110 protein-coding genes and 1 pseudogene (2 of these 111 running past the window's edge) are annotated in these 113362 nt (G+C 59.7%); 77 read left to right on the forward strand and 34 right to left on the reverse strand.

The features are described from left to right. The 4 genes from QRN60_RS06170 to QRN60_RS06185 all read left to right on the forward strand — a co-directional run. Positions 1–220, forward strand: partial view of a GNAT family N-acetyltransferase gene (locus QRN60_RS06170; RefSeq protein ID WP_003502450.1) — the 3' end only. It extends 392 nt beyond the left edge of the window; 220 of the gene's 612 nt are visible here — the last part of the coding sequence; the start codon falls outside the window, past its left edge; the stop codon is at positions 218–220. A gap of 155 nt (positions 221–375) precedes the next feature. Beyond that, entirely contained in the window at positions 376–1020 is a 645-nt protein-coding gene (locus QRN60_RS06175) for a TetR/AcrR family transcriptional regulator (RefSeq protein WP_003502452.1), read from the forward strand. Between the two features lie 276 nt (positions 1021–1296). After that, on the forward strand, positions 1297–1431 hold the full coding sequence (locus QRN60_RS06180) for a hypothetical protein (protein WP_003502454.1): 135 nt from the start codon (positions 1297–1299) through the stop codon (positions 1429–1431). After that, complete coding sequence (locus QRN60_RS06185) at positions 1428–1745, forward strand: DUF6105 family protein (RefSeq protein ID WP_003502456.1); 318 nt, start codon at positions 1428–1430, stop codon at positions 1743–1745. The genes QRN60_RS06180 and QRN60_RS06185 overlap by 4 nt, the downstream gene beginning before the upstream one ends. Here the strand turns inward: QRN60_RS06185 and ruvX are convergent. Both ruvX and QRN60_RS06195 read right to left on the reverse strand, forming a co-directional pair. Then, positions 1697–2176, reverse strand: coding sequence for a Holliday junction resolvase RuvX (gene ruvX, locus QRN60_RS06190; protein WP_003502458.1), 480 nt, complete (start codon positions 2174–2176; stop codon positions 1697–1699). The genes QRN60_RS06185 and ruvX overlap by 49 nt on opposite strands. 14 nt (positions 2177–2190) lie before the next feature. Then, complete coding sequence (locus QRN60_RS06195; protein ID WP_003502460.1) at positions 2191–2493, reverse strand: alkylphosphonate utilization protein; 303 nt, start codon at positions 2491–2493, stop codon at positions 2191–2193. Positions 2494–2577: 84 nt separating this feature from the next. Here QRN60_RS06195 and QRN60_RS06200 point away from each other — a divergent pair, with 84 nt between their 5' ends. From QRN60_RS06200 to QRN60_RS06215, 4 genes are all read left to right on the forward strand, one after another. Then, the gene (locus tag QRN60_RS06200) at positions 2578–3282 is read left to right on the forward strand and encodes a metal-dependent hydrolase (RefSeq protein WP_003502462.1); all 705 of its coding nucleotides are present in this window, start codon (positions 2578–2580) and stop codon (positions 3280–3282) included. Between the two features lie 124 nt (positions 3283–3406). Continuing rightward, positions 3407–3694, forward strand: a complete 288-nt coding sequence (gene gatC, locus QRN60_RS06205; RefSeq protein ID WP_003496362.1) for an Asp-tRNA(Asn)/Glu-tRNA(Gln) amidotransferase subunit GatC — start codon at positions 3407–3409, stop codon at positions 3692–3694. A 55-nt stretch (positions 3695–3749) separates the two neighbouring features. Next, positions 3750–5231 (forward strand): Asp-tRNA(Asn)/Glu-tRNA(Gln) amidotransferase subunit GatA, encoded by a 1482-nt coding sequence (gene gatA, locus QRN60_RS06210; RefSeq protein WP_059753190.1) that lies wholly within the window; start codon positions 3750–3752, stop codon positions 5229–5231. Further along, complete coding sequence (locus tag QRN60_RS06215) at positions 5222–5719, forward strand: GNAT family N-acetyltransferase (protein WP_256381337.1); 498 nt, start codon at positions 5222–5224, stop codon at positions 5717–5719. Before gatA ends, QRN60_RS06215 begins: the two co-directional genes overlap by 10 nt. Positions 5720–5788: 69 nt before the next feature. Here the strand turns inward: QRN60_RS06215 and QRN60_RS06220 are convergent, their stop codons facing one another. Further along, positions 5789–6046 (reverse strand): YjhX family toxin, encoded by a 258-nt coding sequence (locus QRN60_RS06220; protein ID WP_059753193.1) that lies wholly within the window; start codon positions 6044–6046, stop codon positions 5789–5791. Between the two features lie 274 nt (positions 6047–6320). Between QRN60_RS06220 and QRN60_RS06225 the strand changes: the two genes are divergently transcribed. Beyond that, the gene (locus tag QRN60_RS06225; protein WP_020012369.1) at positions 6321–6830 is read left to right on the forward strand and encodes a GNAT family N-acetyltransferase; all 510 of its coding nucleotides are present in this window, start codon (positions 6321–6323) and stop codon (positions 6828–6830) included. Here QRN60_RS06225 and QRN60_RS06230 read toward each other — a convergent pair. Beyond that, on the reverse strand, positions 6812–7144 hold the full coding sequence (locus QRN60_RS06230; RefSeq protein ID WP_060724116.1) for a DUF1294 domain-containing protein: 333 nt from the start codon (positions 7142–7144) through the stop codon (positions 6812–6814). The two genes, QRN60_RS06225 and QRN60_RS06230, sit on opposite strands and share 19 nt — an antisense overlap. A gap of 151 nt (positions 7145–7295) precedes the next feature. On the opposite strand from QRN60_RS06230, the gene gatB reads away from it, so the two are divergent. From gatB to QRN60_RS06255, 5 genes are all read left to right on the forward strand, one after another. Then, a complete protein-coding gene (gene gatB / locus QRN60_RS06235) occupies positions 7296–8801 on the forward strand; it encodes an Asp-tRNA(Asn)/Glu-tRNA(Gln) amidotransferase subunit GatB (RefSeq protein WP_003502477.1) in 1506 nt (501 codons plus the stop codon). 211 nt (positions 8802–9012) lie between these two features. Beyond that, positions 9013–9510: a GNAT family N-acetyltransferase gene (locus QRN60_RS06240; RefSeq protein WP_003502479.1), complete on the forward strand. Its 498-nt coding sequence runs from the start codon at positions 9013–9015 to the stop codon at positions 9508–9510. Further along, positions 9507–9980, forward strand: a complete 474-nt coding sequence (locus QRN60_RS06245) for a GNAT family N-acetyltransferase (RefSeq protein WP_080864277.1) — start codon at positions 9507–9509, stop codon at positions 9978–9980. Before QRN60_RS06240 ends, QRN60_RS06245 begins: the two co-directional genes overlap by 4 nt. A 109-nt stretch (positions 9981–10089) precedes the next feature. Continuing rightward, positions 10090–10488, forward strand: a complete 399-nt coding sequence (locus tag QRN60_RS06250) for an NADH:ubiquinone oxidoreductase subunit NDUFA12 (protein ID WP_004441414.1) — start codon at positions 10090–10092, stop codon at positions 10486–10488. Between the two features lie 129 nt (positions 10489–10617). Beyond that, positions 10618–11055, forward strand: coding sequence for a DUF2155 domain-containing protein (locus QRN60_RS06255; RefSeq protein WP_026364075.1), 438 nt, complete (start codon positions 10618–10620; stop codon positions 11053–11055). A gap of 18 nt (positions 11056–11073) precedes the next feature. On the opposite strand, the gene QRN60_RS06260 is transcribed toward QRN60_RS06255, so the two are convergent. From QRN60_RS06260 to QRN60_RS06285, 6 genes are all read right to left on the reverse strand, one after another. Beyond that, a complete protein-coding gene (locus QRN60_RS06260; RefSeq protein WP_035212392.1) occupies positions 11074–11517 on the reverse strand; it encodes a hypothetical protein in 444 nt (147 codons plus the stop codon). Between the two features lie 79 nt (positions 11518–11596). Then, positions 11597–12241: a leucyl/phenylalanyl-tRNA--protein transferase gene (gene aat, locus QRN60_RS06265; protein WP_111792158.1), complete on the reverse strand. Its 645-nt coding sequence runs from the start codon at positions 12239–12241 to the stop codon at positions 11597–11599. A gap of 6 nt (positions 12242–12247) precedes the next feature. Continuing rightward, entirely contained in the window at positions 12248–13594 is a 1347-nt protein-coding gene (accC, locus tag QRN60_RS06270; RefSeq protein ID WP_003502491.1) for an acetyl-CoA carboxylase biotin carboxylase subunit, read from the reverse strand. A 12-nt stretch (positions 13595–13606) separates the two neighbouring features. After that, a complete protein-coding gene (gene accB, locus QRN60_RS06275) occupies positions 13607–14095 on the reverse strand; it encodes an acetyl-CoA carboxylase biotin carboxyl carrier protein (protein ID WP_003502493.1) in 489 nt (162 codons plus the stop codon). Positions 14096–14120: 25 nt separating this feature from the next. Continuing rightward, positions 14121–14558 carry a type II 3-dehydroquinate dehydratase gene (gene aroQ, locus QRN60_RS06280; protein WP_003502495.1) on the reverse strand — a complete coding sequence of 146 codons (438 nt, stop codon included), beginning with the start codon at positions 14556–14558 and terminating at the stop codon, positions 14121–14123. Between the two features lie 125 nt (positions 14559–14683). Next, complete coding sequence (locus QRN60_RS06285) at positions 14684–15451, reverse strand: DsbA family protein (protein ID WP_003502496.1); 768 nt, start codon at positions 15449–15451, stop codon at positions 14684–14686. A gap of 173 nt (positions 15452–15624) precedes the next feature. Between QRN60_RS06285 and QRN60_RS06290 the strand changes: the two genes are divergently transcribed. After that, complete coding sequence (locus QRN60_RS06290) at positions 15625–16782, forward strand: pyridoxal phosphate-dependent aminotransferase (RefSeq protein WP_165000615.1); 1158 nt, start codon at positions 15625–15627, stop codon at positions 16780–16782. A 24-nt stretch (positions 16783–16806) separates the two neighbouring features. On the opposite strand, the gene QRN60_RS06295 is transcribed toward QRN60_RS06290, so the two are convergent. After that, entirely contained in the window at positions 16807–17490 is a 684-nt protein-coding gene (locus QRN60_RS06295; protein ID WP_003502498.1) for an ArsR/SmtB family transcription factor, read from the reverse strand. A gap of 74 nt (positions 17491–17564) precedes the next feature. On the opposite strand from QRN60_RS06295, the gene QRN60_RS06300 reads away from it, so the two are divergent. The 3 genes from QRN60_RS06300 to QRN60_RS06310 all read left to right on the forward strand — a co-directional run bounded on the left by QRN60_RS06300 (position 17565) and on the right by QRN60_RS06310 (position 19075). Further along, entirely contained in the window at positions 17565–17891 is a 327-nt protein-coding gene (locus QRN60_RS06300; protein WP_111793906.1) for an NIPSNAP family protein, read from the forward strand. After that, positions 17888–18253, forward strand: coding sequence for an antibiotic biosynthesis monooxygenase family protein (locus tag QRN60_RS06305; protein WP_112277778.1), 366 nt, complete (start codon positions 17888–17890; stop codon positions 18251–18253). Before QRN60_RS06300 ends, QRN60_RS06305 begins: the two co-directional genes overlap by 4 nt. A 117-nt stretch (positions 18254–18370) precedes the next feature. Beyond that, positions 18371–19075, forward strand: coding sequence for an SDR family oxidoreductase (locus QRN60_RS06310; RefSeq protein ID WP_003502501.1), 705 nt, complete (start codon positions 18371–18373; stop codon positions 19073–19075). A gap of 231 nt (positions 19076–19306) precedes the next feature. On the opposite strand, the gene QRN60_RS06315 is transcribed toward QRN60_RS06310, so the two are convergent. Then, positions 19307–22204, reverse strand: coding sequence for an Rne/Rng family ribonuclease (locus QRN60_RS06315; RefSeq protein WP_129565060.1), 2898 nt, complete (start codon positions 22202–22204; stop codon positions 19307–19309). Between the two features lie 645 nt (positions 22205–22849). On the opposite strand from QRN60_RS06315, the gene QRN60_RS06320 reads away from it, so the two are divergent. The 4 genes from QRN60_RS06320 to QRN60_RS06335 all read left to right on the forward strand — a co-directional run bounded on the left by QRN60_RS06320 (position 22850) and on the right by QRN60_RS06335 (position 28658). Next, entirely contained in the window at positions 22850–24109 is a 1260-nt protein-coding gene (locus QRN60_RS06320; RefSeq protein ID WP_003502504.1) for an N-acetylmuramoyl-L-alanine amidase, read from the forward strand. 327 nt (positions 24110–24436) lie between these two features. Further along, positions 24437–26884, forward strand: coding sequence for a penicillin-binding protein 1A (locus tag QRN60_RS06325; protein ID WP_003502506.1), 2448 nt, complete (start codon positions 24437–24439; stop codon positions 26882–26884). A 98-nt stretch (positions 26885–26982) separates the two neighbouring features. Then, positions 26983–28114 (forward strand): peptide chain release factor 2 gene (prfB, locus tag QRN60_RS06330; protein WP_099085460.1). Its coding sequence is split into 2 segments (ribosomal slippage): positions 26983–27051 and positions 27053–28114, totalling 1131 coding nucleotides; the frame shifts between segments, so codons are not numbered across the junction. A 73-nt stretch (positions 28115–28187) separates the two neighbouring features. Next, the gene (locus QRN60_RS06335) at positions 28188–28658 is read left to right on the forward strand and encodes a cysteine hydrolase family protein (protein ID WP_111834326.1); all 471 of its coding nucleotides are present in this window, start codon (positions 28188–28190) and stop codon (positions 28656–28658) included. 27 nt (positions 28659–28685) lie between these two features. Here QRN60_RS06335 and QRN60_RS06340 read toward each other — a convergent pair whose 3' ends face one another. Together QRN60_RS06340 and QRN60_RS06345 are read right to left on the reverse strand one after the other, a co-directional pair. Next, the gene (locus QRN60_RS06340) at positions 28686–29186 is read right to left on the reverse strand and encodes a hypothetical protein (protein WP_111834523.1); all 501 of its coding nucleotides are present in this window, start codon (positions 29184–29186) and stop codon (positions 28686–28688) included. A gap of 21 nt (positions 29187–29207) precedes the next feature. Further along, entirely contained in the window at positions 29208–29981 is a 774-nt protein-coding gene (locus QRN60_RS06345; RefSeq protein ID WP_003502514.1) for an NAD kinase, read from the reverse strand. Between the two features lie 303 nt (positions 29982–30284). Here QRN60_RS06345 and QRN60_RS06350 point away from each other — a divergent pair, with 303 nt between their 5' ends. Together QRN60_RS06350 and QRN60_RS06355 are read left to right on the forward strand one after the other, a co-directional pair. After that, positions 30285–31202: a PhzF family phenazine biosynthesis protein gene (locus QRN60_RS06350; protein WP_087743845.1), complete on the forward strand. Its 918-nt coding sequence runs from the start codon at positions 30285–30287 to the stop codon at positions 31200–31202. Positions 31203–31461: 259 nt separating this feature from the next. Next, a pseudogene (locus QRN60_RS06355) lies at positions 31462–33409 on the forward strand (GTP-binding protein). Between the two features lie 93 nt (positions 33410–33502). On the opposite strand, the gene QRN60_RS06360 reads toward QRN60_RS06355, so the two are convergent. Continuing rightward, positions 33503–39850, reverse strand: a complete 6348-nt coding sequence (locus tag QRN60_RS06360; RefSeq protein WP_129565062.1) for an apolipoprotein A-IV repeat region-like domain-containing protein — start codon at positions 39848–39850, stop codon at positions 33503–33505. Between the two features lie 478 nt (positions 39851–40328). Between QRN60_RS06360 and QRN60_RS06365 the strand changes: the two genes are divergently transcribed. Both QRN60_RS06365 and QRN60_RS06370 read left to right on the forward strand, forming a co-directional pair. Then, positions 40329–40697 (forward strand): Hpt domain-containing protein, encoded by a 369-nt coding sequence (locus QRN60_RS06365; protein WP_020810831.1) that lies wholly within the window; start codon positions 40329–40331, stop codon positions 40695–40697. Between the two features lie 130 nt (positions 40698–40827). Beyond that, complete coding sequence (locus QRN60_RS06370; RefSeq protein WP_003502527.1) at positions 40828–41148, forward strand: 2Fe-2S iron-sulfur cluster-binding protein; 321 nt, start codon at positions 40828–40830, stop codon at positions 41146–41148. 306 nt (positions 41149–41454) lie between these two features. On the opposite strand, the gene QRN60_RS06375 is transcribed toward QRN60_RS06370, so the two are convergent. Beyond that, positions 41455–42081 carry a DUF922 domain-containing Zn-dependent protease gene (locus QRN60_RS06375; RefSeq protein WP_112292687.1) on the reverse strand — a complete coding sequence of 209 codons (627 nt, stop codon included), beginning with the start codon at positions 42079–42081 and terminating at the stop codon, positions 41455–41457. 179 nt (positions 42082–42260) lie between these two features. Between QRN60_RS06375 and folP the strand changes: the two genes are divergently transcribed. From folP to folK, 3 genes are all read left to right on the forward strand, one after another. Further along, a complete protein-coding gene (folP, locus tag QRN60_RS06380) occupies positions 42261–43046 on the forward strand; it encodes a dihydropteroate synthase (protein WP_107675495.1) in 786 nt (261 codons plus the stop codon). A gap of 78 nt (positions 43047–43124) precedes the next feature. After that, entirely contained in the window at positions 43125–43490 is a 366-nt protein-coding gene (folB, locus tag QRN60_RS06385; protein ID WP_003502532.1) for a dihydroneopterin aldolase, read from the forward strand. Continuing rightward, on the forward strand, positions 43474–44010 hold the full coding sequence (gene folK, locus QRN60_RS06390) for a 2-amino-4-hydroxy-6-hydroxymethyldihydropteridine diphosphokinase (RefSeq protein WP_003502533.1): 537 nt from the start codon (positions 43474–43476) through the stop codon (positions 44008–44010). The genes folB and folK overlap by 17 nt, the downstream gene beginning before the upstream one ends. A 14-nt stretch (positions 44011–44024) precedes the next feature. Here folK and QRN60_RS06395 read toward each other — a convergent pair whose 3' ends face one another. The 4 genes from QRN60_RS06395 to QRN60_RS06410 form a co-directional block, all read right to left on the reverse strand. Next, positions 44025–44585 carry a hypothetical protein gene (locus QRN60_RS06395; protein WP_003502534.1) on the reverse strand — a complete coding sequence of 187 codons (561 nt, stop codon included), beginning with the start codon at positions 44583–44585 and terminating at the stop codon, positions 44025–44027. Positions 44586–44714: 129 nt separating this feature from the next. Continuing rightward, complete coding sequence (locus QRN60_RS06400; protein WP_111780835.1) at positions 44715–45794, reverse strand: YcjF family protein; 1080 nt, start codon at positions 45792–45794, stop codon at positions 44715–44717. After that, on the reverse strand, positions 45791–47269 hold the full coding sequence (locus QRN60_RS06405) for a YcjX family GTP-binding protein (protein ID WP_003502536.1): 1479 nt from the start codon (positions 47267–47269) through the stop codon (positions 45791–45793). Before QRN60_RS06405 ends, QRN60_RS06400 begins: the two co-directional genes overlap by 4 nt. Before the next feature lie 128 nt (positions 47270–47397). Beyond that, the gene (locus tag QRN60_RS06410; RefSeq protein WP_050816408.1) at positions 47398–47874 is read right to left on the reverse strand and encodes a SixA phosphatase family protein; all 477 of its coding nucleotides are present in this window, start codon (positions 47872–47874) and stop codon (positions 47398–47400) included. A gap of 302 nt (positions 47875–48176) precedes the next feature. Here QRN60_RS06410 and dksA point away from each other — a divergent pair, with 302 nt between their 5' ends. Continuing rightward, positions 48177–48596, forward strand: coding sequence for an RNA polymerase-binding protein DksA (dksA, locus tag QRN60_RS06415; protein WP_003496274.1), 420 nt, complete (start codon positions 48177–48179; stop codon positions 48594–48596). 108 nt (positions 48597–48704) lie between these two features. Here dksA and QRN60_RS06420 read toward each other — a convergent pair whose 3' ends face one another. After that, positions 48705–49946: a flagellar biosynthetic protein FliO gene (locus tag QRN60_RS06420; RefSeq protein WP_003502538.1), complete on the reverse strand. Its 1242-nt coding sequence runs from the start codon at positions 49944–49946 to the stop codon at positions 48705–48707. A 235-nt stretch (positions 49947–50181) separates the two neighbouring features. Here QRN60_RS06420 and QRN60_RS06425 point away from each other — a divergent pair, with 235 nt between their 5' ends. The 7 genes from QRN60_RS06425 (at position 50182) to QRN60_RS06455 (ending at position 58659) form a co-directional block, all read left to right on the forward strand. Further along, positions 50182–50457: a hypothetical protein gene (locus QRN60_RS06425; protein WP_111780833.1), complete on the forward strand. Its 276-nt coding sequence runs from the start codon at positions 50182–50184 to the stop codon at positions 50455–50457. A 174-nt stretch (positions 50458–50631) separates the two neighbouring features. Continuing rightward, positions 50632–53214, forward strand: a complete 2583-nt coding sequence (gene cckA / locus QRN60_RS06430; RefSeq protein WP_111792765.1) for a cell cycle histidine kinase CckA — start codon at positions 50632–50634, stop codon at positions 53212–53214. A 282-nt stretch (positions 53215–53496) separates the two neighbouring features. Then, positions 53497–53853, forward strand: coding sequence for an ATP-dependent Clp protease adapter ClpS (gene clpS, locus QRN60_RS06435; RefSeq protein WP_003502541.1), 357 nt, complete (start codon positions 53497–53499; stop codon positions 53851–53853). Positions 53854–53863: 10 nt separating this feature from the next. Continuing rightward, the gene (gene clpA, locus QRN60_RS06440; RefSeq protein WP_003502542.1) at positions 53864–56371 is read left to right on the forward strand and encodes an ATP-dependent Clp protease ATP-binding subunit ClpA; all 2508 of its coding nucleotides are present in this window, start codon (positions 53864–53866) and stop codon (positions 56369–56371) included. Between the two features lie 167 nt (positions 56372–56538). Beyond that, positions 56539–57297, forward strand: a complete 759-nt coding sequence (locus QRN60_RS06445) for an AzlC family ABC transporter permease (protein WP_003502543.1) — start codon at positions 56539–56541, stop codon at positions 57295–57297. Further along, a complete protein-coding gene (locus QRN60_RS06450) occupies positions 57294–57638 on the forward strand; it encodes an AzlD domain-containing protein (RefSeq protein WP_003502544.1) in 345 nt (114 codons plus the stop codon). The genes QRN60_RS06445 and QRN60_RS06450 overlap by 4 nt, the downstream gene beginning before the upstream one ends. A 70-nt stretch (positions 57639–57708) precedes the next feature. Next, entirely contained in the window at positions 57709–58659 is a 951-nt protein-coding gene (locus tag QRN60_RS06455; protein ID WP_003502545.1) for a phosphatase PAP2 family protein, read from the forward strand. On the opposite strand, the gene QRN60_RS06460 is transcribed toward QRN60_RS06455, so the two are convergent. Next, complete coding sequence (locus QRN60_RS06460; protein ID WP_111792763.1) at positions 58638–59528, reverse strand: LysR family transcriptional regulator; 891 nt, start codon at positions 59526–59528, stop codon at positions 58638–58640. The two genes, QRN60_RS06455 and QRN60_RS06460, sit on opposite strands and share 22 nt — an antisense overlap. 110 nt (positions 59529–59638) lie before the next feature. Between QRN60_RS06460 and QRN60_RS06465 the strand changes: the two genes are divergently transcribed. Then, positions 59639–60490, forward strand: a complete 852-nt coding sequence (locus QRN60_RS06465; protein ID WP_020810320.1) for an urea carboxylase-associated family protein — start codon at positions 59639–59641, stop codon at positions 60488–60490. 177 nt (positions 60491–60667) lie between these two features. Here the strand turns inward: QRN60_RS06465 and QRN60_RS06470 are convergent, their stop codons facing one another. Genes QRN60_RS06470 through QRN60_RS06485 form a run of 4 tightly spaced genes read right to left on the reverse strand, consistent with a single transcriptional unit; the run spans position 60668 to position 63519 of the window. Further along, positions 60668–61099 (reverse strand): HIT family protein, encoded by a 432-nt coding sequence (locus QRN60_RS06470; protein WP_003502549.1) that lies wholly within the window; start codon positions 61097–61099, stop codon positions 60668–60670. A 22-nt stretch (positions 61100–61121) separates the two neighbouring features. Continuing rightward, positions 61122–62315, reverse strand: coding sequence for a GNAT family N-acetyltransferase (locus QRN60_RS06475; protein WP_129565063.1), 1194 nt, complete (start codon positions 62313–62315; stop codon positions 61122–61124). Then, the gene (locus QRN60_RS06480) at positions 62312–63052 is read right to left on the reverse strand and encodes a glycerophosphodiester phosphodiesterase (RefSeq protein ID WP_284765135.1); all 741 of its coding nucleotides are present in this window, start codon (positions 63050–63052) and stop codon (positions 62312–62314) included. The genes QRN60_RS06475 and QRN60_RS06480 overlap by 4 nt, the downstream gene beginning before the upstream one ends. Continuing rightward, the gene (locus QRN60_RS06485) at positions 63049–63519 is read right to left on the reverse strand and encodes a RidA family protein (RefSeq protein ID WP_003502555.1); all 471 of its coding nucleotides are present in this window, start codon (positions 63517–63519) and stop codon (positions 63049–63051) included. Before QRN60_RS06485 ends, QRN60_RS06480 begins: the two co-directional genes overlap by 4 nt. Positions 63520–63635: 116 nt before the next feature. Between QRN60_RS06485 and QRN60_RS06490 the strand changes: the two genes are divergently transcribed. From QRN60_RS06490 to QRN60_RS06580, 19 genes are all read left to right on the forward strand, one after another. Then, complete coding sequence (locus QRN60_RS06490) at positions 63636–64478, forward strand: cell envelope integrity EipB family protein (RefSeq protein ID WP_003502556.1); 843 nt, start codon at positions 63636–63638, stop codon at positions 64476–64478. 192 nt (positions 64479–64670) lie between these two features. Continuing rightward, positions 64671–65438 carry a 30S ribosomal protein S2 gene (gene rpsB, locus QRN60_RS06495; RefSeq protein ID WP_003502558.1) on the forward strand — a complete coding sequence of 256 codons (768 nt, stop codon included), beginning with the start codon at positions 64671–64673 and terminating at the stop codon, positions 65436–65438. A 359-nt stretch (positions 65439–65797) separates the two neighbouring features. Further along, a complete protein-coding gene (gene tsf, locus QRN60_RS06500; RefSeq protein ID WP_003502560.1) occupies positions 65798–66724 on the forward strand; it encodes a translation elongation factor Ts in 927 nt (308 codons plus the stop codon). Between the two features lie 97 nt (positions 66725–66821). Beyond that, positions 66822–67544 carry a UMP kinase gene (gene pyrH / locus QRN60_RS06505; protein WP_035218853.1) on the forward strand — a complete coding sequence of 241 codons (723 nt, stop codon included), beginning with the start codon at positions 66822–66824 and terminating at the stop codon, positions 67542–67544. A gap of 62 nt (positions 67545–67606) precedes the next feature. Further along, entirely contained in the window at positions 67607–68164 is a 558-nt protein-coding gene (gene frr, locus QRN60_RS06510; RefSeq protein ID WP_003502562.1) for a ribosome recycling factor, read from the forward strand. 65 nt (positions 68165–68229) lie between these two features. After that, positions 68230–68973 (forward strand): isoprenyl transferase, encoded by a 744-nt coding sequence (locus QRN60_RS06515; protein ID WP_003502563.1) that lies wholly within the window; start codon positions 68230–68232, stop codon positions 68971–68973. Beyond that, entirely contained in the window at positions 68973–69806 is an 834-nt protein-coding gene (locus QRN60_RS06520; protein ID WP_080866113.1) for a phosphatidate cytidylyltransferase, read from the forward strand. The genes QRN60_RS06515 and QRN60_RS06520 overlap by 1 nt, the downstream gene beginning before the upstream one ends. 49 nt (positions 69807–69855) lie before the next feature. Beyond that, positions 69856–70977, forward strand: a complete 1122-nt coding sequence (gene rseP / locus QRN60_RS06525; protein ID WP_162687200.1) for an RIP metalloprotease RseP — start codon at positions 69856–69858, stop codon at positions 70975–70977. A 199-nt stretch (positions 70978–71176) separates the two neighbouring features. Further along, complete coding sequence (bamA, locus tag QRN60_RS06530) at positions 71177–73501, forward strand: outer membrane protein assembly factor BamA (protein ID WP_060724139.1); 2325 nt, start codon at positions 71177–71179, stop codon at positions 73499–73501. Between the two features lie 49 nt (positions 73502–73550). Further along, positions 73551–74618, forward strand: a complete 1068-nt coding sequence (lpxD, locus tag QRN60_RS06535; protein WP_129565064.1) for a UDP-3-O-(3-hydroxymyristoyl)glucosamine N-acyltransferase — start codon at positions 73551–73553, stop codon at positions 74616–74618. Next, positions 74611–75078 (forward strand): 3-hydroxyacyl-ACP dehydratase FabZ, encoded by a 468-nt coding sequence (gene fabZ / locus QRN60_RS06540; RefSeq protein ID WP_003502572.1) that lies wholly within the window; start codon positions 74611–74613, stop codon positions 75076–75078. The genes lpxD and fabZ overlap by 8 nt, the downstream gene beginning before the upstream one ends. Beyond that, complete coding sequence (lpxA, locus tag QRN60_RS06545; RefSeq protein ID WP_003502575.1) at positions 75075–75890, forward strand: acyl-ACP--UDP-N-acetylglucosamine O-acyltransferase; 816 nt, start codon at positions 75075–75077, stop codon at positions 75888–75890. Before fabZ ends, lpxA begins: the two co-directional genes overlap by 4 nt. Before the next feature lie 3 nt (positions 75891–75893). After that, positions 75894–76766 carry an LpxI family protein gene (locus QRN60_RS06550; RefSeq protein ID WP_162690413.1) on the forward strand — a complete coding sequence of 291 codons (873 nt, stop codon included), beginning with the start codon at positions 75894–75896 and terminating at the stop codon, positions 76764–76766. Between the two features lie 4 nt (positions 76767–76770). Further along, on the forward strand, positions 76771–77955 hold the full coding sequence (gene lpxB, locus QRN60_RS06555) for a lipid-A-disaccharide synthase (RefSeq protein WP_111792760.1): 1185 nt from the start codon (positions 76771–76773) through the stop codon (positions 77953–77955). A 197-nt stretch (positions 77956–78152) separates the two neighbouring features. Continuing rightward, positions 78153–78863 (forward strand): GntR family transcriptional regulator, encoded by a 711-nt coding sequence (locus tag QRN60_RS06560; RefSeq protein WP_003502578.1) that lies wholly within the window; start codon positions 78153–78155, stop codon positions 78861–78863. A gap of 6 nt (positions 78864–78869) precedes the next feature. Beyond that, positions 78870–79655, forward strand: a complete 786-nt coding sequence (locus QRN60_RS06565) for a transporter substrate-binding domain-containing protein (RefSeq protein WP_003502579.1) — start codon at positions 78870–78872, stop codon at positions 79653–79655. Positions 79656–79735: 80 nt separating this feature from the next. After that, the gene (locus QRN60_RS06570) at positions 79736–80407 is read left to right on the forward strand and encodes an amino acid ABC transporter permease (RefSeq protein WP_111792759.1); all 672 of its coding nucleotides are present in this window, start codon (positions 79736–79738) and stop codon (positions 80405–80407) included. Then, on the forward strand, positions 80404–81063 hold the full coding sequence (locus tag QRN60_RS06575; RefSeq protein ID WP_003502581.1) for an amino acid ABC transporter permease: 660 nt from the start codon (positions 80404–80406) through the stop codon (positions 81061–81063). Before QRN60_RS06570 ends, QRN60_RS06575 begins: the two co-directional genes overlap by 4 nt. Further along, positions 81041–81775, forward strand: a complete 735-nt coding sequence (locus QRN60_RS06580; RefSeq protein WP_060726176.1) for an amino acid ABC transporter ATP-binding protein — start codon at positions 81041–81043, stop codon at positions 81773–81775. The genes QRN60_RS06575 and QRN60_RS06580 overlap by 23 nt, the downstream gene beginning before the upstream one ends. 76 nt (positions 81776–81851) lie before the next feature. On the opposite strand, the gene gltA is transcribed toward QRN60_RS06580, so the two are convergent. Further along, a complete protein-coding gene (gene gltA / locus QRN60_RS06585) occupies positions 81852–83141 on the reverse strand; it encodes a citrate synthase (protein WP_003502585.1) in 1290 nt (429 codons plus the stop codon). A gap of 306 nt (positions 83142–83447) precedes the next feature. On the opposite strand from gltA, the gene QRN60_RS06590 reads away from it, so the two are divergent. Then, entirely contained in the window at positions 83448–85880 is a 2433-nt protein-coding gene (locus tag QRN60_RS06590; RefSeq protein ID WP_284765137.1) for a ComEC/Rec2 family competence protein, read from the forward strand. Between the two features lie 19 nt (positions 85881–85899). On the opposite strand, the gene QRN60_RS06595 is transcribed toward QRN60_RS06590, so the two are convergent. Together QRN60_RS06595 and lexA are read right to left on the reverse strand one after the other, a co-directional pair. Next, entirely contained in the window at positions 85900–86577 is a 678-nt protein-coding gene (locus QRN60_RS06595; protein WP_107675508.1) for a glutathione S-transferase family protein, read from the reverse strand. A 400-nt stretch (positions 86578–86977) separates the two neighbouring features. Next, on the reverse strand, positions 86978–87700 hold the full coding sequence (gene lexA / locus QRN60_RS06600; RefSeq protein WP_020810865.1) for a transcriptional repressor LexA: 723 nt from the start codon (positions 87698–87700) through the stop codon (positions 86978–86980). 211 nt (positions 87701–87911) lie between these two features. Between lexA and QRN60_RS06605 the strand changes: the two genes are divergently transcribed. From QRN60_RS06605 to lipA, 11 genes are all read left to right on the forward strand, one after another. Next, entirely contained in the window at positions 87912–88790 is an 879-nt protein-coding gene (locus QRN60_RS06605; RefSeq protein WP_080866118.1) for a VOC family protein, read from the forward strand. Continuing rightward, positions 88790–89635: a 3-deoxy-8-phosphooctulonate synthase gene (gene kdsA, locus QRN60_RS06610; protein ID WP_080866119.1), complete on the forward strand. Its 846-nt coding sequence runs from the start codon at positions 88790–88792 to the stop codon at positions 89633–89635. Before QRN60_RS06605 ends, kdsA begins: the two co-directional genes overlap by 1 nt. 147 nt (positions 89636–89782) lie before the next feature. Continuing rightward, the gene (gene eno, locus QRN60_RS06615; protein ID WP_129565066.1) at positions 89783–91057 is read left to right on the forward strand and encodes a phosphopyruvate hydratase; all 1275 of its coding nucleotides are present in this window, start codon (positions 89783–89785) and stop codon (positions 91055–91057) included. 304 nt (positions 91058–91361) lie between these two features. After that, positions 91362–91679: an FtsB family cell division protein gene (locus tag QRN60_RS06620; protein WP_003502598.1), complete on the forward strand. Its 318-nt coding sequence runs from the start codon at positions 91362–91364 to the stop codon at positions 91677–91679. 153 nt (positions 91680–91832) lie between these two features. Next, positions 91833–92876 carry a pyruvate dehydrogenase (acetyl-transferring) E1 component subunit alpha gene (pdhA, locus tag QRN60_RS06625; protein ID WP_003521366.1) on the forward strand — a complete coding sequence of 348 codons (1044 nt, stop codon included), beginning with the start codon at positions 91833–91835 and terminating at the stop codon, positions 92874–92876. Between the two features lie 17 nt (positions 92877–92893). Further along, a complete protein-coding gene (locus QRN60_RS06630) occupies positions 92894–94315 on the forward strand; it encodes a pyruvate dehydrogenase complex E1 component subunit beta (RefSeq protein WP_129565067.1) in 1422 nt (473 codons plus the stop codon). A 14-nt stretch (positions 94316–94329) separates the two neighbouring features. After that, the gene (locus QRN60_RS06635; RefSeq protein WP_129565068.1) at positions 94330–95679 is read left to right on the forward strand and encodes a pyruvate dehydrogenase complex dihydrolipoamide acetyltransferase; all 1350 of its coding nucleotides are present in this window, start codon (positions 94330–94332) and stop codon (positions 95677–95679) included. 12 nt (positions 95680–95691) lie between these two features. Then, the gene (locus QRN60_RS06640) at positions 95692–96336 is read left to right on the forward strand and encodes an SGNH/GDSL hydrolase family protein (protein ID WP_129565069.1); all 645 of its coding nucleotides are present in this window, start codon (positions 95692–95694) and stop codon (positions 96334–96336) included. Positions 96337–96396: 60 nt separating this feature from the next. Beyond that, positions 96397–97842 carry a dihydrolipoyl dehydrogenase gene (lpdA, locus tag QRN60_RS06645; protein ID WP_003502607.1) on the forward strand — a complete coding sequence of 482 codons (1446 nt, stop codon included), beginning with the start codon at positions 96397–96399 and terminating at the stop codon, positions 97840–97842. A 96-nt stretch (positions 97843–97938) separates the two neighbouring features. Next, on the forward strand, positions 97939–98187 hold the full coding sequence (locus tag QRN60_RS06650; RefSeq protein WP_129565070.1) for a GlsB/YeaQ/YmgE family stress response membrane protein: 249 nt from the start codon (positions 97939–97941) through the stop codon (positions 98185–98187). A 104-nt stretch (positions 98188–98291) separates the two neighbouring features. Then, positions 98292–99263, forward strand: coding sequence for a lipoyl synthase (gene lipA, locus QRN60_RS06655; RefSeq protein WP_129565071.1), 972 nt, complete (start codon positions 98292–98294; stop codon positions 99261–99263). Between the two features lie 199 nt (positions 99264–99462). Here lipA and QRN60_RS06660 read toward each other — a convergent pair whose 3' ends face one another. The 3 genes from QRN60_RS06660 to QRN60_RS06670 form a co-directional block, all read right to left on the reverse strand. Beyond that, complete coding sequence (locus QRN60_RS06660) at positions 99463–100392, reverse strand: DMT family transporter (RefSeq protein ID WP_129565072.1); 930 nt, start codon at positions 100390–100392, stop codon at positions 99463–99465. A 93-nt stretch (positions 100393–100485) separates the two neighbouring features. Further along, entirely contained in the window at positions 100486–101220 is a 735-nt protein-coding gene (locus QRN60_RS06665; RefSeq protein WP_129565073.1) for a helix-turn-helix transcriptional regulator, read from the reverse strand. Between the two features lie 128 nt (positions 101221–101348). Then, positions 101349–101525: a hypothetical protein gene (locus QRN60_RS06670; RefSeq protein ID WP_003496171.1), complete on the reverse strand. Its 177-nt coding sequence runs from the start codon at positions 101523–101525 to the stop codon at positions 101349–101351. A gap of 249 nt (positions 101526–101774) precedes the next feature. On the opposite strand from QRN60_RS06670, the gene QRN60_RS06675 reads away from it, so the two are divergent. Beyond that, complete coding sequence (locus QRN60_RS06675; protein WP_035212510.1) at positions 101775–102344, forward strand: P-loop NTPase family protein; 570 nt, start codon at positions 101775–101777, stop codon at positions 102342–102344. A gap of 9 nt (positions 102345–102353) precedes the next feature. Then, complete coding sequence (locus QRN60_RS06680) at positions 102354–102809, forward strand: type II toxin-antitoxin system RatA family toxin (protein ID WP_060724154.1); 456 nt, start codon at positions 102354–102356, stop codon at positions 102807–102809. Here QRN60_RS06680 and QRN60_RS06685 read toward each other — a convergent pair. Continuing rightward, the gene (locus QRN60_RS06685) at positions 102791–103300 is read right to left on the reverse strand and encodes a CinA family protein (RefSeq protein WP_099085433.1); all 510 of its coding nucleotides are present in this window, start codon (positions 103298–103300) and stop codon (positions 102791–102793) included. The two genes, QRN60_RS06680 and QRN60_RS06685, sit on opposite strands and share 19 nt — an antisense overlap. Beyond that, positions 103297–104484 carry a bifunctional 2-C-methyl-D-erythritol 4-phosphate cytidylyltransferase/2-C-methyl-D-erythritol 2,4-cyclodiphosphate synthase gene (locus QRN60_RS06690; RefSeq protein ID WP_129565074.1) on the reverse strand — a complete coding sequence of 396 codons (1188 nt, stop codon included), beginning with the start codon at positions 104482–104484 and terminating at the stop codon, positions 103297–103299. Before QRN60_RS06690 ends, QRN60_RS06685 begins: the two co-directional genes overlap by 4 nt. A gap of 275 nt (positions 104485–104759) precedes the next feature. Here QRN60_RS06690 and dusB point away from each other — a divergent pair, with 275 nt between their 5' ends. The 6 genes from dusB to trkA form a co-directional block, all read left to right on the forward strand. After that, positions 104760–105776 (forward strand): tRNA dihydrouridine synthase DusB, encoded by a 1017-nt coding sequence (gene dusB, locus QRN60_RS06695; RefSeq protein ID WP_129565075.1) that lies wholly within the window; start codon positions 104760–104762, stop codon positions 105774–105776. Further along, positions 105773–106921 carry a two-component system sensor histidine kinase NtrB gene (locus tag QRN60_RS06700; protein ID WP_003502622.1) on the forward strand — a complete coding sequence of 383 codons (1149 nt, stop codon included), beginning with the start codon at positions 105773–105775 and terminating at the stop codon, positions 106919–106921. Before dusB ends, QRN60_RS06700 begins: the two co-directional genes overlap by 4 nt. Next, the gene (gene ntrC / locus QRN60_RS06705; RefSeq protein WP_003502624.1) at positions 106918–108369 is read left to right on the forward strand and encodes a nitrogen regulation protein NR(I); all 1452 of its coding nucleotides are present in this window, start codon (positions 106918–106920) and stop codon (positions 108367–108369) included. The genes QRN60_RS06700 and ntrC overlap by 4 nt, the downstream gene beginning before the upstream one ends. 150 nt (positions 108370–108519) lie before the next feature. Then, complete coding sequence (locus QRN60_RS06710) at positions 108520–110781, forward strand: sensor histidine kinase NtrY-like (RefSeq protein ID WP_111792834.1); 2262 nt, start codon at positions 108520–108522, stop codon at positions 110779–110781. Next, on the forward strand, positions 110771–112135 hold the full coding sequence (gene ntrX / locus QRN60_RS06715) for a nitrogen assimilation response regulator NtrX (protein WP_003502628.1): 1365 nt from the start codon (positions 110771–110773) through the stop codon (positions 112133–112135). The genes QRN60_RS06710 and ntrX overlap by 11 nt, the downstream gene beginning before the upstream one ends. Positions 112136–112183: 48 nt before the next feature. After that, positions 112184–113362 carry the 5' portion of a Trk system potassium transporter TrkA gene (gene trkA, locus QRN60_RS06720; RefSeq protein WP_003502654.1) on the forward strand. The gene runs 198 nt beyond the window's last position, so 1179 of the gene's 1377 nt are visible here — the first part of the coding sequence; it begins with the start codon at positions 112184–112186; its stop codon lies beyond the right edge, outside the window.

A 113362-nucleotide genomic window follows, 5' to 3' on the forward strand; every position in this document is an offset into this window, starting at 1 on the left:
TCACATGAACCTCCTGCCGCGCACGCAGGGCAAGGGCGGCGGCACCCGGCTTCTGTCGCGCTGGCTCGATATGGCAAGACAGAACAATGTTTACGGCATCCACCTCGGCGCCAGCGAACGCAACCATGCGGGCATGCGCTTCTGGGAAACCCGCGGCTTCAAACGCCTCGAAAGCCACGAAACGCCCGGTAGCGTCTGGTTCGGCATGGCGCTGGAATAAACCGGCTGATTCCGCGGAACATGGGTTCGGGATTGTTCACGTCGGCTACCCTTCATCCACAGGAACCTTCCGTCCATCCGCCCTGCCACATTGTTCTTCCCTTCATGCTTTGTTAACCCGTTGAGAAAGGCCTTTCAGAAAACGGGTAGGGAATCATGCTGGCGACCGCAGAGGCGATTTCAGCCGACAGACCGGAAAAGCGCATCAAGGATCGCGCTCAGACCGAGAAGGCGATTTTTAACGCGGCGCGATCGCTGCTCGCCGAAGAGGGATTTCAGGGTTTCGGCATCAACGCCGTCGCCCGCCGCGCCGGCTGCGACAAGCAGCTGATCTACCGTTATTTCGGCGGCCTCGATGGCCTGATCGAGGCGATCGGCGAGGATCTCGGCTCCTGGGTGAAGGATCGCATTCCCGAGGACACCGGCGGCATGTTTCTTTTGACCTATGGCGATCTCATGGAAAAGCTGGCGCTTTATTTCATGGATGCGCTGCGCAGCGATCCTCTCGTCTGCAAGATCATCGCCTGGGAAGTCTCTGACGGTTCACCGCAGGTGCGTCAGCTGGCCGAAGCCCGCGCCAAGTCGCTGGGCAAGTGGCTGGAGCGCATGCGTGGTTCGCTGGCGGCGCCGAAGGGCGTGGATACAGCGGCGGTCAATGCCGTGCTGTTCGCCGCCATCCAGCACCTCGTCATCTCCGCTGCCACCAGCGGCCAGTTTGCCGGCGTGCCGCTCAAATCGGACCGGGACTGGGACAAGATCTCCACTGCCGTCAAAAGACTGGTGCGTGGCGTTTACGGCTGAACCGGCTTCAGCAGGTGTAGGGCGGTCACGTTCAGGACCAGCGCGTTAAAGAAAAATCAGCCATGTTTTCACCCGGTCGGCAACCGCCCGGCGCATCCGGTCGTTCACGGGATCACATGCTTTTCCACATGCCGGCCGCCCGTCATTAACCATAATGACAGCTTTCATTTGCCTCGCCCGGGCTGCCGGTCCAGTGTGGATTAACGAAATGTTAACCATGCGCAATGACTGCGCATAAGGGAGCCGCAAGTGAGCCGCTGGACAGCTTTAGGCGTCATGATGACGTTTTTTGTGATGCTGCCGTTGGATATCGACGTGCCGGCGCTGAACCTCTGCCTGATGGCCGTGGCGCGCTGGGCGGTGCTTGCCGGCTTTCCCGATGCGGTGTTGGCGCGGGGGCAGGTGGCATGAAGTGGTTTCTGATACTCTGGGCCGGTCCCGTCGCATTGCTGGGCAGCTGGTACTGGCTTTCCTATTACGACATGAGCTTCGGCTTCTACATGCTGACGCGGCAGACCCATGATCTGGTGTTCGAGATATACGGCAATATTCTCGGCCTGCCACCGGAAAGCCTGCCGCCGCTGGTGGCGCGCGCCATCGCGCTAGACAGTCTGATCGTTTTTGCGATTCTCGCATTCCGCAAGAGAAAGCAGATTGCCGCCTGGTGGCAGGGCCGTCAGTCGGCCGCGCGGGTGAGTGCGGAAAGCCTGTCCAGCGCGCCCTGAAGAATGAAGCTCGCGGCGGCCGAATCGATACGTTCGGCCCGTTTGGCGCGTGAGACGTCCATTTCCAGCAATGCGCGCTCGGCCGCGACTGTTGAAAGCCGCTCATCCCAGAAGATGAAGGGCAGGGCGGTTTTTTCACCCATGGTGCGCACGAAGGCGCGCGTTGCCTGCACGCGGGGACCGGCCGAACCATCCATGTTCATGGGCAGGCCGATGATGAAGGCGGAAACTTTTTCCTTTTCGGCGAAGGCCAGCAGCACTTCCGCATCCTGCGTGAATTTCACCCGTTTGATGACCGGACGCGGCGTTGCAAAGCGCCGCGACAGGTCTGACATGGCAAGCCCGATGGTCTTTGTGCCGAGGTCGAGGCCGGCAATTGCCTGCGCGGGCTGAAGCGTCTGCGCCAGTTCCTCGATGGTGAGTATTGCCATGTCGCGCGCTGTCCTTACCGTTTGCGGACGAATTCAGTGCGCAGCACAAGACCCTTGACCGCATCATGCCTGCAATCGATCTCTTCCGGATTGTCTGTCAGGCGGATCGACTTGATGACGGTGCCCTGCTTGATGACCGTGTTGGTGCCCTTGACCTTCAAATCCTTGATCAGGGTGACGGAATCGCCATCTTCAAGCACATTGCCCGCCGCATCGCGTACTTCGTTCGCACGCGCCGCTTCTGCAGCCAGTTCGGAGGCCGGTCGCCATTCACCGGTCGCCTCGTCATACACGTACTCGTCATCATTTGCGGCCATGGTCGCCTCTCTTAAATATTGGTAGTGCGGTTGTTCAGGCCGTCCTATGTCATAATATACCGGTAATACAAAGGAGAACTTCCCATGAAAATCACCTGGCTCGGCCATTCCGCCTTCCGCCTCGAAAACGGTAGCGCGAAGATCCTCATCGATCCGTTCTTCACCGGCAACCCCGGTTTTGCCGGACAGGATGGGAAGTCGGCGGCCGAAGGCATCACTCATATTCTCCTGACCCACGGCCATGGCGACCATGTCGGCGACACCGTTCAGCTTGCGCGCGAGACGGGTGCAACCGTACTGGCCAATGCCGATCTTGCCGCATGGCTTTCCGCCAAGGGTGTCGCGAAGGTCGATATGGGTAATACCGGCGGCACGGTGCATTTTGACGGTTTTTCCGTCACCTTCACCAATGCACTGCATTCCTCCGCCCAGATCACCGAGGATGGCGTCTCCCATTCGCTCGGCAGTGCCAATGGCCTGATGCTGCATTTCGAAGACGGTCCGGCCGTTTATCACATGGGCGATACCGACATCTTTTCCGACATGAAGCTGATCAATGAACTGCACCAGCCGGATATCGGCCTCGTGCCGATTGGCGACCGCTTCACCATGGGCGGAGCCGTCGCGGCGCTCGCCTGCCAGCGCTTCTTCAAGTTCGAGAATGTCATTCCCTGCCACTATGGCTCCTTCCCGATCATCGACCAGACGCCGGAGAAGTTCGTGACCGGCATGGAGGGGTCGGAAGCCCGTGTCCACACGCCTAAGGCGGGCGATACGCTGTCCTTCTGACGTTTTGCTCAGGCATGTCGTGACGCAAAAGCACCTCACACTTTGACGCGACATGCTTTCTACCGTTGCGAATGGCGGACATGGTGATTATAGCGGGTAGGAAAATTCCTACCGGAGTAGAACCATGTCCGTCGATCTCGCCACCGTAAAGCGCGTTGCGCGCCTTGCCCGTATCGCCGTCAGCGAAGAAGAAGCACAGAATATGCTCGGCCAGCTGAACGGCATACTCGGTTTCGTGGAGCAGCTTTCGGAAGTGAATGTCGACGGCGTCGAGCCGATGACATCAGTCACCCCGGTGGAGATGAAAAAGCGTGCCGACGTGGTGACCGACGGCAACAAGGCGGAAGACATTGTCGCCAATGCGCCTGCGACCGACCGGGATTTCTTCATGGTCCCGAAAGTGGTCGAATAAGCCGACCGCCGTTTGCCGCCCGATTTTTCCAAGATTTCGAAAGCCGTTGCCGATCATGACCGACCTGACGAGCCTGACCATTGCCGAAGCCCGCGAAAAGCTGAAGGCGAAAGAGTTTTCCGCCCTTGAGCTGACCGACGCCTATCTCTCCGCCATCGACGCGGCGAACGGCGCGCTGAACGCCTATGTCGTAACCACGCCTGAAAAGGCGCGTGACATGGCGAAAGCCTCCGATGGCCGTATCGCGTCCGGTTCGGCTGGCGAGCTGGAAGGCGTTCCGCTTGGTGTGAAGGACCTTTTCGCCACCCGTGACATCCACACGCAGGCGTGTTCGCATGTTCTCGATGGCTTCAAGCCGAAATATGAATCCACCGTTACCCAGAATCTCTGGGATCAGGGCGCCGTCATGCTCGGCAAGCTCAACATGGACGAATTCGCCATGGGCTCGTCCAACGAAAGCTCCTGGTACGGTCCGGCCATCAATCCCTGGCGCGCCAACGGCTCAGAGCAGAAGCTCGTGCCCGGCGGTTCCTCCGGCGGTTCGGCCGCTGCCGTGGCCGCGCATCTCTGCGCCGGCGCCACCGCAACCGACACGGGCGGCTCCATTCGCCAGCCGGCAGCCTTTACCGGCACCGTTGGCATCAAGCCCACCTATGGCCGTTGCTCACGCTTCGGCATCGTTGCCTATGCCTCCTCGCTCGATCAGGCCGGCCCGATCGCCCGTGACGTGCGCGACGCCGCTATCCTGTTGAAGACCATGGCAAGCGTTGACGCCAAGGATACGACCTCGGTCGACCTGCCGGTGCCGGATTACGAAAAGGCCATCGGCCAGTCGCTGAAGGGCCTGAAGATCGGTATCCCCAGGGAATACCGCGTTGACGGCATGCCGGAAGAAATCGAAAAGCTCTGGGCCAAGGGCGTGGAATGGCTGCGCGATGCCGGCGCCGAGGTTGTCGATATCTCGCTGCCGCATACCAAATACGCGCTGCCTGCCTATTACATCGTCGCACCGGCGGAAGCCTCGTCCAACCTTGCCCGTTATGACGGCGTGCGTTACGGCCTGCGCGTCGACGGCAAGGACATTGCCGACATGTACGAAAAGAGCCGCGCCGCCGGTTTCGGCAAGGAAGTGCAGCGCCGCATCATGGTCGGCACCTATGTGCTGTCGGCCGGTTATTACGACGCCTATTACCTGAAGGCGCAGAAGGTTCGCACGCTGATCAAGCGTGACTTCGAAAACGTCTTCCACGAAGGCGTCGACGCCATTCTGGCGCCGATCACCCCGTCCTCCGCCTTCGCAGTCGGCGACGAGGAACTCGCCTCCGATCCGGTGAAGATGTATCTGCAGGACGTTTTCACCATCACCGTCAACATGGCCGGCCTTCCCGGCCTTTCGGTTCCGGCCGGCCTTGACGGCAAGGGCCTACCGCTTGGCCTGCAGCTCATCGGCAAGCCATTCGACGAAGAAACGTTGTTCAAGACGGCCCACGCCATCGAGCAGGCAGCCGGCAAGTTCACCCCCGCCAAGTGGTGGTAAGCGGCCTCAAGCTTAGACAGATGAACGAAGCCGATCGCGATGCGGTCGGCTTTGTCGGTTTTGCCGCCTGGCGTTCCGGCGAGGCCTTCGACGACAGCTATCTCGATCCTGATGTCATCGAGCGGGTGAGGGGCGAATTCGAGAGTTTCGCCAAGTCTCCAACTGGTGATGTTGTCGTCGCTGAAATGGGAGGCGTGGTTGCCGGCTGGGGCGCATGCGATGCGGCGCCGCATCACATTTCCGATCTCTGGGTGGACCCGAACTGGCAAGGCAAGGGGATCGGCAAAGCCCTGATCCTTCATTTTCTCAACAAGATGCGCGCGCAAGGCCTGCCGCTTGCCACCATCGACACCCATGCCAGAAACCGCGCAGCCATCGGTCTTTACGAGCGTTGCGGATTTGAGATCGTCTGGCGCGGCATGGAATGGTCCGACATCATGAAAGTCGAGCTTGAAAAGGTGAAGCTCGAGCGCAGGCTCTCGCCATAACCCGCTTTTACGGTCGAGGCTGATTCTCGGCGAAATGCCGGGCGACAGCATTGCCGCCGCCCGGTCGATTTATCTGTTGTCCAACTCACCCCTCACGAGTTCCAGCCCGCGCGTGGTAATGCGGTAAGGTTTGCCGCCCGAGGAGGCGATCGCTCTCTTCCGTTTCAGCTTGCGGAAGGTGAGGAGATTGAGGCCGCTGAAAATCCAGCCGTCACGCGTATAAAGCGCGAGTTTTTCGATTTTGTGGGCGTCATCTCGAACGATTTCAATTCTGCCGCCCTGGGCGAGCAGGTGAAGAATGCGCTGTTCGGCGCGGGAAATGTCCATTTTTGGAAGTCCGGTCGGCGTCATATAGACGCGTGAAAACAAATCCGGGTGCCGTTAAGGCAACCGGCTCGGTTTCAGCATGGCCCGGCGCGCAATAAACTTGCGGGCAGGGCCTTTACCGGGACTCCGATTGAGCGAACATAAAAACTCCGTTCTTGCTCCTTTTGGGTAGCGGGCGAACCCGGCGCGGTCAAGTCCCGCCAGGCGTGAGAAAACCATGCTGGTCGAATCGCGCTGGCAATGGTTTAATTTCAACGGCCATGGAGGGTGCGGCTTGATCGTCATTCGCAATGCGCATGAGCAGGAAGCGGAGGTTCTGGCGGCCATCGGCCTCAGGGCATGGCGACAGGCAACCGCAGCTCTCGGCATCACCCCGACCCTTTACGACAATGCGGCCAGCGCCTTTTCCAATTTTACCCGCTCGTCATGGCTGGCAATCAGGGTGGCGGAATTCGGTGGCTCGGTTGCGGGCTGGGCGGCGCGCGAACATTTTGACGAGACGATTTCCGATTTCTGGATCGATCCGGATTTTCAGCGCCGGCGGGTCGGCAGTCGTCTGCTGGGTGATGTGGAAAGGCTGATAGAGGACAGGGGGTTCGAGACCATCCGGCTTGAAACCCACGCCCAGAACGAACCGGCCGTCGCCTTTTTCCGCCACCATGGCTATAGCGTCCGCTGGCTCTCCGTTTCCTATGCGCCAAAGCTCGATCGCGAAGTGCAGTCGGTAGGCCTGCAGAAGCAATTGGCGGAGGTTGAGAGTGGTCTTTATGGGCCGGCTTTCTGAGAGAGAGTTTGCAGAGCATCCACCAGCCGCATCGGCCAGTCTGGCATGATGGCAAGCGATGCGATAAGGCCCACCTGCAATATCACGATTGATATCAGGATGCTGCGGAAGGGTTCCTTACGTGTTTTATGCCGCAGCAGGCGTTGTGCCGAGATCGCACCCAAGCTGCCGCCAATGAGCGCAAGCGATAACAGCGTGCTTTCCCGGATACGCCATTCGCCATTCCTCGCCGCTTGCTTGTCCCACCAATAGACAAGAAAGACGAAAAGATTGAAGGCGATATAGGCCGTGAAGCAGAGAGCGATCGTCACCATGGCGTGAATTGAAACCGGGAAGCGTAAAAAACGCGTATCCGGTATGGGCTAAAATCCCGGGCCTGGCGTGACAGGGTGCAAGATGTCTTGCGCCCGCGCTCCATTTGTTCTACCCACCAAGGCCAAAGAACCCGTATATCGTGAGCTTCAGATGACCCTTGTAGACGTGCGCACCCCCGACCCGAAACGCTTCATTCCCGGCGCCACCGGCGATTGGGAAATCGTGATCGGCATGGAGGTGCATGCGCAGGTTCTCTCCAATTCCAAGCTGTTTTCCGGTGCATCGACCACCTTCGGCAATGCGCCAAACTCCAACGTGTCGCTGGTGGATGCCGCCATGCCCGGCATGTTGCCCGTCATCAACGAGGAATGCGTCAAGCAGGCGGTGCGTACCGGTCTCGGCCTGAAGGCGAAGATCAACAACCGTTCGATCTTCGACCGTAAGAACTACTTCTATCCGGACCTGCCGCAGGGGTACCAGATTTCGCAGTTCAAAGATCCGATCATCGGTGAGGGCACTATCACCATTTCGCTCGGTCCGGACCGTCAGGGCAATTTCGAGGATATCGAGATCGGCATCGAGCGTCTGCATCTGGAGCAGGACGCCGGCAAGTCCATGCACGACCAGCATCCGACCATGTCCTTCGTGGACCTGAACCGTTCGGGCGTGGCGCTGATGGAAATCGTTTCCAAGCCGGACATGCGCTCGTCGGATGAGGCCAAGGCCTATCTGACCAAGCTGCGCTCGATCGTGCGTTATCTCGGCACCTGCGACGGCAACATGGATGAAGGCTCGATGCGCGCCGACGTCAACGTTTCCGTGCGCCGTCCGGGCGAAGGTTTCGGCACGCGCTGTGAAATCAAGAACGTCAACTCCATCCGTTTCGTTGGTCAGGCCATCGAATATGAGGCGCGTCGCCAGGTCGCCATTCTGGAAGACGGCGGCTCCATCGATCAGGAAACCCGCCTGTTCGATCCAGGCAAGGGCGAGACACGTTCGATGCGCTCCAAGGAAGACGCGCATGATTACCGCTATTTCCCCGATCCGGACCTGCTGCCGCTGGAATTCGACGATGCTTTCGTCGAGGCGCTGAAGGTCGATCTGCCGGAGCTTCCCGACGACAAGAAGGCGCGCTTCGTGGCCGATCTTGGCCTGTCGGTCTATGACGCCTCGATCCTCGTTTCGGAGAAGGCGATCGCCGATTATTACGAGGCCGTCGCCGCCGGCCGCGATGCGAAGGCTGCCGCCAACTGGGTCATCAACGACCTGCTCGGCGCCCTCAATAAGTTCGGCAAGGATATCGAGACGACGCCGGTTTCGCCGGAACAGCTCGGCGGCATCATCGATCTCATCAAGTCTGAGACCATTTCCGGCAAGATCGCCAAGGACCTGTTCGAAATCGTCTGGAACGAGGGCGGCAACCCGGCGGAAATCGTCGAGGCGCGCGGCATGAAGCAGGTGACGGATACCGGCGCCATCGAAAAGGCCGTGGACGAGATTATCGCCGCCAACCCGGATCAGGTCGAGAAGGTGAAGGCAAAGCCGACGCTTGCCGGCTGGTTCGTCGGCCAGGTCATGAAAGCGACGGGCGGCAAGGCCAACCCGCAGGCGGTGCAGGCGCTGGTGAAGGCCAAGCTCGGTATCGAGGAAGAGTAAGCGAAAGCTGCTTCCTGCCGGTAGGAGGCATCGAGGCACAAAGCTCTCCTTCGTCATCCTCGGGCCTGTCCCGAGGATCTAGATACCCACAAGGCCAAACGTGCTCAGATCCTCGGGACAAGCCCGAGGATCACGTCGAGAGTGCGGGAGGCTCGACATATATCTGCCGGGATCAACGCCCGGCTTTTCTGTTTCAAGACGGAGCCCAAACATGTTTTTCATCCGCACGGCAAGTCTGCGGGACATCGAGCCGGTCCGCACCTTGCTCGCCACGACATGGCACGCGACCTATGATGCGATCTATGGCGTCGACAAGGTGAACCAGCTGATCCTCGCATGGCATTCGCCGCAGGCCATGAAGGACCGTATCGAGAAAAAGGGCGGCGAGTTTCTGGTGGCTGATGACGGCAAGCGGATTGGCGGCATGGCCTATGGCTCCATGTCCTCCAAGATGGCGAAGACGGCCCTGCTGCACCAGCTTTACGTCGCGCCCGACCTTCAGCGTCAGGGCGTCGGCCGTGATCTCTTCGCGGAACTGGAAACCTGCTTTCCGGATGCGGAAATCATGCGGCTTGAAGTCGAGCCTAAAAATACTGTCGCAATCGCCTTTTATGAAGGCGTCGGATTTGTCGAGGTAGACCGAATCGAGCGCATGGCGGGCATCGAGGGTCTGCCCGGCATCGTTATGGAAAAGAGCCTGACCCGATGAATGCGACATTGCAGAATCTCATTATCCGCACGGCGCGCGAAGACGACCTTCCCGCCCTTGCCGCCATTTTTGCCGCCGACGAGATTGGCGGCCATGGCGATACGGCCGAAGAATCGGCGCAGCCGGATTATCTTGCAGCCTTCCGCGCCATTGAGGCATCGCCGAGCGAAACGCTCTATGTGGCGGAACTGGATGGCGAGGTCGTCGGCACCTTCCAGACGGCGATCCTGACCAAGCTCGTCGGGCGAGGGGCAAAGTCCATGGTGATCGAGGCGGTGCAGACGCGCGCCGACATGCGCGGTCGCGGCATCGGTGCGGTGATGATCAATCATTGCCTGGAAGAAGCCCGCCGCCAGGGTCTCAACGCTGCGCAACTGACGTCCAACGTGGCCCGGCTGGACGCGCATCGCTTCTACGAGCGGCTGGGGTTCGAGAAGCGGCATTTGGGCTTCAGGATGAAGCTGAAATAGCACGGATATATCTTGAAATGCTGGACAATTGCTGTGAGGGGCGGCATAAGCATGTCTTGTGCCGTGCACGGAAAATCGCTGCGGCGCATTCAAGCCCGAGGAACGCATAATGAAGACTCTCCTGACGCAAATCTTCACCTGGTGGAATGGCCAGACGATCGGAACGCGGTTTCACACCTGGCGTTTCGGCAAGAAGGTCGGGCAGGACGAGTTGGGCAACACCTATTACGAAGGCGGCACCACCTCCTGGGGCATGCCGCGCCGGTGGGTGATCTATAATGGTTATGCCGAAGCTTCCGCCATTCCGCCCGGCTGGCATGGCTGGATGCATTACCGCACCGACGTGCCGCCAAGCCAGGAAAGCTACGTTGCGCGCGAATGGCAGAAGCCGCATCAGCCGAATTTGACCGGTTCGTCAAAGGCCTATCGCCCGCAGGGATCGCTGGCGGTGGCAGGCGAGCGCCCGCGTGTGACCGGCGACTACGACGCCTGGACCCCTGGCAACTAAGCTTTTGTGATGGGCGGTGTTGTGCAAAACACCGCGCTTGCATCTGGCCTCACCGGTTTTTGCCACATTCCGCCCTTAGGCGTTGATCCGGTCGGCATCGCGACACAGGCAAATTTTGGAGACCACTATATGAGGAAAATCACGCGGGATCGTTCTTTGCGTGCGCTGACAGTGTCGCTGTTTGCGGCGGTCTCTGCTGTTCTCCTCGTATCGCCCGTCTCCGCCGCCCGTCTGGAAAACCGCGTCGCCGTGTTTTCCGGCATCGACAAGATCACCGGCCGCATCACTTCCTTCGATGTCTATATCGACGAGACTGTGCAGTTCGGCGCGCTTCAGGTGACGCCGAAGGTCTGTTATTCCCGCGACCAGACGGAAACCCAGAAGATCGATGCTTTTATCGAGGTCGATGAGATCACGCTCGACCGCAAGATCAAGCGGATTTTCACAGGCTGGATGTTCGCCGACAGCCCCGGCCTCAATGCCGTGGAACACCCAATTTACGACGTGTGGCTGACAGGCTGCAAGCAGGACTCGGAAGTTCCTGCTCCCTCTACGGCAAGCAAGTAATTTAACCCACGACCGCGCCTATTTCTGGCGTCTGAGCTTCTCGGCCAAATCGGCCAGTGCTTTGCTTTTGCTTTCCAATTGTTCGATCATTTCTTCCCGTGTCAGTTCGGGGTCGATCGCGATCGGCACGGTGAACTTATTGGGTCGATCGCCGGCGGGAGGTGAGGGGAATCTGATTTCAGAAAATGCCCTCTTCACGGCCGTTCGGGTTTGATAGGTGCTATCCCTTACGTTTTTGACTTGAACGGCCTGTATTTTCCCCGCCGGGTCAACGCGGAAAGTAACAAGGAGGACCTGCCGCTTGTTTGTCCGCACGACCTTGAATTCCGGGCGGCCGGTTGTGCCCGTCAAGGCTCGGGAAACTTCGTTTCGCCAGGCGGCCAGCGGGTTCGGGAGCTGTTCAGCAGCGGTGACATTCACCGCCAGCGTCAGCATCAATAACAAGGCCGCAATCCAGCGCATGACCAACCCCCGATGAATAAAATATCATGACCGGATAAGTCATGTTTTTGAGGGTTGCAAGCAAAATCTCAGGTTGTTTTCAGCGTGGATTTTCTTGCGCAGGCAAATTTTCGAAGGGCACATCCGGCCTATCGACAGCCGCTTCCAGTATCGTCGCATATTCCGACTTTGGAATATCGATTGCCCCGAATGTCTTTAAATGTTCGGTCGTAAATTGCGTGTCGAGCAGCGTAAACCCCTGCTGCCGCAAACGCTCCACCAGATGCACGAGGCATATCTTCGATGCATTGGTGCGGCGGGAAAACATGCTCTCGCCGAAGAAGGCACCACCAAGCGAGACGCCATAAAGCCCGCCGACAAGCTCTTCGCCCTCCCATGCCTCCACGCTGTGTGCATGGCCGATCTGGTGCAACTCGGTATAGAGCCGGCGGATGGTGGCGTTGATCCACGTGCTTGGTCTATCTGGCGCTTCCGCCGCGCATCCGGCCATGACAGCTTCGAAGGCAGTGTTGAAGCGTATCTCGAACGGCTTCCTGCGCATCGCCTTGGCGAGGCTTTTGGAAATATGGAAGGAGGCGAGGGGAATGATACCCCGAATCTCCGGCTCGACCCAGAACAGCTCGGGATCGTCAGCCGAATCGGCCATGGGAAACAGGCCGGCGGAATAGGCGCGCAGCAGAATATCGACCGTTATGCCATTATTTCTGCTGCGCCGCCCAACCATAGCGTCTTAGTGAGACGCGTCACCGGCCAGGTATTTCTCCAGCCAGTGAATGTCGTAATCGCCCTTTAGAATATCCTCGTTTTCGAGAAGATCCTGGAAAAGCGGCAGCGTGGTCTTGATGCCATCGACGACGAATTCGTCCAACGCCCGACGCAGACGGCGGATGCATTCGTCACGGTCGCGGCCGTGAACGATCAGCTTGCCGATCATGCTGTCGTAGTAGGGCGGGATCTTGTAGCCCTGATAGGCGCCCGAATCGACGCGAACGCCAAGACCGCCCGGCGTGTGGAAATAGGTCAGCGTGCCGGGAGAGGGAACGAAGGTGCGCGGGTCTTCGGCATTGATACGGCATTCGATGGCATGGCCATGGAATTCGATATCAGCCTGCGTGACCGACAGGCCCTGGCCCGAAGCGACCCTGATCTGTTCCTGCACGAGATCCATGCCGGTGATTGCTTCCGTAACCGGATGCTCCACCTGAAGACGGGTGTTCATTTCGATGAAATAGAACTCGCCGTTTTCATAAAGGAACTCGATGGTGCCGGCACCGCGATATTTCAGCTTGCGCATGGCGTCGGCGCAAATCTCGCCGATCTTCATGCGCTGTTCGACGGTCAAAGCCGGCGAATTGGCTTCTTCCAGCACCTTCTGGTGACGGCGCTGCAACGAGCAATCGCGTTCGCCAAGGTGAACGGCATTGCCTTCACCATCGCCGAAAACCTGCACTTCGATATGGCGCGGCTTGCCGAGGTATTTTTCCATGTAGACGGCGTCGTTGCCGAAGGCTGCCGCCGCTTCGGAACGGGCAGTCGCAACCGCCTCTTCCAGATCGGCCTCGGTCTTCGCCACCTTCATGCCGCGACCGCCACCGCCCGCCGTTGCCTTGATGAGGACTGGGAAGCCGATCGTGCGGGCAATTTCGAGCGCGTTTTCAGGCTTCACTTCGCCATCAGAGCCGGGAACGACGGGAATGCCGAGTTCCTGCGCCGTCTGCTTGGCGGTGATCTTGTCGCCCATGATGCGGATATGTTCGGCGGTCGGTCCGATGAAGGTGATGCCGTGTGCGTCGAGAATATCGGCGAACTTGGCATTTTCCGACAGGAAGCCGTAACCGGGGTGAACCGCGTCCGCACCTGTTATTTCGCAGGCCGCAACGATCTGGTGGATGTTGAGGTAGCTGTCACGCGAGGGCGGCGGGCCGATGCAAACGCTTTCGTCGGCAAGGCGCACATGCATGGCGTCTGCGTCGGCCGTGGAATGTACGGCTACCGTCGGAATGCCAAGCTCTTTCGCGGCGCGCAGGACGCGTAGCGCGATCTCGCCGCGGTTGGCTATGAGGATCTTCGAAACCATGCTGAACCGCCTTTATTCGATGACCACGAGGGCTTCGCCATACTCCACGGGCTGAGCGTCGTTGACGACGATTTCCACGACCTTGCCGGACTTGGGAGCCGGGATCTGGTTCATGGTCTTCATGGCTTCGACGATGAGAATGGTCTGGCCTTCCTTGACGGTCGCGCCCACTTCGATGAAGGGACGTGCGCCCGGGGCAGGCGAAAGATAGACCGTGCCGACCATCGGCGAGGACACGGTGTTGGCCGGGTTACGGGCCGGTGCTGCTGCCGCTGCGGGAGCAGCAGGTGCGGCCATTGCCGGCGCGGCGGCCGGGGCAGGTGCCGGCGCATAAGCGGCGGGCGCTGCAGCATAGACCGTGGCGGGAGCGGGAGCGGCGCGGGAGACGCGGATGCGCAGGTCTTCCTGCTCCACTTCGATTTCCGAAAGGTCGGTATCGTTGAGGATATTCGCGAGCTCGCGGATCAGTTCCTTGTCGATACCCTGTTTCTTTTCAGACATGACAAACCCTATTCTTTGTTTCTTTTTATGCCGTGATGTTTTTCAGCGCGTGAAGCGCCATGATATATCCATATGGCCCGAAACCGCAGACCATGCCCTTCGCCGCGGGTGATACCATCGATTTGTGACGGAACTCTTCCCGGGCGTGGATGTTGGAAATGTGCACTTCCACGACGGGCGTGGAAATCGCGCGAATGGCGTCATGCAACGCGATCGACGTGTGGCTGTAGGCGCCGGGATTGATGACGACGCCCGCCGCCCGCTCGCCCGCCTCCTGCAACCAGTCCACCAGCACGCCTTCGTGGTTGGACTGGCGGAATTCCACTGCGAAACCGAGATCGGCACCGGCCGCAAGACAATCATTCTCGATGTCCTTCAGCGTCTTGCCACCATAGATACCCGGTTCCCTTTTTCCCAGCATGTTGAGATTGGGGCCGTTGATGACGATGATGATGTTGCTCATTCACGTTTCCATAAGAAAATCAGCGACACCTATAGACTGCGCAGACGTCAAGGAAAAGCCCCCGCAAGCCGTAAACAGCCCGCTTGGCGGGCATCTCACAGGGAATGCAGTGGCTTTTTTAGCAATCAGGAGCAGGTGGCTTTTCCACAGCTGCGCATATTGGCGATTTTTTCCTTCAGCGGGTCGGCACCGACCGCGCCGAAAACCGCTTCGTCGCCGACGATATAGGACGGCGTTCCGGTGATGCCGAGGCTGGTTGCCAGCTTGTAAGTCTCCTGCACCTGCTCGTCATTGGGGTTTTCCGCCATCGATTTGCGGATGTCGGCTTCCTTGAGACCGAGCGAGGTCGCGACTTCCATGGCGCTGTCTTCATTCGCCCGTCCGCGGCCACCGAGCAGGGTGCGCTGGAACTCGGGGTACTTGGCCGGAGCAAGCAGTTTGACGGCGTTGGAAACGCGGTGCGCGGCGACCGATTCCGGTCCCAGAATCGGGAACTCCTTAAGGACGACGCGCACCTTCTTGTCGCCCTTCAGGATTTTATCCATGTCAGCCATGGCGCGTTTGCAATAACCGCAATTGTAATCGAAGAACTCGACCAGCGTGACGTCGCCATCCGGATTGCCGAGCGCCAGATCGAATTTCGATTCGAAGATGGCCTTCTTGTTGTCGGCGACGGCTTCCGCCGCCTTGGCGTTACGCGTCGCATATTGCTTGCGTTCAAGCGCATCCTGAACCTCGAGCATGATTTCCGGGTTCTCGATGAGATATTGCTTGATGAACTCGCCCATTTCCTTCTTCTGCTGCTCATCGAGCGCATGGGCGGGCAGGGAGGCGAATACCGTCGAAAGGGCCGTCACGCTGGCGAGAAGGGTGGAACGGAGAAAATGCGCCATATCGGTCCTCATTCTGTGCGGCCGAAGCCTCTTGAAATCTTATGAAGGCAATTACCTTACTTTAAGCCAAATGCCATACGGCAAAAATACTTGTCCGCATTATGATCGCATGATTGTGAAGATTGTGATTCTGCGGCAAGTCTCTGAAATACGGTTCAGGAAAGAGCATGCCCTTGATCACGATGTCGAAGCGGAGCGCAGTCGAACCCTTTCACGCCATGGATATTCTGGCGGAAGCGAACAGGCGCAGGCAGGCGGGACGCCCCGTCATTTCCATGGCGGTCGGCCAGCCCTCCCATCCCGCGCCGAAAGCGTCGCTCGAAGCCGCTGAGGCCGCGCTGAAACACGGGCGGATCGGTTATACCGATGCGCTCGGCCTGCGCGAATTGCGTGAGGCGATCGCCGGCCATTACCGGCTGCGCCACCAGGTCGCCATCGATCCGGGCCGCATCGCGGTGACCACCGGTTCGTCTGCGGCCTTCAATCTCGCTTTCCTCACCCTTTTCGATGCAGGTGACCATGTCGCCATCGCGAGGCCCGGTTATCCGGCCTATCGCAATATTCTGAAGGCTCTCGGCCTCAATGTCGTGGAAGTGCCGGTCACGGCCGAAACCGGTTATACGCTGACGCCGGCAAGCCTGGAGCGCGCGGAAACAAGAGCCGGCTGCAAGCTGAAGGGCGTGTTGCTGGCAAGCCCGGCCAATCCGACCGGCACCGTCACCGGCCGCGAGGCGCTGAAGCGGCTGGCGGGCTATTGCGAAAGCCGTGATATGGCTTTTATTTCCGACGAAATCTATCACGGCCTGACCTTCGTCGGCGAAGAGACGAGCGCGCTCGAAATCACCGATAATGCCGTGATCATCAACTCCTTTTCCAAATATTATTGCATGACCGGCTGGCGCATTGGCTGGATGGTGCTGCCGGAGAATCTCGTCCGTCCGGTCGAGTGTCTGGCCCAGAGCCTCTATATTTCCCCGCCGGAACTTTCGCAGCTTGCGGCGACTGCAGCCTTTTCGGCGGCGGAGGAACTGGATGTCTACAGGGAAAGCTATCGCACCAACCGCGATTTCCTGATGGCGCGCCTGCCGGAAATCGGCCTGCCGCTGGCATCGCCCATGGATGGCGCTTTTTACGCCTATGTCGATACAAGCCGCTTCTCCAACGACAGCATGGATTTCGCCAAGCGCATGCTGGCGGAAATCGATGTGGCGGCGACGCCAGGCATGGATTTCGATCCCGAAGAAGGCCATCGCGCGCTGCGCATTTCCTATGCGGGTTCCGTGTCTGACATTGCCGAGGCCGTTGGACGTATTGCCGGCTGGCTGAAATAAGCCCGGATCATCCGCTCGGGGAGATCAGGCGGGTGTGCAGCTAAAGGTGCTGTTGAATGCCTTTTCACCCTTTGCGGTGAAGGTTAGCACCCGGCCGTTTCCGCGCCGCAGCCAGTCACGCTGCTGCATGGCTTCCAGAAGAGACGCGCCAAGCCCGCCGCCGAGGTGATGGCGGCGTTCGCTCCAGTCAAGACAATGCAGGCAGACCGGGCGGCGCGCCTTTTCCAGTGGCGAAAGGTCGATGCCGAAGCTCGAGAAGAAGTCGCGTCCGCTATCCGTCAGGGCAGGATCATCACCTAACGTCACGAGCCCCTTCGCGGTAATAGCGGCAAGCAGCGCCACGCCGCTTTCTCCGGCCAGATGGTCGTAGCAGATGCGCGCTTCACGCAGAGCCTTGTCCTTCGGTCCGGTGCGGACGCGGATTGCCCCTGTGCGTTGGGCAAGGCCCATAAGCGCTTCCAGAACCTGTGCAACATCCTCGTCTGACAGACGGAAGTAACGATGCCGCCCCTGTTTTTCCGCCTTCAACAATTGTGCTTCTGAGAGTTTGGACAGGTGCCCGCTCGCGGTCTGCAGGGTTACACCAGCGGCTTCCGCAAGCTCGCTTGCGGTGAGCGCGCGCCCATCCATCAGCGCCGTCAGGATATTGGCGCGGGCAGGGTCGCCGATCAGGGCGGCGACGTTGGCGATGAGAGGTCCGTCTTTCATACTTCGATGATAACCGAAGCATTGATGCGAGGCAATAGCGTAAAAAGATGCGGCAGAACACAAGGAGAGTGACGATGCTGACCTGTTTCATCCGCTACGAGATCGACCCCTTCAAGGTCGATGCCTTCGAACAATATGCCCGCAACTGGGGTGAGGCGATCCCACGCTGCGGCGCCGATCTCACTGGTTATTACGTGCCGAAGGAGGGATCGAGCACGATCGCCTATGGTGTTTACAACATCGAAAACCTCGCCGCTTACGAAGCCTACAGGGCGCGTCTTGCCGCCGATCCGGCCGGGCGGGAAAATTATGAATTCGCCCGGCGCGAGCAGTTCATCCGCCGCGAGGACCGGCTGTTTCTACGTCTCGCTTCCGCCCCACATGCCGGAGGCGGGCAATGATCGCCGTCATCTTCGAGGTCTGGCCGGCCGACGGCGAAAAACAGCATTATCTCGATATTGCCGCCGGCCTGCGGGCAGAACTCGAAACCATCGATGGGTTCCTCTCCGTCGAACGGTTCCAGAGCATCAGCAATCCGCAAAAGATGCTGTCCTTGTCGTTTTTCCGGGATGAGGAGGCGGTGAAAGCGTGGCGCAATACCCCGCCGCATCGCACTGCGCAGTCGCTGGGCCGGTCCGGTGTTTTTTCCGATTATCGCCTGCGCATCGCGCATGTGATGCGCGACTACGGCTTGCAGGACAGGGAGGAGGCGCCAGCCGACAGCCGTGTAGCGCATCCGGCAGAAGGAAGTGTGTCAGGCTGACATTTCCAGCATCAGTTTTTCTGCACGCCGCTCCAAGTCTTTCTGGTTCGAACTCGTCTTTGAAACCCGTTATAGATGGGGCACTTTATGGATGAAGGCCTGGAAATGGAGAAAACGATGTCGGCAGAAAAAGTGGCGATTGTAACGGCGGGCGGCAGCGGCATGGGTGCGGCTGTGGCAAAACGCCTGGCCGCGGACGGTTACAAACTGGCGATCCTGTCATCCTCCGGCAAGGGAGAGGCGCTGGCAAAGGAACTGGGCGGCATCGGGGTCACCGGTTCCAACCAGTCCAATGACGATCTCCAGCGGCTGGCGGACAGGACACTCGAAACATTCGGCCGCATCGACGTGCTGGTGAACAGCGCCGGGCATGGCCCGCGCGCCTCCATTCTCGACATTACCGACGAGCAATGGCACACCGGCCTCGATGTCTATCTGATGAACGTCATCCGCCCGACGCGTATCATCGCCCCCGTCATGGTGAAGCAGAAGGCGGGCGCGATCGTCAATATCTCGACGGCCTGGGCTTTTGAACCGAGCAGCATGTTTCCGACATCCGCCGTGTTCCGCGCCGGCCTTGCCTCCTACACCAAGATATTTGCCGATACCTACGCGGCCGACAACGTGCGCATGAACAATGTGCTACCCGGCTGGATTGACAGCCTGCCGGCCACGGAAGAACGCCGAGAGGCCGTGCCGATGCAGCGTTACGGCAAGAGCGAGGAAATCGCCGCCACCGTAGCATTCCTCGCGTCGGAAGGGGCGGGGTATATTACCGGCCAGAATATCCGGGTTGATGGTGGCCTGACGCGGTCTGTTTGACGGGCTGGCCTTCCCAACCCTCATCCCTGTGCTTGTCACAGGGATCCAGCCAGCCCAAGTCCTTGGGCTGAAAGGACACGCCCGCCACGCGGACGCCCGTCGACTGGATTCCTGTGACAAGCACAGGAATGAGGAAATGTCAGCGGGTCAAGAAAACGCCCGTTCTTTGCATCGACAAAACAAAACGCCCGCAACGATGTTGCGGGCGTTTTTCATTCAGTCCTTCTTCTCTCAGAAGAAGCCTTTGCGCTGCCACCAGCCGCCCTTGCGCGGCTTCGGCTCGTCGCCATCGGGGTTCGGCGAAGACGAGGTCACCACCGGCTCCGAACTGGAGACATTGCTGCCTCGGTTGGCGCGGACTTTTTCTTCCGTGGCCGGTGCTTCCGCTTCCGGAGCCAGATCGGCCGAAGCCTCACCAGTTTCTTCAACCGCGACCTCGGCAACTGTTTCCTCGACGATCACCGGCTCCACCGTTTCAACGGCTTCAGCTTTCGGCGCTTCCTCGGTTTCAGTCTTGACCTTCGCCTTGCGGGTGCGGCGTGGCTTCTTCGGCACTTCCTCTTCCGCAACCTCGGCAACCACACCTTCCACCGCGGCGGCGGCGGTCGGTTCTTCGGTTACAGATGCTTCAACGGAAACCTCTTCGCTTTCGCTCTCACCTTCAGCTTCCGAGCCGGCAGCATCAAGAGCTTCGTCTTCCGCACGGTTGCGGCGTCCACCGCGCTTGCCGCGACGGCGGCGCTTGCGCTTGCCATCCTCTTCGGAACCTACTGCGTCCGCTGCACCGTTTTCGTTTTCAGCATCGGCCTCATCGGTTTCGATTCCATCGTCGTCACCTTCGGCATCATCGCCTTCCGCATCGCCGGACTGGGCGTCGAGCGCACCGTTCTGGTCGCCCTGGCCACCCTTGCCGCGACGGCGACGACGACGCTTGCGCTTGCGCTTGCCTTCTTCACTATTGTCGCCCTGTGGCTGCTGCTGGCGTGGCTCGGAGGTCTGCGCCTTGACGATTTCTTCCTCGTCTTCGTCCTCTTCCACCTCGGCGACGAAATCGTCTTCCTCTTCCACGAAGCTCGGCAGCATCTGGATGAGGCTTTCGATCTTCACCGGATTTTCGACGGCTTCACCACGGTCGATGGCGAAATGCTGCGCGCCGACGCCGGCGTCAGCAGCGATGATGATAGACACGCCGAAGCGGCCTTCATAATCGACGATCGTGCCGCGCTTGTGGTTGAGCAGGTAAAGCGCCGTTTCCGGCGTGCAGCGCACCGTGATGTTATGCGTGGTGTTACGCAGCAGATATTCCTCGACGCCGCGCAGAACATGCAGGGCGATGGAGGATTCCGAGCGGACATGACCCGTGCCGCCGCAATGCTGGCAGACCTGCGTGGTCGATTCCAGCACCGAAGCGCGGATGCGCTGGCGCGACATTTCCAGAAGGCCGAAATGCGAGATGCGGCCGACCTGAATGCGTGCGCGGTCGTTTTTCAGGCAATCCTTGAGCTTCTTCTCGACGGAGCGGTTGTTGCGCTTCTCTTCCATGTCGATGAAGTCGATGACGACAAGACCGGCAAGGTCGCGCAGGCGCAGCTGGCGCGCCACTTCTTCTGCAGCCTCGAGGTTGGTCGTCAGCGCGGTTTCCTCAATGGAATGCTCGCGCGTCGAACGGCCCGAGTTCACGTCGATGGAAACCAGCGCTTCGGTCTGGTTGATGATGAGATAACCGCCCGATTTCAGCGTGACCTGCGGCTGCAGCATCCGGTCGAGCTGGGCTTCGATGCCGGAGCGCGAGAAGATCGGATGAATGTCGCGGTAAGGCTGAACCACCTTGGCGTGGCTCGGCATCAGCATCTTCATGAAGTCTTTGGCTTCACGATAGCCTTCTTCGCCCGAAACGATGATCTCGCCTATATCCTTGTTGTAAAGGTCGCGGATCGAACGCTTGATGAGCGAGCCTTCCTCATAAACGAGGCAGGGGGCCGTGGAGTTCAGCGTCAGCGTGCGGACGTTTTCCCACAGGCGCATCAGATATTCGAAGTCGCGCTTGATTTCGACGCGGGTGCGGTTGGCGCCTGCGGTACGCAGAATGACGCCCATGCCCTGCGGAACCTCCAGATCGCGCGCGATTTCCTTCAGGCGCTTGCGGTCGGTCGGCTGGGTGATCTTGCGGGAAATACCACCGCCGCGCGCCGTGTTCGGCATCAGCACGGAATAACGACCGGCAAGCGACAGATAGGTGGTGAGTGCGGCACCCTTGTTGCCGCGTTCTTCCTTGGCCACCTGCACCAGAAGGATCTGACGGCGCTTGATGACTTCCTGAATGCGATACTGCTTGCGCGGCTTGCGGGCGACGCGGTCCGGAACTTCTTCCATGGCGTCTTCGGCGCCGACGGATTCGATCACTTCCTTTTCGTGATGATCGTCATCATCGTCGTCATCATCGTCATTGCCACGACGAAGACCTTCGACTTCCTCGGAAATCGTGTCGGTGTCGACCATGGCGGCCATTTCGCCACCGGTGCTGCCGTCGTCTTCGGAAGAAGCTTCGGCGGCCTCGGCTGCTGCGGCTTCTTCTTCGGCGGTCTTCTTCTTTGCGCGGGGGCGGCGGGTGCGCTTCTTCGGCTTTTCTTCCTCGGCGGGCGCTTCCACGGCTACGGCCTCGACGGCGGTTTCCTCGGAAACCTCTTCCGCGACAGGCGCAGTCTCTTCCACGACGACCGTTTCAGTGGTTTCGCTGGCGGAAACAATGCCGACATCCGGCTGATCCACCTGCGAAAGGTCGATCATGGGGGCGCCGGGCTCGGGTGCATCAGCGGATTCGAAGTCGTCGCTGCGGCGATGATCCTCGGCTTCCGCCTTCAGGAGGGCCTGACGGTCGGCAAGCGGGATCTGGTAATAATCCGGATGGATTTCCGCAAAAGCGAGAAAGCCGTGGCGATTGCCACCGTAATCGACGAAGGCCGCCTGAAGGGAGGGCTCAACGCGAGTGACCTTGGCAAGATAGATATTGCCGCGGATCTGTTTTTTGTGCTCCGATTCGAAATCGAATTCTTCGATCCGGTTCCCACGGACAACGACTACGCGTGTCTCCTCTTCGTGGGAGGCGTCGATAAGCATTTTGTCTGCCATGTAAGCTGTGCTCCTCGGCGCAGCCTTGTTTTATACGAGAACAGGCCCACCACACGGACGAGCCTTTCATATGAGTGCAAGGATGTGCCGGAAATGAAGTCTCCAGCCGGGCCTCTGTAAACTGGCAGCATCCGGACCGACGGCGAGGCATTTGGCCTGCTCCTGGTATCCGGTTCATGTGAAAACTGCTGCGACATCATTGGCCAGGCGGAACGACAATAATATATAGACCCCTTGGGGTCCGATGAATTTGCTCTCCTCAGAGCAGCGGTGGCAGCGCCACCGGGTAGGTCTCCGGCCACGGCCGGAATTGATCCAGTTTCAGGATAAATGTAACGACGGCAGATGATTGCCCGTTTTGCAGCGCCAGCGTCTTTTCCGATTGGCAGCCGGCGGGCATCTATCCCGTCAACACTTTTAACCCTCATCCGTGTTGTATGTTTTCTCTGTCATAATAGCAATAGGCTGGCTAAATATGCCATATTGTTGGTGGAATTTCCGGGTTAACAATTGGTTCACCAAGGCCTGCGATTGTGGGGCGCAAACGCGCAAACTATCGTACGGCGTGGTTGAAACGGCACTGTTGCCGGCGTTTTTCCGCGCCGTTTATCGAAAATGACTGACATACGGAATTTCTTGAGGACCATGGATTTCACGCGCAACGCAGCGATATCAGGCGGGGCAGGGCGGCTTGGCGCGCGAATCGCGCGGGCTTTGGCGGCTCTGGCATTTTCCGTCGCCGCCTCTGTTTCCGTCGTGCCGGCAGCCCATGCCGTGGAGCCGCTTGTCGCCCATCAGGCGCGTATCATCGGTGATGAGGCGCGCACGCGCATCGTTCTCGATTTTGCAGAAGAGCCGGAATTCGACGTTCACTATCTCGATTCGCCCGCGCGCATCGTCGTGGACTTTCCCGCGGTGAATTTCGCTTTCCCCACATCCGACCTCAAGCCAACAGGTCTTTTCTCGGATATCCGCTTCGGCACCATGGGCCAGAACAGCGCCCGCATCGTGCTGACGGCGAAAAAGCCGGTACAGGTGACTGTTGCCGAAACGAAGAAGGCTGACGACGGGCAATCTTTCCGTTTCGTGCTCGATGCCGAGATCACCACCAAGGGCAAGTTCGCGGAACTGGTGAAGGATCAGCAATGGCAGGCGCCCGCCCCGGTAACGACTGCCGCGATCACGCCTGACGACAAGACATCGCGTCCTGCGGAATTTGTCATCGCGGTCGATGCCGGTCATGGCGGCATCGATGCCGGCGCCACCGGCGGCACGACGGGCACCGAGGAAAAGGTCATCACTTTGACCTTTGCGAAGGAACTCGCGGAACGGTTGAACCGCGAACCCGGCATCAAGGCGTTTCTGACGCGCGATTCCGATACATTCCTTGCCCTGTCCGAACGGGTGACGATTGCCCGCCAGAACAATGCCAACCTCTTTATATCGCTGCATGCGGATACATTGAAGCAAAAGGGTATCCGCGGCGCGACCGTTTATACATTGTCAGACCGGGCGTCGGACCGGCAGGCACAGGAACTGGCGGAGCGCGAAAACAAGTCCGACCAGATTGCGGGTGTTGCGGCCTCCAGCGAGCCGCCTGAGGTCGCCGATATTCTTCTCGATTTCACCCGCCGCGAAACCCAGGCCTTTTCGGTGACGCTCGCCGAAAACATCGTCTCATCCTTCGAGGGGCAGGTGGGCCTCATCAACAATCCGCACCGTTATGCCGGTTTCATGGTGCTGCGCGCTCATGACGTGCCCTCTGTGCTGCTGGAACTCGGTTTCCTCTCCAATGCGGAAGACGAAAAGCTGCTTCTCGATGGGGAATGGCGCAAGAAGGTGGCCGATACGCTGGCAACAGCCGTCGGGCGATACCGCGCCAAGGCCATGGCGAACGGCGGCTGAGAAGGGAACCAGCGGAGCGACGATGCTGTTGCCTCCCTGCCATTGACCGCCGAAAAGCTGTTCAATTCTTGGGTCTTGCGGACGATTGCGGAGGCGAAGCCCTATTTTACTCACATTCGCCGCGTTACTCGAAGCGCGGATTCGGTGGCGATCCGCAAGCGTCCGCAACGCAATTGCGGGCCTGCCGCCCGGTAACATATCAGCGAATGCTGCCGTATCCGGCTTGTCATCGAAGGTATGGTGTGCAAAACGGCACGCGATATGCAAGGATGCGCCCGTAAATCGTCGGGCGTTGATGGTTACGATTCGAATTATCGGTAGCTTGGTATGATCAGACTGATTGGATATTTTTTCGGCTTGGCCAGCGTACTCTTCCTGTGCGCCGCCGTCGTCGGTGCGATTTATTTGCACGGCGTGACGAAGGACCTGCCGGATTACGCAGTTCTGAGCACCTATGAGCCGCCGGTAACGACGCGCGTGCATGCCGGCAACGGTGCGCTGATGGCGGAATACGCCCATGAAAAGCGCTTGTTCCTGCCGATCCAGGCCATTCCCGACCGTGTGAAGGCCGCTTTCCTGTCCGCCGAAGACAAGAATTTCTACAACCACCCGGGTGTCGACATCTTCGGTCTCGGCCGCGCCATTCTCGTCAATCTCCAGAATGTCGGCTCCGGCCGTCGTCCGGTCGGCGCATCCACCATCACCCAGCAGGTGGCGAAGAACTTCCTTCTGACCAACGACCAGACCATCGACCGCAAGCTCAAGGAAGCCATTCTCTCCTTCCGCATCGAGCAGACCTATTCCAAGGACAAGATTCTCGAGCTTTATCTCAACGAGATCTTTTTCGGCCTGAATTCCTACGGCATCGCCGGTGCGGCACTCACCTATTTCAACAAGTCGGTAACGGAACTGACGATCGCTGAGACCGCTTATCTCGCATCGCTGCCGAAGGGACCGAACAACTATCATCCCATCCGCCGCGAAAAGGCTGCTCTGGAGCGCCGCGACTGGGTGATCGACCGCATGGCCGAAAACGGCTACATCACCGTCGCCGACGCCACCGACGCCAAAAAGCAGCCGCTCGGCGTCAATCTGCGCCGCGGTGGCGCGCATATTTTCGCGTCCGATTATTTCGCTGAGGAAGTCCGCCGCCAGATCGTCGAGAAATATGGCGAGGAAGCCCTTCTTGAAGGGGGGCTCTCGGTCCGTACCTCTTTCGATCCGCAAATCCAGATGGAGGCGCGCAAGGCGCTTCAGGACGGGCTTGTGCAATATGACGAGCGCCGCGGCTTCCGCGGACCGGTGGAAAAGATCGAGACGGCCGGCGACTGGACGGCGGCGCTGGCCAAGGTCAAGGGTCTCCGGGACGTTCCGGAATGGAAGGTCGCGGTCGTGCTCGCGGTTGCCAACGATGGCGTCGATATCGGCGTCCAGGCCGATCCCGATGCGGAAGATGGCGACAAGCGCACGCGCGGCCATATCTCTGCTGAAAACATGCGCTGGGCTTTCCGTGATGCAAGCGGCAAAAGAGCAACCGCCAAGTCGCCGGTCGGTGTCGTGACCGCGGGTGACGTCGTTTATGCACAGCCGCTTTCCGGCTCCGGCAATGAATATCGCCTGCGCCAGCCGCCAAAAGTGCAGGGCGGCATGGTGGTGATGGACCCGCATACCGGCCGTGTTCTGGCGATGGTCGGCGGCTTCTCCTATGCGCAGTCGGAATTCAACCGCTCGACGCAGGCCATGCGCCAGCCCGGCTCCTCCTTCAAGCCGTTCATCTATGCGGCCGCGCTCGACAACGGCTATACGCCCGCCTCGGTCATTCTCGACGCGCCGATTGAGGTGGTATCTGGCAATCAGGTCTGGAAGCCGCAGAATTACGGCGGGGGTTCCGCCGGTCCTTCGACCCTGCGTCTCGGTATTGAAAAATCCCGTAACCTCATGACCGTGCGTCTGGCGCAGGACATGGGCATGAATCTGGTCGCGGAATATGCCGAGCGCTTCGGCATCTATGACAAGATGCCGCCGCTTCTGTCCATGTCTCTGGGTTCGGGCGAAACGACCGTCATGCGCATGGTTTCTGCCTATTCGGTCATCGCCAATGGTGGCAAGCAGATCAAGCCGACGCTGATCGACCGTATTCAGGACCGCTACGGCAAGACGATCTTCCGCCATGAGGAACGCGCCTGCGAAGGCTGTAACGCGACCAGCTGGCAGAACCAGGACGAGCCTGTCATCGTCGACAATCGCGAACAGGTTCTCGATCCGATGACCGCATACCAGACGACGTCGATGCTTGAAGGTGTTGTTCAGCGCGGCACGGCGGCGGGCAAGATCAAGGTCGATCTGCCGGTTGCCGGCAAGACGGGCACCACCAATGATGAAAAGGACGCCTGGTTCGTCGGTTACACGCCGGACATGGTTGCCGGCCTCTATATCGGTTTCGATTCGCCCGCACCTCTCGGTCGCGGCGGCACCGGCGGCTCCCTGTCTGCTCCGATCTTCGGTGAATTCATCGCTGATGCGGCCAAGCACATGGAACCGAGCAAGTTCATCGTGCCTGCTGGCATGAACTTCGTCGCCGTCAACCGCAAGACCGGCATGGCGGCGGTCGAGGGCGAGCCGGACACCATCATGGAAGCCTTCAAGCCGGGCACGGGTCCCGCCTCTACCTTCTCTGTCATCGGCGATGACGGATACATGTCGCAGGAAGACATTCTGAAGACCTCGCCGCAGGCGCAGCAGGCCATCACCGGCGGTGGCGGCGGTCTTTATTGACATCAGTCCTGACGTTTGGCTGGGGCGCGGGTCTTTACATCCGCGCCCCCCGCATTTATTTGAGCAACGAGTTTCAATGAAGGTGAAGAACCAGCGAAATGCGCAATGAAATCGTGAACGTAGTCGACGAAATCAAGCAGGCCATAAGCCTGCTGAGGAGGCATCTTTGACTGGGACCAGGCGATAAGACGGCTGGACTGGTTGAATAACAAGGCAGAGGACCCGACCCTCTGGAACGATGCCACTGAGGCCCAGAAGCTGATGCGCGAACGCCAGCAGCTGGATGACAGCATCAACGGCGTCAAGGCGCTGGAGCAGCAGCTCCGCGACAATATCGAGCTGATCGAACTCGGCGAGATGGAAGGCGATGACGAAATCGTCAAGGACGCCGAAGATGCGCTGAAGGCGCTGAAGAGCGAGGCGAACCGCCGCCAGGTGGAAGCCATGCTTTCAGGCGAGGCCGATGGCAACGACACCTATGTCGAAGTGCATTCCGGAGCCGGCGGCACCGAAAGCCAGGACTGGGCGAACATGCTTCTGCGCATGTATACCCGCTGGGCCGACCGCGAAGGTTTCAAGGTCGAGGTTCTCGAAGTTCACGACGGCGAAGAAGCCGGCATCAAGTCCGCGACGATCCTCGTCAAGGGCCACAATGCATTCGGCTGGATGAAAACGGAATCGGGCGTGCACCGCCTCGTTCGTATTTCGCCCTATGACAGCAATGCGCGTCGCCACACATCGTTCTCTTCCGTCTGGGTTTACCCCGTCGTCGATGATTCGATCCAGATCGACATCAATGAGAGCGATTGCCGTATCGATACCTATCGTTCGTCCGGTGCGGGCGGCCAGCACGTCAACACGACAGACTCGGCCGTGCGTATCACGCATATCCCGACCGGTATTGCGGTTGCCTGCCAGCAGGAGCGTTCGCAGCACAAGAACCGCGCCAAGGCGTGGGACATGCTGCGCGCCCGCCTCTATGAGGTGGAGCTGCAGAAGCGGGAAGAGGCGGCAAACGCCCAGGCCGCGTCCAAGACGGATATCGGCTGGGGCCACCAGATCCGTTCCTACGTTCTGCAGCCTTACCAGCTGGTCAAGGATCTGCGCACCGGCGTGGAAAGTACAGCACCCGGCAACGTGCTGGATGGCGACCTGAACGAATTCATGGAAGCCGCACTCGCCCACCGCATCAGCGGCGGCGCGGATGTGGAAGTCTCGGATATCGATTAAGGCGTCCGGCGCGCCGATTGGAAAATTACCCCTCGCAAACCTATTGCGAGGGGTTTTTCGTTGGAGGACTAGCATGAAACAGGCGCTCTATATCGTCGACGTCCAGCCGAGCTTCAATCCGCCGGCTGGGCTGGTGGCGGAGATATCCGCACTCGCCCTGACCATGCCCAGCATCGCCACCGTCGAGCGTCATGATGAAAGTGTGACGCCCTTCGAGCGGCAACTCGGCTGGAAGCCGGGCAGGGATGACGAGTCGCTTGTTGCGGCAGATCGCATATTCATCAAACACGGTTATGCGCCTCCACGGGAGGTCATCGACTATCTCCTGTCGCTGAAACTCGACAGGGTGCTGGTCTGCGGCATTCAGGCTGATACCTGCGTGCTGGCCGCTGGTTTTGCCCTTTTTGATGCGGGGCTGCATCCCACGCTGTTGCCGTGGCTAACGGTGGGCTCCAGTCTCGACCGCAGTGGTGAACTCGGTGCAAGATTATGGAAACATCATTTTGGAGCGGTTCTTGCCGGGCCGGAGGCACTGGAAGCATAGCCTTGCCCGGCCGCGTATCCGGTCCGATCAGTTCGAAGCTTTTTCGATCTTCATCTCACCCAGCTCGTCGATCAGGATCGTCCAGCTTTCCGCTTCCTTGCTCATCGGGTCCGTCTTCAGATAAACGGTTACGAACAAGCCGGGCGAGGCGGGGGTGCCATTCGAGCTTTCAGGACGAATATCCGTGACGTAGGATTTCATCTGGCTGAATTCTTCCAGCTCGATATTTTCGAGGAGATTCGGCCCATCGGCCGTAAAGACGATGCGCTGCAGGTAGATCTTCGCCGTGCCGTCGCGCTGGCGGATGGCGATGACCTTGTAATAACCGCGTGTGGGCGAGGCAGGCGGCGGCCGCAGCTGTCCGTCAGGACCTTTCACCGGCTCAAGATTCCGATCTTCCCACATGCCGCTGCTGACGACGAAGATTGCCGAAACCGGCAAGGCGTCGATCGCTTCCGTCTGCGCCCGCGCAGGAAGCACGGCGGCGGCGAAAAGGAAAGCAGCGAGGATAGGTCTTGTCAGTTGCATGGCCATTATCGATTGTGGGCGTCAATTGTTGAACTGTTCGGCGAGAACCCGGTCCGACCATGAACGATCCGGATCCGAGAGAATTCTGGCCGTCCTGTCCTGCGATTGTGCGATCCTAACGTGACGAACGGATTTCACCTCGGTGTGGTCGGCCACCGCGTTCACCGGGCGCTTGTCGCGTTCGAGAACATGAATGTCGACCGTTACCTTATTCGGCAAAAGCGCGCCGCGCCAGCGTCGCGGCCGGAAAGCACTGACGGGGGTCAGCGCCAGAAGCGGTGATTCCAGCGGCAGGATCGGTCCATGGGCGGAGAAATTGTAGGCTGTCGAACCAGCCGGGGTCGCCACCATCATGCCGTCGCAGATCAGCTCTTCCAGCCGCACCTTGCCGTCCACCTCGACACGAAGCTTGGCGGCCTGATGGGACTGGCGAAACAGGCTGACCTCGTTCATGGCGAGGGCGGTGAACTCGTCGCCGTCGGAATCCGTTGTCGTCATGCGCAAGGGGTGAAAATCATTGCCGCTCGCCACCGCGATGCGCTCGAGCAGGCCTTCCACCCGGTAGTCATTCATCAGGAAGCCGACGGACCCCCGGTTCATGCCATAGACACGCTTGCCGGAATTCATCGTCTCGTTGAGAATCTGCAGCATGAAGCCATCGCCGCCGAGTGCAACGATCACCTCCGCCTCTGCAAACGGCGTATCGCCGTAAATGCCTTTCAGCTCTTTCAGCGCTGTCTGCGCCTCCTCTGTTGCGGAGGCGACGAAGGACAGTGAATAGGTAGAATGCGACATTCGCTTCCCTCGACAACGGCGCAGACCGGGCCGGTCCGAGCAAGGCACTGTAACCTGTTGAAGCGGCTTGAAATCTTTAAACCTCAACAAGGAGGTGGATAACATGCCGCCAGACGCACCCTTGGTACATGAAGACGGCGGCTGGCGACAAGGCCTTTCGCAGACGCAGGCGTTCCCTGGAGGCGGACCGCACCGCTCCGGTCCACAGCTTCTTGATTTGCGCCCACCGACAAGGGTTGCGATGCGGGACGGCCTGATGCAGTTTGCCAAGGCAGCCGGAATGACGAGTGGCAGGAGACGGATGTGGCGCTGAACTACGATATCTATGATGTCTTTACCGAGACGAAAATGGCGGGAAATCCGCTGGCGGTCATGTATGACGCCGATGATCTTTCCCAAGCCACGATGCAGGCGATTGCGCGGGAAATGAACCTCTCCGAGACGGTTTTCGTTAACGGCTCCACCAACCCGGCGCATGCGGCTTCGCTGCGCATCTTCACGCCATCAGGCGAATTGCCCTTTGCCGGCCATCCGACGGTGGGCGCCGCAGTCGCCATCGCCGAGCGAAATCGCGGCGAGGGTGATGACGACATCGATATGGTCTGCGTGCTGGAGGAGAAGGTGGGGCCGGTGCGTTGCGCGGTGAAGATGCGCGCGGGAGCCGTCAGCTTCGCGGAATTCGACCTGCCGCGCAAATCATCCCGAGTTGACCTGCCGCTCGATCACACCGCGCTTGCCGATGCGCTCGGCGTCAGCGAAGGACATCTCGGCTTTGAGAATCATGTGCCGTCTATCTGGACAGCAGGCGTGCCGTTCCTGCTCGTACCGCTGCACAATATCGCCGCGATCAGGGACATGGATTTCGACGCCAATCTTTGGCTGCGCACCGCGCCGCTGGTCGAGGGACGCCTGGCGGCGGCCTATATCTACTGTCGCGGCGGCGTCAATCACGCGGCAAAGTTCCACGCCCGCATGTTCTCCCCGGATATGGGCATTTCGGAAGACCCCGCAACCGGTTCCGCCGCCGCCGCCCTGTCCGGCGCGATCCACCATTTCGACGGGCTGACGGACGGCCATCATCCGCTCCTGATAGAGCAGGGCGTGGAGATGGAAAGACCGTCCCACATCCATCTACGCATGGACATCAAGGACAACGAAATAGCCCGCGCGCGCATCGGCGGTCATGCGGTGCGTGTGGCGTCGGGCACGTTCGAGATTTGAGGCGAACGGTCGTTTGATTGTCCGGTAACATCCCGTACCGGTGGCTTCTGTGATCGCGCGCCGCGCGACGCCTGATGGAGCGGACACCGGGATGGCCGTCCTTGACATATATCCCGACGAGGGTTTTAAATTCGCGCGCATCTCCGCGAACCGGCGGAGATTTGCGCACCAGATCATGGTTTTTAGCACATAGAGGTCCCAATGCGCCGAGTCCCTTCTCACGAAAATCACCTTGGAGTTTCTGAGAAGTTGAGGGTTCATGCGCACTTTGAATCTGGGCATCCTCGCCCACGTAGACGCAGGCAAGACTAGCCTTACGGAGCGTCTCCTATTTGACACCGGCGTAATCGACAGGCTGGGCAGCGTCGATACCGGTAATACACAGACAGACAGCCTCGAACTGGAGCGGCAGCGCGGCATCACCATCAGGGCCGCTGTCGTGTCCTTCACCATTGGCGATACCGTCGTCAATCTCATCGATACGCCCGGCCATCCCGATTTCATTGCGGAAGTCGAGCGTGTGTTGGGGCTGCTTGATGCAGCGGTGGTTGTGGTTTCGGCCGTGGAAGGCGTGCAGGCGCAAACGCGGATACTTGTTCGGGCGTTGCAACGTCTCGCAGTCCCGTTCGTATTCTTCATCAACAAGGTCGATCGCCCCGGCGCGCGCTATGATGAGGTCGTGCAGAACCTCGCCGATCAGTTGAGGGCGCGCCCGATCGCCATGTCGACTGTCACTGGCGCTGGCGGCAAGTCCGCGCGGGTGGAGGCTCCGGATGTGAAGAGCGAGCCGTTTTTCTCCATCCTCTGCGAAATCCTTGCCGAGAATGACGAGGACCTGTTGCGCGACTATCTTTTGACGCCCGACGGTGTGGAGGCCGAAAGACTCCTCCAATCGCTCGCGCATCAGACCGCCCATGGGCTGGTGCATCCGGCTTTTGCCGGTGCGGCGATGACGGGAGCCGGCCTGCCGGCTTTGATATCGGCCATTGTCGACATGCTGCCCGCTCGTCAACCCGACCCCGAGGGAGAAGTCTCGGGAAAAATCTTCAAGATCGAACGCGGATGGGGCGGTGAAAAGCTGTCATATCTGCATTTGACATCCGGAACGATCCAGCTCCGGCAGTATCTGCCTTTGCCGCAGGGACCGGTAAGAGTGACCGGAATACAGCTGTTCGAGGACGGTCACGTTCACAATTCGACGCATCTCCGCGCCGGTCAGATCGCCCGCGTCACCGGCTTTACGAGTGCCCGGATCGGCGACAGGGTTGGCGCGGACGCGGTTGCCGACAGCCCGTTTCATTTCGCTCCACCCACGCTTGAAACACGAGTCGTTTCCCGCCGTCCGGCTGAGCACGCGGCGCTCTGGCTGGCGCTGAACCAGCTGACCGAGCAGGATCCGCTTGTCGGATTGCGAAGGAACGACGAGACGAACGAGGTTTTCGTATCGCTCTATGGCGAGGTGCAAAAGGAGATCATCCAATCGGAACTGTTGACGGGGTTTGGCATCGAGGCCGAATTTGAGGACAGCACGATTATCTGCGTGGAAAGGCTGGCAGGTATCGGGCGGACTTCAAACCATCTTCAAGGCACCAAACCCCTTTATCGCCACCGTCGGATTGCGGGTCGAGCCAAGACCGGATGGTGCGGGAAACAGCTTCGCACTGGAGGTGGAGGTGGGCCAGATGCCCGCAAGCTTTTATCGAGCGGTCGAGGAGACCGTATTCGAAACGCTGAAGCAGGGCATATTCGGTTGGCGGGTGGTGGATTGCCATGTCGCCATGACGGCCGCCCGGCAGAGTGCACCGTCAAGCACGGCTGCCGATTTCCGGCAGCTGACACCATGGGTGCTGGCAATGGCGCTGACCGAAGCGCAAACCTACGTTTGTGAACCGATCGATCACTTCCACCTCGAAGCGCCGGCGGCAGCGATGACACGCCTGAGCACCGTTCTTGCCAAAGCGGGTGCAGTCACCAGAAACGCCGTTATCTCCGGCGGCATGGCAAGGCTTGAAGGGACGATAGCGTCGGCAATGGTTCAGGGTGTTCAGCAGCAGGTGCCGGGGCTGACGGGTGGCATGGGCGCGATGGAAACGTCGTTCAGCCACTATGCACGGGCGGATAATCCGCCGCCGCCGCGCCGGCGGTCGGGTGCTGATCCGTTCAATGAGCGCGATTATCTGCTGAGCCTGCGCCGAAATGCAGAATGACCGCCGCGGAAATCAAATATTCCGCGACGGTCATTTTTCACATCAGACTTGAACAGGCAACGCGGAGAGGGATCCTCTCCGCGTGACCTCCTGTCAGTTGAACCGGCCCGCGGCATGGGCAAGCATCGTATAGACCTTGCCGGTATCGGAGGTGAGGTAGGACTGGGTGACTGTCCGGTCGCGATCCGTGCGGGCCACATCGGCGAGCAGCTTTTCGAAATCGGTGATGTAGCGGTCCACGGCGGTGCGGAATTCAGCCTCCCGCTCGTATTTGCGCTTGATCTCGTCAAACGTCGTCTGGCCCTTCAGCGTGTAGAGGCGACGAGTGAAGACGTCGCGCTCGCCGCGCTGGTAACGGCGCCACAGTTCCACGGACGCATCGTGGTCGATGGCGCGGGCGATGTCGACGGAGAGCGAGTTCAGCGATTCCACCATGTGCCGCGGATTGCGGGTATCGGCCGCACGCGTTGGCTGCTGCTCGGTGCGGGGTGCGGAAGCGGCTGCCGTTTCCTGTGAGGCGCCGCGCAGAAGATCGCTGATCCAGCCACCGCCTTCTTCACGACGTCCAGCGGGAGCGGCAGCGCCAGTGGGAGCCGGGGCAGGTGCCTGACGGTTCTCGACCTGGCGGTTTTCAAGCGGCAGGGTGCCACGCAAGGCAGGGGCAGCAGCAGGCTGCGGCTGTGCCGGGCGCTGTTGTACCGGAGCGGCTGCTGCCGGCTGCGGACGCGTCTCGACGCGGCGTTCAGCGGCAGGCTGGGTCGCGGCGATGGCACGGGCGACCGGTTCGGACACTTCCATCTGGTGGGTCGAACGACCGACAAGGTGGGAAATATCCTGCAGGGCCTTGATCTGCTCGGAAACGGCGCGGCGCATGGCGGCAGCGCTTTCCTTGGCTTCTTCCGGCAGGTCGAAGGCGCCGCGCTTCAGTTCGGCGCGTGTCGCATCCAGCTCGCGGCGGATGTCGTGGCTGGAGCGGCGGATTTCGTCCGTTGCACCGGCAAAGCGGCTAACGGCCTCCTCGACGGCCTGACGCAGCGTTTCCTTGAGGTTGGCGGCGGCGGCATTCGATTTTTCCGAGGCGCTGCCCAGAAGATTGTCGACTTCCGAAAGCGAGGACTCGACACCGCCGCGCAGGCGGTTCACCAGCTCGTCGGAGTATTTCTGCGCGTCGGAGAGCGTGCTTTCGATCGAGCGGCTGGCATCCTGACCGGCGGAGAGCAGGGCGCCCCGCATGGTCTGTGCCGCCGAGCGGGCGCGCTGTTCGGTCTCGTCGAGCGAGCGGCCGATATCGGTGAAGGACGCCTGCAGATTGTCACGCAGATTGCCGGCGACATTCTGCGAACGCTCTTCGGCTTCGTTGAGCGTGGTTTCCACGACGCCGACGACGTTGCGCATGGCGCTTTCGATTTCCTCGGAGCGCTTGACGAGGCCGACGGACAGGCTGCGCAGCGCATCCTGGCGTTCCTCCAGCGTGCCGACGAGGCTCGACTGTGCGGCATTGAGCAGTTCGGATGCCTGGCTCAGCACCTTCGAATGTTCTTCGAAGCGTCCGACGATACCGGCAACCTGCGCCAGCGTCTGGCCGGAAATATTCGACAGGCGGTCGATCTTTCCTTCGAGCAGACGGCTGGAGCTGGACACCATGTCGGCGGCCTGCGAGGCGGATTCGGAGAAGCGGGTCGCCGAGGCGTTCAATGCCTCATCTGCCGCGCCGAAGCCCTGTGCGGCGCGCTCAACGGCGGAATTGAAGTTGGTTGCCGACTGTTCAACGATCTCGGCCATGCTGTTATGGGTCTGCGACAGCATGTCCGTGCTCTGGCGGGTGGCGGCGACCAGCTTGTTGGCGGCATCGCTGCCGGCGCGGGCATATTTGTCGATGCCCTGTTCGACGGCGTCCGCCATAGCAGTATGGGTCTCGGACAGCATATCCGTGCTCTGGCGGGTGGCTGCGACGAGCTTGCCCGCCGCATCCGTTCCGGCAGCGGCATAGTCACTGATCGCCTGTTCCACCATGCCGACCATGCCGCTGTTGCTCTGCGAGAGAAGCTCGGCGCTCTGCTGGGCGGCGGAAACGATCTTCTCGGCGGCTTCGCGGCCGATGGTGGCATATTCGTCGACGATAGGCTTGGCTTTCTCCTCGATCAGGCGAGACAGCTCCGCAGAGCGGCTGGCCAGCATCGAGTTGAGTTCGCGGGTGCGGTTGTCCAGCGCCGAGCGGATGGATTCACCGCGCGCGTCGAGGGCCGATTCGACACCCGTCAGCGTTTCGGAAATGACACCGACCTGAGAGCGGACGACGGCTTCAGCCTCGGCAACCTTGTTGACGATAATGTTGCCTGCCTCGGAGAAGGTCTGGGCCACGGCGGCGGCCTGGCCGGAGAGACGGGTCTGCGCATCCGAGATGCGGTTAACGATCTCGCCGGAGCGCTCTTCGATGGCCTTGGTGAAGGCTTCGTTCTGCGCCTGCACCTGTTCTGCAAATTCCGAACCGGATTTCGAGAGCAGGGCGGATGAGCGGGCCGCTTCATCGCCGATGCTCTGGGTGGCCGACGTGACCGCGCCGCGCAGGCTGACAGCGAGATCGCTCGCCTTGCCTTCAATGGTGCGGTTGACGTTTTCGAGGCCGATCGTCAGCGCACGGTCCATGGTGCCGAGGCGCTCATCGATGCGGGCCGTGCCGCTATCGAAGGTTTCTGCCAGGCGGCTGGTGCGGCTTTCCAGCGTATCTGCGACACGCGTGGTCTGTTCGTCCAGAATGCCGGTGATGCGCTCGGCGGCCTCGTCGCTGGTGCGGGCGAACACGGCCGTCTTGTCTTCCAGCGCGTCGGCGAAGCGGCGGCCGGCGTCCTCGATCGAGCTGTTGACGTTGGCGAGATCGCCACCGACGCGGGTCTGCAGGGTGTCGAGAGATGTCTCGATGCGGGCGCCTGTCTCGTCGAGACGGGTTGTGACATTGCCGATCGATGTTTCGATGCGGGCGGATAGGGCGTCGGTGGCCCCGCCGATTTCGCGGGCTGCCTCGCCGATCTTGACGGCGATATCACCGGCGCTGTTGCGAAGACGCTCTTCCAGCGTCGCAGCACTGCCGTCGATTGCCTTCTGCAGCGTGTCCTGCTGGGTCTCGAGCGACAGTTCAAGCATGCTGGCGCTGGAGGCGACCGTGGTGCCGATCATCATAGCCTGCTCGGAAAGCATGTCGCCCATCTGCGTCGTGGCGGAGCTGAGCGTCGCAGCAAGGTCCGCCTGGCGCTGGTCGAGCGCCGTGCGAATATCCTCATGCGATTGCGAGAGGTTGGTTTCGAGGCGGGACACACCTTCTTCCACCGTCTGGGCAAAACGGGTGCTGCCGTCTTCAACGACGCTTTCGATGCGGTTGGCCGCGCCCGAGACACTCTGCTCGATCAGGCCGCTATTGCGCTCCAGCGAGCCGGCAATGCGCTCGGCCTGGGAGCCGAGCATGGTTTCGAGCCGCTCGTGACCGCTGGCAAGCGCGTTCTCAAGCGTGAATGCGGTGGATTCGAGACGCTGGCCGACACCGGCCGCCGCAAGCGAAAGCGACGATGCTCTGGCATCCATCGCCTCGGCGATACGCTCCTCGACACCAGAAATCGTCATATCGAGCGCAAGAGTGCGGCTGTCCAGCGCATCCGCGATGCGTTCTTCCGCGCCTGCCACGATGCCGGAAAGGGCAGCGGTACGGCTGTCCAATGCGTCTGCAATGCGGTCTTCGACACCGGAAACGGCGTTCTGCAGGGCCGTGGTGCGACCATCGAGAATATCGGCGATCTTTTCCTCGACGCCGGAGAAGCTCATGTCGAGCGCCATGGTGCGGCTGTCGAGAACATCCGTAATCCGCTCTTCGGCGCCGGAAACGACGGTCTTCAGCGAATCCGTGCGGCTGTCAAGCGCGCTGGCAATACGGGTCTCGGCGCCGGCCACCAGTTCGCCAAGGGCTGCGGTGCGCGTGTCGAGCGCTTCGGTGATTTTTTCCTCCGCGCCGGAGAATGCCATGTCGAGCGCCATGGTACGGCTGTCGAGCGCATCGGCGATGCGTTCTTCAGCGCCGGAGACCACGGCGTTGAGAGCGGCGGTGCGGCCATCCAGCGTTTCCGCGATACGGGTTTCAGCACCGGCGACCACGTCGCCGAAGGTGGCCGTGCGGCTGTCGAGCGCGCCGGCGATTTTCTCTTCAGCGCTCGCCACAATGCCGGTGAGGGCAGAGGTACGGTTGTCGAGCGTCTCGGACAGTCTTTCCTCGACATTGGCAAAGGTCATGTCGAGCGAAAGGGTGCGGCTGTCCATCGTATCGGCGATGCGTTCCTCGACGCCGGAAATGGCGCTGGAAAGAGCGGCCGTGCGGCCGTCAAGCGTATCGGCGATACGGCTTTCCGCACCGGCGACGACGTCGTGCAGGGCAGCCGTGCGGCTTTCCAGCGTATCGGAAATACGATCCTCGATGCCGGAAACAGCACCGGTGATGGCGGCAGCCCGGGTTTCGAGCGTGTCCGAAAGGCGGCGCTCGACATCGGCAACGACACTGTTGATCGCGGCGGCGCGTTCGTCGAGCATGGCGGCAAGGCGTTCGGCCGTGCCGGAGACGGAGCCGGTAATCGCCATCGAACGGCTGGCGAGTGCCTCGTCGAAACGGTTCTGGCTGGCTGAGAGCGCACCGAACAGGGCGTTGCTGCGTTCCGACAGCACAGCGTCGATCTTCTCGTGAGAATTGGCGAAGGCGTCGGTGATTTCGGCGGTGCGCTGGCCGATCGCGTCGCTGAAGGCCTGAGTCCGGATTTCAAGCGCGCTTTCCAGCATTTCCTGACCCGTGCCCAGCGCAGTTGCGAGCGCCAGCGACTGATCGGTCATGGTGGTGCCGATACGCTCCAGACCGGCGCTCAGCATGGTGTCGAGCGCTTCGGAGCCGCCGGCAACGGTTTCGTTGATGCGGGCGAGACTTTCCATCAGCTTGCTGTCGAGGCTGCCGGCGCGCTGGTCGAAGGCGCTGGCGAATTGCGCCACATGCACGTCGAAGGCCGAGTTGACCTGGCCTACCGTCGCCTGCATGCGCTCCTCGTAAAGGCCGGAGCGAAGATCGAGATCCATGATCGCATCGTCAGCCGTGCTCTGCAGGCTCTGGCGGAAGGAGAGGCCCTTTTCTTCAAGCGTCGTGGACAGCTTGTCGAGAACCGTATCGAGCGAACCGCCGATGACCTGCTGGCCGCGTTCGATATTGCGATTGAGTTCCAGCGTGCGGTTGGACAGCGTCTCGTTGAGCTGGCGAGTGCGTTCCTCAAGCGCGCTGTTGAGGCTTTCCACGCCGCTATCCAGCGTCGAAGCATGGATCGCGAAACGCTCCAGCAGCACTTCACCGCGCTCGTCCAGCGTCGAGGTGAGATTATGCAGGCGCATGTCGAATTCGTTGGAGATCGTCGAGCCCGAGGAGTTCAGCGCCTGGAGCAGGTTTTCGGTCTTGGCGGCGATCAGGCTGCCCATCGCTTCGGTCGAGGCGCGCGATTTTTCGAGCAGCGCAGCCGAACGCGTGTCGATCATAGAGGCGAAAGCCTCGCCGGTCGTGGCGATCCGCATCGAAAGCTCTTCGCCGACGATGGAAAGCTCTTCTTTAATCTGTTCCTGCGCGCCGACGATGGAGGAGCGGATGCGCTCGGCGTGATTGACGATGGCGTCACGCTCGGCGGTCAGTTCCTGCACGAGGCTGCGCACGCGCAGTTCATTGTCGGCATAGCTGCGTTCGAGCGCGTTGACTTCGGAATGAACGAGGGTTTCGAGTTCCGTCGCGCGGGCGATTGTGCGCTCGATGCCGTCATTCATGGCCGAGACTTCGCGGCGCACCGCCTGACCAACGGACATGATGCGGTCGGACGCTACCGTTTCGGGCTCGGCAAGACGAAGGGCGACTTCGGCCATGGAGCGGGCGGCGTTCCGCAGATCGCGGGCACGCGCCATCATGATCGCGAAGGCGAAGAACAGCATGATGGGAACAAGGATGCCGACGACGATTGCCATCAGGCCGGGGATAGCGGTGAGATCAGCCAGCGAGGCGATGTTCCAGAGCGCATTGCCATAGAGAAGATGTGCGATACCAAGGCCGCCGAGCGCCCAGATGACCGACATGATCGTGGCGTTGCGCAGCGCGCCGCCGATGGAGCCGCCTTCCAGCGATTTCAGGATCATGGCCGGGCTGCGCTTGGAACCGTCATTGGCCGCTTCGAGATTGGGCGATCTGGGTGTCTGTTCGGCAGGCGCGCGCGCGGCCTCGGGAGCAGGGGTCTGTCTGCTTGCTTCCTTCAATCTGGCCTCCGGCTGCTTCGGCGCTGCAGTTTTCCGCGTCTCCGGCTTTTCTTCGAAAGCGCCAAGCTGCAGGGCATCTTCCAATGCCTGAAATGCAGTCTCGTCGACAGAGTCGCTGATCTTGTTATTCGCCATGCGGTTACGCCTCGTTACACATACGCCCGGCTTCATGCCGTTGACCACTTGCGATCCGCAAGCAGACTGCCGCCATCATGCCAGCGGAACATTATCCCTTGAAGAGAGAACAATTCCGCCATTTACCAAATCCCGAATTGCTGGTGGTCCAGCTTTCGGGCGAAATTACATCACTGTGCCGCAATAACAAAGCTTGAGCTTAAGCCCTGCGGGAACGGCAGTACCGTAGTGACACATTTAGGTGTTCGAAACAATTAATGCGGATTTGCGGCGGTGGCGAAGTGTCGGCTTTTTAACAGTTTTTAAACCTGAGTTTCACGCTGAACGCCTTGTTTCGCATAAGTTTAACATAAATTAACCATAGCAGAAGATTTTCGCCCGCGTCACGCCGTAATTTAAGCTGATAGCAGCCGCCCGGATGCGTGAATACGACACAGATGTGACACGAAACAGGAAACGGTGAGACAGGATTTCAGCCATGGCAGCGGTCAGTATTGTTTTCGAAGCTCCCGATAATTGCGGCGGCGCGCCTGCCACCGGTAAAAAACCGATCGATTTCGATCATCTCGCCCGGCAGACGATGGGCGACAAGGATCTGGAGATCGAGGTGCTGCAACTCTTCAGCCGCAACGCCCGCGCCGCCCTGCATGAAATGGCGGGTGCGGACGACAAGACCGTCATGGCGACGGCCCACCGTCTGAAGGGGTCGGCGCAGGCCGTCGGCGCATCCGCCATTTCCGCAGCCGCGGCAGCAGTGGAAGACAAGGGCAAGGACAGCGCGGCGATCGCAAAACTCGCGGCAACCATTGTCGAAGCCGAAAATTTCATCCTCAAGCTTTGCCGCTGAGGCGTAATCCATCAAATTTGCCATTTTGCAAGGCCGGTTGCGTCTAAGCGCCCTCGAAGCGGGTTGCCAAGGCGGAGCGGCCTTTCTATGTGTTTAGAACAGTTCTTAGATCACATTTTGGATTTCCGGCATGACAAAACTGACCATCGTTGCCTTTGACGGCACGCCCCATGAACTCGACGTGAGCAACGGCTCCACCGTCATGGAGAATGCGGTGCGCAACTCCATTCCCGGCATCGATGCGGAATGCGGCGGCGCCTGCGCCTGTGCGACCTGTCATGTCTATGTCGACGACGCCTGGGCCGAGCGCGTCGGCGGACCGGAACCGATGGAAGAGGACATGCTGGACTTCGCCTTCGACGTGCGCCCCACCTCGCGGCTCTCCTGTCAGATCAAGATGAATGACGAGCTTGATGGTCTCGTCGTTCATGTTCCCGAGCGTCAGGGCTGAAAATTTCCGTATTGCTTCACGCAGAAAAAGCCCCGCTCACCTGGTAGCGGGGAGCGGGGCGAGGCGGGTACGCGCATGCAGGCGAGGGAGGAAACACCTGCGAGCCCTCAAGTGCGCACCGGGAGAACCGGAGACGGTTGCAACCGCCGGACCCGCCTTGGGCCGCAACCATTTCAAACCGTATGAACAAGCTACAATGAGTCTTGCCGACCGCACCACGGCGAGAATTCACGGGTGATATAGGACATGACGTTACGTCATGTCCGTGATTTTCCCCGAGATTCTGGAAGGTACGGCCAATGACCGTCAGCGACGATTCTGGCTCTGCTCGAGCCGGTTTTTCAAAAGCCGGGTCATGCGGGCATCGAAATTTTTCGATTCCACGACGTCGAAGCGCATCTGGTCCCGGTCATGCTCGTCCATCACCGTCTGGGTGATCTTGCCGACCATTTCCTGCAGTGTCTCGCAGCTTTTCTGCGGCCGAAGCGAGGTCAGCTGTCTTTCAAGCGAACGGGCATGGGTGCGGGCGATTTCCGCATGGCGTTCCTCGTGGCGCTTGATATCGGCAAGCAGCGTATCCCAGATGAAGGCCAGTTCCGCCGTGGTGCGACGGCGGTTTTTCCATTGCGGCAGGAGAATGCGGGTGTTCAGCACCACTTTGGCGGTTCCGACGCTGCAAAGGCCGTTTTTCTCCACATAGGTGAGCTCACCCCCGAATTTGATTTCGGTAGCGCCGGGATGACGCGCGCCGGTATTGCGGGTCAGCGGTCCGTGCTTGGAAAGCTGCTGGTCGAGATCGGCCGCCGTTTTGCCGCCAATCGAAAAATAGGAATAGGTCTTGCGGACGATGGTGTCGGAAAATGCCGATCCGGGTAGGGAAAGTGCCATTGCGCCCGCCAAAGCGACGCAAAGAGCACGTGATGATTTAGTCATGACCCGGCCTTCCGGTTGAACTTCAAAAAGGTTTGCTGCATAGGCGGAGCGGAACTTATAAGAATTGGCATAACACTCCGTTATTCCCGAAAGGCGCGTGTTACGTGATAACAGCCGGCAGCAACGCGTGGCAAGCGGCCCATGGTCGCTCCCTGAAACTTGATGGGCGTGGCCGTATTATGGCCATCGTCAATGCAACGCCCGATTCCTTTTCCGATGGCGGCCGTTATCTTGCCGTCGATTCGGCTTTTTCCCATGCGCTGACCTGCGTGGAAGAGGGTGCTGACATCATCGATATCGGCGGTGAATCCACGCGGCCGGGTGCCGCCGCGGTGACGGAAGCCCAGGAACAGGACCGGGTGCTGCCCGTCATCGAGAAGCTGCGCCGCGAGACGGATGTGCTGATTTCCGTCGATACCTACCGCGCTTCGACGGCGAAGCTGGCGATCAGCGCCGGCGCACATATCGTCAATGACGTCTTCGGCCTGCAGAAGGACATGGAAATGGCCGGCGTGGTCGCCGCCACCCGCGCCGGGGTCTGCATCATGCATACCGGCCGCGACCGGCAGAAGCTTGCCGATGTGGTCGCCGACCAGTTCGAATTCCTCAATCGCTCGCTCGAGATCGCCGAGGATGCGGGTATTGCCCGCGATGCCGTCGTGCTCGATCCCGGTTTTGGTTTTGCCAAGGACGAGCGGGAAAATGTCGAACTGATGGCACGTTTCGGCGAGCTTGCCGCTTTCGGCCTTCCGGTTCTCGCCGGTACGTCGCGCAAGCGTTTCATCGGGTCGCTGACGGGCCGGGATGCGGCAGCGGAACGCGATATCGGAACGGCTGCGACCACCGCGATCCTGAGGTTGGCGGGTGCTTCGATTTTTCGCGTGCACAATGTCGCTGCAACGCGCGATGCACTGGCAATCGCCGATGCGGTTCTTGCCAAAACGTCGGCAAAGGCCGATGCGTAGATCAATGAGTGCCGGAATGCCATGTCCCCAAGAGGGGGCGGCTTTCTGGAGAAACAGTCCTGCCATGGAGGCGATGCGATGAGCCGCTATACCATCATCCTGAAAAACTGTTCTTTCTTCGCCCGTCATGGTCTTCTCGAGCAGGAGGAGGTGCTGGGCCAGCGCTTTTTCGTCGATGCCGAGATGGAAGTCGAGGCGGGTGATGCGCTGGAAACCGACGATATTGAAAATACCGTCGATTACGGCGTGGCCTTTGCCGTCATCGAAAAAATCGTCGTGGGGCAGCGCCGCTATCTCATCGAGGCGCTGGCGAACGATATCGCCAAGGCGCTGCGTGCCCGTTATCCGCAGATCGTCTGGCTCAGGATCACAGTGCGCAAACCATCGGCGCCGGTTCCCGGCATTCTCGATTATGCGCAGGTGAGCGTTGAACACCGTGCCTGAGAAGAAGACCGTCGCCGCATTGGGCCTTGGCGGCAATATCGGCGATCCCGCCGCCGCCATGGCAAGGGCGCTCCGAGAACTCGATGCACACGAGGATTGCCGCGTGCTGGCCGTTTCCGGACTTTATCGCACGCCGCCCTGGGGCAAGACGGATCAGGCGGATTTCTTCAATTGCTGCGCTTTGGTCGAAACCTCGCTTTCAGCGCCCGCGCTCTTGCAATTGTGCCTTGATATCGAAAAGGGCATGAAACGCGTGCGGACGGAGCGCTGGGGTCCGCGCACCATCGATATTGATGTGCTTACCTATGGGAACGAGTCTCTCGTAACGGAAAGCATTGAAGTGCCGCATCCACGCATGACGGAACGCGCTTTCGTGCTGATGCCGCTCGCCGATATTGCATCCGATCTCGAAGTCAGGGGCAAGGCCGTGCGGGAATGGCTACGGCAGGCGGACAAAACAGGCATTGTCAGCGCAAACGAAAAGCGGGAGTGGTGGACACTCCCGCTTGGTGATGGCTGAGAAGAGTATGGCGTTTACGGCTTGATGGAGCCGACAGCGATCTGATCAATATCGCGCGCCAATGTCACGCCGATGACCGGGATCATCTGGTCGGCGACCTTGACGGAAATGGTGATGTTCATCGAATTGTCTTTGGAGACGCGGGCGACCATGGCGCCGTTGAGCTTGGCGCGGTTGATGCCGACGACGACCTTGTCACCGCTCACCTGTCCGGAGGTGATGTCCAGTCCCTTGCCTTCGGCGCCGTCGAGGAACTTGCCCTCGTAGCTGTTGCCGTTCTGGCTGATGACGGCCGACATGGGCTGGCTGAAGACGCCGACGCGGCAGGTGCCGCCGAGCTTGATGCCGGTCTGCTTGTCGTCGAGCGGTTCGCCCGTCAGATCGCAGGTGAATTTGGTGCCTTTGTATTTGCCGGCAACGATTTCGCCCGGACCTTTCCAGACACCGGCCACGGAGCGGAAAAACACGTCGTCGCGATCGCGCGATGCGGCATGGACGTCAGACATGCCGAAACCACCGCTGACGGACAATATGGCGGCAAGCCCGCCCACAAGCGAAAAGAAGCGCGAATACATGATACTTTCCCCGGCGAAGAAGCCTGTTCGATAGGCTGCAATCTACCGGCGGAATGGTTAATGCTTGGTTTATTTCACTCTCATTTGCGGCTTTGTCCGTAACCTTTTGAACCGTAAATGCCCGGTAGATCAGGCTTTTTCACCGGTTTTTCCCCCGCTTAGATCGGGTGTGAGGTCGGACATGAAGTCGCCGATCCCCGGACGCTTCACCGCCCTGAACGGCAGCGGACGGCACAGATCCATCGCCGCAATGCCGATTCGCGCCGTCATCAGGCCGTTGATGACGCCTTCGCCGAGACGTGCGGAGAGTTTCGAGGCAAGGCCGTGACCGAGAACCTGCTGGGCAAGGCCGTCACCGACGGCAATCGACCCCGTGACGGCGAGATGTGCGACGACATCCCGCAGAAGCTTGAGCATGCCGAGCGTGCCGGGGCGGCCGCCATAAAGCTCCGCCATGGCGCGCACCAGCCGCGTGACTTCAAACAGCACATAAGCGAGATCGACCACAGCGCGTGGGCTGACGGCAGTGACGACGGAGACGCGCTTGGACGAATTGAGAATCAGTGCCCGCGCTTGCCGGTCGAGCGGCACGAGCAGCTCGCGTTCGGCAAGCTCGATCAGATGCGGGCCGTCGATGACGTCACTTTCCGTTTCCTTCAGCGCCGCTCGCCCCTTGGCCGTTTCGGCCCGGTGGGAGAGGACGGCATTCAGGCGGGTGACGATGGCGCGCGCAGGTTTCGGGCTCTTGTCGAGGCTCGCCGTCTCAGCATCCGCCTTGAGAGACTGCACGGCATTGAGCCGCATGATGCCGAAGACTTCGCGGCCGACGAGGGCAAGAACCGCAAAAAGCGCCACGATGAGGGCGATCGTCGCGGTATAACCCAGCCAGTCGGAGCGGGAGAAGAGATTGCGTATAAGTTGATCCGCCCACAGCCCGAAGGCAAGCGAGAACAGGACGCCCAGCGCACCGAGCGCGAGCTTACCGAAGGAGAAGCGGCTTTTCTTCGGCGTCGCGACCGGCAGCGCATTGGCATCGATTCCCTCGGGCGCCAGAAACGGATCGTCCTCGTCGGGTGTCAGTGAAATCTCGGCGTCGAAGCTTCGCGGTGCGCGCTTCTGTGTGGCGGACGACCGTGTCGTCTCCTCGGTATCGAGCGTGAAAGCCGCGGGGCGGCGTGTCTGCGGATCGTTTTGTGTGGGAGCCTTCATGCGAGCTTGTCTCCGAACAGGAACTGCATGGCGCGGTCGAGCCTGATATGGGGAACGGAAAGCCGGATGCCGCCGCTGCCCGGCTCATCTATGTTCGGCGGGCGGAAGCGCACGACATTGACGTCGGGCAGCGATGCCTTGTCGCCATCCCGGTCGATGCTGCGGAACAGCGGTTCCGGATCCTCGGGCAGGTCGCCGGGAAAGATCGCCGTCTTGCGATTGCCATCGAAGGTCTCGCCATTGATGGTTTCACCTGCTATCGGCGTGCCGACGATGACAGGCAGCTCGTGGCCGTCCTGGCGCACGCTCGCCTCGCGGGTGGCGCGCACGGAAGCGAGCGCCATGACCTCGATGCCGGCGCCGTTCATGCCGATTGTCGTGATGGCGCGGTCCACCAGACGGCGGGTCAGGCGCTCCAGCCGGTCATGGCTTTCATGGTGCAGATGGTCGGCCTTGGTGGCGGCAATCAGCACCTTGTCGATTCGCCTGCCGATCAGCGACGACAGCAGGCTGTTGGTGCCGGGGCGGAAACAGGCAAGCACATCACCGAGCGCACGCTCCAGATCCTGCACGGCTTCCGGCCCGCGATTGACGGCCTGCAGCGTGTCGATCAGGACGATCTGCCGGTCGAGGCGGGCAAAATGCTCGCGGAAGAAGGGTTTGACCACAATCGACTTATAAGCGTCGTAGCGCCGTTCCATCATGGCGCGCAGCGAGCCCTTGGGCGCTTTCTCGTCGGTGAGGCCCGGAAGCGGCGCGAAGGTCAGTGCGGGCGACCCTTCCAGATCGCCGGGCATCAGGAAACGGCCGGGCGGCAGGGTTGAGAGTGATCTCTCGTCGGACTTGCAGGCTTTCAGATAGGCTGCGAAACTTTCGGCCAGACGTCGGGCCGTCATTTCGTCGGCCGGCGCGTTGATATCGAGCGAAGAGGCGATCGCCAGCCATTCCTGCGCCAGTTCGGCACGGACGCCGCTTCCGGCAAGGGCGACGGTCGCATCGCTGAACTGTTTGTAATCCTGCGATAGAAGCGGCAGGTCGAGCAGCCATTCGCCGGGATAATCAACGATATCAATGGAAAGCTTGCCGGCGGAAAACCACCGGCCCCAGCCGCTGGCGCTCTGGTAATCCAGCGTGATCCTGAGTTCCGATATCGCCCGCGTCGAATCCGGCCACAGCCGGTCGCGCACCAGCGCCTGAATATGATCCTCATATTGAAAACGGGGAATGGCGTCGTCCGGCTGCGGTTCAAGACGCACATTCGAGACGCGCCCGGACCGCATGGCCTCGAACAGCGGCAGTCGCCCGCCATTCAGAAGATTGTGGACCAGGGAAGAGATGAAAACCGTCTTTCCCGCCCGCGAAAGGCCGGTGACGCCAAGCCGCAATGTCGGATGGGTGAGGTTGCTCGCACGGTCGGCCAGATTATCGAAAGCGATCAGCGCGCTGTCTGTCAGGGACGTAAGAGAAGGCGACAATGGCAGTTTCCTGGCTGTGTTTAACGGTCACCGCTGCAATATAGGGAGCTGCGGCTGCCCAAAAAAGAAGCGCTTCAGCGGATTTTCAGAACGCCGCTCTGCAAAATTCTTATGAAAGGCCGCAGCGATTATTTGCCCGGTGCGAGGAAATCGACCAGCCGCCAGCGATTTTTACCGTTTGCGGCGCTGTCATCATGGTCGAGAACTGCAAGGCCCGATGTCGGAAAGCCCGAGGGCAGGGCGGCATGCAGCAGGTCCTCGCCGATCATCGCCTCCAGCGTCGCCTCCATGGTGGGGTTGTGACCCACCAGCATCACCGACGGCGCCTCCGCCTGAGCGGCAATAAGCGACAGATAGGTCTCGCTGCGCGCATTATACATCTCATCGACGTAGAAGATGTCTATGCCTTCGTTGAAGGCCCGTTGCCAGGCCTGCGTGGTTTGCCGGCAGCGCGCGGCCGTGGATGACAGAAGCAGATCGGGGCGGTAATGCCGGTCGGCGGCAAGGTCGGCGATGACCTCCGCCTCGGCAAAACCGGCTTCGTTCAATCCCCGGTCGAAATCCCGTTCTCCAGGTGCCGCCCAGGCGGCCTTGGCGTGGCGCAGAAGATAAACTCGGCTCGGGGAAGATGCTGTCAAGGGCGGGGACCGGCGTTCGAATGTCAGGGCACGGTATGAATGCTACAGGATAGGGTTGCAGGACCGCAAGTCCTCTTTCCTGTTGGTAAGTCGCGTTGACGTGATTGAAGAAGAGTTCGCTTCAATACGAATAAAGAATAAAAATTAGTCATTTAGATGATTTTTGTGTCAGTTTTAAAAATGCCTGAAAACTGATCTGCAGACTTGAATCGGCCACTATCATTGGAGTATACACCGCCGCATTGAGATGTTCTTCGAGGAGAATCGCGTTGAGTGAGAAGATCGATCTTAGCAAATATGTGCTCTCGGAAGACGATGAGTTCATGAATGCCAGCCAACGGGCATACTTCCGCGCGAAGCTGGTCGCCTGGAAAAATGACATCCTTAGAGAAGCGCGCGAGACCCTCGGACATCTCGCTGAAGAAAGCGCCAACCATCCCGATCTCGCTGATCGGGCTTCTTCCGAAACGGACCGGGCGATCGAACTTCGCGCCCGCGACCGTCAGCGCAAGCTGATTTCAAAGATCGATGCAGCCCTTCAGCGGATCGAAGACGGCACTTACGGTTACTGTGAGGAAACGGGCGAGCCTATCGGCCTCAAGCGTCTGGACGCCCGCCCGATTGCAACGCTCTCCATCGAGGCGCAGGAGCGTCACGAGCGTCGCGAAAAAGTCTACCGCGACGAATAAGGCGCTGCGGCAAGCAGGCCTTCAAATCGCAGGCAAATAAAAAGGGCACGGAATTCGCTTCCGTGCCCTTTTTCTATTTCGAATTTCTGGTCGAAAGGCCCGCGCCCGTCAGCGGTCACGGGTAACGGAAAGTTCTCCGAAGATACGCGCCATTTCCTTCTGCATGTCTCCATCCGGTGAAGCGCCGGTGACAGGCGGGGAGGCGGGCTGGGTCTTGGCCTGCTTTTCCGCGGCAGGGGCGATGGACGGTTCGTTATCCGCCTCCTTGCTCTTGGCGATCTCCGCCTCGAGGAAGCTCTCGAAATCGCTGGCGAGCTCGTCGGAAAATTTCGGTTCGGCGTCATTGGAAGCCACAGCCGGATTTTCAGGTCTGGGCGGAAACGGTGCGGGGGGCGTCGTCTGCCCTGGATTCAGGTCGGGAAGGACACGCTCCCGGGCCGCGTCGAGAAAATCAGCGGCGATGGATTGGTCGATCACCGGCTCGCGTGCGGCAAAAACCGGCGGGGCGAATTCCGCAGTCCGTTCTTCCGCCTTTGCCTGTACGGGCGTCTGTGCCGGGATCGGCGGTGCGACGGGTGCCGGAGCGGGCGCGACGGGTTCGGCACGCCTGGGTTCCGTCCGGGCTGCGGCCATGTCTAGCGACGCGGCCGCCATGGGCAAGACGGCAGCTGTAGCCGCAGCAACCGGTATTGGCGGCGGCGTGGGCCGAACTGTCTCCCGCTCGGGCGCGGCCTGTCTTGCCGGCGGAGCGGGTTCGCGCGCCGTTACAGGCGTGGAGACGGGTTGCGGCGGGGTTGATGGGCGTGGCGGAACCTGAGCGGCTGCTGCTGCAACGGGTGCGGGACGCGGCGCAGGTGCCGGCGGCTCCGGCCGTTGTGGTTGCCTTGCGGGTTCTTCAGGCACGGAAACGGGGGCCGCAGCGGCAACGGGCTGCTGTTGCGGCAGGGCGGGGCGACGTTCCTGCTGGATCGTCGGCTCGGCTCTCTTCTGTTCGCTTTCCTGACGCGGCAGCGCCTTCAGTTCCGGCTCCTGCACATCCCTGACGATTGGGATCGCGCCTATGCCGCTTTCGATGACGATATCCGTCGGGCCGCCGATCATGACCAGATGCTCGACATTGTCGCGGCGCACCAGCACCAGACGGCGGCGCGCATCCACGGCCGTTGCGTCGAGAACCTGCAGGCGCGGCTGCCGGTTGCGCCCGCCTCGAATGAATGGGGCCGAACCGCTGCGTCTGCGCATAAGCCACAGCGCAATCGCCAGAATGAGCAGGGCCACGCCCACACCAACAACGGCGACGATGAGACGGTTTCCATAGGTGCCGATAAAATCTTCCATCATGGAGATCATCCCTTCAGATTTTCTGGCTTTTTAATTTCTTGGGCAATTAATATTGCCGTGGTTCTTATATTGTGAACATCAAGCAGGAAAAGACGATTTTTTTGGGCGCGATACAAGGTTTATTCATTTCACCCCACAGGATTGCCGCCTCAAACGTGAAGACGCCACCAAAGCGCCTCATCTCGTCCTTCAATGCTGAGAGACAGTGAAAGTTGCAATTCTTTTGACGAAGGAGCGGTTCTGAATGTTCCAAGCATTGCGCATTGACGGCTCCCTTGCCCGGCATTTCATTGTTGTTTTGCTGTTGCTATCCTCTTTCGCGTTCCCGCATTCGATCGTGAGGGCCGAAGACAAGGCGCCGGATAACGTAGCGACCATGGCGGAGTTCGTGCGCGATAATCCCTCCTGCCTCGACTTCACTGACGGATGCTCGGTTTGCACCGTCGCTGACGGCAAGATCGTCTGTTCCGCGCCACGCATCCAATGTCAGGTGAAGGAGCTTACCTGTACCAGGCAGTAGTCTCTCAACGCTTTTATACACCTTTCAGGCCGTTTTCGCTGTGCGTTTTTAAGCCTTTGTGTCCTGGCGGAGCTTTTTGCCGGTCAAGCGAGTTGCTACAAGAAATTCTGCTGCCCGATTCCGTCAAGGAAATAGGGCTGACCGAATGACGACCTGCACGACTGCGAGGCCAAGATGACACGGGTGCGCGAGACAAGCGACAACGACCTTCCGCTGGTGGACAGGCGTGCCCGTTCCGGCACGGTGCTGCGCATTCTGCTTCTGGCGCTGGTTCTGATCGCGGCTGCCGCCGCCTTTGTCTATTTCAAGGATTCGCTGGAAAACGAAATCGTGCTCGGCATTCTCGGCGTGCTGGCGATGATGGGCATCTTCTTTCTGGTGTCGTCGATCATCGGCTTCATCGAGGTCATGCCGCAGTCGCAATCTGACGGGCTTGCCCGCCGCTTCCTGTCGGCTCACCCCGAAGGTACGCTGATTACCGACGCCAAGGGGCATATGGTTTATGCCAACGCCACCTATTGCCGCATGAGCGGCACCACGAAGGCGAGCGATATCCAGAGCCTCGAGACGCTTCTGTCGCGCAGCCGGGAATCCACCGAAGCGCTTTACCGGCTCATCAACGTGCTGCGCGAAGGCCGAGACGGTTACGAAGAATTCCGGCTGCTGAAACCGCTGGGCGAGGATTCCAATGCGGGGCCGCACTGGTACCGGCTGAAAGGGCGGGTGCTGAAGGATGCCGGCGGCGAGGGGCTGCACGTCTTCCAGATCGCCGACATCACGCCGGAACGCGAGGATCAAGAGCGCTTTTTCCGCGAATTGCAGAATGCCATCGATTACCTCGATCATGCCCCGGCTGGTTTCTTTTCCGCCGGGCGCAAGGGCGAGATCGTTTATCTGAACGCCACCCTGTCCGAATGGCTCGGCATAGATCTCGCGCAGTTTTCACCCGGTTCGATGACCGTTTCCGACATCGTCGCCGGCGAAGGCATGGCGCTGATCGAATCCGTCCAGCCCCAGGGGGCTGCCAAGCGCACCGAAATCCTTGATCTCGACATGCGCCGCGTCAACGGCCAGAGCATGCCGGCCCGCCTTGTGCATCAGGTCACCGCAAAGGACGGCGCGCCGGGTGAGAGCCGGACCATTGTGCTTATGCGTCCGAAGGGGCAGGAGGACACCGAATCCTCCTCCGCCATGCGCTTTACCCGCTTTTTCAACAACACGCCGATGGCGATTGCCTCGCTCGACGGCGATGGCCGCATCCTGCGCATCAACGCGCCTTTCCTCAAGCTGTTCTCCGGCGTTGTCGGGCGCGATGATATCGACCGTGGCGTGGCGCTTGAAACCGTGCTTCACGACAACGAAAAGCCGCGGCTCGAACAGGCGCTGGCCGAAGCCAAGGATCGTCAGGGCGATATCGCGCCCTTCGATTCCCGCCATCCGAGCGACGAGGGCAGGCATTTCCGTTTCTACGTCAATGCCGTGATCGATCAGGATGATGAAGCCCCGGAAGAGGTGGCGATCGTTTACGCTATAGAGGTGACCGAGCAGAAGGCGCTCGAAACCCAGATGGCGCAGACGCAGAAGATGAATGCGGTGGGCACGCTCGCAGGCGGCATCGCCCACGATTTCAACAACGTGTTGACCGCCATCCTGCTGTCGTCCGACCATCTGCTGCTGCAGGCGAGGCCGGCCGATCCGAGCTTTGCCGACCTCATGGAGATCAAGCGCAACGCCAATCGCGCAGCGGTGCTGGTGCGCCAGCTGCTGGCATTCTCGCGCAAGCAGACCATGCGCCCGGCGATCCTCAACCTGACCGACGTGATCGGCGATCTGCGCATGCTGGTCGACCGGTTGATATCAGGCACCAATGTCAAGCTGGAGGTCGATTATGGCCGTGATCTGTGGCCGGTAAAGACCGACCTGTCGCAATTCGAGCAGGTGCTCATCAATCTCTGCGTCAATGCGCGTGACGCCATGCCCGACGGTGGCAAGATCACCATCAGGACGCGCAACGTCGACGAGAAAGAGATCGCAGCGCTTGGCCGTCCGGAATTCCCGGCAGAAGACATGGTGATGGTGGAAGTTGCCGATAACGGCACGGGTATTCCGCCCGAGATCATGGACAAGATTTTTGAGCCCTTCTTCACCACCAAGGAAGTGGGCAAGGGCACGGGCCTTGGCCTCTCTATGGTCTATGGCATCGTCAAGCAGTCGGGCGGTTACATTTATCCCGAATCGGAAGTGGGCAAGGGCACTGCCTTCCGTATCTACCTGCCGCGCCATGTGGTGGAAGCCGTTGCCGGCCAGCAGCCTGGTCAGGCGGCTCTCGCCCCCGTGGCCGCCCCCGAGCCCGTGAAGGAAGAACCGCTGGACCTCACCGGCAACTCCGCCGTCGTGCTTCTGGTGGAAGACGAGGAGGCGGTGCGGCGCGGTGGCAAGCGCATGCTGGAAACCCGTGGCTACACCGTGCACGAGGCCGGTTCCGGCACCGAGGCGCTGGAGGTGATGGAGGAACTGGAGGGCAAGGTCGATATCGTCGTTTCCGACGTCGTGATGCCGGAAATGGATGGTCCGTCGCTACTGAGAGAATTGCGCAAGTCCTATCCCGACCTGAAATTCATCTTCGTTTCGGGTTATGCCGAGGATGCCTTCGCAAAGAACCTTCCGGCGGACGCCAAGTTCGGTTTCCTGCCGAAACCGTTCTCGCTGAAGCAGCTCGCCATCGCCGTCCGCGAAATGCTTGACGACAAGGAGTAAGGCCAGCGGCGGCGAACCGGATTCGGCAGCGCTGAGACCTGTCGTACCCATTTGCGTCCGGCCTGAAAACATGCCGCCAATGCTGGCTCATGTCTTCCCGCGCTTTAGCTGCCTCCATATCTGCACTTTTCCCGAGGTTTGCCTCTTCGCAAACGCAATAGTGATTGCACCGTTTCGCAAGGGGCTTAAAATCGCGTCTTAACGACCTAGATATGAAGAGGCGAAGTTCTCCCTCCTGGCAAAGAACTGTCGGTTTGAGAACAGTTTGGAGAATGATGAAAGATGATCGCTAAGCCGATCTACATGCAGGGCGAGGGCGAAGGGGAAGACGGCGGCGGCACCAACCGCGGAACGTCTGTTATCACCCGCGTCAAGCCTAAGACGAAAAGACCGAATTTGTACCGTGTTCTTTTACTGAATGACGACTACACTCCCATGGAGTTTGTCATCCACATTCTGGAGCGTTTTTTCCAGAAGGATCGCGAAGCGGCAACCCGTATCATGCTGCACGTGCACCAGCACGGCGTGGGCGAATGCGGGGTGTTTACATATGAGGTCGCAGAGACGAAAGTAAGCCAGGTCATGGATTTCGCCCGACAGCACCAGCATCCGCTGCAATGCGTCATGGAAAAGAAATGAGGATCGCAACGTGCCAACTTTTTCCCCGAGTCTCGAGAAGGCGCTGCACCAGGCACTGACCTTTGCAAATGAGCGTCACCACGAATATGCGACGCTTGAACATCTCCTTCTGGCGCTGATCGACGACGCGGATGCCGCTGCCGTGATGGGCGCCTGCAACGTCGATCTCGATGCGCTGCGCAAGACTGTCAGCGATTACGTCGACAACGAACTGACCAACCTCGTGACCGGTTACGACGAGGATTCCAAGCCCACATCCGGCTTCCAGCGGGTCATCCAGCGGGCCGTCATTCACGTGCAATCATCCGGCCGCGAGGAAGTGACCGGCGCGAACGTGCTCGTCGCCATTTTCGCCGAGCGCGAAAGCCACGCCGCCTATTTCCTGCAGGAGCAGGAGATGACCCGTTACGATGCGGTCAATTACATCTCCCACGGCATCGGCAAGCGTCCGGGCACGTCGCAGACGCGCGCGCCGCGCGGTGCTGATGAGCCCGAAGGTGAAAACAAGGCGAGCCGCAGCAATCCCGAGGAAGAGGGATCTTCCGCCAAGAAGCAGCAGGATGCGCTGAAGGCGTATTGCGTCAACCTCAATGAAAAGGCGAAAAACGGCAAGATCGATCCGTTGATCGGCCGTCACGACGAGGTCAACCGCACGATCCAGATTCTCTGCCGCCGCTCCAAGAACAACCCGCTTTATGTGGGCGATCCCGGCGTGGGCAAGACGGCGATCGCCGAAGGTCTGGCCAAGCGTATCGTTGAAGGCAAGGTGCCGGAAGCGCTGGCCAATGACACGATCTTCTCGCTCGACATGGGCACGCTGCTCGCCGGAACCCGTTATCGCGGTGATTTCGAAGAGCGTCTGAAGCAGGTCGTCAAGGAACTCGAAGAGTATCCGGGCGCGGTTCTGTTCATCGATGAAATTCACACCGTCATCGGCGCGGGCGCCACCTCCGGCGGCGCAATGGATGCTTCGAACCTGCTGAAGCCGGCCCTGTCTTCGGGTGCGATCCGCTGCATCGGTTCGACCACCTATAAGGAATATCGCCAGTTCTTCGAGAAGGATCGTGCGCTCGTGCGCCGCTTCCAGAAGATCGACGTCAACGAGCCTTCTATCGATGACACCATCGCGATCATGAAGGGCCTGAAGCCCTATTTTGAGGAATATCACCACCTGCGATATTCCAACGATGCGATCAAGGCGGCCGTTGAATTGTCGGCCCGCTACATTTCCGACCGGAAACTGCCGGACAAGGCAATCGACGTGATTGACGAAACCGGTGCGGCGCAGATGTTGCTGCCAGCGTCCAAGCGCCGCAAGCTGATAACCGAAAAGGAAATCGAGGTCACCATCGCGACGATGGCCCGCATTCCCGCGAAGACGGTTTCCAAGGATGACGAGATGGTCCTCGCCAACCTTGAAAAGGAACTGCGCTCGGTTGTTTACGGTCAGGATATCGCCATCGAGGCTCTCGCCACGGCGATCAAGCTGGCGCGTGCCGGCCTTCGCGAACCGAACAAGCCGATCGGCTCCTATGTCTTCTCCGGCCCGACGGGCGTGGGCAAGACGGAGGTGGCCAAGCAGCTTGCCGCCTCGCTTGGCGTCGAGATGCTGCGGTTCGACATGTCGGAATATATGGAGCGCCATACCGTCTCGCGTCTGCTCGGTGCACCTCCCGGTTATGTCGGCTTCGATCAGGGCGGTCTCTTGACCGATGGCGTCGATCAGCATCCGCATTCCGTGGTGTTGCTGGACGAGATCGAGAAGGCCCATCCGGACATCTACAACATCCTGTTGCAGGTAATGGACCATGGCTCGCTGACCGACCATAACGGCAAGAAGATCGACTTCCGCAACGTCATCCTCATCATGACGACCAATGCGGGTGCTTCCGAAATGGCGAAATCGGCCATCGGTTTCGGTTCTTCGCGACGCACGGGCGAGGATGAAGAGGCGATCAACCGCCTGTTCACACCGGAATTCCGCAACCGTCTGGATGCGATCATTCCGTTCTCGCCGCTGCCGACCGCTGTTATCCACAAGGTGGTGCAGAAGTTCGTCATGCAGCTGGAAACCCAGCTCTCTGAGCGCAACGTCACCTTCGATCTGCATGAAGATGCGATCTCGTGGCTGGCGGAGAAGGGTTACGACGAAAAGATGGGCGCACGCCCGCTGTCGCGCGTGATCCAGGAGCACATCAAGAAGCCGCTCGCCAACGAAATCCTCTTTGGCAAGCTCAAGAAGGGCGGCGTCGTCAGCGTCACCGTCGGCAAGAAGGATGACGGCTCCGACGGCCTCAAGCTTGAGGTTCTGCCGGAAACCGCGCCCGTTAAGCCGCAGCCGGAGGCCGAACTGAAGGCCGCCAAATCGCCGGGCAAGGCAAAGGCAAAAACTGCTTCCAAGGCGGCAAAAGCCAAGGAAGAGGCGGATGTCCTTGTTGCCGAGGCCGATAAGTCCGATGAGGCCAGCAAGCCGCGGCGCAAGACCAATACGGTGCCGAAAGTGCCGAAGAAAAAATGATCACGGTCTTTGATCGATAAACCGGTGCCGGGCGAAAGCCCGGCATTTTCATGTATGAAATGCGTCGCGTTTTACCTGATACCTGCGACGCGTTTCATTTTTGTTTCATGCATGACGTTACCCCGAGGCCACGGCATTCTCGGGCGACATGCTCGAGTGGGTCAGCAATGCACACTGCCGACAGCGATACCATCCCATTGCGCGGCTGGTTTTTCCGGGGGATGCGGGGCATATTCTCGCTGCCCTCGCTCATTCTCATGACATCTTTCGTCGGTTTCAGCGCTTTCGCACTCGAATCCGGGGTTGCGCGCGGCGAAGCCGTGTTCATGACGCTTGTCATCTGGGCCTTGCCGGCCAAGATGATCCTGATTGGTTCCATGGTCGGCGGCGCCAATCTCGCCGCCTGTTTTCTGGCGGTGACGCTGTCTTCGGTCCGGATGATGCCGATGGTCGCCTCCATCGTTCCGGAAATGCGCGGCGCGAAAACGCCGACATGGATTTTACTGTTCCTCTCACATTTCGTTGCAATCACCGCCTGGGTCTTTGCCACGCAGAATCTTTCCAAGGTGCCGCGTGAAGCCCGCGCCGCCTGGTTTGCCGGTTTCGGTATTACGCTCACCGTGGTCAATGCCATCATCGTCGGCCTGTGTTACGGCATCGTCGCCGCCTTTCCGCCTCTCGTCGCCGGCGTGCTGTTTTTTCTCACACCGGTCTATTTCGTGGCATCGATCTGGGCTTCGGCCCGTCATTCCGTCGTCAAGGTCGCCTTCGTCATCGGCGTCATCGCCGGACCCGCCTTCGCGGTGATTGCGCCGGAATTCGACATTCTCTATGCCGGGATCGGCGGCGGTACGGCGGCCTATCTGATCGACCGCCTCGTGTTTCGTCGCCGGATAAAGCCCGTCTCGCCGGAGAGCGAACCATGATGACCGAACATTGGTGGGCGCCCTATCTTTTCATCGCGATTGCCGGCTGGCTGGCGACCGATCTCTGGCGCTGGCTCGGCGTTCTCGCCGGTAACCGCCTGAAGGAAGATTCCGAGGCCCTGCACTGGGTAAGGGCGGTTGCCACCGCACTCGTCATGGCCGTCACCGCCAAGCTGATCGTCTTTCCAACCGGTACGCTTGAGGCGTCACCCCTATGGCTGCGCATCGGCGCTGCCACACTCGGTTTCATCGCATTTCTGCTGGCGGGCCAACGGGTCATCGTCGGTGTGGCTGTTCCGATCCTGCTTCTGGCGGGTGGATTGTTCGCACTCGGTTTCTGATGCTCGCTTTATCCGAATATTAAGCTCATTGCCCTACTTTGCCGCTGGTTGAAACAGGGACCGGAATTCAATGCGACTCTTTGCGGCAGAGCGTTTTGTACTTGGATTTATCGCAACATTATTCGTTATCGATGCGGTATTGATTGCGGTCAAAGGCATTCGTGTCGATTACGCCGGATATCTTCTGTGCGTTCTGGCAGGCGTCGGCGTTTTTATCCTCGGTCAGCTATATCGCACTAGCGGGCGCGATCTTCGCATCGCAGTCGCCCTGATTTCTGGCGGGCTATTCATCCTGTTCACGCTTGCCGCTTCGATTTTCAACTACATGTTCCTACCTGTCGCCTTTCCAGCGATTGATCATGTGCTTTTCGGTGTGGATGCAGCGTTTGGCTACAGTTGGACGGGCGTCGTCTTGTGGGCGGCAACCCATCCATGGATCGGAACCGGACTGTTTTTCGTCTATGCCTCATCGTTGCCGCAGCTTCTGGTGATCGTCCTTACGCTCGGCTTCACCGGCAACCAGCGGATGCTGCACCACTTCCTGGTGACGGGAGTGCTGGGGGCGTTTGCATGTATCGTCTTTTGGATATTCTTCCCGACATTCGGACCTTCAGCCTATGTGCAATTGCCGCAGTGGGTATCACAGGCTATCCCCCTGGCCGTTGATAATAATTACGGCCAAGAGTTGAACCGCCTTATAACCGAGGGAGTGGTCTATCTTTCTCCCAAAAATGTCCTGGGGCTGATCGGCTTTCCATCGTTTCATATCTTCATGGCGGCAATGTCAGTCTGGTTCATGCCGCGTCACTGGGCGGTGATGGCAGCGATCTTGCCGATAAACCTGTTGATGCCGCTGGCCGTTCTTGTTCAGGGTGGACACCATCTTTCGGATGTTTTCGGCGGTCTCGCTGCTTTTGTCGTCATTTGTGCTGTATCGTCCCGCCTGCTCAACCGGCTGTCGGCGAGGGAACTGACCGAAGCGGCGGCTGCCTCCCGTATTCAGATCGTCGCGGCAGAATAATTGCGACGCGTTTCGCTCTCCCGGGCTTCCGCAACAAGCCAGTCCGATAATATGCGGGCCGGGGCGGTTATCTCCTCTGCTTCCATCAGCCAGTAATATTTCTCCGTATCGGCGGCCCGGTCGAAAAGCACGGTCAGTTGACCGTTGGCAATCTCGTCGTGAAGAAGCGCCGTCGGGCAAAGGCCGACGCCTTGTCCTGCTTTGAGCGCGGTCACGAGCAGATTGAAATCCGCGAAAACGGGGCCGGCATTATCGGGGAGGGATATCCCGTCGGCTGCGAACCAGTTCTGCCATGCCGCTTCGGTATCGTCATGCAGCAATTCCGCTCGCAACAGGCTGTCAACGTCGTCGAAAGGACCGAATTCGGCGGCATAGCTTGGCGCGCATGTCGGCCGGGTCTCAGCGCTAAAGAGAGCTACGGCATTTTCCCCGGAGACCACCCCATGCCCTATGGTCAGATCAGCCGGCACTGCATGATGTGCTCCGGAATAGCTGATGGATACCTGGATATCCGCGTAAAGCGCCCGGAAGCGGGGCAGGCGGGGAGTCAGAAAATGCGCCACGACGGAGGGCAGGCTGGCAAGGCGGACGGTCATGCGGTCACGGCCGCGGCTGATCCGCTCTGCGCCGGAGGCGATCTGCCGCAGGCCTGACGAAACCGTAAGACCGAATTCCCGGCCGGCCGGGGTGAGCCTCACGCCTCTAGCATGCCGCTCGAACAGGGCCACGCCAAGCCAGGCCTCCAGATTGCGCACATGCTGGCTCACGGCAGTCGCCGTCATGCCGAGTTCCTGCCCGGCCAGAGAAAAACTCGTTCTTCTGGCGGCGGCTTCGAATGCGCGGAGGGTGGCAAGGGGAGGCAGCTTCATGATTGCCAAGGCTAAGTCAGACTTGGTCTGAGCGCAAGAAAAACCCGTCTTGTCAGGCGGGTATTCCTGACGCAATTTCGCATCGGTATTTTCATCGATCAGAGGATTTCATGACCCCCATGCCCGTCGCCGAACCCGCTGACGCCGCTGCACGCCGCGCCGTCCGTCCCGTTGTCGTTTATCCGAACGGCACGCTTGAGACGCCGGACCTCGCGCGCCTGGCGCAGGCAAAGAATGGCATGGAAAAGATCGATGAGGTCATCGTGCCGCCGCGTGACGGTCGCACCTTTCATGTGCCGAAAGGACATTTCTTTCGCATCGTGAGCATCGAAGGTCCGCAGGTGGGAGACCTGAACCTATGGAACGCCCATGATCTGACCGAGCGGTTTTTCAGCGGCAAGACCCGCGCCCTGCACGCCACCCACGTTTCGGTCGGCAATCGGCTTTGGAGCAACCTGCCATCGCTGCGGCCAATGGCGACCATCACGCACGACACGCTGTCATGGTATGGCTTCGACGAGGATGGCGGCGGGGTGCATGACGTGATCGGCACCCGCTGCGATCCCTATACCAACAGGCTTTTGAGCGGCGGCGACTATCACCATTGCTGTCATTCGAACCTGACGAATGCGCTCGCCTCGGCCAAGGGTCTGTCGTTCCAGGAGGCGGAGCCGCATGTGCACGACGTGCTGAACGTGTTCATGTGCACGGGCTTTACCCGCGACACGCATCAATATTTCATGAAAGCGAGCCCGGTGCGGCCGGGAGATTATCTGGAGCTTTTTGCGGAGATCGATCTTATCGGCGCGCTGTCCGCCTGCCCGGGCGGTGATTGCAGCGCCACACATTCCAGCGATACGGCGGCCTGTTATCCGTTGAAGGTGGAGATATTCCGGCCGGATATGGCGGTGCTTGAAGGCTGGCCATGGCCGCAGAGGAATGCGTATCAGCCTGTGGAATGATGATAAGCACCACCGCCGTCATGCCGGACTAGATCCGGCATCCAGTCACGGCGCGTCGGCGCCGTAAGGATAGTCTTTGCGATCAAGGACTTGATCGCGCTGGACCCCGGATCCAGTCCGGGGTGACGATCTGCGGAAGCTGCGGTTCTGCCAGACGCGTTGGCGTCTTGGCACGCATCACGAAGCAAGCGCAGCCTTTATCTTCGCCGCGTGGGCCTTCAGTACCTCGCCATCGGCCATCACGCCGGAATGCGGCTTCAACGGCTCGCCTTCCTTGCGCGGAATGACGTGGAAATGCAGATGGAAAACGGTCTGCCCGGCCGCCGGCTCATTGAACTGGGCGACGAAGACGCCGTCTGCATCGAAGGCTTCCTTGGCCGCGACGGCCAGTTTCTGCACCACGGGAATTGTCCTTGCCAGAACCTCGGGGTCGGCATCGAGCAGATTGCGCGAGCCGGTCTTGGGAACGACGAGCAGATGGCCGGGGGCCTGCGGCATCACATCCATGAAAGCAAGCGTATGCTCGTCTTCGTAAAGCTTGTGGCTCGGAATTTCGCCACGCAGGATTTTTGCGAAGATATTGTTGTCGTCATAGGCGCTGGCCGTCATCGTGATCTCTCCTCGTAGCGGACTATACGTCCGGTTCCTGTCTCTCGCCCTTGCGGAAGGGCGTGTGTTCATCAAGATAATCGCCGATATGTTCGACCTCTTCGCGTTCGCGCTGAAGATAATCGGCAATGGCGCGGCGCAGGCCCGGATGGGCGATGAAATGCGCCGAATGGGTGGTCACCGGCACGTAACCACGCGCCAGCTTGTGCTCGCCCTGGGCGCCCGCTTCCACCCGTTTCAACCCCTTCGCCAGCGCAAAATCGATTGCCTGATGGTAACAGACCTCGAAATGCAGGAAGGGATGATCCTCGATGCAGCCCCAATGGCGACCATAAAGCGCATCCGAGCCTATGAAGTTGATTGCCCCCGCAATATAGCGCCCATCGCGTTTCGCCATCACCAGCAGCACATCATCGGCCATGCGCTCGCCGATCAGCGAATAGAACTCCCGCGTGAGATAAGGCCGGCCCCATTTGCGGCTGCCGGTATCCATGTAGAAGGCGAAGAACTGGTCCCAGATGTCTTCGGTGAGGTCGCTTCCGGTCAACCAGTCGATCTCGATACCGTGTTCCAGCGCCGCACGGCGTTCCTTTTTCAGCCCCTTTCGCTTGCGCGAAGAAAGGGCATCGAGAAAATCATCGTGGTCGCGATAGCCATCATTGATGAAGTGGAACTGCTGGTCTGTCCTGTGCAGGAAATCGCGGGGCAGAAGGGCAGACAGATCGTCTTCTTCGAGAAACGTGACATGGGCGGAAGAGACGCCGATCTTTTCGGCCACCTGGGCGAGGCCGGAGGCAAGAAGCGGTTTAAAGCGCGTTTCGTCCACCGCTTCGGAAACGAGCAGGCGTGGCCCGGTTGCCGGCGTGAAGGGCACCGAGCATTGCAGCTTCGGATAATAATGGCCGCCGGCCCGCTCGAAAGCATCCGCCCAGCCGTGGTCGAAGACGTATTCGCCCTTGCTGTGGTTTTTCAGATAGGCCGGCACTGCGCCGACGAGCACACCGGAGGCGTTTTCGAGAAGAAGATGGTGGCCAAGCCAGCCGGTTTTGGCTGTCGCCGAGCCGGACTCTTCCATAGACGATAGAAATTCGTGGGAGATAAAAGGGTTGTAGTGTTTTCCTGATGTATTGCGCGATGTTCCGGAAAGCCGTTTCCAGCTTTCCGGATCGATATCCCCAAAGGATTGCGCAATGCTGATGGAATAGTCTTCTGTCATGCCGTCGCGGATGGGTTCTCTCTCGGGTCGAAACCTTCGAATGTCATCTGGTCCGCATATTTATAGGTAGTCTCGCGCGCATTTTCATCCCTGACCGTCCAGGTAATCACCGGAAGCCCGAGTTTTCTTTGCGCTTCGATGAAGCTGTTGGGCAGATGACCCCAATGATAGGAGATGAAATCGAGCCCCAGCTGCATCGCTTCATCATGTTTGAAGAAGTCTTCCGGCTTGTCGCCCTCGGCGGTGAGGCCCAGCGGCCAGGGCGAGCCCGCAGCCTTCAGGTCCTTCAGCAGGTGATGGTCGAAGCTCATCAGCGCCACATGGCCCTTGTAGCCCTCGAGGTCCTCCAGAACCGCCTCGGCAAAACCGTCATCGACGCCTTCGCCAGCACGGCCCTTCAGCTCGATCACCAGCGGCACCTTGCCGGCGCAGAGCGTCAGAAGCTGCTTGAGCGTTGGAACCCGATCCTTGGTCTGACCGACGGCAAGAAGGGACAGCTCGGCCGATGTGCGTTCGCGCACGTCGCCCTTGATGCCCGTCAGGCGGGCCATGTCGTCGTCGTGAAAAATCACCGGAACGCTGTCGGCTGCCAGCTGAACGTCGCATTCGATGGCGAAACCGGCCTCGATGGCGCGGGAAAAGGCGGAAAGCGTGTTTTCCCAGACCGCCTTGTTGAGATCATGATAACCGCTATGGGCGACGGGCTCAGCCGTCAGCCAGGAAAGCTTGAGCGTCATACGTCGATTTCCACGATGGCGTCGATTTCGACTGATGCGTTGAAGGGCAGGCAGGCCATGCCGACGGCGGCGCGGGCATGTTTACCGGCATCACCGAGAACATTGGCGAGAAGATTGGAGGCGCCATTGATGACGAGATGCTGTTCCACGAACTCCGGAACCGAGGCAACAAAGCCATTCAACTTGATGACACGGCGGATTTTCGAGAGGTCACCATTCAAAGCGGCCTTGACCTGTGCGAGAATGTTGACGGCGCATAATTCTGCCGCGCGCTGGGCGCCTGGCACGTCAACATCGCGGCCAACGAGGCCCGTCACCGCAATCTTGCCTGATTCCATCGGCAGTTGACCCGATACATAAAGAAGATTGCCGCTGATGGTGAACGGAACGTAGTTTGCGGCTGGCGCCGCGGCGACGGGAAGCGTGAAGCCAAGTTCCTTGAGGCGGCCTTCGATGACGTCCGACATTTTCGTCTCCGGTTTTGTTGTAAATCCTTCAAGAATCCGGCATTCAGAAGATGTTGATCCAAAAGCCGGGCGGTTGCTTGTACAATATGAGCGGCGAGTCCAACAGGAGATATTGCATGTTTGTCAGGACGCTTGGTTTCGTTGCCGCAACAGGGCTTATGACCGGCCTGTCAAGCGCTGCCAATGCCTTGCCCGTCACGGTTCCGGATCTCGTCGCCCACCGCGCCGTCTACGATCTCGAACTCAAGGATGCGTCGGATCGCTCCGGCATCGAGGGCATGACCGGCCGCATGGTCTATGAATTCACCGGCTCATCCTGTCAGGGTTACAAGACCGATTTCCGTTTCGTGACGCAGATCAACACCGGCGACGCCGTGCGCATGACCGACCAGCAGACCACGACTTTCGAAGACCTTGCCGCGAAGAAATTCACCTTCGAGACCAAATCCTACACCGACGACAAGCTGGACAAGGAAGTGCAGGGGGCGGCAACCGACAGCACCGAGGGCGTGAAGGTCGATCTGACCCGGCCGGATGCCCGCCAGATCAGTCTCGTCGCCAGCGAATTCCCGACACAGCACATGTTTCAGGTCATCGAACATGCGAAACAGGGAAAGCGTATTTTCGAATCCCGGATATTCGACGGTTCTGATGATGGCGACGAAAGCCTGATCACCTCCACGCTGGTCGGTAAATCGCAAATGCCGAAGGATGGCGATGCCGACGCCGGCAAGGCGGGCGAATTCGCCAAGGCTGCCTTCTGGCCGGTAACGATCGCCTATTACAACGACAAGACCGGCACCGACGCCCTGCCGATCTACCGCATGTCGTTCAAGCTTTATGAAAACGGAATCACCCGCGATCTGACGATGGATTACGGCGATTTCGTCCTGACGGGAAAGCTTGCGAAGCTCGATATTCTCAAGCCCGAAACCTGCGAAAACAAGCCCGTTCGCTGAAACGCGGCTATTTCGCCGGTTTTTTCGCATAAATGCTTGCATTTTTACGCGGGCGACTGTATGCGGCTCACCATTCCACACGCGAAGCTTGGGATGTTCCGGGAGAAATCCGGTCCGTTCCGCCCGGTGGTGTCGATGAAAATCGGCGCTGTTCGCTTCGCGGGGGTTAAACCGGAAAAGGAGTAACAAGGCATGGCATTGCCCGATTTTTCTATGCGTCAGCTTCTGGAAGCTGGTGTTCACTTCGGCCACCAGACGCACCGCTGGAACCCGAAGATGAAGCCGTACATCTTCGGCGACCGTAACAACATCCACATCATCGACCTGGCTCAGACCGTTCCGATGCTGTCGCGCGCCCTTCAGGTCGTGTCCGACACCGTTGCCCGTGGCGGCCGCGTTCTGTTCGTCGGCACCAAGCGTCAGGCGTCCGAAATCATCGCCGACAGCGCAAAACGTTCGGCCCAGTATTACGTCAACTCCCGCTGGCTCGGCGGCATGATGACCAACTGGAAGACCATTTCGAACTCGATCCAGCGTCTGCGCAAGGTTGACGAAATCCTGAATTCGGAAGGCTCCGGCTATTCCAAGAAGGAACGCCTGAACCTTGAGCGCGAGCGCGAAAAGCTTGAAAAGGCTCTCGGCGGTATCCGCGATATGGGCGGCGTTCCGGACCTGATGTTCATCATCGACACCAACAAGGAAAAGATCGCGATCGAAGAAGCCAAGCGTCTTGGCATCCCGGTCGTTGCGATCATCGACAGCAACTGCGACCCGGACCATATCGACTACCCGATCCCGGGTAACGACGATGCTTCGCGCGCCATCTCGCTCTACTGCGACCTGATTGCCCGCGCTGCCATCGACGGTATTGCCCGTCAGCAGGGTGCTTCCGGCCGCGACATCGGCGCTTCTGAAGAAGCTCCGATCGAGCCCGCTCTCGAAGACGAGGCTGGCGCCTGATTTAGGCCCTGTCTGGCGGCGGTTTCTTATCGCCGTCTCCTCGACCAGGATATGACAAGGCCGTCAAAGACCTTCAATGGGTTGACGGCCTTGTTCGTTTCAAGCGCTCCGCCACGTTTTTTGGAAACCGCTGGCGTCTGACGTGGTTGAAACGCAAGGCAGTCTTCATAACGCTGTCACACTTCGGCGGCACCCATCATTTCGATGTATGGAGACGCCGCAGCACTTGGGAATGCGCATGCCCCTTTCCTGAAATCCTCTCCGGTTTCAAAGGGTGTGCGGCCGGGTACAGTCATCACCCAGAACTTCGGCACGGCAAATTCCGCCGGCTGACCGATCGAACCGATAAGAGGCAAACAATGACCGAAATCACAGCCGCAATGGTGAAGGAACTGCGCGAGAAGTCTGGCGCAGGCATGATGGACTGCAAGAAGGCTCTTGCTGAGACCAATGGCGACATGGAAGCGGCGATCGACTGGCTGCGCGCCAAGGGCATCGCAAAGGCCGACAAGAAGTCCGGCCGTACGGCTGCCGAAGGTCTGGTCGGCGTTGCCACCATGGGTCACAAGGCTGTTGTTGTCGAGCTGAACTCCGAAACCGACTTCGTTGCCCGCAACGATGCGTTCCAGGACCTCATCCGCGGTATCGCCCAGGTTGCCCTCACCACCGACGGCACCGTTGACGCTGTTTCCGCTGCGACCTATCCGGCAACCGGCAAGTCCGTTTCCGACAGCATCAAGGACGCGATCGCTACGATCGGTGAAAACATGACGCTGCGCCGCTCGGCTGCACTCGAAGTGCCGCACGGTGTTGTTGCGACCTACATCCACAACGCTGCCGGCGACGGCATCGGCAAGCTCGGCGTTCTCGTTGCCCTGAAGTCGGACGGCGACAAGGCCGTTCTGAACTCGATCGGCCGCCAGGTTGCCATGCACATCGCTGCGACCAACCCGCTCGCCATCCGCGCTGAAGAAGTCGACGCTGCCGTGGCCGAGCGCGAGCGCAACGTCTTCATCGAACAGGCCCGCGAATCCGGCAAGCCGGAAGCCATCATCGAAAAGATGGTTGATGGCCGTATGCGCAAGTTCTTCGAAGAAGTAGCTCTTCTGTCGCAGGCTTTCGTCATCAACCCCGACATCACTGTCGGCGCTGCCGTCAAGGAAGCCGAAAAGGAAGCCGGCGCTTCCATCGAAGTGACGGGCATGGTTCGCCTGCTGCTCGGCGAAGGCGTCGAAAAGGAAGAAAGCGATTTCGCAGCAGAAGTCGCCGCAGTCGCCAAGGGCTGATTATATTTACCCAATCTTGGGAAAACGGGAGGGCATCGCGTGACAACGCGGTGCCCTTCGTGTATCCGCGTTTCGGTTACATTTCCGAGGAGTCATGATGTCTTCCAAGCCGATCTACAAACGTGTTCTTCTCAAGGCTTCCGGCGAAGCCCTTATGGGCGATCAGGGTTTCGGTATCGATGTGGCGGTGGCCGACCGTATCGCCTCCGATATCGCCGAGGCGAGGGCGATGGGTGTTGAAGTCGGCGTTGTCGTCGGCGGCGGCAATATTTTCCGCGGCGTGGCCGTGGCCTCCAAGGGGGGCGATCGTGTTACCGGCGACCATATGGGCATGCTGGCAACCGTCATCAACGCACTGGCGCTCGCAACCTCGCTTCGCAAGCTCAGCATCGACACCGTCGTTCTCTCGGCAATCGCGATGCCTGAAATCTGTGAGAGCTTCTCCCAGCGCGCCGCCCTTCACCATCTCGCACAGGGGCGTGTGGTTATTTTCGCCGGCGGTACGGGCAACCCGTTCTTCACCACCGATTCTGCTGCAGCGCTTCGCGCAGCGGAAATGGGCGCCGAGGCGATCTTCAAGGGTACCCAGGTGGATGGCATCTACTCTGCCGATCCGAAGAAGGATCCGGCAGCCACCCGTTTCGATGAGCTGACCCATAGCGAAGTGCTCGGCAAGGGCCTGGCGGTCATGGATATCGCCGCTGTCGCGCTTGCTCGCGAAAACCATATTCCGATCATTGTCTTCTCGATCCACGAGAAGGGCGGTTTCGCGCAGATATTGACCGGCGGTGGCCGCAAGACCATCGTGCACGACAAGTAATCAAAAAAGACGCCGCCCCCTGGGCGAATTCCGGCCACAGCCGACAGAGACGGAGTATCAAGATGAGTGGTATTGACCTCAACGATATCAAGCGCCGCATGGATGGCGCCATCAACGCATTCAAGAGCGATATCGCATCGCTGCGCACCGGCCGGGCTTCGGCCAACATTCTCGATCCGGTCACCATTGAAGCTTACGGTTCGCGTGTGCCGCTCAACCAGGTTGCAAACATCACGGTTCCGGAGCCGCGCATGCTCGGCGTCAACATCTGGGACAAGTCGATGGTCAATGCCGTCGATCGCGCGATCCGGGAATCCAATCTCGGCCTTAACCCGATCGTCGATGGTCAGAACCTCAGAATTCCGCTGCCTGAACTGAACGAAGAGCGCCGCAAGTCGCTGGTCAAGGTCGCTCATGATTATGCCGAAAAGTCCAAGGTCGCGATTCGCCATGTGCGCCGCGACGGCATGGATGGTCTGAAAAAAGCCGAAAAGGATGGCGACATCGGTCAGGACGAAAGCCGTGGACAGTCGGAAAAGGTGCAGAAAATGACCGACGACACGATTTCGGAAATTGACCGCTTGCTTGCCGAGAAGGAAAAGGAAATCATGCAGGTCTGATATCGCTTGCGGTAGACCTGTATTTTATTCGTTTTAATTCCGCGCTGCCCTGTTACTGGATCGATATGCCGACGACGACACGTTCCTCCATACCCGAGCACGTCGCCATCATCATGGATGGCAATGGACGCTGGGCAAAGCAGCGCGGTCTTCCGCGCGTGATGGGGCATCGCCGCGGGGTGGAGGCCGTGCGCGAAACCGTGCGCGCGGCCGGTGATTGCGGAATACGCTATCTCACGCTGTTTGCTTTCTCGTCGGAAAACTGGCGCAGACCCGAATCCGAGGTGAGTGACCTGATGGGGCTGTTGAAGGCTTTCATCCGGCGTGACCTTGCCGAACTGCATCGCGAAAATGTCCGTGTGCGGATCATCGGTGACCGGCAGGGGCTGAAGACCGACATACGCTCTCTCCTCGAAGAGGCGGAGCAGATGACGGCTGGCAATACCAAGCTGACGCTGGTGATCGCCTTCAACTATGGAAGCCGTGACGAGATTGCGCGCGCGACGGTGGCAATCGCCCGCGATGTCGCCGAAGGCCGGCTCGATGCCGCTTCGATCACGCCGGAGATGATTTCGGCCCGGCTTGACACGTCGGGCATGCCGGATCCGGATCTTATCATCCGCACCAGTGGCGAAGAGCGCCTGTCGAACTTCCTGCTCTGGCAGGCCGCTTATTCTGAGTTCCTCTTCGTTCCCGAATATTGGCCCGACTTCGACCGCCAGCGATTCTTCTCCGCAATCGAGCAATATGCAACGCGTGACCGCCGCTTTGGTGCACTCACCGAGCAGGTTGCCGTGGCAGGCGCCTGATGAGCCGTGAACTCAGACTGCGGATCGTCTCCGCAATCGTCATGGCAGCGGTCATTCTGGCCGCGACCTGGTATGGCGGCATTCTGTTCCGCATCGTCGCGGGTCTTCTGGCGATCCTCATCTATTATGAATGGTCGACGATTACCCGGCTGTCGGAGGCCAACCCGACCGGCAATGCCTGGGGCTGGTTCGCGGTCGCCGTTATCGCCGGCAACACGATTTTCGGCGAATCCTCGCTCGATCTGCCGCTTTTATCCGGCTTCACGCTGACCGCAGCCCTGTTTCCGGTTTTGCGCGGCAGGAACTGGTGGCTGGTGGGTGGCATTTTTTATGCGGGTCTGAGCGGCATATCGCTGGCGGCCATTCGCGGTGATGAGCTGACGGGCTTCGTGTCCATCCTTTTCATCTTCGCCGTTGTCTGGTCGACGGATATTCTCGCCTATTTCGTTGGACGCGCCATTGGCGGGCCGAAGCTTGCGCCTTCGATTTCGCCCGGCAAGACCTGGTCGGGTGCGATCGGCGGGGCAGCGGCGGCTGTGATCGGCGGCGGCGCGGTGTCCATGGCCTATCACGGCAGAATCAGCCTGCTGGTGCTGGGGCTCGCGTTCATCCTGTCGGTATTCAGCCAGATAGGTGATCTCTTTGAATCCTTCGTGAAACGACGTTTCCAGGTCAAGGATTCCAGCCATCTCATTCCGGGCCATGGCGGCTTCATGGACCGTGTTGACGGTCTTGTTTTCGCCTGCTTTACGGTATTCCTCATTGCTTTCGTGCATGCGGCGGCAACCGGCGACGTGCCCGGATCGGGCGGCGGTCTGTTGCCGGGTTTCTGAGCGGCGCGAAAGGTCACGACATAAAGGGCAGATTGTCATGAACACAGTAATGGCGGCGACCGGCTTTCTGACCGGCTATATCGTGCCCTTCATCCTGGTGCTGTCCCTGCTCGTTTTTGTCCATGAAATGGGCCACTATCTGGTAGGGCGCTGGTGCGGCATCCGTTCCACGGCATTTTCCATCGGCTTCGGCCCGGAGCTGATCGGTTTCACCGACAAGCGCGGCACGAGATGGAAGATTTCCGCGATCCCGCTCGGCGGTTACGTCAAGTTCTTCGGTGATGAGGATGCCGCCAGCAAACCGGATAGTTCCGGCCTGTCGCATATGTCGCTGGAGGAGAGGGCGCAGACGCTTTCCGGCGCAAAGCTGTGGAAAAGAGCGGCCACGGTTGCTGCGGGCCCAATCGCAAATTTCATTCTCGCCATTCTCATCTTCGCGGTGCTTTTCGGCATTTATGGCCGGATGATCGCCGATCCAGTCGTGGCGGAAGTGCGCGAAAACAGCGCTGCCGCCGCAGCTGGCGTACGGCCCGGCGACCGACTGGTCGCAATCGATGGTGAAAAGGTGATGACTTTCGAGGATGTCCGTCGTTACGTCGGCATCCGCCCGGGCACGCCGATCACCGTAACTGTCGAAAGGGCAGGCGAGGAGCTGAAGCTGCCGATGGTTCCGACGCGCACGGAAACCACTGACCAGTTCGGCAACAAGCTGGAAATGGGCATTATCGGCATCGTCACCGACCAGACCAGCGGCAATTTCCGCCACATCGAATATTCGCCGACCGAGGCGCTGGTTGAGGGCGTGCGCGAAACCGGCCACGTCATTACCGGCACCTTCAACTACATCGGCAACCTCGTGACCGGCCGCATGAATGCCGATCAGCTGGGCGGTCCGGTCCGTGTCGCGCAGGCGTCCGGCCAGATGGCGACGCTCGGCATTTCCGCCGTTATCCAGCTTGCCGCAGTCCTTTCCGTTTCGATCGGTCTGCTGAACCTGATGCCCGTCCCGGTTCTGGACGGCGGCCATCTGGTGTTTTACGCGATCGAGGCCATTCGCGGCAGGCCGCTCGGCGCGGGCGCGCAGGAAGTCGCGTTCCGTATCGGCATGATGATGATTTTGGGTCTTATGGTTTTTGCAACATGGAATGATATCAGCAGCTTGATCGGCTGAGGATTGTGTTTTAACGGTTTTGTTAGTTGTCTGTTTACCTTGTTTTTATGCCGAAGTGGCGAATGCGCCACTCTGGATCACGAAGTAAACAGAATTTAACGTTCTGACTTGCTTGTAGGGGAAAAGCAGGTAAAACGACGCACATGGCCGGAGTCGGGTTCAGCCCGCTGAGGGACAACGTAAAAAGGTAAGAATTGAAATGAAGGCTGGTTCAAGATTTTTGAACGCGGTGTCGGCGGTTGCGCTGTCTGCTGGTGTTTCTTCGGTTGCGGGCCTTGGCGTGCTTGCCTCTGCTGGTGTTGCGAATGCAGCCGTCATCAGCAAGATCGATGTTCGCGGGGCCGAGAGGTCTGGTGCGGACTCCGTGCGCTCCAACATCACCATTGCGCCGGGTAAGAACTTTTCCAATTCGGATATCGATGAATCGGTGAAGCGTCTTTACGCCACCGGTTATTTCTCGAATGTCTCCATGCGCGTTTCCGGCAGCACGCTGGTCGTTACTGTTAACGAGAACCAGCTGGTCAACCAGGTGGTCTTCAACGGTAACCGCAAGATCAAGGACGACAAGCTCGCTGGCGTCGTACAGACACAGGCGCTTGGCCCCTTCAATCAGGCTATCGTGACGGCGGATATCGCCCGCATCAAGGAAGCCTATGCCGCGATCGGCCGTAGTGACGTCGAAATCACCACGCAGACCGTTTCCGTCGGTCAGGGCCGTGTGAACATTGCTTTCGTCATCAATGAAGGCGAGCGTACGAAGATCGGCCGTATCGATTTCGTCGGCAACAATGCCTACAGCGATGGTCGTCTGGCCGCTGTCATCAATACCAAGAAGTCCAACATGCTGTCGTTCCTGACGCGTAAGGACGTTTATAACGAGGACAAGCTGCGCGCCGACGAAGAGGCGCTGCGCCAGTTCTATTACAACCGCGGTTACGCCGACTTCCGGGTCGTGTCCTCCGAGGCGGTGCTGGACGAGTCCAAGAACGAATACACCGTCTCCATCACGGTCGATGAAGGTCAGCGTTATAACTTCGGCAACGTCGCGGTCGAATCGACCGTTCCGGGCGTCGATGGTTCCGAACTTCAGGGCCTCGTGGAAACCCGTCAGGGTGGCAGCTACAGCGCCAAGGAAGTTCAGCAGAGCATGGAAGCGATTTCCAAGCGCGTGGCCGGCGAAGGTTATCCCTTTGCCCGCGTAACGCCGCGCGGCGACCGTGACATGGCTGGCAACACCATCGGCGTAACCTATATCGTCGATCAGGGCGAGCGCGCCTATGTCGAGCGCATCGAAATCCGTGGCAACACCCGTACGCGTGACTACGTCATTCGTCGCGAGTTCGATATCTCCGAAGGCGACGCGTTCAACCAGACGGTCATCACGGCTGCAAAGCGCCGTCTCGAGGCGCTCGGCTATTTCTCGAAGGTCAATATCTCGACCGCCGGCGGCAGCGCGCCTGACCGCGTCGTGATTGTTGTCGATGTGGAAGACCAGTCGACGGGTTCGTTCGGTATCGGTGCGGGTTACTCGCAGAACGACGGCGTTCTGCTCGAAGCCTCCATCGAAGAAAAGAACTTCCTCGGTCGTGGACAGTACATTCGTCTCGCCGCTGGTGCGGGTGAAGACGATGCACGTAGCTACACGCTGTCCTTCACCGAGCCTTACTTCCTCGGCTATCGTCTTGCCGCAGGTTTCGACCTGTTCAAGAGCCAGAGCCGCAGCGAAGATTATTACGACTACGACGAGCAGGGTTTCGCGCTGCGTGTAACCGCGCCGATTACCGAAGATCTCTCGACGACGTTCAAGTACACCTACAAGCAGCTCAATTATGATGGCGAAGGCGACTGGGAAACCGGCAGCAATCTTGCCGCGCCTTATAAGGACCTGATCCGTGGCGGTGACTGGACGCAGTCCATCATTTCGAACACGCTGAACTACAATACGCTCGACGACCGCAACATGCCGCGTGAAGGCTGGCAGGCTGCTCTGACGAACGAATTTGCAGGCCTCGGCGGCGATTCCGAATATTACAAGATCTACGCCAAGGCTCGTTTCTTCTATACGCTGTCTGACGAATACGATGTCATCGGCTCGCTCACGGGTCAGGCCGGTCACGTAGTGCCGACGGGCGACAATCTGCTGGTCTTCGATCAGTTCAAGTTCGGCGGCCGTCAGGTTCGCGGCTTCAAGAACGACGGTATCGGTCCGCGTATCGGCTCCGACTCCATCGGCGGCACGACCTATTTCGCCGCGTCTGCTGAAGTCACGGCTCCGATGCCTGGCGTTCCGGAAGATTTCGGTCTGCGCCTCGCAGGCTTCGTCGATGCCGGCACGCTCTATGGCAACAAGGTTGCCAACAGCGCAGGTGTGAAGGACGACAACTCCATCCGTGCGTCTGCTGGTATCGGCGTGATGTGGGCGTCGCCCTTTGGTCCGATCCGCGTCGACTACGCGGTACCGATCGCCAAGGAAGACTACGACGAGGAACAGCGTTTCCGGTTTGGCATGTCCAACACTTTCTGATATCGGCAGTCCAGAACTGCAACTTTGAACGTTCTGGAGTTTCCGGCTGATGGAATACAATGCCTTTTTTCCGCCCCACGAGGGACTGCGATTGAAAGATATCGCAGATCGTTTTGGGGCGGAACTGTCTGACGATGCGGCGGGAGAACGGATTATCAGGTCCGTTTCGCCGGTCTATAGGGCAAAGCCCGATCAACTCTGCTATATTCTTTCGCGCAAGAGCCGCGATGAGCTGCAGACCTGCGAAGCTGGCGCCGTCATTTGTGATGCAGCGCTTGTAGACATGCTTCCGTCTCACACCCCCGCGCTGATATCGAAAAACCCCCACACGCTTTTTGCGCAGGTCGGTGCCTTGCTGCATCCTTCCGCCATGCGACCCGGTCCGATCGCGCGGATGGACGCCGAAATTTCCCATGCTGCCCATGTCGATCCATCCGCGAAACTGGAAGCGGGCGTCATTGTCGAGGCGCTCGCCGTGATCGGAGCCGGCGCCCATATCGGCGCTGGCACGCGGATCGGCCCCGGCGTCATCATCGGGCAGGATGTGCAGATAGGGCGTGATTGCACCATTGCGGGCGGCGCAAGCGTTCTTGCCGCGCTCATCGGTAATAATGTGATTATCCACAACGGCGCGCGCATCGGTCAGGACGGTTTCGGTTATGCCCCCGGTCCACGCGGCATGCTGAAGATCGTGCAGATCGGTCGTGTCATCATTCAGGACAATGTCGAGATTGGCGCCAACACCACGATCGATCGCGGCACCATGGATGACACGGTCATCGGCGAAGGCACCAAGATCGACAATCAGGTCCAGATCGGCCACAACGTCCGTATCGGCCGCCATTGCGGCATCGTCAGCAAGGTTGGCATTGCGGGCAGCACCCGCATCGGCGACGGTGTGATGATTGGCGGCGCGGCCGGCATCAATGGCCATATCAACATTGGCGACGGCGTGCAGATTGCGGCGATGAGCGGTGTTGTGGCGGACGTACCGGCAGGCGCCCGTTATGGCGGAACGCCTGCGCGTCCAATGAAATATTTCCTGCGCGACATGGCCGAAATTCTGGCACGCGCTGAAGGGCGTGATAAAAAAACAGGAGAGAAAAACAATGACTGAAGAAACGAAGACGACGCTCGGCGCGGCTGACATTCTGGAAGTCATGAAGCTTCTGCCGCATCGTTACCCATTCCTGCTGATCGACAAGATCATCGAGATCGATGGTAACAACTCGGCGATCGGCATCAAGAACGTCACGGTCAACGAACCGCATTTCACCGGCCATTTCCCGGATCGCCCGATCATGCCGGGCGTTCTGATCGTCGAAGCCATGGCGCAGACGGCAGGCGCAATCTGCGCCCGTAGCCAGGGTGAGGGCGGTTACCTCGTCTATTTCATGACCATCGACAATGCGCGCTTCCGTAGACCCGTCGTTCCCGGTGATCGTCTGGAAATCCACGTGGTCAAGCAGCGCCAGCGCGGCAATGTTTTTAAATTCCATTGCGAGGCGAAGGTGGACGGCGCGCTGGTGGCGGAAGCCGATGTCGGCGCCATGATGATCCCCGAGGACCAGCAATGAGCACGATTGCCGCCTCGGCCAGAATTCACCCGACGGCCGTCATCGAAGACGGCGCGGTGATCGGTGAAAACGTCGTCATCGGCGCGCTGAGCTATGTCGGCGCGAAAGTCACGCTGCATGACGGTGTCTGGCTGCATAATCACGCCGTTGTTTCCGGCCGGACCGTCATCGGCCGAGGTTCGGTCGTCCATCCCATGGCGGTCATCGGCGGCACACCGCAGGCGGTTCGCCACGACGGTTCGGAAACGACGCTTGAGATCGGTGAGCGCTGCGTCATGCGTGAAGGCGTAACGATGAACGCCGGCAGTTCCGATGGCAGCGGCAAGACCATTATCGGTGATGACAATCTCTTCCTCGCCAATTCGCATGTGGCGCATGATTGCCGCCTCGGCAGCCACATCATCCTGTCCAACAATGTGATGCTGGCGGGCCATGTTACCATCGAGGACCGCGCTATTCTGGGCGGTGGCTGCGCCGTGCACCAGTTCACCCGTATCGGCCGCCAGGCTTTCATCGGCGGGCTGTCGGCGGTCAATTACGACGTCATTCCCTATGGCATGCTGAATGGCAATCCCGGCATTCTCGGCGGGCTGAACGTTGTCGGCATGACACGTGCAGGCATCGAGCGTGCGGATATCCACAAGGTCAGACGCGTCTACAAGGCGATTTTCGAGGCCGAAGGCACGATCCGCGGCAATGCCGCAGCCCTCGACCGCAACGACTATCTGGACTGCCCGCAGGCGCTTGAAATCCTCGATTTCATCGGCGCGGATAGCGACCGCGCGATCTCTTCGCCCAACCGGGGCAAGTGAGCCGTGACAGGCGGCGGGCGTCTCGCCATCGTGGCCGGCAGCGGCCAGCTGCCGCTTTATGTGGCGGCTGCCGCCCGTGAGATGGGCGAGAACCCTTTCATCGTGCGCTTGCGCGACGATTCCCGTTTCGACTGGAGCGGTTTCGACAATGCCGTCATCAGTGTCGGTGATGTCGCCGGGCTGGGCCGTCTGCTGCGTGAAAATCAGGTAGACCGTGTCGTGCTTTCCGGCGGCGTGGCGCGACGGCCGGAATGGCGGGAGATCCGCCCCACGGTCGGCATCCTGCTCAAACTGCCGTCCATTGTCAGGACGCTGCTGTCGAGCGGCGATGACGCCGTTTTGCAGATGGTCATCAAGATCATTGGCACACTTGGCGCAAAAGTCATCGGCGCGCACGAGATCGCGCCCGGCCTGCTGGCTGCGACAGGCCCTTTCGGTGCACAAAAGCCCGCCGAGGAAGATCTGCGTGACATACGCAAGGCGGCTGAGGCGGCACTTGCACTCGGTAAGCTGGATGTGGGGCAGGGAGCAGTCGCCGTGGGTGGCCGTATCGTCGCGCTGGAAGGCGTTGAGGGCACGGACGCCATGCTGGCGCGCGTCGCGGCATTGCGCGCCGAAGGACGTATATCCCCGCGCCGCAAGGGTGTACTCGTAAAGCTGTGCAAGCCGCAGCAGGATGTGCGAGCCGACCTGCCGACAATCGGTGTGGAAACGGTGGAGAATGCACGCAAGGCGGGATTGGCCGGCATCGCCGTCGAAGCCGGACGGGCGCTGGTGCTTGATCGCGAGGCGATGTTGAAGGCGGCCGATGAGGCGGGCATATTCGTCTGCGGCATCGATACGTCACTCAGCGGAGACATGATGGGGGAGAGTTGATCGGATGACGGCGGCATTAAAAGTGGCGGTCATTGCCGGGGAGGTATCCGGTGATCTTCTGGGTGCGGATCTGATCCGGTCGCTCAAGGCCCGATATGCGGGCCCCGTCGAGCTGGTGGGTGTCGGCGGCGATGCGCTGGAAGCACAGGGTCTGGTTTCCCTGTTCGACTATTCCGAACTCTCGATCATGGGCTTCACGCAGGTTTTGAAAAAGCTGCCGAAGCTCATTGCGCGGATCAACCAGACCGCCCAGGCAATCGCCGCTGCAAAGCCCGATATTCTGCTGATCATCGACAGTCCGGATTTCACCCATCGCGTTGCGAAAAAAGTTCGCCGGCAATTACCGCATCTGCCTGTTGTCAATTATGTCTGCCCCAGCGTCTGGGCGTGGAAGGAATATCGCGCCACCGCGATGCTGTCCTATGTCGATCATGTTCTGGCCCTGCTGCCCTTCGAGCCGGAAGCGATGCGCCGTCTCGGCGGTCCCCCTACGACCTTTGTCGGCCATCGGCTCAGCGTCGATGCCGATGTGCTCTCTGTGCGGCAGAAGCGGGCGGAACGCTCTCTACCTGCAGATGGCCAGCCGAAAACCATCCTCCTCCTGCCGGGCTCGCGTTCCACTGAAACGACGCGGCTGATGGAGCCTTTTCAGGCGGCAGCGAGAGCTTTTGTAGAGCGCAACGGTCCGACGTGGTTTCTCCTGCCCACCGTGCCACGTCAGGAAAAACGCATCCGCGAACTGGCGGCATCATGGCCGGAGGATATAAGGCCCGAAATCGGCATCGATTCCGCCTTCAAATGGAACGCGTTTGCTCAAGCCGATGCGGCTATCGCCGCTTCCGGCACGGTCATTCTGGAACTCGCACTCGCGGGCGTACCGACCATCTCGGTCTACAAGACCGACTGGATTTTCACCATGTTGAGCAAGCGGGTGAAAACCTGGACCGGCGCCCTGCCGAACCTGATTGCCGATTACGCCATCATTCCGGAATATTTCAACGAGGTCGTCAGGGCAGGCTCGATGCTGCGCTGGGCCGAGCGTCTGTCGTCCGATACCACCGAGCGGCGGGCGATGCTCGAAGGTTATGCGCTGGTGCAGCGGCGTTTGCACACGGATGTACCGCCGGGCGAAACCGGCGCACGCATTCTTCTCGATGTCCTCAAAAACAAGAATAGCTCCTCGGTATAATCGCAGCCATCCTGTCCTCAGGCGGCGGAAATAGCGGTTTTCCGACAAGGTTAAGCCAGCTGCCGCCTTGCCGCCAATGCAGGCAGGCGAGGGGTTGGTTTTAACGCATTTGATCGTTAGGGCGGCAATCCCCAGGCTTTTATAGGGTTCGCGGCCCGCGAATTTACGTCTGGCACACCTCTTGCTTTCAATCTTGTATGCAAGATAGCCATACATCAGAAAGCGCCCAGAGCGCGGTAGAAGACGCCATCATCTCAGGTATTCTTTCCGCGCGCATCCGCCCGGGCACCCGCCTCAGCGAGAACCAGCTCGCCAGCCTTTTCAGCGTGTCGCGCACGCGCATCCGCGAGGCGATGATGCGGCTTGAAACGCGCGGCATCGTCACGGTCAGCCCGCGCCGCGGCTGGTTCGTGGTGGAGCCTTCCGCCGAAGAATCCATCAAGGTCTATGAGGCACGGCGCATCATCGAATATGGACTTTTGCGCAACCTTTCCGCCATCAGCGCGGAAGGCATAACGATCCTTGCCAATCATCTCGATGAAGAAAAGGCGGCGATTGTCAAAGGCGACCGCCAGCGCCTGACCTGCCTGATGGGCGATTTCCACATCCGCATCGCCGAAATCGCCGGAAATGACATCATCGTCGAAACGCTGCGCGACCTGACGGCCAGAACCATCCTCATCTCCATGCTCTATCAGTCCGATTTCCATGCGCAGCAATCGCATGACGGGCACTGCCGCATCTTCGAGGCGATCAAGGCGGCTGATTTTCACGGCGCCGCCGAACTCGCCATCCGCCATCTCGACGAAGTTGAAACCGGTCTCGATCTCACCCGCAGGCCGGACCCGCTCTACGAGCTTCGCAATTCGCTTTCACTGCAGCCTCTTTCCTCAAGCCCCAAGGAGTAATTCCCAATGTTTTCCAGACGTTCATTGCTTGCCATTGCCGCGATTTCCGCAACACTTGGTTTTTCGCCCGCAGCCTTTGCCGACGCGCTCGGCGATATCACTTCCCGAGGCACGATCCGCGTCGCCGTCCCGCAGGATTTTCCGCCGTTCGGCAGCGTTGGCACCGATATGGCGCCGCAGGGTTACGATATCGACGTCGCCAACCTGATCGGCGAGAAGCTCGGGGTGAAGGTCGAGCTGGTGCCGGTCACCAGCGCAAACCGCGTTCCCTATCTGCAGACCAACAAGGTCGATCTCGTCATTTCGAGCCTCGGCAAGAACCCGGACCGTGAAAAGGTCATCGACTTCTCCACCGCCTATGCGCCTTTCTTCAACGGTGTGTTCGCACCGGACTCGCTTGCTGTCACCAAGGCGGAAGATTTGGCCGGCAAGACCATCGGCGTTACCCGTGGCGCCGTCGAGGATCTCGAACTGACCAAGGTCGCTCCCGCTGATACGACCATCAAGCGCTACGAGGACAATAACGGCACTATCTCTGCCTTCCTCGCCGGTCAGGTGGAAGCCGTCGCCACGGGCAATGTCGTGGCCGCCGCCATTCTCGCGAAGAACCCACCGAAGCGCCCCGAGCTTAAGTTCCTGATCAAAAATTCTCCCTGCTATATCGGCCTGAACAAGGAGCAGCCGGCGCTGCTGGAGAAGGTCAACGCCATCATCGCCACCGCAAAGACCGACGGTTCGCTGAACACCATCGCGCAGAAGTGGCTGAAAACCGATCTTCCGAAGGATCTGTGACCAACCCGGCAAACACATGCGCCGGTCCCGTTTGATCCCGGCCCGGCGCATGGTTTGTCCTCTTCCGAAGGAAACATCGGGTGAAATACACATTCGATTTTGGATGGCTCCTCGAATATTATCCGCAGATCGCCAAGGGTATCGCCGTCACGCTTGAATTGATCGCCGTCGGCGGCGTTCTCGGCATCGCGCTCGGCATATTCTGTGCCTGGGTGCGCGCGCTTGGCCCGAAATGGCTGCGGCCGCCGGTCGCGACCTATGTGGAACTCATTCGCAATACGCCGTTTCTCATACAATTGTTTTTTATCTTTTTCGGCCTGCCGTCGCTTGGCCTGCAACTGTCGGAACTGAGCGCTGCCAATATCGCCATGGTGGTCAATCTCGGGGCCTATAGCTGCGAGATCATCCGCGCCGGCATTCAGGCGACGCCGAAGGGGCAGTTCGAGGCCGGCGCAAGCCTTGCCATGACCCGTTTCGAAACCTTCCGCCACGTGGTGCTGGTTCCCTCCCTGCAACGAATATGGCCGGCGCTCTCCTCGCAGGTGGTAATCGTCATGCTCGGTTCGTCGGTCGTGTCGCAGATCGCCGCCGAGGACCTGACCTTCGCGGCCAATTTCATCCAGTCGCGCACCTTCCGCGCCTTCGAAGCCTACATGGTCTCCACGGTCATCTATCTCGTGCTGGCCATTCTTCTCCGGCAGGTGCTGCTGACGGGCGGCAACCTCATTTTTCCGCGCAGGAGTGTCCGATGATCGAGTTCTCCACCTGGGATATTCTCAGAAACCTGCTGCTCGCCACGCGCTGGACCGTGCTGCTCTCGCTCGTCTCCTTTGCGGGCGGCGGCTTGGTGGCGCTGCTTCTGCTCTTCATGCGCATTTCCCGGAAAAAATCGATGCGGGTTTTCGCGCGCTATTATGTCGAGCTTTTTCAGGGAACGCCGCTGCTGATGCAGCTCTTCATCGCCTTTTTCGGCCTTGGTCTCTTCGGTATCGATGTGCCGGCCTGGCTCGCGGCGGGTCTGACGCTGATCCTGTGGGCAGCAGCCTTCCTGACCGAAATCTGGCGTGGCTGCGTCGAATCTGTCGCCAAGGGGCAATGGGAGGCGTCGGCAAGCCTTGCCATGGGCCGCCTGCAGCAGATGCGTTACGTCATCCTGCCGCAGGCCATGCGGGTCGCCATTCCGCCGACCGTCGGTTTTTTCGTGCAGGTCATCAAGGGAACGGCGGTGACCTCGATCATAGGCTTCGTGGAACTGTCCAAGGCCGGCACGGTCGTCACCAACGCCACCTTCCAGCCCTTCACCGTTTATGGCCTCGTGGCCCTCATCTATTTCGCGCTGTGCTGGCCTCTGTCGAAGAGCAGCCAGATCCTCGAAAGGAAGCTCAATGTCGCTCATCGAAATCACTGAAGTCCGCAAAAGCTATGGCAGCAACGAGGTTCTGAAGGGCATCAATCTCGATGTCGAGCCGGGCGAGGTCATCGCCATCATCGGCAAGAGCGGATCGGGAAAATCGACCCTGCTTCGTTGCATCAACGGGCTGGAGACGATTTCGGCCGGTTCCATATCGGTCGCCGGCGCACAGCTTCTCGAAGACGATCTCCATCTCAAGGCGCTGCGGCTGAAGGTCGGCATGATCTTCCAGCAGTTCAATCTCTTCCCGCACCAGACCGTCGGCGGCAATGTCATGCTGTCACAGATGGTGGTCAAGAAGACGTCGAAACCGGAGGCGGAAGCCGTTGCCCGAAAGATGCTGGAGCGGGTTGGCCTGGCGCATAAATTCGATGCCTATCCCGATGAGTTGTCAGGTGGCCAGCAACAGCGCGTCGCCATTGCCCGCGCCCTCGCCATGCAGCCGATCGCTTTGCTCTGCGATGAGATCACCTCGGCGCTCGATCCCGAACTGGTTGCGGAAGTGCTTGCCGTGGTGCGGGAACTCGCCGCCGAAGGCATGACGCTCTTGATGGTGACGCATGAAATGAAGTTCGCGCGCGACGTCTGCTCTCGCGTCGTCTTCATGCATGAGGGCAGGGTGCATGAAATTGGCCCGCCGGAAGAGGTGTTCGCCAATCCCGCAACCCCCGAACTCAAGCAGTTCCTGGGCGTTGCGGCGCGCCACTAAGAACCACTCAGACGCCCAACAAAAAAGGCCGGCGGGTGAAAACCTGCCGGCCTTTGATCTCAAATGGTTTCGCGGCTTAGCGCTTGGAAACCGGAACGTAGTCGCGCTTGCCGGCGCCCGTGTAGAGCTGGCGCGGACGACCGATGCGCTGCTGCGGATCTTCGATCATTTCGTTCCACTGTGCGATCCAGCCGACGGTGCGGGCGAGAGCGAAGAGAACGGTGAACATGGTCGTGGGGAAGCCGAGCGCCTTCAGCGTGATGCCCGAATAGAAGTCGACATTCGGGTAGAGCTTCTTCTCGACGAAATAAGGGTCGGAAAGGGCGATCTTTTCCAGTTCCAGAGCAACCTGCATGATTGGATCGTCGGAGTTGCCAGTGGCTTCCAGCACTTCGTACATCGTCTTCTGCATGATCTTGGCGCGCGGGTCGTAGTTCTTGTAGACGCGGTGGCCAAAGCCCATCAGGCGGAACGGATCGTTCTTGTCCTTGGCGCGGGCGATATATTCCGGAATACGGTCAACCGTGCCGATCTCGTTGAGCATGTTGAGCGCCGCTTCGTTGGCGCCGCCATGAGCCGGGCCCCAGAGGCAGGCAATGCCAGCCGCAATACAGGCGAACGGGTTGGCGCCCGACGAACCGGCAAGACGCACCGTGGAGGTGGAGGCGTTCTGCTCGTGATCGGCATGCAGGATGAAGATACGGTCCATGGCGCGGGCCAGAACCGGATCAACCTTGTAGTCCTCGCACGGTACAGCAAAGCACATGTGCAGGAAGTTGGAGGCGTAATCGAGATCGTTCTTCGGGTAAACGAAGGGCTGGCCGATATGGTACTTGTAGGCCATGGCGGCGATCGTCGGCATTTTTGCGATCATACGCAGCGAAGCGACCATGCGCTGGTGCGGATCGGTAATGTCGGTCGAGTCGTGATAGAAGGCCGAGAGAGCGCCGACCGTGCCACACATGACGGCCATCGGATGTGCGTCGCGACGATAGCCGGTGAAGAATCGGCTCATCTGCTCATGCACCATGGTGTGACGCGTGACGCGGGTGTCGAAATCCTTCTTCTGCGCAGCCGTCGGCAGTTCGCCGTAGAGCAGCAGGTAGCAGGTTTCCAGGAAATCGCCCTGTTCGGCAAGCTGCTCGATCGGGAAGCCGCGGTGAAGGAGAACGCCTTCGTCACCATCGATATAGGTGATCTTGGATTCGCAGGAGGCCGTCGACGTGAAGCCCGGGTCGTAGGTGAAGGAGCCCGTGTGCTTGTACAGCGTGGCGATATCGACGACGCTTGGTCCAATCGTGCCTTCCCTGACCGGGAGTTCGACCTGTTTTTCGCCAAGTGTCACTGTAGCGCTTTTTTCCGTCATACTGATCCTCCGAAAACATGCGGGTGGGGGCGTTGAGACACGCCCCGCGGTTAAGCGTCTACCGATTAGCTATATGATCCTTGCGCCGATGCCAAGCTATCCAAAGGTCAAATTGTGCATTGCGGCATACGCAATTGCGTTGCTTTTCGCTTTATCATCATAGCAATTCGATCTCGGTCAACGCAGGGTTAAAGGAAAGCATTGCAATCCCTCGCATCCGCCTGCAAACCTGTTTCCGGTGCGGCAGGGGCGCGGCGCAGAGTGCTTGGTCAAGGGGAAAAAAAGCATTTCGGATATGCGGAAACGATGCAGGGCGGCTTGCCCGGCACGGCGGAGATTCTGTTTCCGCTACGCAGAACCGGGGATGTCGCGACATATGATACGCCCGCCCTTGTCAGCGGGCCAAAACTGCGAGCTATCGCCTCTCAAAAAATCGCCGCGTGCTTCGCCGAGGAGCGCTCATTCGGCCACGATTTTCTTTTCGTTCCGGTCTTCATCGGCTGTGGTGCGATCTTCTGGTTTTCCCTCGACACCTCGCCTTCATTCCCTGTTCTGGCAATCGTATGTCTCATTGCCGCGGGTCTGGCATCCTTCACGAAATATCGTTCGGGCCTGGCAGCGACGGCCTGCGGCTTTTTCGCGCTGTTCTTGCTGGGCATGCTTTTCGCCGAGGTCGAAACGCGGCGGGTGGGAACCGTGGTGCTGGATACACCCGTCACCACTACCATTACAGGCACGGTGACGCGCCGGGAGGTCGATGCACGCGGGGATTGGCGATATGTGGTGCGGCTTGCCGCGACGGAGGCGCCGGCATTGTCACGCCCGCCGGAAAAGGTCTCGCTTCTCTCACGCGGGGGAGGTGAGCCTGTCGCACTGGGCGCGACCATTCGTGGTAAGGCGCGGCTTTCGCCACCATCCGGCCCGGCTTTGCCGGGGCTCAACGATTTCGCCTTTGCCTCCTATTTCAGGGGCATAGGCGCGACGGGCTTCTTTTATAAGCCGCCACAGACGGTCATATCACCCGAAGATGACATCAGCGCCGGAACGGACTGGCTGGAATGGGCCGATATGAGGCTTTACGGCCTGCGCACCGCCATTGCCGAACGCATTCGCAACACCATCGGCGGGGACGCCGGAGCCTTTGCCGCCTCCATCGTCACCGATGAGAGACAGGCCATATCCGCCGGGACGATGGAAGCGCTGCGGCTTTCCGGCCTTGCCCACATCGTCGCCATATCCGGGCTCAACATGGCGCTCGCGTCAGGCATATTTTTTGTGGGGCTGAGGCTTGCCTTCAGCCTTTTTCCGGCCTTTGCGCAGCGCTGGCCCGTCAAGAAGATCTCGGCTTTCGCCGCACTCCTGATGACGCTTGCCTATTATCTGATTTCCGGTTTCGCCGTCTCCGCCGAACGGGCCTGGCTGATGATGTCGGTGATGCTGATCGCTGTTCTCTTCGATCAACCCTCGCTCAGTCTCAGGAATGTTGCGCTTTCCGCTCTGGTCATTCTTGCCTTGTCGCCCTCGGAAATCATGGGGCCGAGCTTCCAGATGTCCTTTGCCGCAACCATCGCGCTCGTCGCCTCCTATGCCGCCTGGAGCCGCTGGCGTGTTGATCGCGAGCGTCTGTTCATCGGGCGCAAACCGGCATGGATGACGGTGGCGCAAACGGCGGGCGCCATCATCGGCGGAGTCATCACGACCTCGTTGATCGGCGGTCTTTCGACTGCGATCTATTCCGCCGAGCATTTTCAGCGTGTCACCACCTATGGACTTTTTGCCAATCTGGCCGCCATGCCGCTCATGTCGCTGATCGTCATGCCTTTCGGCCTTGTCGCCATGCTGCTGATGCCTTTCGGGCTCGATGCTCCGTTCCTCAAGGTCATGGGTTACGGTATGGCTCTCGTGATCGAAGTTTCTCGGGAGGTGGCCTCCTGGGGAGGAAGCGCTGCGACGGGGCGGCCACATGGCTGGTTCCTGGGGCTTGCCTCCGTTGGTTTTCTGCTGCTGGCATTGTTACGCAGCCGGCTGGCGCTTCTTGGTTTGCCGTTTCTGGTCCTCGCCTTTGGCCTGTCGGCGGCCACGGCCTATCGCAATCCGCCTCATCTGCTTGTTCATGAGGATGGCATGCTGGTGGCGCTGCTGGAGGATGGCAAAGCCTACACGACGAAAACACGGCCGCAGGGTTTCGTTTATGACCAGTGGCAAAGGGCACTGCTGTTGCCGGAACAGCCAGTTCCGCCGGTCTTTCTCAAGAGCGAGGCTGCGGCAACCACCGTGGCTTTAACCAAGGCGAAGCTTGATCCGGAAAAGATGAGGGCGGTTACACGGCAGATGACGGTGGCCCTGAGAGACGCGGAGCCCGGTATTTTCACCTGCAGCAAAGGCATATGGTGTGCCGCACGCGCGGGAAGCGGCGAATGGATCATCGTTCTGGAAGATGGTCGATTTGCCGGAAAGGCATGTGATATCGCCGATATTGTCGTCGTTTCCCGCAGAACATCCTTCTCCCAATGCCGCTCGGGCGCACTTCTGCTTAACCGCGATATCCTGCGCCGGATCGGTTCACTGGAAATAGACTTTGCCGGCAGCGATCAGGTAGCGGTAGTCGGCAGGTTGCGCGCCGCGATAGCCGGCATGGACAGGCCCTGGAGCGAACATCGCTATTACGACTGGAAAAGCGGCCGTTTTGACCATGAGGTCCCTGATGCCGTCACGCGGTTGCTGGCGGCACCACAATGAGGGCCGCCAGCCTGGATCGTCAAGCCTTGATGCGCAGATCCGTCGTCAATTCGCCGATCCCGCCGATTTCCTCTTCATGCGCCGCGTCGCGCCAGGTTTCCTTCAGTCCGGCCTCGTACCATTCGCGCATGGCGGGCAGGGCGAGCAGCCGGTCACAATAGGCTTTCGCTGCGGGCGAAAGTTCCGCGCCATAGGTCTGGAAACGGAAAGCCACCGGGCAGAAGAAGGCATCGACCGCCGTAAATTTCTGACCGGCAAGAAAGGGCCCGCCAAATTTTGCCAGGCCTTCGCTCCACAGCGCATCAACGCGCTTTATGTCGGCCGCTAGCCCGGTATTGTCACCCTTCGGTTTCACGCGAATGCCGACCGACATGGGGTAGAGATTGCGCAGCGAGAAAAAGCCCGCATGCATTTCGCTCGCAGCCGAACGCGACCATGCTCTTGCCTGCTTGTCGCTCGCCCAGACGCCCTGATGTCGCTCCGCCAGATATTCGGCGATCGACAACGATTCCCAAACCGTCACGCCTTCATCAACGAGGCAAGGCACCTTGCCGGTTGGCGAAAAGGTGGAGAAGGAAACGCCTTCGCCGAAGGGAACGAGTTTTTCATCGAAAGCAATGCCGAGCGTGCGCATCAATACCCATGGCCGCAGTGACCATGAGGAATAGTTCTTGTTGGCGATATAAAGATCGTACATGGCGTGTTCCCCGATATGATGCGCATTTCTATACCGGCGGATGGGCCCAGGAATATTGCAAATAATCCATGGCTCCCATAAGCCGCATTGATGAGTGGGACAGGAAGAAAAGAAGCACCTGCAGGTCACCATTCGGAGATAACGACGAAACACACCGCGACGAGACTGATGACCTGCATCCTTTCTCAACGAAATTAAGGATGCTCATTTTCAATCATCTGTTTCTTACCGCTGCCTGCTGGCCTTCGCGATAAAAGATGTGCGGACCTGCCAGACGATGTCGCTTCTCACTTATGCAGAACCGCATCATTCCAAGGAGCAAGCTGCAATGCTCCATAAGGGGAGCGCCATCCTCTTGATGGTGCCCGCAGCAAAAGGAATTGCGGCCCCATGCCTTGAATCAATGGTAACGGCGGATCAGTCCGACCAGCTTGCCCTGGATTTTCACCCGGTCCGGTCCAAAAATACGCGTTTCATAGGCCGGGTTTGCCGCCTCGAGCGCAATGGAGGCGCCCTTGCGACGGAAACGCTTCAGGGTGGCTTCCTCATCATCCACCAGCGCTACAACGATATCACCCGGATTTGCCGTATTGCCATTGCGGATGATGACGGTATCGCCATCAAAAATGCCGGCCTCGATCATCGAGTCGCCCTTGACCTCAAGAGCGTAATGTTCGCCCGAACCCAGCATATCAACAGGCACGGCCACATCGTGGGTATTGTTCTGGATGGCGGAAATCGGCACACCGGCAGCGATGCGGCCCATGACCGGCACGGTGACGGCCCCGACGAGATCATTGGCCGGCGTCTTGGGGGCAGGGGCCGCTTCCGACGCCTTGGGTTTGCCAAGGCTGCCTTCGATGACGCTCGGCGAAAAGCCGCGCTGCGGCCTTGCACCCGGCGTATAGGCCTCAGGCAGCTTGATGACTTCCAGCGCTCGCGCTCTATTTGGTAGCCGGCGAATAAACCCGCGCTCTTCGAGGGCGGTGATCAGGCGGTGGATGCCAGATTTCGAGGCAAGATCGAGTGCGTCCTTCATTTCATCGAAGGATGGCGGCACGCCGGACTCTTTCATTCGTTCATGAATGAAGAGAAGCAATTCCTGCTGTTTGCGCGTGAGCATGAGGAAAACACCCTTTAGAATCGTAGTGGAAGTCGCGAAACAAATACAGAACGAACACTATATGTTCCATATGTGTTCCGCAATCCCCTAAAATTTCGTGAAGCTGCTATCTGTTGTTTTGATGATTTGCTTCTTGGCCTACGATTGTGCTTTTCTGCGGCCCAAATCGTCCAGGCATGTCCGGGCGGAGTGCCAGCGCAGGAAACAGGTCATGATGAAATCCCATAGCGTCGATCATCTCGTTCTGCCGGTGCAGGATATCGGCGTTGCCGCGAAACGTCTCGCCAGCCTTGGATTTACGGTCTCACCGGAGGCTTTGCATCCTTTCGGCACCCGAAATGCCTGTGTTTTTTTTACCGACGGGACCTATCTGGAGCCGCTCGTAATTGCTGATCCGGCTAAATATAATGCGTCGGCAGACAGGGGAGATGTGTTCACGGGCAGGGACAGGGCCTTCCGGCAACGTGACGGGCGGGAGGGTTTTTCGGCTCTTGTCGCCAAAACCGAAGATGCCCTTGCCGACCATGACAGGTTTCTGACGTCTGGCGTGTCAGCGGGCGATGTGTTCCAGTTTTCGCGGCCTGTGCGGATGCCGGATGGATCGGAAAGCGAGGCGGCGTTCCGGCTGGCTTTTGCGGCAAGCGGGGCGGCGGATTTCTTTCTGTTTAGTTGTCAGCGGCTGCAGGCCCTGCCGGGCGATCGAACAGTGCTGGAGCGCCATGCCAACGGTGTCTCCGGCCTCAGTGAAATCGTTCTGTTCTCCGGTGATGATCCGAACGCGGCGCGCTTGATCGAAACGGTGTTTGGTTGTGAGGGCAGAATATCTCCGGATGGTGATATGGTTTTCGCGACCGACAATGCGCGCATCAGATTGACCGGAAAACCTGATTTCAGCGGACAGGCCCCGAATACTCCTGATTGGAGCGGCGGCGGATTGCGCGGTGCGGGCATCGTCTTTTCGTCACACGATCTTGCCGTGACAGAGGCGGCGCTTGCTGCTAATGGCGTGTCCTGCGCAAAAGCGGACGGTCGCCTGGTGGTGCCTGCGGCACCCGGTCAGGGCGTTGCCTTCGCCTTCGAGGAAAAATGATGAGCGTTACGAACAATCTCAAAGTCACCGCCGGCGACGGCGTCAGCAAGGTTTCCTTCTCCAATGCCGAGCGTTTTTCGCTGATTGCCGGCCCGTGCCAGATGGAAAGCCGCGAACATGCCTTCATGATTGCAGGTGTCCTGAAAGAGCTTTGCGACAGCCTCGGGATCGGACTTGTCTACAAGTCCTCCTTCGACAAGGCGAACCGCACCTCGCTTTCCGGCAAGCGCGGTATCGGCCTTGACAGCGCGATGCAGGTTTTCGCTGATCTCAAGAAGGAATTCGGCTTTCCTGTTCTGACCGACATTCACACCGAGGAGCAATGCGCCATCGTTTCCGAGGTGGTGGATGTGCTGCAGATTCCGGCTTTCCTCAGCCGCCAGACCGATCTTCTCGTCGCCGCCGCCAAAACCGGCCGTGTCATCAACGTCAAGAAGGGCCAGTTCCTGGCGCCCTGGGACATGAAGAACGTGCTCGCCAAGCTTAATGAGAGCGGCAACCCGAATGTGCTTCTGTGCGAGCGCGGCGCTTCCTTCGGTTACAATACGCTGGTCTCCGACATGCGCTCCCTGCCGATCATGGCATCGCTTGGCGCGCCGGTCGTGTTTGACGCCACCCACTCGGTGCAGCAGCCGGGCGGGCAGGGTGGCTCCACGGGCGGCCAGCGCGAATTCGTCGAGACCTTGGCACGCGCGGCGGTCGCCGTCGGCGTGGCCGGCCTCTTCATCGAGACCCATGAGGACCCTGATAATGCGCCGTCTGACGGCCCCAACATGGTGCACCTGAAGGACATGCCGAAACTGCTCGAAAAGCTTCTGGCTTTCGACGCCATCACCAAAGCCTGAGGGCTGGCCGCTGCGGCGGGCGCCGTTTGTGCCAATCGATTTTAATGGCGGGCGGGCCGTTTCCGCTGCCCACCGTCATTGTAATTTCTTCGCCATCGTCTAAGACAGGCGACGGAAAATATCTGTTCCATTCCCAAGGGAGAGACCATGACTGCCATTACCGATATCATCGCGCGCGAAATCCTCGACAGCCGCGGCAACCCGACCGTTGAAGTCGACGTTTATCTCGAAGACGGCTCCATGGGCCGTGCCGCCGTTCCCTCCGGCGCCTCCACCGGCGCGCATGAGGCGGTTGAGCTGCGTGATGGCGGCAAGCGTTATCTCGGCAAGGGCGTGGAAAAGGCGGTCGAAGCCGTCAATACGGAAATCTTCGACGCGATTGGCGGTTTCGACGCTGAAAACCAGATCCAGATCGACCAGATGATGATCGCGCTCGACGGCACGCCGAACAAGTCGCGTATCGGCGCCAACGCCATCCTCGGCGTGTCGCTCGCCGTTGCGAAGGCTGCCGCTGAAGCGTCCGGCCTGCCGCTTTACCGTTATGTCGGCGGCCCGAACGCGCATCTGCTGCCGGTTCCGATGATGAACATCATCAATGGCGGCGCGCATGCCGACAACCCGATCGATTTCCAGGAATTCATGATCCTGCCGGTCGGCGCGGAAAACATCCGCGAAGCCGTGCGCATGGGTTCGGAAGTGTTCCATACGCTGAAAAAAGAACTGTCGGCGCAGGGCCACAACACCAACGTCGGCGACGAGGGCGGTTTTGCACCGGGCCTCGAAAGTGCGCCGGCTGCGCTCGATTTCATCATGAAGTCGATTGAAAAGGCCGGTTACCGTCCGGGCGACGACATGTTCGTTGGTCTTGACTGTGCATCGACCGAATTCTTCAAGGACGGAAAATACGTTCTCGAAGGCGAAGGCCGCACGCTGGAGCCGGGCGCGATGGCTGAATATCTCGCCGATCTGGTCGGCAAGTATCCGATCATCTCCATCGAAGACGGCATGGCTGAAGACGACTGGGAAGGCTGGAAGACGCTGACCGATCTCGTCGGCAACAAGTGCCAGCTGGTGGGCGACGATCTTTTCGTCACCAACTCCGCACGTCTTCGCGACGGCATCAAGATGGGGGTTGCCAACTCCATCCTCGTCAAGGTCAACCAGATCGGTTCGCTTTCCGAGACGCTGGATGCGGTCGAAACGGCGCACAAGGCCGGTTACACCGCCGTCATGTCGCACCGCTCGGGCGAAACGGAAGATTCCACCATCGCCGATCTCGCGGTTGCCACCAATTGCGGTCAGATCAAGACCGGTTCGCTTGCCCGTTCCGACCGGCTCGCGAAGTACAACCAGCTGATCCGTATCGAGGAAATGCTGGGCTCGCAGGCCGCTTACGCCGGCCGTTCGATCCTGCGCGGATAATTCGCGTTCAGGTTTGGCGACGTGGCCCGCCGCTTGGCGGGCTGAGGTTGGTGAAAGACGTGTCCACGCATGAGACGTCGTCCTCGGGCCTGACCCGAGGATCCACCTTCCAAACCACTTATAGATCCTCGTCCCAAGGGCGAGGATGACGAAGTTGAGAGGAGAACTCTCTTTGCAAACGTAGCCCGCCTTCCGGCGGGCTTTTTTGCGTCCGTCAGCCGACAGGAATTTAAGGTCAACGGATAGTTAAACAATCCGGCTTAGTCTCAGAATCACGTTGTGCGTTTTAAGGCTTCTCTCCGGCATGTGGACCAGACATCATAAAAAGAGACGATTCGGCCGTTTGATCGTTCCGGCCATCACGATCGCTTTTCTTTCCTATTTCGGGTATCATTCCATTCATGGCGACTTCGGCCTGCAGGCGACGGAGCGGCTGGAGCGGCAGCGCATTACCCGCACCGCGGAGCTCGCAAAGCTCACGCAGGCGCGTGTGGCGCTTGAGCGGCAGGTGGAATTGATGAGCGACGGCTCGCTTGAGCGGGACATGATCGACGAGATTTCGCGCTATCAGCTCAATATGTCCCGCACGGACGAAATCGTCATCATGAACACCTATTTCTGATTAACCTAAATCAAGTTAATTAATCATTTGTGATTTATTCACAGAGCTTTAGCGTGAATATGTGCCATGCGTTTAAAGCATTGCTGCATGGCATTTTCTTGCATATGGTACGCGCCACTCTATCCATTCAAACGGCAACTCAGGGAGGGATGAATGGCGCCGCGAAAACCAGCGACCGTATCCGGCCGCAAGACAACGGCAAAGGCTGCAACCGAATTTACCGGCAAGAACAGCCCGGACTTCTCGAAGGAAGAAGAGCTTCACGCTTATCGTGAAATGCTTCTTATCCGCCGTTTCGAAGAAAAGGCCGGCCAGCTTTATGGTATGGGCTTCATCGGCGGTTTCTGTCACCTCTACATCGGTCAGGAAGCCGTTGTTGTTGGCATGCAGATGTCGCAGAAGGAAGGCGATCAGGTCATCACCGCTTACCGTGACCACGGCCACATGCTCGCTCTGGGCATGAGCGCGCGTGGCGTCATGGCCGAGTTGACCGGCCGCAGGGGCGGCTTGTCGAAAGGCAAGGGCGGCTCCATGCACATGTTCTCCAAGGAGAAGCATTTCTACGGCGGTCACGGCATCGTCGGTGCGCAGGTTTCGCTTGGAACCGGTCTTGCCTTCGCCAACCGTTATCGCGGCAACGACAATGTTTCCGTGACTTATTTCGGTGACGGCGCGGCCAACCAGGGTCAGGTCTACGAGAGCTTCAACATGGCTGCTCTCTGGAAGCTGCCGATCATCTATATCGTCGAAAACAACCGTTACGCCATGGGCACCTCGACCGCCCGCGCCACCGCCCAGTCGAACTATTCGCTGCGCGGCCAGTCCTTTGGCATTCCCGGCATCCAGGTGGATGGCATGGATGTGCGCGCCGTAAAGGCCGCCGCCGATCAGGCGCTGGAACATTGCCGCTCCGGCAAGGGTCCGATCATTCTGGAAATGCTGACCTACCGTTACCGTGGTCACTCCATGTCCGACCCGGCGAAATACCGTTCGAAAGACGAAGTGCAGAAGATGCGCTCCGAACATGACCCGATTGAGCAGGTCAAGGCACGGCTTCTGGAGCAGGGCTGGGCAAGCGAAGACGAGTTGAAGGCCATCGACAAGGATGTCCGTGATATCGTCGCCGATAGCGCAGACTTCGCCCAGAACGACCCAGAGCCGGATGTATCCGAGCTCTACACCGACATTCTGCTCTGATCGGGAAAGGGAAACCCATGCCAGTAGAAATTCTTATGCCCGCCCTTTCCCCGACCATGGAGGAAGGCACGCTTTCCAAATGGCTTAAAAAGGAAGGCGACAAGGTCACATCCGGCGACGTGATTGCCGAGATCGAGACCGACAAGGCGACCATGGAAGTGGAAGCTGTGGATGAAGGTGTTATCGGCAAGCTGCTGATCGACGCCGGCACCGAAGGCGTCAAGGTCAACACGCCGATCGCCGTTCTCATTCAGGAAGGCGAAAGCGCCGCCGACATCTCTTCTTCCGCCAAGAAGGAAGAGCCGAAGGCGGAGGCTGCAAATTCCGATTCGGATGCCGCAGGCGGCAAGACCCGCGAAGCATCCGAAGAGCCGAGCACTTCCAAGGAAGCCGCCAAGGTTCCGGCAGCACCCAAGATCGAAGTTGCTGCCGATCCGGATATTCCTGAAGGCACGGAAATGGTGATGACGACGGTGCGTGAAGCGCTGCGCGACGCCATGGCCGAAGAAATGCGCGCCGACGAAAAAGTCTTCGTCATGGGTGAAGAAGTCGCCGAATATCAGGGCGCTTACAAGATTACCCAAGGCCTGTTGCAGGAATTCGGCGAGCGCCGCGTTATCGACACCCCGATCACCGAGCACGGTTTTGCCGGTATCGGCGTCGGTGCGGCAATGACGGGCCTGCGGCCTATCGTCGAATTCATGACCTTCAACTTTGCCATGCAGGCGATCGACCAGATCGTCAACTCGGCAGCGAAGACACTTTACATGTCGGGTGGCCAGATGGGTGCGCCGATGGTGTTCCGCGGTCCTTCGGGTGCTGCCGCCCGCGTTGGCGCTCAGCATTCGCAGTGTTATGCCGCCTGGTACAGCCATATTCCGGGCCTCAAGGTCGTCATGCCTTACACGGCAGCGGACGCGAAGGGTCTTCTGAAGGCAGCCATCCGTGACCCGAACCCGGTCATCTTCCTTGAGAACGAAATTCTCTACGGCCAGAGCTTCGAAGTACCGAAGCTCGATGATTTCGTGCTGCCAATCGGCAAGGCGCGCATTCATCGCAAGGGCACGGACGCGACCATCGTTTCCTTCGGCATCGGCATGACCTACGCGATCAAGGCGGTTGCGGAACTCGAAAAGCTCGGCATCGACGTCGAACTGATCGACCTTCGCACCATCCGTCCGATGGATCTGCCCACCGTCATCGAATCGGTCAAGAAGACCGGTCGTCTGGTCACGGTCGAGGAAGGTTTCCCGCAGTCATCGGTCGGTGACTTCATCGCCAACCAGGTCATGCGCGCCGCTTTCGACTATCTCGATGCGCCGATCCTGACGATCGCCGGCAAGGATGTTCCAATGCCTTACGCGGCAAACCTCGAAAAGCTGGCTCTGCCCAACGTCGATGAAGTCGTTCAGGCCGTCAAAACCGTCTGCTACAAGTAAGGGGAGGCGTTTCGATGCCGATAAACATCACCATGCCTGCCCTTTCTCCCACCATGGAAGAGGGCAATCTGGCCAAGTGGCTGGTCAAGGAAGGCGACAAGGTCGCACCCGGTGACGTGATTGCCGAGATCGAGACCGACAAGGCGACCATGGAAGTGGAAGCCGTCGATGAGGGCACGGTCGCCAAGCTGGTCGTTCCCGCCGGCACTGAAGCGGTCAAGGTCAACGCCCTGATCGCCATCCTCGCTGCGGAAGGCGAAGATGTCGCCGAGGCGGCACAGGGCGGCAATGCCGCGCCTGCTCCGTCTCAGGCCAAAGCCGAGGCACCGAAGGAAGAGAAGAGCGAAGCTGCGCCAGTCAAAGCTGAAAAGCCTGTAGCCGATCAGGCAGCCGCAGCTTCCACACCGGCTCCGGTGGCAAAGTCTGGTGAGCGCATTTTCGCTTCGCCGCTTGCCCGTCGTCTTGCCAAGGAAGCCGGTCTCGACCTCACGGCCGTCTCCGGGTCCGGCCCGCATGGCCGCATCGTCAAGACCGACGTGGAAAAGGCTGCCGCTTCCGGTGGTGCGAAGGCAGCTCCTGCCGCCGCAGCATCCGCAGGCGCACCGGCTCCGGCACTTGCCAAGGGTCCGTCCGACGAAGCCGTTCTCAAGCTGTTCGAGCCGGGTTCCTACGAGCTGGTGCCGCATGACGGCATGCGCAAGGTCATTGCCAAGCGTCTGGTCGAATCCAAGCAGACCGTTCCGCATTTCTACGTTTCCGTGGATTGCGAACTGGATACGCTTCTGGCGCTGCGCGCCCAGCTCAACGCCGCCGCTCCCGAAAAGGACGGCAAGCCCGCCTACAAGCTTTCGGTCAACGACATGGTCATCAAGGCGCTGGCTCTCGCGCTGCGCGACGTGCCTGATGCCAACGTCTCCTGGACGGAAAGCAACATGGTCAAGCACAAGCATTCGGATGTCGGCGTTGCCGTTTCCATTCCGGGTGGCCTGATTACGCCGATCATCCGCAAGGCGGAAGAGAAGTCGCTCTCCACCATCTCCAACGAGATGAAGGACTACGGCAAGCGCGCGAAAGAGCGCAAGCTGAAGCCCGAGGAGTATCAGGGCGGCACAACGGCCGTGTCCAACATGGGCATGATGGGCGTCAAGAGCTTCTCCGCCGTCATCAACCCGCCGCATGCCACCATCCTGGCTGTCGGTGCGGGCGAACAGCGCGCTGTCGTGAAGAACGGCGAGATCAAGATCGCCAATGTCATGACGGTCACGCTTTCCACTGACCACCGCTGCGTCGATGGCGCGCTCGGAGCCGAACTGATCGGCACCTTCAAGCGCTACATCGAAAACCCGATGGGCATGCTGGTTTGATCGGAGAATAACATGGTGAAGTCGGTCCTCTGCTTTGGCGATTCCCTGACCTGGGGATCTGATGCGGAAACGGGTGGCCGGCACAGCCATGACGATCTTTGGCCGAACGTCTTGCAGAAGGCGCTCGGTTCCGACGTGCATGTGATCCATGAGGGTCTTGGCGGCCGCACCACCGCCTATGACGACCTGACGGCCGATTGCGACCGCAACGGCGCGCGGCTTCTGCCGACGCTGCTGCACAGCCATGCGCCGCTTGATCTCGTCATCATCATGCTCGGCACCAACGACATGAAACCGTCGATCCACGGCTCGGCGATTGTCGCCATGAAGGGTATCGAGCGGCTGGTGAAGCTCACGCGCAACCATGTCTGGCAAGTTCCGGACTGGGAAGCGCCTGACGTGCTGATCGTCGCGCCGCCGCAACTCAGTGAGACGGCAAACCCCGTCATGGGCGCGATCTTTCGCGATGCAATCGATGAGTCGGCGATGCTGGCTTCCGTTTACCGGGACCTTGCCGACGACCTCGACTGCGGATTTTTCGATGCCGGGTCTGTCGCCCGCACGACGCCGGTGGACGGCGTCCATCTCGACGCTGAAAACACGCGGGCCATCGGGCGCGGGCTGGAGCCTGTCGTCCGCATGATGCTCGGACTTTGACACTCATTCTCGTTTCGGGGCGGTTTGCCGTCACCCGAATAAGACAAGGCAGGATTTCCAATGGCTCAATCTTATGACGTCATCATCATCGGTTCGGGACCAGGCGGTTACATTGCCGCGATCCGCGCAGCCCAGCTCGGCATGAAGGTTGCGGTCGTGGAGCGCGAGCATCTGGCCGGCATCTGCTCCAACTGGGGCTGCATTCCCACCAAGGCGCTGCTGCGCACCGCCGATGTCATGCACACCGCCACCCACGCCAAGGATTACGGTCTGACGCTGGAAGGCTCGATCAAGCCTGACGTCAAGGCGATTGTGGCGCGCTCGCGCGGCATTGCTGCGCGCATGAACAATGGCGTCGGTTTCCTGTTCAAGAAGAACAAGGTCGATATCATCTGGGGTGAAGCCAAGATCACCAAGCCGGGCGAAATCGTTGTCGGAAAGTCCACCAAGCCGGTGGTTCAGCCGCAGGGTCCCGTGCCGAAAAACACGCTGGGCGAGGGCACCTATACCGCCAAGCACATCATCGTCGCCACCGGCGCACGCCCGCGCGCGCTTCCGGGCATCGAGCCGGATGGCAAGCTGATCTGGACCTATTTCGAGGCGATGAAGCCGGAAGAACTGCCGAAGTCGCTGCTCGTCATGGGGTCGGGCGCCATCGGCATCGAATTCGCCAGCTTCTACCGCACCATGGGCGTCGACGTCACCGTCGTCGAAATCATGAGCCAGGTCATGCCGGTTGAAGACGCGGAAATCTCCACCTTCGCCAAGAAGCAGCTCGAAAAGCAGGGCATGAAAATCCATCTGGAGACCAAGGTTTCCAAGGTCGAGAAGGGCGCGAACTCCATCACCGCGACGCTTGAGAAGAAGGATGGTTCTTCCGAAAAGATCACGGCCGACCGCATGATTTCCGCCGTCGGCGTCGTCGCCAATATTGAAGGTATCGGGCTTGAGGCTGCCGGCGTGAAGACCGATCGCGGCTTCATCGTCATCGACGGTTACGGCAAGACCAATGTACCTGGTATCTACGCCATCGGCGATGTTGCTGGCCCGCCGCTGCTCGCCCACAAGGCGGAGCATGAGGCCGTCATCTGCGTCGAAAAGATTGCAGGTCTGCCGAATGTCCATCCGATGGACAAGCTCAAGATTCCCGGCTGCACCTATTGCAACCCGCAGGTCGCTTCTGTCGGCCTCACCGAAGCCAAGGCGAAGGAACAGGGCCGCGATATCCGCGTCGGTCGCTTCTCCTTTGCTGCGAACGGCAAGGCCGTGGCACTCGGCGAAGATCAGGGTATGGTCAAGACTATCTTCGATAAAAAGACCGGTGAACTGCTCGGCGCGCATATGGTCGGTGCGGAAGTGACCGAGCTCATTCAGGGCTTCGTTGTCGCCATGAATCTCGAGACGACGGAAGAAGACCTGATGCACACGATCTTCCCGCATCCGACGATTTCGGAGTCGATGAAGGAAAGCGTGCTCGACGCCTATGGGCGTGTTCTGAACGCATAAGTGCTCCGTGATACCCGGCATTGTCTAACCCTGCCGGGTGTCCCATATGTCTCGATGCAGGCCGCTCAAGGGGCCGGTTCTTTCAGGGAGCGTGGAATGGAAAGTGTAGGCTGGATTGCAGCAATCATCATCGGCGGTCTCGCCGGCTGGCTTGCGGGCAAGCTCATGGACATGCGCTTCGGCGTTTTCATGAACATCGTCCTCGGCATCGTCGGTTCGGTGGTGGCTGTTGCGGTGCTGAGAACCTTCGATGTTTTCGTGCAGGACAGCAGGCTCGGCTACTTTGTCACGTCTTTCCTCGGCGCCAGCCTGCTGCTGTTTCTGGCGAAGCAGGTGCGGCGCTGACAAGGCTTCGTGACCGGAAGGGGCTTACGCTTTTTCTGGAATTGTTCTAAAGCATCCGGCCAACAGATGTTTAGATCGCTAAAGGCGATGGAAGCAGGTTTTAAATGGTCACTATTCTCGACAGGACGTCGTCCGAAGAAAAGCGTATTCGCCACCCGGAAAAGGCGCATAAGCCCGATACCGAGGTCATGCGCAAGCCGGAATGGATCCGCGTCAAGGCGCCGACCTCCAAGAGCTATCACGAGACGCGCGAACTGGTGCGTTCGCACAAGCTGGTCACGGTGTGCGAGGAAGCCGGCTGTCCGAATATCGGCGAGTGCTGGGACAAGAAGCACGCGACCTTCATGATCATGGGTGAAATCTGCACCCGCGCCTGCGCCTTCTGCAACGTCGCGACCGGCAAGCCCAATCCGCTTGACATGGATGAGCCCGAGAACGTCGCCAAGGCCGTCAAGCAGATGGGCCTGTCGCACGTCGTCATCACCTCGGTCGACCGCGATGACCTCGCCGATGGCGGCGCTGAACATTTCGAGAAGGTGATCTGGGCGATCCGCGCCGCGTCTCCGACGACGACCATCGAAATCCTCACGCCTGACTTCCTGAAGAAGTCGGGCGCGCTGGAACGTGTTGTTGCCGCCAAGCCCGATGTCTTCAACCACAATATGGAAACCGTTCCTGGCAACTATCTGACGGTTCGCCCCGGCGCGCGCTATTTCCACTCCGTGCGCCTCCTGCAGCGGGTGAAGGAACTCGATCCCACCATGTTCACCAAGTCGGGCATCATGGTCGGCCTTGGCGAAGAGCGCAACGAAGTGCTGCAGCTGATGGACGACCTGCGCAGCGCCGACGTGGACTTCCTGACCATCGGCCAATATCTGCAGCCGACCCGCAAGCACCACAAGGTCGAGGCCTTCGTGACGCCGGAGGAATTCAAGTCCTACGAGACGGTGGCCTATACCAAGGGCTTCCTGATGGTGTCGTCGAGCCCGCTGACCCGCTCCTCGCACCATGCCGGCGACGATTTCGAGCGCCTGCGTGCTGCCCGCGAGAAGAAGCTGCTGGCTGCTGCTGAGTAATCAGGGGCGGAAAGGCTGGGCAAAACGACGTGTCATCGCACGTTTTGCACGCTCTCATGCTCGGGCTTGTCCCGAGCATCTGCAACCTCTGTACTTTACGATACGTGATTGGATCCTCGGGACGGGCCCGAGGATGACGTTGAGCTGGAGGCGATCCTTACGAAATGGCTCAATCGCCTGTCTTCGGCCCTTAAGCTAATTACGCCACAACCTTCTTCGGGCGATGCGCCCGCATGCACAGCACCACGCTCAGCACTACTGAGCAGATCGCGACGACCTCAACCAGCGTCGGGCCACGTCCCTCCCAGAGAAAACCGTAAAGCAGCGCAAACAGCGTTTCGAACAGGATCATCTGTCCGACCATGGTGAGCGGCAGAAGTCGGCTCATGCGGTTCCATAGCGCATTGCCGATAATGGAGGCGGTGACGCCGAGGCCTGCGGCAACGGCGGCGAAATGCAGCCAATCCCCGGAAGCGTGGCTTGCGCCACCAAGGCCAAAAGCCGGAATTGCCAGCGCCAGCGCCAGTGCGCCGGTCACCACACCCGTCATCATGTTCCAGTCATCGGCGCTGACATCGTGGAGGCGGGAAAGCCAGCGGGCGTTGCCGACGGCAAAGGCCGTCCAGGAGGCCAGTGCCCCGAGCGCGCAGGCAAGGCCGATGACGCGTGAAACATTGAGCCCACCATCGCCTTGCACCAGCGATTGCCAGGAAATGCCGACAATGCCGATTGCGCCGAAAACAAGCGACGGCCATAGCCGCCGGAGCGATACCGCGCCGTGGTCGCGACTGCCGATGATGGTGACGGCGACGGGCAGGAAACCGATGATGATGGAGGTGAAAGCGACACCGCTGAGTTTAACGGCTGTCGATATGAAGACATAATAGGCGATATTGCCGATCATGCTCAGCCAGCCGAGCGCAAACCATTCCCGCACGCCAAAACGGGCGGAAACCCGCCTGATGCGCGGTCCAATGATGATGAGGGAAATCAGCCCGTAGGTGAGGTAACGCGCCGTCGACAGTTGTAGGGCGGAAAAATCCGGCACGAGTTTGGGGGCGAGAAAGATGCCTCCCCACATCGCTCCCGCCAGCATGCCATAAAAAACACCGAGACCTGTCCTGTTCATGTCCTGTCACATCCGCATTCGCATTTGCCTGCGATGTGCCACAGCCCCTTCCGGCTGTCTTGACAAAAACTCCTGATGACCGTGTAGACGGTTCTAATGAATGCCGCGGTTTCGGCGATAGGCAGCGGGCGTTTCACCCACCGCATTGCGCATGGCGCGCGTCAGTGCCGTCTGGTCGGAAAAGCCGGCCCGTAGGGCAATCTCGGCAATTGGCAGGGCGGAATCGTCGAGCAATGCAAAAACCTTGTCCATGCGCAGCCCGGCCAGCCAGCGGTGAGGTGGGAGGCCGAATTCTTCGAGAAACAGAGCATGCAGACGGCTGTCGCTGATCGTCACGCAGGAGGCAAGCATCCCGATGGTCCAGGGGAAGAACAGTTCCGCCCTGACGACCGCGGCGAGCCTGTGCAGGCGTTGGCGGATATCGGTTCGTTCGTCGGCCAGGCTGTCGATCAGCAGCGGCGCCCACAGACCGGCAATATCGTCGCGCCGCCCATCCGCTCCGATGATGCCGCGCATATAGGCGATCAATTGCCGGGTATCCTGCGCTATGTCGAGAAACGGCGAACGGGCGAATTTTTCGAGGGTTTGCGCGGGAAGGGCGCTTTCATCGATATCGACCACCAGTGAGTGATTGCTCGCTGTCGCTTCCTGGGTATGCGGTGTGTCGCGATGGATGAAGACGCCGCGCCCGGTCGACAATTCATCCTGCCGTCCGGCTACATCGATCAGCAGACGCCCGGAGACCGGAAGAACGATCTGAACGAAGCCATGCCGTTCCTTCGGTCTTTCTTCCCTGTAGGTTCTGATATCGGCGGATGCGGCTGTCATGACGCTGTCGTTTCCATTGTGCAAAGAAATGGCCGCCTCGAAAAAGCGGCCGGTTTCATTGTTTGATTATGACATCGTCTTGAAGATTGGGCCAGTCGGCTTTATCCGTCGGCTCTGCGCGCCGGCAATTAACAGTCTTCCTTGGCGGTCGATTCGCCGCGTTTGCGCTTGCGCAGAACCGGCTTGTTCTCTCTCGCCTCGCATTTCGCGACATCGATAAGATAGGCAAGCACCGGCATGCCGTTCATCGATGCGAGTTGTTTTGCGGATTCGAGAAGGTTGATGATGTTGGAAAAATCGTCCATCGGCTCACTCAGTGGCTCAAAGCGGTTATGTATCGGGTCTGAACCCAAGGATGAATACGCTGGGTGAAATTGGGAGCTTCCAGCGCCGTTGCATCCAATGGGTGTAATATTAGTCGCAAATAAATAGCAATCCCTGCGACGGAGTTACAATAGTCAATTTTCCGTAACTGCCATGCGCGGTAACGATATCGCTCAAGGGTTATGACCGGGTGGCAGAAATATATCCAGCGGTTGGATGAGGTCTATCAAATGCCGAACTATCTTCACAGGGTAGAAGATGCTGCCGCGATTATCGCCGGCGCGCAGCGCATATTGGTCGTTGGCTGTTCCGGCGGCGGCAAGTCGACGCTTTCGCAGAAGCTCGCGGGCAATTTCGGGCTTCGTTATATCTCCATGGATCGGGAGATTTTCTGGCTGCCCGGCTGGCAGGCGCGCGCCCGCCATGAGCAGCGGCAGAGGATAGCCGCCATCATCACCGAAGAGCGCTGGCTGATGGACGGCAGCAACCCGTCGTCTTTCGATATGCGCCTGCCGAGGTCCCACATCGTTCTCTGGGTGCGCATGCCGCGCTGGCTCTGCCTGTGGGGCGCCGTCAGCCGGGCGATCAAGGGTTACGGCAAGGCGCGGCCCGAAATGGCGGAGGGATGTCCCGAAAGGATAGACATCGATTTCCTGCGCTATATCTGGAATTTCGAACGCCGCCACGCCCCGATTTTTGAGCAGAATTTCGCGCTTTATGGTCCTGATGTGCCGGTATTCCAGCTGAAAAGCCGAAAACAGTTTCGCCGCCTTCTTGATCTTCTCGTTATCGAGGATTAACTGCCGCTCATGCCACAGTTCGAAACGCATCGCCTTGTCAAACACTCGCCCGACCGCATGTACGACCTCGTCGCCGATGTGGAGAAATATCCGCAGTTTCTTCCCCTTTGCGAGGCGCTCACCGTCCGCTCGCGCAAGGAACGCGACGGCAAGATACTGCTGGTGGCGGATATGACGGTTGGTTACAAGGCCATTCGTGAGACCTTCACCACCCAGGTGCTGCTGAACCCTGCGGAGCGCGCCATTGATGTGAAATATATCGACGGACCGTTCAAATATCTCGAAAATCGCTGGCGTTTCGAGGCCTCGGACGAGGACGGCTCAGCCATTCATTTCTTCATCGACTATGAATTCAAGAACCGACTGCTCGGCGCGGTCATGGGATCGATGTTCGACCGGGCGTTCCGCATGTTCGCGGAAGCTTTCGAGACCCGCGCCGACAAGATTTATGCCGACCCGGCCTGATTAAGTGCAGTCAGCATCTCGAGCGCTGTCTTAACCGTCGCAAGACGGATTTCGGTGCGACCGATATCGCCGTAATGCATCTCCTTATGCAGGCTGTGGCCGTTGCGCGCCTTGGCCGCCAGATGCACCAGTCCCACCGGTTTTTCCGAAGAGCCGCCGCCCGGGCCTGCAATGCCGGTTACGGCCACGGCAAAATCCGCCCGTGAACGGAACAGCGCGCCATGCGCCATTTGCAGCGCCGTCTGCCGGGATACCGCGCCGAAATTCGCCAGTGTCCCGACGCCAACCCCCAGCATGTCCATCTTGGCTTCATTGGTATAGGTGACGAAACCACGATCGACGACGGCGGAGGAGCCGGCAATCTCCGTCAGCGCGCCGGCGATCAGGCCGCCCGTGCAGCTCTCGGCTGTCGAGACCATGAAACCGCGGGCGGTGAAATCGGTGATGATCCGCCGCGCCAGTTCTTCTATGTCAGCGGGAAAAAGGCTCATAGCGGTCTGCCCCGGTAGACAACGGTGGCGGTGGCGATCGCCGCAATGCCCTCCCGGCGGCCGACGAAGCCAATCGTCTCGTTGGTCGTCGCTTTCACCGAGCAGCGCTCCAGCGCGATGCCGAGCATGTCCGAAAGCGCTTCCCGCATGGCCTGGCGGTGCGGACCGATGCGTGGCGCTTCGGCGATCAGCGAAACGTCGGCATTCATGATCGTGCCGCCATTGTCACGCACCACCTTGGCCGCGTGTTCGAGGAAGATACGGGAGGCCGCACCCTTCCATTGCGGATCCGAGGGCGGGAAATGGTCGCCGATATCGCCGGCGCCGCAGGTGGCGAGCAGCGCATCGGTCAGCGCATGCAGCGCCACATCGGCATCCGAATGACCTTTCAGTCTCTGGTCATGCTCGATGAAGATGCCGCAGAGGGTGACGCCATCCCCGGCCTCCAGCTGATGCACGTCGTAACCATTGCCGGTGCGCACGTCGGGCAATCCGTGAGAAAGCTTTTCATCGGCCATGGCGATATCCCGCTTGAGAGTGAGTTTTACGTTGTCGACCGAACCTTCGGTCAGCGTCACCGTCAGCCCGGCCCATTCGGCGATGGATGCGTCATCGGTGAAATCCGTTTTGCCGGAAGCAGCAGCAGCGCGATGCGCGCGAAGAATATCACCGTAATTGAAGCTCTGCGGTGTCTGCGCCGCATAAAGACCCTGCCGGGAAACTGTCTGTACGACGAGGTCGTCAGAGCCGCGCTTCAGTGTATCGGTGACGGGCAGGGCAGGCAGAACGCCGGTGGCGCCAGCCTGATGCAGGGCGATGATGCGTTCCAGCATGTCCACGGCGACGAAAGGCCGCACGGCGTCATGGATCATAACATGCGTCAGCTCTTCCGAGGCGAGCGCCTCCAGCCCGGCCAGTACCGATTGCTGGCGCGTCGCGCCGCCTGTCACGGTGGCAATCCGCTCACCCGCATCCAGTCGCTGCAGAATTGGTGACAGCAGTGCTGTATCGTCGGCATGGCTGACGACCACGATGGGGGAGGCGCCATTCCAGCCGAGGAACGTCGCCAATGTATGCTCGATCACGGCCCTGCCGCCGATCGGGCGATATTGCTTCGGCCCTTCCTCGGGCGAGCCTGCCCTTTCACCGCGTCCCGCGGCGACGATGACGATGCCGAGTTTCATAGTACTTTCCTGCATTGGTCATATGCTTTGCGCGCAACCCTTAGCGGTTGACAGTCCTGCTCTAGCGTTTCAAAACCCGGATGGCCAGCCCGATAAGACGCGCATTCGCCCCTGCATGACGCAGGATCGATCATCATTGGCCTTTGAACCTGCACAAATTGCTGCCGACAGCAAAACAGGCAGGCAGTCGCCCAGCAAATAAAAGGTGCAACCCTCTAAAAGTGCTTGGCAACCGCGCAAACACTGTCTAAAAATAATGCAAATAACCCTTCTGCATGAAAGATCATCAATTGCATCTTCCGGAGTTGTCAGAACCGTTCGGCATCGGCTCAGTTACGATCCGTAATCGTGCCGTGCTGGCGCCCATGTCGGGCGTCACGGATCTGCCGTTTCGGCAGCTTGCCTGGCGTTATGGTGCGGGTCTCGTCGTGACGGAAATGGTGGCGAGCCGCGAACTTGTCGCTAACAGGGGAGAATCATGGGCGCGGCTGAAAAATGCCGGCATGGTTCCGCATATGGTGCAGCTTGCCGGGCGCGAGGCGCATTTCATGGCCGAGGCGGCGAAGATCGCGGCCGATAACGGCGCCGGCATCATCGATATCAATATGGGATGCCCGGCCAAGAAGGTGACAGGCGGTTATTCCGGCTCGGCGCTGATGCGTGACCCCGATCACGCACTCTCGCTGATCGAGGCGACGGTCAATGCGGTCGATGTGCCTGTGACGCTGAAGATGCGGCTGGGCTGGGACGAAAACACCATCAATGCGCCTGATATCGCCCGCCGCGCCGAGGCGGCAGGTGTTCAGCTCATCACCATTCACGGCCGCACCCGCATGCAGTTTTACGAGGGACGGGCCGACTGGAACGCCATCCGCGCCGTTCGCGATGTAATTTCCGTCCCTCTCATCGCCAATGGAGATGTGGAGACGGCCGAAGATGCGCGCGAAATCTTGCGCCGTTCGGGTGCGGATGCCGTCATGGTCGGGCGCGGCGCACAGGGACAACCCTGGCTGCCGGCAGTGCTCGCCGGACATGCAGCGCCGCACCGCGACGATATTCCCGCCATTGCCATCGAGCATTACGAGATGATGCTGGAATTTTACGGAATGGAAGCCGGTCTCCGGCATGCCCGCAAACATCTGGGCTGGTATCTCGACCGTTTCGCGCCAGAGATCGCCACGCCAGACAAGGCTCAAATCATGACATCGCGTGACACGGTGGAGGTGGCCGATCTGCTGCGCTCCGCACTTTGCGCAAATGCGGGCGAAGACGCCGCAAGGAAGGCCGCATGAGCGCTGACAAACACAGCCCGGCAGATGCAAACCCGCTCGCCATGGCGGTTCTGAACGCGGTGCAGAACCCCGTCATTCTGGTGGATGCCGAAGGTTTCATTGCATTCGCCAATTGGGAAGCCGAAGCCTTTTTCGGAGCAAGCGCCTCCCATCTTGCCCGCTACCGCGTTTCCACATTCATTCCCTTCGGCAGCCCGCTTCTGGCGTTGATTGATCAGGTGCGGGAGCGCCGCGCGCCGGTCAATGAATATCGCGTCGATCTGAGTTCGCCACGGCTTGGACAGGACAAGCTCGTCGATCTCTATGTGGCGCCCGTTGTCAGCGAGCCGGGTTCGGTTGTCGTCGTCTTTCAGGAGCGGTCGATGGCGGACAAGATCGACCGGCAATTGACCCATCGCGCCGCTGCCCGTTCCGTAACCGGCCTTGCCTCGATGCTCGCGCATGAAATCAAGAACCCGCTGTCAGGCATTCGCGGCGCGGCCCAGCTTCTGGAGACATCGGTTGCCGACGAGGACCGGGCGCTGACGCGGCTGATCTGCGATGAGACCGACCGTATCGTTTCGCTGGTCGACCGCATGGAGGTGTTTTCCGACGAGCGGCCGGTGGATCGCGTGCCGGTCAACATCCATTCGGTGCTCGATCATGTGAAGGCCATCGCCAAGGCCGGTTTTGCCCGCAACATCAAGATTTCCGAGAACTATGACCCGTCGCTGCCGCCGGTCTATGCCAATCGCGACCAGCTGGTTCAGGTCTTCCTCAATCTGGTGAAGAATGCGGCGGAAGCCGTGGGCAACCAGTCGGATGGCGAGATATTGCTGACCACCGCCTACCGTCCCGGCATGCGACTTTCCGTCGCCGGCAGCCGCGAGCGCATCTCGCTGCCGCTCGAATTCTGCGTGCATGACAATGGCCCGGGCGTTCCGGCCGATCTCTTACCGCATCTCTTCGATCCCTTCATCACCACCAAGACGAATGGTTCGGGCCTGGGCCTGGCGCTTGTCGCCAAGCTGATCGGCGCCCATGGCGGCATCGTCGAATGCGACAGCCAGAACCATCGCACGACTTTCCGCGTATTGATGCCCGTCTCGCCGGAAGTGGCGCTCGACGACATCACCTTGCCGAACACGACAGGAAATGACCTATGACAGCTACGATCCTCGTCGCCGATGATGATGCCGCAATCCGCACGGTACTCAACCAGGCGCTCAGCCGTGCCGGTTACGACGTGCGCATCACCTCCAATGCCGCAACGCTCTGGCGCTGGGTTTCGGCAGGTGAGGGCGATCTGGTCGTTACCGATGTCGTGATGCCGGATGAAAACGCCTTCGATCTTCTGCCTCGCATCAAGAAGGCCCGTCCGGACCTGCCGGTTCTTGTCATGAGCGCGCAGAACACCTTCATGACCGCCATCAAGGCCTCGGAAAAAGGCGCTTACGACTATCTGCCGAAGCCCTTCGACCTGACGGAACTGATCGCGATCATCGGCCGCGCTTTGTCGGAGCCGAAGCGCAAGCCGGCCAAGCTTGATGACGACATGCAGGATGGCATGCCGCTGGTTGGCCGCTCGGCGGCGATGCAGGAAATCTACCGCGTTCTCGCCCGCCTGATGCAGACCGACCTGACGCTGATGATAACAGGCGAATCCGGTACGGGTAAGGAACTGGTGGCGCGCGCGCTGCATGATTACGGCAAGCGCCGCAACGGGCCCTTCGTCGCCATCAACATGGCGGCAATCCCGCGCGATCTGATCGAATCCGAACTGTTCGGCCATGAGAAGGGCGCCTTCACCGGCGCGCAGAACCGCTCGACCGGCCGTTTCGAACAGGCCGAGGGTGGCACGCTGTTCCTCGATGAAATCGGCGACATGCCGATGGACGCCCAGACGCGCCTGCTGCGCGTCTTGCAGCAGGGTGAATATACGACCGTCGGCGGACGCACGCCGATCCGCACCGATGTCCGCATCGTCGCCGCCACCAACAAGGATTTGAAGCAGTCGATCAATCAGGGTCTCTTCCGCGAAGACCTCTATTATCGCCTGAACGTCGTGCCGCTGCGCCTGCCGCCGCTGCGCGACCGTGCCGAGGATATTCCCGATCTCGTGCGCCATTTCATCCAGCAGGGTGAAAAGGAAGGGTTGGAAGGCAAGCGTTTCGAGACCGAGGCGCTGGAGGTCATGAAGGCCTATGCCTGGCCGGGCAACGTGCGCGAGCTGGAAAACCTGATCCGCCGTCTGATGGCGCTTTATCCGCAGGAGGTCATCACCCGCGAAATCATCGAGCAGGAATTGCAGTCGGATGTTCCGGACAGCCCGCTCGACAAGATGGCGGTCCGCACCGGCTCACTCACCATTTCGCAGGCGGTCGAGGAAAACATGCGGGATTATTTCTCAAGCTTTGGTGATGGCTTGCCGCCGCCGGGTCTTTACGACCGCGTGCTGCGCGAACTGGAATATCCGCTGATTCTTGCCGCCTTGACGGCGACACGCGGCAACCAGATCAAGGCTGCCGATCTTCTTGGCCTCAACCGCAATACGCTGCGCAAGAAAATCCGCGAGCTTGGAGTTTCCGTGTATCGCAGCTCCCGCCCCAGCTGAGAATGTTGACAAGGCCGCATCTGTCGTTGCATTTTCGCCACATTGTGTTGCTTGGAAAACACTAGGAGGGAGAGAGATTCGCCGAACTGCGGTGAATCTTGCCTGACTTCAGGAATGTGGTGCTGGCTGGCCAGCGATTGGGAGTAGTTGATGCGGAAACCCGCCGCCGAAAACGCCGTTGCTGACGAAGCAGCGGGCATGGTGGTTGCCGATCGCAGGATGTCTTTCGCTCTGCCGGGGCTGGTGCTCGCCGGCGTCGCCCTCGTCTGCGCCATCATTACCCTCTTCGTGCTGCTCGGCGTGACCCCGATTGCGCCGACATCCAACGTCGTTATCGCTTCCGTCGTCATCAATTCGATCTTCGTGATCGGCCTGATCTTTCTGATCGGCCGCGAAATCAACCGCCTGCTGAAAGCCCGGAAAAAGGGCAGGGCGGCGGCGCGTCTGCACGTGCGCATCGTCGTGCTTTTCTCCATCGTGGCGATCACGCCCGCCGTGCTTGTCGCCATCTTCGCCAGCCTGACGCTGAATGTCGGTCTCGACCGCTGGTTTTCGCTGCGCACGCAGTCGATCGTCGATTCGTCGAGCAACATCGCCCAGGCCTATATGATGGAAAATGCCGGTTATCTTCAGGGCCAGACCCTGTCGATGGCCACCGACCTCGACCGCAACCGCGCGCTTTTTTATCTAGACCGCACCGGCTTCGTTGATCTCATGACCCGTCAGGCCAAGGGACGCGGCCTGCTTGGCGCGTTTCTGGTGCAGGAAGACGGCGACGCCGTCGCGCAGGCCGATATCAAGACGGAAAAACCGCTTCCCGCCATTCCGCATGACGCGCTTGAAAAGGCCGCCGCCGGTCAGCCGACGCTGATCCCGCCTGGCATCACCAACCTCGTTGGCGCGATTATCAAGCTCGAAGGCATTAGCGGAACCTTCCTTTACACGGTACGCGCCGTCGATCCCAAGGTCATGGGCGCAATGCGGCTGATGGAAGAGAACCGCGCCGAATACAAGGCGATGGAGGCAGGCCGTGCGCCGCTGCAGATCGCCTTTGCGATCCTCTATCTCGGTTTTGCGCTGATCGTGCTTCTGGCGGCGATCTGGACGGCGATCGCAGTCGCCGACCGTATCGTGCGCCCGATCCGGCTTCTCATCAGCGCCGCAGACAGTGTCGCCACCGGCAACATGCATGTGCTGGTGCCCGTTCGCGCCGTTGATGGCGACGTCGGGCGTCTGTCGCGCACCTTCAACAAGATGGTCTCGGAACTGCGCAGCCAGCAGGAACAGATCATCGAGGCGAAAGACGATATCGACGATCGCCGCCGCTTCATCGAGGCGGTGCTGTCGGGCGTTACCGCCGCTGTTATCGGCGTTGACGAGAACCGCAAGATCACCATCGTCAATCCCTCGGGCGAAGAGTTCTTGGCGCAGACCTCCGAGCAGCTTATCGGTGCGCAACTGTCGGAGATTGCGCCTGAAATCGAAGAGGTCGTGACCGAGGCCAACACCTGGTCGCGCGGCAACTTCCGCAAGCAGATCAATATCATGCGGCGCGGCAAGGAGCGTACCCTCAATGTGCAGGTGACCCGCGAGGACGCCCGCGACAGCCGCGACAGCTATGTCATCACGCTCGACGACATCACCGATCTCGTCATCGCCCAACGCTCCACCGCATGGTCGGATGTGGCGCGGCGCATCGCTCATGAAATCAAGAACCCGCTGACGCCGATCCAGCTTTCCGCCGAGCGCATCAAGCGCCGTTTCGGCAAGCAGATCGATGAGAGCGACCGCGCCATTTTCGACCAGTGTACGGACACCATCGTCCGGCAGGTCGGTGATATCGGCCGGATGGTGGATGAATTCTCCGCTTTTGCGCGTATGCCCAAACCAACGAAGGAAAAATCGGACCTGCGTTCGATTTTGAAGGACGCGGCGTTCCTGCGCGAAATCAGCGCCGCCGACACGAAATTCTCAACGGAACTGGGCGACATCCCGCTGGAGGGCATGTTCGATGCCCGCATGCTGGGACAGGCGTTCGGCAATCTCATCAAGAATGCGACGGAAGCCATCGAGGCGGTGGAAGGCGAAAAGCGTCCGGGTAAAATCCTGGTGCGCGCCTCCTTCGACGAGGCCAATTCCCGTTTCGTGGCTGACATCATCGACAATGGCCGCGGCCTTCCCGTCGAGAACCGTCACCGCATTCTCGAACCCTATATGACGATGCGGGACAAGGGCACCGGCCTCGGCCTCGCCATCGTCAAGAAAATCATCGAAGAACATGGCGGGTATCTGGAGCTCCATGATGCCCCGGCCGAATTCGACCATGGCCATGGCGCCATGATCCGAGTGCTGCTGCCCTATATCGAGGCGGTCGGCAGTGAAAATAACAAGGAAGCAGCATATGGCGTCTGATATTCTGGTCGTGGATGACGAGGCGGACATTCGCGAAATCGTAGCGGGCATTCTTTCCGACGAGGGACACGAGACCCGCATGGCGTTCGACAGCGACAGCGCGCTGGCCGCCATTTCGGAACGCGTGCCGCGTCTGATCTTTCTCGATATCTGGATGCAGGGTTCGAAGCTCGATGGTCTGGCGCTGCTGGACGAAATCAAGAGCCGCCATCCCGAAATTCCTGTCGTCATGATTTCCGGTCACGGCAATATCGAAACCGCCGTCAACGCCATCAAGCGTGGCGCTTTCGACTTTATCGAAAAGCCGTTCAAGGCCGACCGGCTGATCCTGATCGCCGAGCGGGCGCTGGAAAACTCCAAGCTGAAGCGCGAGGTTCAGGAACTCAAGAAGCGCACCGGTGACGCGGTTGAACTCGTTGGTGCGTCACTTGCCGTGTCGCAGCTTCGCCAGACCATTGACAGGGTGGCCCCCACCAACAGCCGCATCATGATCCTCGGCCCCTCCGGTTCCGGCAAGGAGCTGGTGGCGCGCATGGTGCACAAGAAATCCTCGCGCGCTACAGGACCTTTCGTGGCGCTCAATGCCGCGACGATCACGCCCGACCGCATGGAAATTGCGCTGTTTGGCACGGAAGGCCTGCCCGGGCAGCCACGCAAGGTAGGCGCCTTGGAAGAAGCCCATCGCGGCGTGCTTTATCTCGATGAAGTCGGTGAAATGCCGCGCGAGACGCAGAACAAGATCCTGCGCGTGCTGGTCGACCAGCAATTCGAGCGTGTCGGCGGCGGCAAGCGGGTGAAGGTGGATGTGCGCATCATTTCCTCGACCGCCCACCATCTCGAAAGCCTGATCGCCGAAGGCCAGTTCCGCGAGGACCTCTATCATCGCCTCGCGGTGGTGCCGGTGAAGGTGCCGGCGCTTTCCGAGCGCCGCGAAGATATCCCCTTCCTCGTCGACATGTTCATGCGGCAGATTTCCGAACAGGCTGGCATTCGCCCGCGCAAGATCGGGGATGACGCCATGGCCGTTCTCCAGACCCATGACTGGCCGGGCAACATCCGCCAGCTCCGCAACAATATCGAGCGGCTGATGATTCTGGCGCGGCCCGAAGGCGGCGAAGCGCCGATCTCGGCCGACATGCTGCCGGCGGATATTGGCGACATGCTGCCGAAGATTTCGGCGCAGGGCGATCAGCACATCATGACCCTGCCGCTGCGCGAAGCGCGTGAAATGTTCGAGCGGGACTACCTGATGGCCCAGATCAACCGCTTCGGCGGCAATATTTCGCGCACGGCGGAATTTGTCGGTATGGAACGGTCGGCGCTGCATCGCAAACTGAAATCTCTCGGCGTATAAGGGACGAAGGCGCTTTGCCGTAACCGATTATTCCGTCAGAGAGACAGCATGAAAGTCATCATTTGCGGCGCAGGGCAGGTGGGTTACGGCATCGCGGAGCAATTGTCGCGGGAGGATAATGAGGTATCGGTCATCGATACCGCCGCGCCGCTCATCACCGCCATAACCGAGACGCTGGATGTGCGCGGTTATGTCGGCCATGGCGCCCATCCCGACATGCTGGCCAAGGCCGGCGCCGACCAGGCCGACATGATCATCGCCGTTACGCTGCATGACGAGATCAATATCGTCGCCTGTGAGGTGGCGCATGCGCTCTTCAGCGTGCCGACCAAGATCGCCCGCATCCGCGACCAGAGCTATCTGAAGCCGGAATATGCCGATCTCTTCAGCCGCGAGAACATGTCCATCGATGTGACGATTTCTCCGGAAGTTGAAGTCGGCAAGATGGTGCTGCGGCGTATCGCTTTTCCGGGCGCAACCGACGTTGTACGGTTCGCGGAAGATACGATCTACATGCTGGCCATCGAATGCATGGAAGATTGCCCTGTCATCAACACACCGCTGCAGCAACTCTCCAGCCTCTTTCCCGACCTCATCGCCACGGTGGTTGGCGTTTACCGGGATGGTATTCTGAAGGTGGCGCATTCTTCGGAACAGTTGCGGGTGGGCGACCTTGCCTATGTCATCTGCCAGCGCCAGCACGCCCGCCGTACCCTAAGCCTCTTCGGTCACGAGGAGCAGGAAGCGCAGCGCATCGTGATTGCGGGCGCCGGCAATATCGGCCATTTCGTCGCGCACAAGATCGAGGAGATGCAGCCGAAGACGCGGGTGAAGATCATCGAGTCGGACCGCGACAGGGCGGTTGCCGCATCCGAGCAGTTGAGCCACACCATCGTCATGCATGGTTCGGCGCTCGATCAGAAAATCCTGATGCAGGCCGATATTCAGGACGCCGACCTGATTGTAACGCTCACCAACAATGACCAGACCAATATTCTGGCCGCCGTGATTGCCAAGCAGCTCGGCTGCAAATCGAATCTGGCGCTCTTGAACAGCACGTCATTCCACGATGTCGCCCGTTCTCTGGGGCTCGATGCCTATATCAATCCCAGAGCCGTGACGATCTCCCGCGTGCTTCAGCATGTGCGCAAGGGGCGCATCCGTTCGGTCTACGCCGTCCAGCGCGGTTCGGCGGAGGTAATCGAGGCGGAGGCGCTGGAGACATCG

This window comes from Agrobacterium sp. CFBP2214 (assembly GCF_030209895.1).
Classification (GTDB): domain Bacteria; phylum Pseudomonadota; class Alphaproteobacteria; order Rhizobiales; family Rhizobiaceae; genus Agrobacterium; species Agrobacterium radiobacter.

Bases quoted from the DNA above. Each gene is read 5' to 3' on its own strand.
- QRN60_RS06575 (WP_003502581.1), top strand. From the start codon at position 80,404: ATGATCGAGTTCTCCACCTGGGATATTCTCAGAAACCTGCTGCTCGCC.
- QRN60_RS06195 (WP_003502460.1), bottom strand. From the start codon at position 2,493: ATGGCCGCAAATGATGACGAGTACGTGTATGACGAGGCGACCGGTGAA.
- QRN60_RS06295 (WP_003502498.1), bottom strand. From the start codon at position 17,490: ATGAAAGACGGACCTCTCATCGCCAACGTCGCCGCCCTGATCGGCGAC.
- QRN60_RS06490 (WP_003502556.1), top strand. From the start codon at position 63,636: ATGTTTGTCAGGACGCTTGGTTTCGTTGCCGCAACAGGGCTTATGACC.
- QRN60_RS06635 (WP_129565068.1), top strand. From the start codon at position 94,330: ATGCCGATAAACATCACCATGCCTGCCCTTTCTCCCACCATGGAAGAG.
- QRN60_RS06640 (WP_129565069.1), top strand. From the start codon at position 95,692: ATGGTGAAGTCGGTCCTCTGCTTTGGCGATTCCCTGACCTGGGGATCT.
- QRN60_RS06185 (WP_003502456.1), top strand. From the start codon at position 1,428: ATGAAGTGGTTTCTGATACTCTGGGCCGGTCCCGTCGCATTGCTGGGC.
- QRN60_RS06340 (WP_111834523.1), bottom strand. From the start codon at position 29,186: ATGCAACTGACAAGACCTATCCTCGCTGCTTTCCTTTTCGCCGCCGCC.
- QRN60_RS06515 (WP_003502563.1), top strand. From the start codon at position 68,230: ATGCCGACGACGACACGTTCCTCCATACCCGAGCACGTCGCCATCATC.
- QRN60_RS06690 (WP_129565074.1), bottom strand. From the start codon at position 104,484: ATGAAACTCGGCATCGTCATCGTCGCCGCGGGACGCGGTGAAAGGGCA.
- kdsA (WP_080866119.1), top strand. From the start codon at position 88,790: ATGAGCGTTACGAACAATCTCAAAGTCACCGCCGGCGACGGCGTCAGC.
- QRN60_RS06675 (WP_035212510.1), top strand. From the start codon at position 101,775: ATGCCGAACTATCTTCACAGGGTAGAAGATGCTGCCGCGATTATCGCC.
- QRN60_RS06590 (WP_284765137.1), top strand. From the start codon at position 83,448: ATGCAGGGCGGCTTGCCCGGCACGGCGGAGATTCTGTTTCCGCTACGC.
- QRN60_RS06365 (WP_020810831.1), top strand. From the start codon at position 40,329: ATGGCAGCGGTCAGTATTGTTTTCGAAGCTCCCGATAATTGCGGCGGC.
- QRN60_RS06345 (WP_003502514.1), bottom strand. From the start codon at position 29,981: ATGTCGCATTCTACCTATTCACTGTCCTTCGTCGCCTCCGCAACAGAG.
- QRN60_RS06520 (WP_080866113.1), top strand. From the start codon at position 68,973: ATGAGCCGTGAACTCAGACTGCGGATCGTCTCCGCAATCGTCATGGCA.
- QRN60_RS06650 (WP_129565070.1), top strand. From the start codon at position 97,939: ATGGAAAGTGTAGGCTGGATTGCAGCAATCATCATCGGCGGTCTCGCC.
- aat (WP_111792158.1), bottom strand. From the start codon at position 12,241: ATGGTTGGGCGGCGCAGCAGAAATAATGGCATAACGGTCGATATTCTG.
- gatB (WP_003502477.1), top strand. From the start codon at position 7,296: ATGACCCTTGTAGACGTGCGCACCCCCGACCCGAAACGCTTCATTCCC.
- QRN60_RS06665 (WP_129565073.1), bottom strand. From the start codon at position 101,220: ATGACAGCCGCATCCGCCGATATCAGAACCTACAGGGAAGAAAGACCG.
- QRN60_RS06485 (WP_003502555.1), bottom strand. From the start codon at position 63,519: ATGTCGGACGTCATCGAAGGCCGCCTCAAGGAACTTGGCTTCACGCTT.
- QRN60_RS06460 (WP_111792763.1), bottom strand. From the start codon at position 59,528: ATGAAGCTGCCTCCCCTTGCCACCCTCCGCGCATTCGAAGCCGCCGCC.
- QRN60_RS06425 (WP_111780833.1), top strand. From the start codon at position 50,182: ATGTTCCAAGCATTGCGCATTGACGGCTCCCTTGCCCGGCATTTCATT.
- QRN60_RS06220 (WP_059753193.1), bottom strand. From the start codon at position 6,046: ATGGACATTTCCCGCGCCGAACAGCGCATTCTTCACCTGCTCGCCCAG.
- QRN60_RS06325 (WP_003502506.1), top strand. From the start codon at position 24,437: ATGATCAGACTGATTGGATATTTTTTCGGCTTGGCCAGCGTACTCTTC.
- QRN60_RS06250 (WP_004441414.1), top strand. From the start codon at position 10,090: ATGAAGACTCTCCTGACGCAAATCTTCACCTGGTGGAATGGCCAGACG.
- accC (WP_003502491.1), bottom strand. From the start codon at position 13,594: ATGGTTTCGAAGATCCTCATAGCCAACCGCGGCGAGATCGCGCTACGC.
- QRN60_RS06445 (WP_003502543.1), top strand. From the start codon at position 56,539: ATGCACACTGCCGACAGCGATACCATCCCATTGCGCGGCTGGTTTTTC.
- QRN60_RS06470 (WP_003502549.1), bottom strand. From the start codon at position 61,099: ATGACGGCCAGCGCCTATGACGACAACAATATCTTCGCAAAAATCCTG.
- frr (WP_003502562.1), top strand. From the start codon at position 67,607: ATGAGTGGTATTGACCTCAACGATATCAAGCGCCGCATGGATGGCGCC.
- QRN60_RS06685 (WP_099085433.1), bottom strand. From the start codon at position 103,300: ATGAGCCTTTTTCCCGCTGACATAGAAGAACTGGCGCGGCGGATCATC.
- QRN60_RS06580 (WP_060726176.1), top strand. From the start codon at position 81,041: ATGTCGCTCATCGAAATCACTGAAGTCCGCAAAAGCTATGGCAGCAAC.
- gatC (WP_003496362.1), top strand. From the start codon at position 3,407: ATGTCCGTCGATCTCGCCACCGTAAAGCGCGTTGCGCGCCTTGCCCGT.
- QRN60_RS06310 (WP_003502501.1), top strand. From the start codon at position 18,371: ATGTCGGCAGAAAAAGTGGCGATTGTAACGGCGGGCGGCAGCGGCATG.
- QRN60_RS06255 (WP_026364075.1), top strand. From the start codon at position 10,618: ATGAGGAAAATCACGCGGGATCGTTCTTTGCGTGCGCTGACAGTGTCG.
- aroQ (WP_003502495.1), bottom strand. From the start codon at position 14,558: ATGAGCAACATCATCATCGTCATCAACGGCCCCAATCTCAACATGCTG.
- QRN60_RS06285 (WP_003502496.1), bottom strand. From the start codon at position 15,451: ATGGCGCATTTTCTCCGTTCCACCCTTCTCGCCAGCGTGACGGCCCTT.
- QRN60_RS06480 (WP_284765135.1), bottom strand. From the start codon at position 63,052: ATGACGCTCAAGCTTTCCTGGCTGACGGCTGAGCCCGTCGCCCATAGC.
- QRN60_RS06420 (WP_003502538.1), bottom strand. From the start codon at position 49,946: ATGATCTCCATGATGGAAGATTTTATCGGCACCTATGGAAACCGTCTC.
- QRN60_RS06260 (WP_035212392.1), bottom strand. From the start codon at position 11,517: ATGCGCTGGATTGCGGCCTTGTTATTGATGCTGACGCTGGCGGTGAAT.
- folB (WP_003502532.1), top strand. From the start codon at position 43,125: ATGAGCCGCTATACCATCATCCTGAAAAACTGTTCTTTCTTCGCCCGT.
- QRN60_RS06595 (WP_107675508.1), bottom strand. From the start codon at position 86,577: ATGTACGATCTTTATATCGCCAACAAGAACTATTCCTCATGGTCACTG.
- lipA (WP_129565071.1), top strand. From the start codon at position 98,292: ATGGTCACTATTCTCGACAGGACGTCGTCCGAAGAAAAGCGTATTCGC.
- accB (WP_003502493.1), bottom strand. From the start codon at position 14,095: ATGTCTGAAAAGAAACAGGGTATCGACAAGGAACTGATCCGCGAGCTC.
- clpS (WP_003502541.1), top strand. From the start codon at position 53,497: ATGATCGCTAAGCCGATCTACATGCAGGGCGAGGGCGAAGGGGAAGAC.
- QRN60_RS06670 (WP_003496171.1), bottom strand. From the start codon at position 101,525: ATGGACGATTTTTCCAACATCATCAACCTTCTCGAATCCGCAAAACAA.
- ntrX (WP_003502628.1), top strand. From the start codon at position 110,771: ATGGCGTCTGATATTCTGGTCGTGGATGACGAGGCGGACATTCGCGAA.
- QRN60_RS06605 (WP_080866118.1), top strand. From the start codon at position 87,912: ATGATGAAATCCCATAGCGTCGATCATCTCGTTCTGCCGGTGCAGGAT.
- QRN60_RS06180 (WP_003502454.1), top strand. From the start codon at position 1,297: ATGATGACGTTTTTTGTGATGCTGCCGTTGGATATCGACGTGCCGGCG.
- QRN60_RS06315 (WP_129565060.1), bottom strand. From the start codon at position 22,204: ATGGCAGACAAAATGCTTATCGACGCCTCCCACGAAGAGGAGACACGC.
- QRN60_RS06370 (WP_003502527.1), top strand. From the start codon at position 40,828: ATGACAAAACTGACCATCGTTGCCTTTGACGGCACGCCCCATGAACTC.
- QRN60_RS06475 (WP_129565063.1), bottom strand. From the start codon at position 62,315: ATGACAGAAGACTATTCCATCAGCATTGCGCAATCCTTTGGGGATATC.
- lpxA (WP_003502575.1), top strand. From the start codon at position 75,075: ATGAGCACGATTGCCGCCTCGGCCAGAATTCACCCGACGGCCGTCATC.
- QRN60_RS06375 (WP_112292687.1), bottom strand. From the start codon at position 42,081: ATGACTAAATCATCACGTGCTCTTTGCGTCGCTTTGGCGGGCGCAATG.
- QRN60_RS06245 (WP_080864277.1), top strand. From the start codon at position 9,507: ATGAATGCGACATTGCAGAATCTCATTATCCGCACGGCGCGCGAAGAC.
- QRN60_RS06450 (WP_003502544.1), top strand. From the start codon at position 57,294: ATGATGACCGAACATTGGTGGGCGCCCTATCTTTTCATCGCGATTGCC.
- fabZ (WP_003502572.1), top strand. From the start codon at position 74,611: ATGACTGAAGAAACGAAGACGACGCTCGGCGCGGCTGACATTCTGGAA.
- QRN60_RS06660 (WP_129565072.1), bottom strand. From the start codon at position 100,392: ATGAACAGGACAGGTCTCGGTGTTTTTTATGGCATGCTGGCGGGAGCG.
- QRN60_RS06200 (WP_003502462.1), top strand. From the start codon at position 2,578: ATGAAAATCACCTGGCTCGGCCATTCCGCCTTCCGCCTCGAAAACGGT.
- rseP (WP_162687200.1), top strand. From the start codon at position 69,856: ATGGCGGCGACCGGCTTTCTGACCGGCTATATCGTGCCCTTCATCCTG.
- QRN60_RS06175 (WP_003502452.1), top strand. From the start codon at position 376: ATGCTGGCGACCGCAGAGGCGATTTCAGCCGACAGACCGGAAAAGCGC.
- QRN60_RS06710 (WP_111792834.1), top strand. From the start codon at position 108,520: ATGCGGAAACCCGCCGCCGAAAACGCCGTTGCTGACGAAGCAGCGGGC.
- QRN60_RS06240 (WP_003502479.1), top strand. From the start codon at position 9,013: ATGTTTTTCATCCGCACGGCAAGTCTGCGGGACATCGAGCCGGTCCGC.
- QRN60_RS06620 (WP_003502598.1), top strand. From the start codon at position 91,362: ATGTGGACCAGACATCATAAAAAGAGACGATTCGGCCGTTTGATCGTT.
- folP (WP_107675495.1), top strand. From the start codon at position 42,261: ATGGCCATCGTCAATGCAACGCCCGATTCCTTTTCCGATGGCGGCCGT.
- QRN60_RS06630 (WP_129565067.1), top strand. From the start codon at position 92,894: ATGCCAGTAGAAATTCTTATGCCCGCCCTTTCCCCGACCATGGAGGAA.
- QRN60_RS06455 (WP_003502545.1), top strand. From the start codon at position 57,709: ATGCGACTCTTTGCGGCAGAGCGTTTTGTACTTGGATTTATCGCAACA.
- lexA (WP_020810865.1), bottom strand. From the start codon at position 87,700: ATGCTCACGCGCAAACAGCAGGAATTGCTTCTCTTCATTCATGAACGA.
- QRN60_RS06680 (WP_060724154.1), top strand. From the start codon at position 102,354: ATGCCACAGTTCGAAACGCATCGCCTTGTCAAACACTCGCCCGACCGC.
- rpsB (WP_003502558.1), top strand. From the start codon at position 64,671: ATGGCATTGCCCGATTTTTCTATGCGTCAGCTTCTGGAAGCTGGTGTT.
- pyrH (WP_035218853.1), top strand. From the start codon at position 66,822: ATGTCTTCCAAGCCGATCTACAAACGTGTTCTTCTCAAGGCTTCCGGC.
- lpdA (WP_003502607.1), top strand. From the start codon at position 96,397: ATGGCTCAATCTTATGACGTCATCATCATCGGTTCGGGACCAGGCGGT.
- QRN60_RS06565 (WP_003502579.1), top strand. From the start codon at position 78,870: ATGTTTTCCAGACGTTCATTGCTTGCCATTGCCGCGATTTCCGCAACA.
- QRN60_RS06560 (WP_003502578.1), top strand. From the start codon at position 78,153: ATGCAAGATAGCCATACATCAGAAAGCGCCCAGAGCGCGGTAGAAGAC.
- QRN60_RS06395 (WP_003502534.1), bottom strand. From the start codon at position 44,585: ATGTATTCGCGCTTCTTTTCGCTTGTGGGCGGGCTTGCCGCCATATTG.
- QRN60_RS06300 (WP_111793906.1), top strand. From the start codon at position 17,565: ATGCTGACCTGTTTCATCCGCTACGAGATCGACCCCTTCAAGGTCGAT.
- tsf (WP_003502560.1), top strand. From the start codon at position 65,798: ATGACCGAAATCACAGCCGCAATGGTGAAGGAACTGCGCGAGAAGTCT.
- QRN60_RS06305 (WP_112277778.1), top strand. From the start codon at position 17,888: ATGATCGCCGTCATCTTCGAGGTCTGGCCGGCCGACGGCGAAAAACAG.
- QRN60_RS06335 (WP_111834326.1), top strand. From the start codon at position 28,188: ATGAAACAGGCGCTCTATATCGTCGACGTCCAGCCGAGCTTCAATCCG.
- QRN60_RS06320 (WP_003502504.1), top strand. From the start codon at position 22,850: ATGGATTTCACGCGCAACGCAGCGATATCAGGCGGGGCAGGGCGGCTT.
- QRN60_RS06400 (WP_111780835.1), bottom strand. From the start codon at position 45,794: ATGAAGGCTCCCACACAAAACGATCCGCAGACACGCCGCCCCGCGGCT.
- ntrC (WP_003502624.1), top strand. From the start codon at position 106,918: ATGACAGCTACGATCCTCGTCGCCGATGATGATGCCGCAATCCGCACG.
- eno (WP_129565066.1), top strand. From the start codon at position 89,783: ATGACTGCCATTACCGATATCATCGCGCGCGAAATCCTCGACAGCCGC.
- dusB (WP_129565075.1), top strand. From the start codon at position 104,760: ATGAAAGATCATCAATTGCATCTTCCGGAGTTGTCAGAACCGTTCGGC.
- pdhA (WP_003521366.1), top strand. From the start codon at position 91,833: ATGGCGCCGCGAAAACCAGCGACCGTATCCGGCCGCAAGACAACGGCA.
- QRN60_RS06360 (WP_129565062.1), bottom strand. From the start codon at position 39,850: ATGGCGAATAACAAGATCAGCGACTCTGTCGACGAGACTGCATTTCAG.
- QRN60_RS06465 (WP_020810320.1), top strand. From the start codon at position 59,639: ATGACCCCCATGCCCGTCGCCGAACCCGCTGACGCCGCTGCACGCCGC.
- QRN60_RS06700 (WP_003502622.1), top strand. From the start codon at position 105,773: ATGAGCGCTGACAAACACAGCCCGGCAGATGCAAACCCGCTCGCCATG.
- gatA (WP_059753190.1), top strand. From the start codon at position 3,750: ATGACCGACCTGACGAGCCTGACCATTGCCGAAGCCCGCGAAAAGCTG.
- cckA (WP_111792765.1), top strand. From the start codon at position 50,632: ATGACACGGGTGCGCGAGACAAGCGACAACGACCTTCCGCTGGTGGAC.
- lpxD (WP_129565064.1), top strand. From the start codon at position 73,551: ATGGAATACAATGCCTTTTTTCCGCCCCACGAGGGACTGCGATTGAAA.
- QRN60_RS06230 (WP_060724116.1), bottom strand. From the start codon at position 7,144: ATGGTGACGATCGCTCTCTGCTTCACGGCCTATATCGCCTTCAATCTT.
- ruvX (WP_003502458.1), bottom strand. From the start codon at position 2,176: ATGGCAATACTCACCATCGAGGAACTGGCGCAGACGCTTCAGCCCGCG.
- gltA (WP_003502585.1), bottom strand. From the start codon at position 83,141: ATGACGGAAAAAAGCGCTACAGTGACACTTGGCGAAAAACAGGTCGAA.
- lpxB (WP_111792760.1), top strand. From the start codon at position 76,771: ATGACGGCGGCATTAAAAGTGGCGGTCATTGCCGGGGAGGTATCCGGT.
- bamA (WP_060724139.1), top strand. From the start codon at position 71,177: ATGAAGGCTGGTTCAAGATTTTTGAACGCGGTGTCGGCGGTTGCGCTG.